The sequence below is a fragment of the Phenylobacterium deserti genome (assembly GCF_003254705.1).
GTDB classification, from domain to species: Bacteria; Pseudomonadota; Alphaproteobacteria; order Caulobacterales; family Caulobacteraceae; genus Phenylobacterium; species Phenylobacterium deserti.
In genome coordinates this window covers 549,171-655,178 of sequence record NZ_QFYR01000001.1, presented here as the reverse complement: position 1 = coordinate 655,178, position 106,008 = coordinate 549,171, and the positions used below count along the sequence as shown (strand labels likewise).

The window sequence follows — 106,008 nt, the reverse complement described above, 5'->3', positions numbered from 1 at the left end:
GGCGCCGAGGCCGGCGGCGAGGATCACCGCATCGACCTGGGCCAGCGTTTGGCCCTGCGCGTCGGCCAGACGCCAGGCGTGGCCGTCATGGGCGATGGACGCGATGCGGGCGCGGGCGGGCTTGCCGGCGAAGGCCTGCAGCACGATGTCCGGACGCACAGTGAGGGCGGCGTCCTGGGCGAGGGCGGACGGCGCGGCAGCGCCCAGGCGGCGCGAGGCCTCGGAAGCATCCAGTGGCGAAAGGGCGCCTGGCTCAAAGAGGTCGGAGGCGGCGATGCGGGCGAAGCGGTCCTCGTCGCGGGCGGAGCCGGCGAGCTGCAGGACGCCACGGGCGATCACGGCGTCCGGCACGGCCTCATAAAGCTGTACGGCGCGGGCGAAGGCCTGGGCGAACAGGCGGGCTGGCGGGCCAAGGCCGGCGTCCAGGCGTGGCGTGACCAGGGCGGCCGGGTTGCCGGAGCCGCCGGCGCCCAGGCGGTCGGCCTCGAACAGGAGGGGCTCGAGGCCGAGGGCGCGGAGCGCTCGCACGGCCGAAGCGCCGGCGATGCCTGCGCCAATCACGGCGACGGCGGGGGCGGGGGCGTCGGCGGGCGGGGCTCCCGGGAAGCGGGCCTCCAGCCGCTCGCGCTTGCGGCCGAAGCCGGGGCGCTTGGCGACCTCGAAGCCGGCGGCGGAAAGGCCGCGGCGCACCTGGCCGGCGACGGTGAAGGTGGCGGCCGGCGCGCCCGGGGCGGTGCGGGCGCCCACCAGGGCCAGCACTTCGTCCGACCACATGGCGGGATTGCGGGCCGGCGAGAAGCCGTCCAGGAACCAGGCGTCGGCCCGGCCGCTCCAGCCGGACAGCGCCTCGACCACGTCGAGAACGGCGACGTCGATGATGGCGCGCAGCTCAGGCAGCTCGACCCGGTGGACGCCTCGGGCTTGGCCCGGCCAGCGGGCGACCAGCAGGGCGGCGAGGTCGGCGAGCTCGGGCCAGTGGGCCAGGGCGCGGGCCGCCTCCTCTCCGGTGATCGGGTGGGCTTCGACGGTGAAGACGTGCAGGCGGCCGGCGGCGGGGCCCTCGCGGCGCCACAGGTCGAGCAGCGCCAGGATGTTGAGGCCGGTGCCGAAGCCGAGCTCGCCGACGGTGAAGCGGGTGCGGCCAGCCCAGGCCTGCGGCAGCCCACAGCCTTGCAGGAACACGGCGCGCGACTCCGCCAGCCCGTCCTCGCGCGAGAAGTAGACATCGCCGTAGAGGCGCGAGCGCGGCTGGCCGTCCTCGCTCCAGTCCAGCGGGCTTTGCGGGGAAGAGGGCTCGCTCATGGTCCGTGACGCGCAAACAAAAGGGCCGCCCCGAAGAGCGGCCCTTTCTTAGCCCAGGAGGGCTGGAAAGCTTAGTGGGCGGCGCCCGCCGGAGCGGCGGCGCCCGGCGTGGTCGTCGAGTTGGCAGGAGCAGTGGTCATGGCCGAGCCGGCGGCGGCGGTTCCGGTGGTCGCGCCCGCAGCGGCGGGATCGGTCGCCGGAGCGGCGGTGGCGTCGGCCGGAGCCGTGGCGGCGGCGCCCGCGTCCGCAGCGGCGGCGGCGGTCGGATCAGCCGGCGCGGTGGCGGCGGCGTCGGTGGCGGTCGGAGCCGCGGCGTCGGTGGTCTCGGCCGGCTTGTTGCAGGCGGCGACGGAGAGGGCGGCGACGGCGGCGCCGGCGACAAGAACCTTGCGGAGCATTTCGGTCTTCATATCCCTGGTCTCCCTAAGTTTCCGCGCCGTCTAGGGGACCGGCTCCCTTTGCGGGTTTCCGGCATGTCGCCCCCCGGGCGCAGCTCGACTGTGGACCGGGACCGGTGGCGCGGCAAGCGCCGAATTCACGGGTTCGTGATAGCGGTAACGCCGCCTCTTAGGCGTCGTTCGGCATGGCGTTGAGGGCTTCTTCCAGCTCCAGGAAGCTGGGCTGGGCCTCGGACGGAACGCTGCCGCGGCCGATCTCGACCGAGATCTGCGCGGCGTTGCCATGCAGGTGGGCGACCAGCACCGCCTGAATGATCTTGTAGAAGGCGCCTTCCTCCTCGACGACTTCCTTCATGCGAGTGGCCATGGGGCCGACCAGGCCATAGGCCAGGAACACGCCCATGAAGGTGCCGACCAGGGCCGAGCCGATCATCTCGCCGAGCACGGCGGGCGGCTCGGTGATGGCGCCCATGGTCTTGATGACCCCCAGCACGGCGGCGACGATGCCCAGGGCGGGCAGGGCGTCGGCCATGTTCTGCAGGGCATGGCTGGGCGCCAGCGCCTCGTGGTGGTGCTTCTCGAGCTGCTTTTCCATGGCGTCTTCGACCTGGTGGGGATCTTCCAGGTTCATGGTCATCATCCGCAGGGTGTCGCAGATGAAGTCCACGGCGAAGTGGTCCTTGGTGATCTTCGGGAAGCGGGAAAAGATCGAGCTGTCGCTGGGCTTTTCGATGTGGCTTTCCAGGGCGATGACGCCCTTGGACTTCATGGTCTTGGTCAGCAGGAACAGCAGGCTGAGCAGGTCGCGGTAGTCGCTGGGCTTCCACTTCGGGCCGGAGAAGACTTTGCCGAAGCCGCCCGCGGTGCCCTTGATGGTCGGCATGGAGTTGCCGATCAGGAACTGGGCGATCGCCGCGCCGCCGATGCACATCATTTCGTGCGGCAGGGCATGGAGGATCACGCCCATGTTGCCGCCGGAGATGATGTAGCTGCCGAACACCAAGGCGAACAGCAGCACGATGCCGATAATCTGGAACATGGACGGAAGGGCCCCACGAAGTCGGCGTGAGCTTCGCTGTTAATGTTTAATGGGCCGTGAGCGCCCTGGGGGTTTGCGGCGGCTCTCGGGCGCGTGTACCGCGGGCTCATGTCGACCCCGCCCGAGGCCGCCGGCGGCCTGCCAAAGCGTTCCTTCGCGATCCTGTTCGGCGTCTCGCTGGCCATGGCGATCGGCAACACGGGCCTTCTGTCGGTGCTGCCGGCCATCAGCCGCTCGATCGGCATTCCCGACTATCTCGCAGCGGCGGTGTTCTCGCTCTCGGCCTTGCTGTGGGCGATCACCTCGCCGTTGTGGGCCAAGGCTTCGGACCGACGCGGCCGCAAGCCGCTGATCGTGGTCGGGCTGGGCGGCTACATGGTCTCGATGATCGCCTGCGCCTTGGTGGTGAGCGCCGGGTTGTGGAAGCTCGCAGCGCCGCTGGTGATCTTCGGCCTCTTCCTGATGGCGCGCGCGATCTTCGGCGGCTTTGGTTCGGCCGCCAACCCAGTGAGCCAAGCCTACATTGCAGAGCGCACTGCGCCAGAACAGCGGACGCAAGCCATGTCGAGCCTGGCGGGCGCGTTCGGGCTGGGCACCGTGCTTGGTCCGTTCCTCGCCCCGCTGTTCATTCTGCCTTTCGTCGGGCTGGCGGGACCGATGTTCGTGTTCGCCCTGATTGCGGCCGGCATGCTGGTGGTCGTTCTGCGCTACCTCCCGGAAAGCCCCGTCACGGCGCAGGCCCCAGGTTCGAGCGCGACCTCCAGGGGGCGGGCCATGTGGCGCGATCCGCGCGTCCGGCCCTTTCTGCTCTATGGGCTCGTCGTGGCCACGTGCCAGACGGCCCAGACCCAAACCCTGGGCTTTCTGATCATCGACAAGCTGGGCGTCTCGCCGATGCGCGCGCAGGGCTTTATCGCCGTGGCCATGATGTTCGGCGCCATGGCGGGCCTGCTCGCGCAATGGGGCATCATCCGCATGTTCGAGATGACCCCGCGCCAACTGCTGCGTTGGGGCGCGGTTGTTGCGGCGTTGGGGAACCTGGTGGTGGCCCTTTCGCCCAGCTACTGGACAGTGGTTTGCGGTTTCGCCATCGCCAGCATGGGCTTCGGTTTTGCGAGGCCCGGGTTCACCGCCGGCGCGTCGTTGGCTGTCGGGCTGGGAGAGCAGGCGCGCGTCGCTGGCGCAATCGCGGCGGTCAACGGGATCAACGTGGTGCTCGCTCCCGCCTCTGTGTGGCTTTACGGACAGGTGCAGCCCGCGCCGTTCTACCTGAACCTGGTGCTGATGCTGAGCATGCTGGTGTTCGCCTTCGCCAATCGGCAGCTGCGCAACGCCGACCCCAAGCCCGCCGGGCCGGAGGTCAGCGCCATGGCGGGCCTGGAGAAGGGCGACGAAACCGGCGGCCTTTAGGCGGCGCCGGCCTCGCTTTTCAGACGCTGGATGACGTCGGGCGTCACGTAGCCGTCGGCGACCAGGCCGCGCGCCTTTTGCCAGTTGCGCAGGGCCGTGCGGGTGCCCAGCCCGATGACGCCATCCGGCTTGCCTGGGTCGAAGCCCAGGGCGGCCAGCGCCCGCTGAACCGTCATGCGGTCGGCCAGCGACAGCGGCGCTTCGTTGGGCCAGGCGGTGACCAGCGGGCCCCGTCCGCCAAAGCGGTCGGCCAGGAGGCCCACCGCCAGGGCGTAGGCCACCGAGTTGTTGTACTTGCGGATGGTGAAGTGGTTGGGGAAGGCCAGGAACAGCGGCCCCTTGGCGCCGGAGGGCGCGAGCAGCTGAGCCGGCGCATCCTGATCGGCGGCGGACCATGGCAGGCCGTCGGCGCGGCGGACACCCAGCGCCGCCCATTGAGCGGGGCTTTGGCGAGGGCCTTCGGTGAGGCTGAAGTCGAAGCCTTCCGGGACCACCACTTCGCGGGCCCAGTCCTGCCCGCGCACCCAGCCGCCCTTGGCCAGGAGGTTGGCGGCCGAGGCCAGGGCGTCGTCGACGCTGGTCCAAGGATCGCGCTTGCCGTCACCATCGCCGTCCACGGCGGTGGACAGGAATGTGGTCGGGATGAACTGGGTCTGGCCGAAGGCGCCGGCCCAGGAGCCGCGCAGCTGGCGGCGGGTGACCTCGCCCGTCTCGATCATCTTCAGGGCGGCGATCAGCTGGTCCTCGGCGAACTGCCGGCGTCGCCCCTGTGCGGCCAGGGTCGCCATGGAGCGGATCACGTCGAAGTCGCCCATGATCGCGCCAAAGCCGGTCTCCATGGCCCAGATGCCCAGCAGCACGTCGCGGGGCACGCCGTACTGCGCCTCGATGGCGTCCAGGCGCGGGACCTCCACGCGCTTGCGCTGGCCGATGGCGATGCGGCCGGAGGTGACAGCGCCCTGCACGTAGGACGACAGCGGCTTGGAGAATTCCGGCTGGCGGGTGTCCAGCGAGGCGACGCGCGGATCGGGGGTCAGGCCGGCCAGCTCCCGATCCAGCGTGGAGCGGCGAATCCCGGCCTGCACGGCGCGGCCGTAGAACTCGGCGGCCCAGGCGTCGAAGATCTGGTCGCCCGAGACCGCAGGCGGTCTCACCGGGCCTGCCACAGGCGGCGGGGGCGCAGGCTGGGCGGCCGGCGGCGGAGCCGGCGCGGGCTGCGGCTGGGGGGTGTGCGGGGCCTGGCTGGCGCAACCGGCCAGGGCAAGCATGAGAACGAGGTGACTACGACGCATCTGCATTAAACTAATGAGGGTCGTATTCGCTTCGGATCACAAGCCCGCGAGGCGGAAGAGTTCGATCGTCGCGGGCGCACAACGTTGACTCGGTCCGGCAGGTCCCTTATAGGCGCGCCCTCTTGTAACAACCGGCTGGGCCGCGTGCGGACCGCCCCAAAAACGATACGGTCATGAAGGTCAGAAGCTCGCTCAAGTCGCTCAAGACGCGTCACCGCGACTGCAAGCTCGTGCGCCGCAAGGGCCGGGTTTACATCATCAACAAGACCGACCCGCGCTTCAAAGCCAAGCAAGGCTAAGCACGCGCTCTGGCGATGCCGAAGGCTCTTCTCTGGGACTTCGGCAACGTCCTCGTGCGCTGGAATCCGCGCACGCTCTACGCTCAGGTCTTTTTAGACCCTGCCGAGTGCGACCGGTTCCTGACCGAGGTTTGCACCATGGCCTGGCACCTCGAGCACGATCGGGGCGCCACCTTTGCGGACAACCGCAAGCCCCTGCTCGAGCGCTTCCCGCAGTACGAGGAACAGATCCTCGCCTGGGAGCGCCGCTGGCCCGAGATGTTCTCGGGCGCCATCCCTGAAACCGAAGCCGCGATCCTGGCCCTCGACGCGACGGGCCTGCCGCAGTTCGGCCTGACGAACCTGTCGTCGGAAGTGATCGGCCACATGAAGTCCCTCAGCCCTGCCTTCGATCGCCTCAAGGGCATCGTGGTTTCGGGCGACGAGAAGCTGGTGAAGCCGGATCCGGCGATCTTCCAGGTGGCGATCGACCGCTTCGGCTTCGATCCCGCGGAAGTGCTGTTCGTGGACGACAGCGCGCCCAACATCGAGACGGCGCGCCAGATGGGGTTCGACACCCATCACTTTGAAGACCCCGCCGCGCTGCGTCCGGCGCTGGAAGCGCGCGGACTGCTCTAACGGTCATTGCAGAGGGCGTTTCAGCGCGACGCCTGCCTGAACCTCAATCGGGCCAGGCCAACACGAGAGTGGCGAGCATCAGGATCGGGACCAATCCGATGCAGAGCGCGACGCCTGCCGCTCGATGCAGCAGGGAAACGCCTGGCGAGATCCTCACCGTGAGGACCAGAAGGGCCACGTAAGCGCCGTAGGTCGCGATGCCGCCGAAAAGCAGGATCCCCAGCCCGCTGAGGCCGCCGAGGCGGAGGCTGGACATCAAGATCCAGAGGGCGACCCAGTACGCCAAGGTGGTCGCAGCGACCGCGCCACCGTACCAGCCAGCTGTGTAGCGCAGTGGCGAGGCCATGCGCTTAATCCTTATCGGTCGCCGCTGCGGACGAGTTCGAAGAACTCCTGGCGGGTGCGGGAATCGTCGCGCACTTCGCCGAGCAGGTGGCTGGTGGTCAGGCGGGTGCCGGGGGTGTTCACGCCCCGCATGGTCATGCAGCTATGCTCGGACACGATGACCACGCCGACGCCCTTGGGCTGGAGAATGTCCTGGATCGCCTCTGCCACCTGGGCAGTGAGCTTTTCCTGGATCTGCATGCGGCGGGCGAAGCCGTGGACCACGCGGGCGAGCTTGGAGATGCCGACCACGCGGTTACGCGGCAGGTAGCCGACGTGCGCCTTGCCCAGGAACGGCAGCATGTGGTGCTCGCACATGCTGACCACCGGAATGTCTTTCAGAACCACCAGTTCGTCGTAGCCGCCCACCTCGTCGAAGGTGCGGGCCAGGTACTCGCGCGGGTCGACGTCGTAGCCGGCGAAGAGCTCGCGGTAGGCCTTGGCCACCCGCTTGGGCGTCTCCAGCAGGCCTTCGCGGTTGGGGTCGTCGCCGGCCCACTCGATGAGGGTGCGGACGGCGGCTTCGGCGTCGGCTTGCGTCGGGCGGGACTTGTTCTCGGACATCACTCTTCCCCGTGGGGCTCCGCGGCGATCCGCCTCAACGCATGGGGGCAAGTCAAGGTCCAAGGTTCGGATGACAGGCGAAGGGCTCGCCGCTAGGTTCCCGCGCTTTCCACCCTCCCTGATCTTCAGCTAGAGACTTCGCCATGGCCGACGACGCTTCCGCGCACACCGATATCCTGAACTCCACCGCTCAGGGCCAGCTGAAGAGCATCATCGAGCGCGTCGAGCGCCTCGAGCAGGAGAAGGCCGAGATCTCCGAGCAGATCAAGGAAGTGTTCGCCGAAGCGAAGGGCAACGGCTTCGACGTGAAGGTGCTGCGCAAGGTGATCCGCATCCGCAAGCAGGACCGCGCCAAGCGTCAGGAGGAAGAGGCGATCCTCGACCTCTACCTGTCGGCCATCGGAGAGATTTGAACCGAAAGCCCACAGACCGGAAGGCGCAGGCCAAGAAGGCCGCGCTCAGCGCCCTCAAGCGCGCGCGGCGGCAGGCCGAGCGCGCGGGCGTCAAGCTCTCCGACTGGGAGGACGAGTTCCTCGGCTCGGTGGAAGACCGGGTGAAGACCTACGGCCGAGCCTTTGGCGACCCTGAAAAGGGCGGGCCCGGCGAGGCGCTTTCCTTGATGCAGGTGATCAAGCTCAAGGAGATCGCCATCAAGGCGAAGGGCGAGAAGCCGCCGATGCAGAGGCGTCGGGGCTTCTCGCGCAAATTGAAAACCGAAGACTAGGCGGCGGCTTCGTCGGCGCCCTTGACCATGTCCTCGAGGCCGTTTTCGCGGACCTTGCGGTAAAGGGTCGAGCGGCCGATGCCGAGGCGGCGGGCCACCTCGCTCATGTGACCGGCGTAGATGCCGATGGCGAGCTGGATCAGGTCCCGTTCGATCTCTTCCAGCGTCCGCAGGTGGCCGCGGTCGTCGAGGATCTTCACCGGGCCTTCGGCCGTCATTGAGGCCATGAGCTGTTCCGGCGTCGGCAGGGGTGCAGGAGCGGCGGACGGCGCAAGGGCCTCGGGCGGCGGTGCGGCGACCCCGGAGATGGCTGGGAAGTCGTGCGGTTGCAGATAGGGCGCGTCGGCCAGGACGATGGCGCGATAGACCGCGTTCTCCAGCTGGCGAACGTTGCCGGGCCAATCGAAGGCGGTGAGGAAGGCCATGGTCTCAGGCGCGGCGCCCACCACGGTCTTGCCCTCTTCGACGTTGAAGCGGCGGACGAAGTGATCGACCAGCGCCGGCACGTCCTCCTTGCGCTCGCGCAGGGACGGCGCCTCGATCGGGAAGACGTTCAGGCGATAGAACAGGTCTTCGCGGAAGCGGCCTTCCTTTACGGCCTGGGAGAGGTCGCGGTTGGTGGCCGAGACGATGCGCACATCGACCTTGATGGAGCGCTTGGCGCCGATCGGGTCGATCTCGCTTTCCTGCAGGGCGCGCAGCAGCTTGACCTGGATGTCGAGGGGCAGCTCGCCGACCTCGTCCAGGAACAGGGTGCCACCGTTGGCCTCCTGGAACTTGCCCAGGTGCTTGTCGTGGGCGCCGGTGAAGCTGCCCTTCTCGTGGCCGAACAGGATCGACTCCACGAGGTTCTCGGGAATGGCGCCGCAGTTCACGGCGACAAAGGGCTTGCCGGCGCGCTCGGACGAGCCGTGCACGGCTCTGGCGATGACTTCCTTGCCGACGCCACTTTCGCCGGTGATCAGGATCGGGATGGAGGACTTGGCCGCCCGCTCGCCCATGCGCTTGACCATCATCATGGCGGGCGAGGCGCCGATCAGGTCGTCGAAGGTGGTGCGGCCGGAGGCGTGCTTCTTCAGCCGATCGACTTCGCCCTTCAGCGCGCCCAGCGATAGGGCGTTGCGGATGGACACGATGATCCGCTCGGGCGCGGCGGGCTTGACGAAGAAGTCGACCGCGCCGGCCTGCATGGCCTGGACGACGGTGTCGATTCCGCCGGTGGCGGTGACCACGATCACCGGCTGGTTGAAGCCGCGGGCCCGCATCTCCACCAGGGTTTCCTGGCCCGAGCTGCCCGGCATGACGAGGTCGAGCAGGACGACGTCGGCCGCGCCGCCAGCCGCCAGTCGCTTGATCGCCTCGTCGCCGCTTTCGGCGTGCGCGACCGCGAAACCCTCGCGCTCCAGGACCGCCTGGATCAGTCGCCGTTGCGTCGGATCGTCGTCGACGACCAGGACCGTTTTGGCCATTTGAAGACACCCACCATAACCGGGCCGCGCCTCATGGACGGGGCTCCCTTGTGACCCGAATTGATACAGGGATCGGGTAAAGGCGGGGTTTCGGAGTCCTGAGTCGGGGGTTAACGCGCCGGGTCCAGACCAGAGGCGCTGAACGCCACGTCGGTGGTCTGGCCGGACGCCTCTTCCACGGGCGGAACAGCCAGCGGCGCAGGCGCAGGTTCGGCGGCGGCTTCGGTGACCATCGGCACGCTTGGGGCCGGGGGCGGCGGCGGGGGCGCGGCTTCCGCAGCCTGCAGGGCCGGGGCCGGCGCAGGCGCGGGCTCCAACGGGGCGGCGGCGTCGGCCGGCGGCACGCTCAAGGGCGCGGGCGGCTCCACCGCCGGGGCGGTGGTCGAAACGTTGGAGGTCTGCTGCAGGGCCGCGTCAGCGGCCGGCGGGCCCGGAGGGTTGCAGACCAGGGTCTTGGACAGGCCCTTCAGGTAACCGCGCCGGGCATAGCCGGCCATGGCGGCGTCCTTCAGCTCGTCTTCCTTCTTGTCGGCCCCGGTCACGAAGCGGACCACGCCGCGGTGGGGGATCATGCCCCGCACCACTCCGCCGATGATCTTGCCCGGCTGGATCGCCGGCTCCTTTTCCTCCGGTGCGTCGGCGTCGGGACCCAGCACCTCGTCCAGGGCGGCGAGCTCCTTGGGCACGCTCTCGCAGTGAGGATCGGCGGGCGGGCGGTACGGGTCTTCCTTGGCCTTCTTCAGGGTGTCCGGCACCTTGGGGCCGGTCAGGCCCAAGCCGGTCTGCTCGCCAACCTTGACCGGCTCGGCAGAGGCAGTCCCAGCGGCGCACGCCAGGGCGCTCGCAGCAAGCAGCGCGGCGGCTCTGGAGGCGGATTTCAGCATCTGAAGGGTCTCACTCGGGTCACGTGTCGCCCGGTGAAACCCTTCAATCAAAAGTCAGTTCACGGCGAAGCCGCCGCAGGTGCGCTCAGGCGGCGGTCAGCTCGAGAGCCATGGCCGGGTGGCGGAAGCTGCCGGCCAAAGCGCCGTTGCGCAGAAAGACGCTGACTTCGGCCGCAATCCCCGCGCGGGCGTACTGGTCGGCCAGCCGCCGGGCAGTCGTTTCGGCCTTGGCCCCGCCCTGGAAGAACATGTCGTTCTCGAAGGCAGGTGAGCGAACGGCCCAGCCTTCACCGGCCGGGACAACGGATATCGGGAGAGCCATGACGAGCTCCAGGAATCTTGGGGTGAGGCGTCGAGCGGCTCACGGGCCGCTTCTTGAAGGAGGCGCGCGACATCCTGATGACGCCGCGGAGCGTGTCAGAGCCGTACTCGGCCTTTCAAAAGTCGACATCGCATCATGGCGCGCCTCGTGAGCTTCACCCTTCGCCCTCGAATGTAGGCTGGGATTGAGCCACGCCAAACGCAGAAGCCCTGAAAAAGGCGCCAGGAAAAAAGAAAGGCCGGCGCGGGCCGGCCTTTCAGGTGTGCGCCGAGCACGCGGGACCTTAGGGCAGGGCGGCCGCGAACTGCTCGGCGATCCAGTCGGCCTGCGAGTCGTCAAGGATCAGCGGCGGCGCGATCCGGATGGTGTGCTCGTGCGTCTCCTTGGCCAGCAAGCCGCGGCGCTGGAGGTCCTCGCAGACCCGGCGGGCGCCGCCGGCGTCCCGGTGCAGCTCGACGGCGAGCATCAGGCCGCGGCCGCGGACCTCCTTCACGCTAGCGGCGTCGATGGCTGACAAGTTGGCCTTCAGACGCGCGCCCACGCGGGCGGCGTTGTCGATCAGGCCCTCCTCCGTGAGCACGCGCAGGGCGGCCCGGGCCACCGCGCAGGCCAGAGGATTGCCGCCGAAGGTGGAGCCGTGCTCGCCGGGGTGCAGGACGCTCATCACCTCCGAGTTCGATAGGACGGCGGAGACCGGATAGAAGCCGCCGGACAGCGCCTTGCCGATCAACGTGAGGTCCGCCTCGATCCCTTCGTGCTCCTCGGCCAGCAGCTTGCCGGTGCGGCCAAGGCCCGTCTGGATCTCGTCCAGGATCAGGATGACGTTCTCACGGGTGCAGAGCTCGCGAGCGCGTTTGAGGTAGCCGGCTGGCGGGATGATCACGCCCGCCTCGCCCTGGATCGGCTCCAGCAGGACGGCCACGGTGTTGGGGCCGATGGCAGCTTCCAGCGCCTCTGTGTCGCCATAGGGCACGACCTTGAAGCCGGGCGCGAAGGGGCCGAAGCCGCCCCGGGAGGCGGGGTCGGTGGAAAAGCCGACAATGGCCACGGTGCGGCCGTGGAAATTCTCGGACGCCACGATGATCTCGGCCTGGCCGTCCGGCACGCCCTTGACCTCGTATCCCCACTTTCGGGCGACCTTGAGCGCGGTCTCCACGGCTTCCGCCCCGGAGTTCATCGGCAGCATCTTGTGCGAGCCGGTCAGGGCGCAAAGCTCCTCGTAGAGCAGGGGCAGCTGGTCGTTGCGAAAGGCGCGCGAGGTGAGCGTCAGGCGAGAGGCCTGCTCGGTCATGGCCTGCAGGATCTTGGGGTGGCAGTGGCCCTGGTTCACGGCGGAATAGGCGGACAGGCAGTCCATGTAGCGCCGGCCGTCCACGTCCCAGACCCAGACGCCCTCGCCCCGCGTCAGGACGACGTCCAGCGGCTTGTAGTTCTTGGCCCCATAGAGCGCTTCCAGGGCGATCAGGTGGTCGGCGGGGGAGCGGTGAAGCGAGATGTCGTTCATGACCGGAGCTCCTATTCGGCGGCGAGGAACGCGGAGGAGGGCTGGCTGGTCCGGTCGAGGCGCAGGGTCATGCAGTAGGCGGCGCCGCCCGACAGGATGAACGGGTCGAGGTCCACCTCCACCAGGCTGTAGCCGCGGGACTGCAGCTTGCGGCGCAGGGTTTCGGGCGCGCGGGCCATGATGACCTTGGCGTCGAGGTTCACCGCGTTGACGCAGAAGGCGGCGGCCTCTTCGGCGGTAGCGACGATGCGCTGGGCGGCGGGGACGCGGGCGTAGATCTCCGCCAGGGCGGCGGGGGTGAAAGCCTCGGGGAAGAACAGCAGCTTGCCGCCGGCCAGCGGGCAGAAACAGGTGTCCAGGTGGTAGAAGCGGTCGGAGGCGAGCTCCAGCGGCACGACCTCCTGGCCGAAGGTCTTGCGGATGACCGCGATAGAGCTGTGGCTGGAGCGAGGGCCGTGGGCCGCCCAGAACAGGCGCCGGTCAGCGTCCCAGATGCAGTCGCCGGCGCCTTCCTGGATGACGCCCTCGGGCAGGTTGACCACCTCGCGCACAAGGCCGCGCGACTTCAGCTGCATGAAAGCGGAGCGGAACACCGCCTCCTCGCCCTGCCGCTCGGGGTAGCGGAAGCTCGCCACCAGCACCTTGCCGTCGAGCACTACGGCGGCGTTGGCGGGGAAGACCAGGTCCGGCAGGCCGCGGACGCCCTCGATCGTCTCCACCTGCGCGCCGGCCACGCGAAGCGCGCTCTTCAGGGCTCGAGAGGCGGCGACGGCGCGCTGCTGGCAGGCCGCCCGATCGGCATCCCAGTCGGCGGGCCTCATCCACGGATTGATCTGGTAGCAGATGTCGAAATGCGCCGGATCGGTCATCAGGAACTGGGGCCGACCATCCATGGTGTCTCTCTCCTGAAAACAGCCTGTGCCGAAGAGGATCACGCGCGGCGGCGCTAGCGGATAGCGGTCAGAGTGCTACGCTTCGTCAGAAACTCTGGCGATCTGCTAAGCTGGACTGGCGATCCGATGGACGATCTCGACCGCAAACTTTTGGCCCTGCTGCGGGCCGACTCGCGTGAGCCGGCGTCCGGGCTGGCGGCGAAGCTGAAGGTCTCGCGCGGGACGGTGCAGAACCGCATCGAGCGGATGGTGGCGCGGGGGGTGATCCAAGGCTTCACGGTCCGCACGCGACCCGAGCTGGAGGCGCAGCGGGTGCGGGCGATCATGAGCATCGCCATCGAAGGCGAGCGCTCCGCGGCGGTGATCAAGGCGCTGAAGGGCTTTCCGCAGGTGGACAAGATCCACACCACCAACGGGCGCTGGGATCTGGTGGTCGAGCTGGTGACGGGGGACCTCGCCGAGTTCAGCGCCACACTGGATGGGATACGAACCATCGAAGGCATTGCGTCGACGGAGACGTCGCTGCTGCTGGCGACGCAGAAGGTTTGAGAGTCGCCCGCTCTTCCCCTTCAAGGGGAGGTGGCCCGGAGGGCCGGAGGGGGTTCCAGCCGCAGAGTCGGCTGGTGGAACCCCCTCAGTCGCTTCGCGACAGCTCCCCCTGAGGGGGAGCATCTAACGCCCTGCGATCTTGTGGCCTATATCCCGGCCCATGAACGCACCCTTCAAGACCGACAGCCTGCCCGAGTGGCGTCTCGACGACCTTTATGCAGATCGCAGCGATCCCCGCATCGAGGCGGACCTGAAGCAGGCGGCGCAGGTGAACCGACAGCTGTGCGGGCTGGAGGGCGAGCTGCTGGCGGCGCGGGGCGATGCGGGCAAGCTCGCCGCCCTGCTGGACCAGGGCATCGGCCTTTATGAGCAGGTGACGGAGCTGCTGTACGGCGCGGGCGCCTATGCGTCGCTGGCGGCCTCGGTGGCGCGGGACGACCCGGCGTGGGCGAAGTTCGAGGCGGACCTGCGCACGCGGGCCTCGCAGATCGCGGCGGAAAGCCTCTTCTTCACCCTGGAGATCAACCAGCTGGAGGACGCCGAGATAGAGGCGGCCCTGGCGGCAAGCGAGTCCGTCGCCCGCTGGCGGCCGTGGATCCGGCGGGTGCGCCTGAGCCGGCCGCACGAGCTGTCGCCCGAGCTGGAGCGCCTGCTGATCGACCGGGGACCTGCGGTGGCCAACTGGAGCCGGCTGTTCGACGAGACCCTGGCGACCCTGACCGCTCAGGTTGGCGACGACTACCTCACGCTGTCCGAGACCCTGAACCGACTGTCGGACCCGGACCAGACGCGCCGGCAGGAAGCGGCCGAAGGGCTGGCCGAGGCGCTGGCGCAGCGGGAAAACATCCTGGCGCTGTGCCTCAACACCCTGGCGTTCGAAAAGCAGGTGGAGGACCGCTGGCGCAGCTATCCCGACCCCGCCGCCTCGCGCCACCTGGCCAACGAGGTGGACGCGGACGCCGTGGAGGCGCTGGAAGCGGCGGTGGTGGAGTCCTACGAGGCCGTCAGCCACCGCTACTATCGGCTGAAGGCCAAGGCGATGGGCCTGCCGGTGCTGAACCACTGGGATCGCAACGCGCCGCTGGTGACCAGCCAGCCCAAGACCTACGGCTGGGACGAGGCGCGTGAGATGGTGCTGGGCAGCTTCCAGGCGCTGGCGCCCAAGTTCGCCGACACCGCCCAGACCTTCTTCGCCCAGCCCTGGATCGACGCGCGGCCGCGGCCGGGCAAGCAGTCGGGCGCTTATTCGCACCCGGTGGCGGCCAACCGGCACCCGTACGTCTTCATGAACTACATGGGCGAGCGGCGGGATGTGCTGACCCTGGCGCACGAGCTGGGGCATGCGGTCCACCAGACTCTTTGCGCACCGCTGGGCACCCTGCTGGCCGACACGCCGCTGACGCTGGCCGAGACCGCCTCGATCTTCGGCGAGGGGCTGGTGTTCGAGCAGCTGCTGGCCAAGGCCTCGCCGGCCGAGAAGCGCAGCCTGCTGGCCGGCAAGATCGAGGACGGGCTGAACACGGTGGTCCGGCAGATCGCCTTCCACCGGTTCGAACGGCGCTTCCACGACGCGCGCCAGGAAGGCGAGCTGGCGCCGGAGGAGATCGGCGGCCTGTGGCTGGAGGTGATGGGCGAAAGCCTAGGTCCGGCGGTGGTGCTGAACGAGGGCTATGAGCACTACTGGGCCTACGTCAGCCACTTCGTGCACGCGCCGTTCTACGTCTACGCCTACGCGTTTGGCGACCTGCTGGTGCGGGCGCTGATGGAGAAGCGGCGCGAGGACCCTGAAGGCTTTGCGCCGCTTTACGAAGAGCTGCTCGCGGCCGGCGGTACCAAGACCTATGTCGAAGCCCTGGCGCCCTTCGGTCTGAACCCGCGGGAGAAGGCCTTCTGGGCCGCGGGCATGAAGCAGATGGAGCGCCTGGTCGACGAGTTCGAGGCGCTCGTCTGAGGCCCTAGCGGCAGAGCGTCTCCAGTTCCGCGATGCTCCAGGTCTTCAGCGGAACGGGGACGCCCTTGGCCTTGGCGGCGTTCTCGAAAGTGAGCGGGGCGGGCGTGGCCGCCGGCTTGTAGTCGGCTGCGTAGAACGGGTCCCGCTCCACCTCGTCCAGTGTGGCGAGCCGCACGCCTTCGCGGCGGTAGAGATCCAACAGCCGGGGCATCATTCGCGCGTCGAACGCCCCGATGTGCATCAGCAGCACCATGGGGACCTCGCGCCCGAACACCGCCTTCGACAAGGCGCGCTCATAGGCCAGGCTGTCAGCAGCGCCCTTCAGCCACATGGCTTCCATGCGGGCCACGGCGGTCTCGTCCTTCTTCGCCATGCAGCGGGCATAGGTCTCGTTGTAGGCCCAGTCTGAGAAGTCGAGTGTGACGCTGGCGATCTTGTAGTTGCGCCCGGCAAGCCACTCGCGGACCTGCGTGCGCTTTTGCGGCGTGTCGCCCTCGTGCAGGAACGGAAAGCGGACCCAGCGCCAGTCGGCCCCGGCCATGTGCTTCTGGAGCTCCGGCTCGTTCTTGATGAAGTCGGCCTGCCAGTCCGCCAGCGGGTTCTGGTTCAGGCTCATGTGGGTGAAGGTGTGGTTGGCCAGCGGGAAGCCGGCCTTGCGCCACATGTCCAGCACTGGCGCGGAGGCGGGCTCGCGCTCGTTCTGCACGGCGTTGATGAAGCCATAGACCTGCGGCGCGCCGGCGGCCTTGAGCGCGGCGATGATATCCGCGGCGACCTGCACCCGCGTGACGCCCGGCGGCAGGGCGCTGTGGGCGCCCAGGTCGTCGAAGGTGATCGCCACGTCGGTGGCGCTGGCGGGCAGGGCGAACGCGGCGGCGGCGAGGGCCGCCAGACCCGCAATCAGCTTCTTCATTCCGTACACGGACGCTTCCCCTTTTTCTCGTTGTCAGGCGGCCTGGCCGGCGCACCAGCCGCTGGCCCAGGCCCACTGGAAATTGTAGCCGCCAAGCCAGCCGGTGACGTCCACCACCTCGCCGATGAAGAAGAGGCCGGGCACAGACTTGGCCGCCAGGGTGCGGCTGTCCAGCTGGGTGGTGTCGACGCCGCCTAAGGTGACTTCTGCGGTGCGGTAGCCTTCCGACCCGACCGGCTTCACGCGCCAGGCGTTCAGGGCCGCCGCGATGCGGCGCAGCAGCTTGTCGGAGGCGTCGGCGATGTTGCCGCGCACGCCCTCCTGCTCGACGACCAGCTGAGCCAGGCGCTGCGGCACGAACTGCGAGAGCACGGTGTTCACCGCCCGCTTCGGGGTGGCGGTTCGCGCCTGGCGAAGCGCTTCGAATAGGTCCTGGCCGGGCGACATGTTGACCTCGATCTCGCCGCCTTCGCGCCAGTAGGAGGAGATCTGCAGGATCGCCGGGCCGCTGAGGCCGCGATGAGTGAACAGCATCGCCTCGGAAAAGCGGGTCTTGCCGCTGGCCACCCGCGCATCGACCGCCACGCCGGCCAGCGGCTTGAGCCGCTCCAGCAGGCCGACCTCGAAGGTCAGCGGCACGAGGGCGGGACGGGTCTCGGTGACGGTCAGGCCGAATTGGCGGGCGACATCGTAGCCGAAGCCCGTCGCGCCCATCTTCGGGATCGACTTGCCGCCGGTGGCGACAATCAGGCTTTCGCAGGCGATGTTGGAGCCGCCGGCGGAGAGTCGAAAACCGGTCTCGGCCTTGTCGATGCGATCGACGGGGGTGGAGAGGCGCAGCTTCACCCCGCCCTGTTCCATCTCGCGCAGCAGCATCTGAACGATCTGGGTCGCCGGCCCGTCGCAGAAGAGCTGCCCCAGCGTCTTCTCGTGCCAGGCGATACCGTATCGATCGACGAGCGCGATGAAATTGGCCGGCCGGTAGCGGCGGAGGGCCGAGATGGCGAAGCCGGGATTCTGCGACAGGAAGTTCGGGGGCGCCGTGTTCACGTTGGTGAAGTTGCAGCGCCCGCCGCCGGATATGCGGATCTTCTCTCCGGGCGCCTTGGCGTGGTCGAGCACCAACACGCGCCGGCCGCGCTTTCCGGCTTCGGCGGCCGCCATCATGCCTGCCGCGCCCGCGCCGATCACCACCACGTCGAACTGTTCCACGCACCGGCTATGGCACATCCGGCCCGCGCCCTCTACAGAGCCGCCCATGGCCTGGACCCGCCGCTACGACGAAGCCGAGCCCCAGCGCGTGAACCGCTGGCTGGCGCAGAACGGAGTGTGCTCGCGCCGGGAGGCCGAGGATCTGATCGCCCGCGGGCTGGTGTCCATCGACGGGGAGGTGGTCGCCGACGTCGGGCGCAAGATCGAGCCGGGGCAGACCCTGGTCCTGACGGACGCGGCCGAAGAGGCGCTGCAGTCGAGCCTGACGGTGGTGATCCACAAGCCGGTCGGGTTCGTGTCGGCCCACCCCGAGCCAGGCCAGCCGCAGGCGTCCGAGCTGCTGACCGCCGAGCGGCTGGTGGGCGACAGCCCGTTCATCCCCGACGCCGACACCAGCCTGCCGCCGCTCGGCCGGCTGGACATGGACTCTCGCGGGCTGCTGCTGCTGTCCAACGACGGGGTGCTGGCCAAGGCGGTGATCGGGCCGGAGTCCGAGCTCGACAAGGAATACCTCGTTCGGGTGACGGGAGAGATCACCGCGCGGAGCCTGCAGCTGTTGCGCTTCGGGCTGAAGCTGGACGGCCGGCAGCTGCGGCGCGCGGATGTCACGGTCGTCGGGGTGCAGGAGCTGCGCTTCGTGCTCACCGAAGGGCGCAAGCGGCAGATCCGCCGGATGTGCGAGATGGTCGGCCTGCACGTGCGGGACCTGTTCCGCATCCGCATCGGGCCGCTCCCCCTGGGGGATCTGCCGGAAGGACGCTGGCGGGTGCTGACGGGCGAGGAGCGCGCGGCCCTGCTGAAGCCGCCGGCGCCGGCAAAGGCGCCGCAACGTCAACGGTCTGGACCTCCGCGCCGCCCGCGCTGAAGCCGCTTGGCGGTCATTCAAACGCTTGTTAGTCACTCCGCGGAGTGTAGCGAGCGGGTGTGCAGATGGCCGAGCAGGCGCAGGCGGAACGGGTGCGGAAAGATCCGCCGCCGGAGCATGTGGCGCCCCTGGCCGCGCTGAAAGGCGCCGAGCCGCCGGCCCCGCGCTGGTTTCGCGACGCCATCGCCGTCGAGCCTGAACGGAGCTTCGTCGAGAACCTGGGCGCGAGCCTTGAGGTGCTGACCTGGGGCGAGGTGGGCAAGCCGGGCCTGCTGTTCATTCACGGCGCCAGCGCCCACGCCGATTGGTGGAGCTTCATCGCGCCGTTCTTCGCACAGGACTATCGGATCGCGGCCGTGTCCCTTGCCGGGATGGGCCTTTCCGACTGGCGCGAAACCTACCGGTTTCCGGATTTCGCCTCCGACTTCGAAGCCGTGGCGCAGGCCACGGGGCTCTACGCCGACGGCGGCAAGCCGATCTACATCGGCCACTCGTTCGGCGGCGCGCAGGTGTTCTTCACCGGCATGCGGGCGCCCGAGCAGCTGAAAGCCGGCATCCTGATCGACACCGGCTTTGGCGCGCCGCCGGAGCAGGTGGAGCGCGGCGAGGCGGCCAGCCGCGAAGCGCCGGACCGGGAAGCCAAGACCTATCCAAGCTTCGAGGCCGCCCTGGCGCGTTTCCGGCTGATGCCGCTGCAGCCCACCGAGAACCTTTATGTGGCTGACTTCATCGCCCGGCGCTCCCTGAGGCAGGTGGAGCGGGCGGACGGAAGCGAGGGGTGGACCTGGCGGTTCGATCCCAGGCTGTGGGCCAAGCTCGATCGCACCACCATGCGCCCGACGCCGGAGGACTTCGCCCGGCCGCTGCCGCCGATGGCGCACATCGCCGGGGAGCACAGCGCGCTGCTGCAGCGGCGTCGGGACGGCAAGCTGATGGCCTTTCCCACCAGCCTGCCGGAAATCGTGCTGCCCGACGCCTATCATCATGTGATGGTCGACCAGCCCCTGGCGCTGGTTTCTGCGTTACGCACCCTGCTGACGGCGTGGCCGGCCACGGCGGCTTGAGCAGCGCGGCTGTCTCGTGTAGCACGCGCCCACCGGACTTTTATTGAGAGCGTCCCGACCCATGGCCGAGCAGGCTTCCGACTATCACCGCGGCGACATGGAAATCGACGAGCAGGTTGCGACCTACAACGTCATGATGGGCCTGACGAAGTGGGGCTCGCTGGCGGTCGCCGCCCTCGTGCTCATGCTGACCCTGTGGTTCTGCACCGACAGCGGCTTCCTGGGCGCGGTCGTCGGCGCGGGCGCGTTCACGGTGATCGGCTTCTTCTTCCTGCGCACCAAGAAGTCCGTCCACTAAGCTTCCAGGCTGCATCGCACGTCGCGAGGTGAAATCCCGGCGTGCGAAATGGCTTGCTGCCGTATGACACCGGTGTCATAGATCGCCCAAACCGGATCACGACGATATTTTTCTGCTTGGTGGTGGAGAAAGCGTCCGCCTAAGGTCCGGATAACAACGATCAGGGGGGAGCTGAAGGCATGCCGGTCATCGCCGTGACCCAGGAGCGCCGCGCCGGAGAGACCCGCGTCGCCGCCGTCCCCGAGACCGTCAAGAAGCTGATCGCAGCCGGCTTTTCCGTTGTTGTCGAACGCGGCGCGGGCTTGGCCGCCGCCTGTCCCGATGCGGACTACGAGGCGGCCGGCGCGAGCGTGGCGGCGTCTGCGCAGGAGGCGCTTGCCGCCGCCGATGTGGCGTTCAAGGTGCGCGCCCCCGCGGACGAGGAGATCGCTGCGCTGAAGCCCGGCGCACTGGTGGTGGGCCTGCTGAACCCGCACCAGGACCGGGTGGTCCTTGATGCTCTGGCGACCAAGGGCGTCAGCGCCTTCGCCATGGAGTTCGTGCCGCGGATCACCCGGGCGCAGGTGATGGACGCCTTGTCCTCGCAAGCCAATCTTGCCGGCTACCGGGCGGTGATCGAGGCCGCGCAGGCGTACGGCAAGGCGCTGCCGATGATGATGACCGCCGCCGGCACCATCGCCGCGGCCAAGGTCTTCGTGATGGGGGCAGGCGTGGCCGGGCTGCAGGCCATCGCCACCGCCCGCCGGCTGGGCGCCGTGGTCACCGCCACCGACGTGCGGCCGGCCGCCAAGGAGCAGGTCGAGAGCCTGGGCGCGAAATTCGTCGCGGTGGAGGACGAGGAGTTCAAGCAGGCGGAGACCGCCGCGGGCTACGCCAAGGAGATGAGCGCCGAGTACAAGGCCAAGCAGGCCGCGCTGGTCTCCGATCACATCCGCAAGCAGGACATCGTGATCACCACGGCGCTGATCCCCGGCCGGCCGGCGCCCCGGCTGGTCAGCGCTGACCAGGTGGCCTCCATGAAACCCGGCTCGGTGCTCGTGGACCTGGCGGTGGAGCAAGGCGGCAACGTCGAGGGCTCGCGCGTTGGCGAGGTGTTCGACACCGCCGGCGTCAAGATCGTCGGCTATCCCAACCTCCCGGGCCGCGTGGCCGCCGACGCTTCGGCGCTCTACGCCCGCAACCTCACCGCCTTCGCCACCCTGTTGATGAACAAGGAGGGCCAGTTCGCGCCAGACCTGGAGGACGAGATCCTCAAGGCGGCCCTGGTCACCCATGGCGGGGCCGTCGTGCACCCGTCGCTCAAAGCCTGATCGGAGCTCGAGACATGGACGCTGTCGATCCCACGGTCTTCCGCCTGGCCATCTTCGTGCTGGCGATCTTCGTCGGCTACTACGTGGTCTGGAGCGTGACGCCGGCCCTGCACACGCCGCTGATGGCGGTGACCAACGCCATTTCCTCGGTGATCATCGTGGGCGCGCTGCTGGCCGCGGCGGCCAGCGGGGCGGACGGGGAACTGACGCGCAACGTGCTGATCTCGAAAGGCGCGGGCGCCGTGGCCGCCGGCTTTGCAGCAGTGAACATCTTCGGCGGCTTCCTGGTCACCCAGCGCATGCTGGCCATGTACAAGAAGAAGGACCGGCCCAAGTGAGCCCGGGCGTGCTGCTCGGGGCGCTGGCGATCGCGGCTGGTGCGGTCGGGGGGCTTCTCGTGTTCCTGATCCTGCCCGGCTGGCTGAAGCACAAGTTGCCGGAGCCCTGGGGCGGGCGCCTGGGCGCGGCGGGCCTGAGCGCCCTTCTGCTGACCTATACGGCTTTGGTGCTGTCGAACCTGTGGGTGCGGCGGCACGCCTTCGAAGGGGCCGAACTCTTCCACCTTGCGCTGCTGGCTCTCGTTTGGGCCGTCGCCGTTCGACGCATCACGAAGCTCTTCGCGCCCGGCACGCGCGAACTCGGGGGGAGCGCCAATCCATGAACGCCAACCTGGCCGCCGTCCTGTACCTCGTTTCCGGGGTGCTGTTCATTCTGGCGCTGCGGGGCCTGTCCTCGCCGGCCACCAGCCAGTCCGGCAACCGCAACGGCATGATCGGCATGGCCATCGCCGTCGGCACGGCGCTGGCGACGCTTTGGGGCGAGGGGCGGCTGGACGCCCTGACGGTTGGACTGATCGTGGCCGGCGTTGCGGTCGGCGGCGCGGTGGGCGCGCTTATCGCCAAGCGCGTGGCCATGACCTCCATGCCGCAGTTGGTGGCGGCCTTCCACAGCTTGGTGGGCATGGCGGCCTGCCTTGTGGCGGTGGCGGCGATCCACACGCCGGAGGCCTATGGCATCGCAGGTCCTGAGGGCGTGCACCTCAACTCTTTGATCGAGCTGTCGCTGGGCCTAGCCATCGGGGCCATCACCTTCACCGGCTCGGTGATCGCCTTTGCGAAGCTGAACGGCAATATGAGCGGCGCGCCGATCCTGCTGCCCGCCCGGCACCTGCTGAACATCGTCATCGCCGTGGCCATCGTGGCGCTGGTGGTGGTGCTGGTGATGAGCGGCGGCACGGCGCTGTGGGCCTTCTGGGCGATTTTTGCGCTCAGCCTGCTGATCGGCGTCACGCTGATCATCCCGATCGGCGGGGCGGACATGCCCGTCGTGGTCTCCATGCTGAACAGCTACTCGGGCTGGGCGGCGGCGGCCCTGGGCTTCACGCTGGAGAACATCACCCTGATCATCACCGGGGCGCTGGTGGGATCGTCCGGGGCGATCCTCAGCTACATCATGTGCAAGGGGATGAACCGTAGCTTCGTCTCGGTGATCCTGGGCGGCTTTGGCGCGGACGAAGGCGCAGGCCCGGCCGGCGGCGGCAAGGTCGAGACCCGGCCGGTGAAGCAGGGCTCGGCGGACGACGCGGCCTTCATCATGAAGAACGCCTCCAAGGTGATCATCGTCCCCGGCTACGGCATGGCGGTGGCTCAGGCCCAGCACGCCCTGCGCGAGATGGCCGACCAGCTGAAGGCCGAAGGCGTCGACGTGAAGTACGCGATCCACCCCGTGGCGGGGCGCATGCCGGGGCACATGAACGTCCTGCTGGCCGAGGCCAACGTGCCTTACGACGAGGTGTTCGAGCTGGAGGACATCAACGCCGAGTTCGCGGTGGCGGACGTCGCCTTCGTGATCGGCGCCAACGATGTCACCAACCCGGCGGCCAAGACCGATCCCGCCTCGCCCATTTTCGGCATGCCGATCCTGGATGTGGAGAAGGCCCGCACCGTGCTGTTCATCAAGCGCGGCATGGGCTCGGGCTACGCGGGCGTCGAGAACGAGCTGTTCTTCCGCGACAACACCATGATGCTGTTCGGAGACGCCAAGAAGATGGTCGAAGGGGTGCTGAAGTCCCTCTGACGCCCGGCGTCAGAGGTCGTAGTGGTCCAGGGTGTGGCCGGCGAGCACGTTGACGCTCTCCGCCGCCTCGTGGGGTATGGCCTGCGGGAGCTCGTCCGCCTTGGCGGTGATCAGCGAGCGGCCGGTGTAGTTCACCAGCACCACGAAGCCGTCGACCTTGCCATCGAAGTCCACATCGACGTCCACTTGGCGTCCGTTCACCACCATGGGTCCGCCTGACGGCTTGCCCGAGGTCAGCAGCACGCCTGGAACCGCGGTCAGGGTGGTGGAGGTGGCGTTCTCGCCCAGAACTTGGACCTTCATCCCGAAGGCGTTGACCAGGCGGTCGCCCTCCTCCGGGCGGAAGTCGGCGATCACGCCCATCAGGCTGCCGGGTCCGGCGTCTTCCTGCTTGCGCGCCACGAACTCGTCGCCGCCCGCGCCGCCCGCAGCCACGCTGCGCGGCGAAAGGTCGAGGCGATCCGCGCCCGCGCCGCCCTCCGTCAGCATCTGGCGCGCGCCGCCCCCACCGCCGGCGAGGCTTTCGACGCCGGGTCCGGTGTCCGTGGGGTTCTGGCTGATGGACGGGCCTTGCGGATCGGTGGCGCTGCGCCAGCTGGCGGTCGCCTGCGACGGCTCGAATTCGGCCATTACTAGCGCGGCGGGGCGGGCCTCTTCCGCGCCATGCGTCGGCTGCAGCAGGGCCGGATCGGCGAGCGGGGTGTCGAAACCGTGGTCAGGGCCGCCCGGCGACCAGCCAGCGGCCGGGCCGGCGACCGGTGCGGGATCTTCCACCGAGCTGGCGGCGAAGCTGCGGGAGGGCCAGGCGATGGCCGCGCCCACGCCGAGCAGGCCGGCGGCCTTGGTCCCGAAGTGGGAGGCGGAGCTCTCGAACAGGTCGGGCGAATGGCCGAACAGGAAGGCGCCCGCATCGTCGCCGAACACGTCACGCCCGGACGCCGGCTCCGCCTCCTCGTCCCGACCGAGATGGGCAGTCTCGTAGAAGAAGGCGGTGGCGATGATCAGGGCCAGCAGCGACTGCGCGCGCCGGCTGAACGGCACCACCACGCTCTCGCGTTCGAACTCGTCGTCCTCTTCCCAGGCCAGCCGTTCGGCCAGCAGGGTGGGGAGGTCCGCCCCTTCGGAAAGGGCGTCGTCCAGGGCGTAGTGGATGACGAACTTGCCGCCGATGCGCGCCACGTGGACCAGGATCTCGTCCTGGAAGTCCTTGACCACGCACCAGGGATCGCCCTCGTCCGTGGCGCCGAAGACGACCTCGACGCCGTCGGCCATGTCTGCGAACCGCTCAGCCAGCTCCTCGAGGCGCGCGCGCTCGCCCGGCGTCCAGTCGCCGCTGGAGCGCACCTTGGCCACGAAGGGTAGGATGTCCCCCATCGAGCGGTCGAAGATCCCTAGGCTTGCGCGGCCGTCTGAGCCGCGTCGTCGGAAAACAGCAGCCGGTACAGCTCCGGCTCGTAGTAACGCAACAATGTCTGGGCGAATTCTCGCGGATCCTGGCCAAGCGCCTCGGCCCACGCACGCTGGGTTTCGATCGGCAGCCGCCCCAGGCCGCTCTCCACCTGACTGACGAAGGTGTAATAGCGCAGCCCGACGCGATCGGCGAGTTCCGCTTGGGTGAGACCCGCGCTCTCCCGCGCCTGCTTGAGCCAGCGGCCGGCCTGTTGGCGCAACAGCTTGGTCTGGGCCGTCTTTGCGGGGTCCGCCGCCGGTCTAGGCATCGCTGGTCCTTACTGGCCGAAGGGCCCCTGGAAACCGCTTGAAGCGCCGCCACGAGCCGACTACAGTTTTTATGTAACGCGTTTCTATCCGACTTAGTCGGGCTCGTCACGCGGGGATTTTAGCTCGGGTGGGCGTCGGGCGCGAGTACGCGCCTCCAAGGGGTTCCAGCAGAATGAAGCGTCTGTTCGTGACGGCGGCGGTGCTGCCGCTCGCCTATGCAGTGTCGGCCCAAGCCGAAACCAAGATCACCACGGCCCTGACGGCGCCGGTGAGCACGGCCACGGCGGCCAACGGCCAGCCCGATGCGATCACCATCGAGGCCGCCGGGTCGATCCGCCCGACGGCGTCCGGGGCTGCGGTCACGGTCAACTCGAACCACGCGGTCCGGAATAACGGGACCATCAGCTTCAACAACGTCAGCAACGCCACGGGCGTGCTGGTGGAGACCGGTCGCTCCGGCTCGGTGGTGAACGCCGGGGCTATCAGCCTGCTGGAGGACTTCACGCCCGAGGACGCCGACAAGGACGGCGACTTCGACGGCCCGTTCGCCCAGGGCTCCTCGCGATGGGGCATTCGCGTCGAAGGGCCAGCGACCTTCACCGGCGATGTGCGCAACGAGGCCGGCGGCTCGATCCAGATCGAAGGCAACGACTCCGCCGGCATCCGCATCGATCCTACCCTGACCGGCAACCTGGTGAGCGCTGGGACGGTGCAGGTGATCGGCGACCGTTCGAGCGGCATCGTGGCCGGCGATGTCACCGGCGACGTCCGCATCCTGGGCGGCGTGGCGGTGACCGGCGAGGGCGCTCGCGCCGTCTCGCTCCAGGACGTCGGCGGAACGGTGCAGCTGCAGAGCGTTATCACCGCCACAGGGTTCCGGACCACGGACCGGGCGACCGACGCGGTGCGAGCCAAGTACGACGCGGACGACCTCAAGATCGCGGGTCCCGCGGTTCGGATCAGCGGCGACGTGGGCCGAGGCGTGCTGCTGGACGTGCGCCCGGCGGACGCGGATCCGAACGACACGGACGAGGACGACGACGGCATCGCCGACGCCAGCGAAGGCTCGGCGGCGATCAGCTCCTACGGCTCCAGCCCGGCCCTGGAGCTTGGCGGCATCGGCGGCTCCACCATCGGCGCGGTCGGAACGGGTGAAAACGCCTATGGTCTGGTGAGCCGCGGGACGGTGGTCGCCAACGGCGTCAACGACGGCCTGTCCGCCACCGCAATCCGCATTGGTCAGGCGGTCGGCGGCCCCACGACCGTGGTGGGCGGGATCAACAACCGAGGCGGCAGCATCCGGGCGGTGGCCTATGGCGGCGACGCCTCCTCAGGCGGTGCGACGGCGCTGCAGATCAACGCGGGTTCCGTAGTCCCCGCGCTGCGCAACTCGGGGGTGATCGAGGCGGCCACCGAAGGGGCGCAGCGCGCCGCGGCCGTGGTGGATGCGTCGGGCTCGCTCACCTTGGTGGAGAACACGGGCGTGATCCGCGCCGCCAGTGCGGCCAAGGCCGGAACAACGGCGGTCGGGGACATGGTCGCCCTGGACCTTTCCGCCAACACGACCGGCGTCACGGTTCGCCAGACGGCTTCGACGGTGACCGGCGCGGCGGCGCCGGCCATCAGCGGCCGGGTGGCGTTGGGGCGAGGGGCGGACCGCCTGGAGGTGCTGGGTGGCGCGCTGGTGGGGGACATGACGTTCGGCGACGGCGCCGACGTCCTCATCGTCGACGGCGCGGCGGCGGTAGCCGGCCGGATCAGCGACAGCGACGGACAGCTCAGCGTTGACGTTCGCAACGGATCGCTGGCGGTCGGCGGCGTCTCGGCGGTTCAGATGAGCAGCCTCAGCCTCGGCTCCAAGGGTGTGCTCGCCGTGTCGGTGGATCCCTCCCAGAACGCCAGCACCCAGCTGAACGTGTCGGGTGCGGCCAGCCTGGCCAGCGGCTCCAAGGTGGCGGTGAACCTCACCTCCCTGCTCAAGGAAACCCGCTCCTTCGAGATCATCCGCGCCGGGACCCTGCAATCGGCGGCCGACGTCAGTCTCGCCGGCGCGCCGTACCTCTACGCCGGCACGCTGAAGGCGCAGAACAACAGCCTGACCCTGGACCTGCGGCCTAAGACGGCGGCGGAACTGGGCCTGAACCGGTCCGGCGCGCAGGCCTATTCGGCCGTGTTCCAGGCTCTGGACGACAACGCGGCCCTGGAAGACGCCATTCTCGCCCAGACCACCCAGGCAGGGTTCCAAGGCGTTTATGACCAGCTGCTGCCGGACCACTCCGGCGGGGCGCTGGCCTCGGCCAATGCGATCTCCTCGGCCATCTCCCAGGCGGTCGCCCAGCCGATCGCGCGCAGCACCGAATTCGGCGGCGCAGTGTGGGCGCAGGAGATCCTGTTCCGCATCGAGCAGGATCGCGACCAGGCGCAAGGCTTCGAATCCCAGGGCTTCGGCCTGGCGGTGGGCGCCGAGGCCGTGGGCCAGTTCAACGCGATCGGCCTGACCGGCAGCCTGGTGACCACCGACTACAACGACGTGGGCGCGGCGCCCGGCGAACGCGTCACCATGAACTTCGCGGAAGGCGGGGTTTACTGGCGGGCGACCTGGGGCGGCCTGACCGCCAACGCCCGCGCCGGCTTGGGCTATGTGAAGCTGAAGAGCGAGCGAAAGGTCTCCTCCGACCTGGCCAACGCCAGCGCCAACGCGGACTGGACCGGCTGGCTGGCCGACCTGCACGCGGGCCTGGCCTACGAGGCGTCCCTTGGGCGCGTCTATGCGCGTCCGGAGCTGTCGGTGAACTACCTGCGCCTGGACGAAGACGCCTACCAGGAGACCGGCGGCGGCGCGGGCTATGACCTCGCCGTGGACGAGCGCAAGGGCGACCTGCTGACCGGAGAGGCGCTGCTGGCGCTGGGCGCTCGCTTTGGAAACGAGTTCACCTGGGGTCCGGAGCTGAAGCTCGGCTGGCGGGCCAAGCTGTCAGGCGATCCGGGGGCTACGACCGCGCGCTTCGCCGGCGGCCAGGCGTTCACCCTCGATCCCGAGGATGTGGCCGGGGAAGGGGCGGTTGCGCGCTTCGGCTTCAAGGGGGAAGGCGCGCAAGTGGTCTATGCTGTGGATGCCGGCGGCGTCTTCGGCGACGGCTACACCGAATACGATCTTCGGGCTGCTGTCCGCTTCCTGTTCTAAGTAGAAGAACTCGAGTTCCGAAGCGAAAGCTTCGGCAAGTACAGCTTCGGAGCATTTGATAAGGCGGTTTCCGCACGGGCGGGGCGCGCAGAATAAACACGTGCGCCTCGCCTGATTTTCGCCTAAGTGCGCTACCAGTTAACCATGCCTTAACCGAAGGGACCTGCCCGTCCGGCTCGCCGGACCCATGGGGCCTTTGCGCGGGCGGGGCAGTACTGGGAGGCGTTCGGCCTTGACTGACGCAACTTTCGGGCCCGAGGGCCGCGTTCGGCACTGGGCGATCGACGCCATCGTTGGCGGCGGTCTGGCTCTTGGCCTGATCACGGTGGCGCATGCCGCGTTGCCCGATATCGAAGCGCCGCCGCCCGCGGCCAGCTTCCAACGTTTCCTGCCGGCCCAGGCGCCGGCTCAGCCGGCTGCGCCGGCGGCTCTGATCGCCTTCTCCGACCCGCTGCCCGGTTACGAAGTCGGCTCGCCTTTCGGCTTGCGGCAGCTGCCCTGGGAAGAAGCCGGCCGCCTCCACGCCGGTGTCGACATCCAGGCGCCGGCCGGCGAGCCTATCCGTGCGGCCGCCGACGGCGTGGTTACACGCATCGGCCAGGAGGGCGGCTACGGCCGTTTCGTGGAAATCACCCATGCCGAGGGGCTGACCACGCTTTACGGCCACATGGGCGCGTTTCTCCCAGACCTGAAGACGGGGGATGCGGTCAAAGCCGGCCAGCCGGTCGGCAAGATCGGCTCCACCGGCACCTCCACCGGCGCGCACCTGCATTTCGAAGTGCGGGATCGCAAGGACCGGCCGCTGAACCCGGAGCTGTTCCTTGGCCGCAGCTTCGCCGCCGCCGAGGACCTGCCCCTGCGCGAAGCCCTGCGGGTGCCGCGTCGGGTGCGGGTCGCCTACGTCTCCATGATCCCCAAGAGCAAGCAGGAGCTTATGGAGGCCAAGCGGCAGGCCGAGCTGGAAGAAAAGCTCGCCAAGGCCGAAGCCCTGAAGACCGCCAAGCTGGCCAGGGCCGGAAAGCTGACGCCGATCTCCCAGACCACTGTCGACATCCCCGGCGCTGAAGCGCCTGCCACCGCGGCTGACGCCGCCAAGGACGCCGGCAGCGTTGAGCCGGCCGACGGGCGGGTGCACAGTCAGCTGAACTTCTAGGATCTTCTTTCCCGCGCGCCCGCCAAAAGGCGCGCTGACGCGTTTCAGAGTTGATGTCTCAGTATCAGTGCGCCGCGCACCGCGGCGATGCGATCGACGTGGGTGGCCGCAAGCTGCGCGTCGTGATTTCCGGCCCCCGCAGCGAGCGGCCGACCATCCTTCTCGAGCACGGGGCCTTCGGCTGCGCAGCCGACTGGGCCGAGGTGCAGAGCCGGCTGGCCGCCAAGGGGCTGAGATCCATCGCCTATGACCGCGCGGGCCTCGGGCACTCCGATCCGGGACCTTCGCCCAGGGATGGACGCGCGATTGTCGCCGACGCCTCCGCTTTGCTCCAGACCCTCGGCGAGCGTGAGCCTGTCGTGCTGGTCGGACACTCTATGGGCGGCCTGATGGTGCGCCTGTTCGCCCTGACCCATCCTGAGCAGGCTCTCGGCCTGGTGCTGGTGGATGCGGTGACGCCGGACATCACCCGCTCCTCCGCGGGCCTGGGCGCCGTGCGCGCCTACGGACGGGCCATGCGATGGGTGTCAAAGGGCGCACGGTTCGGAATGATGCGTCCCGTGGCTTTGCTTACTGGCAACCTGATCGGTCTGACGGGCGACGCGGCGCTGGAGAAGCGGCGGATCTACGGCTCCCATGGCCACGCGTGCGCCGCCGCCGACGAGGTCTCCCTCTGGCCCGAGACGGCGCTGATGGCGGGTGAGGCGGAACTGCCGATGGATCTGCCGGTGGCGGTGGTCACGGCGGGGGCGGAGAAGAGCGCCGCCTGGCTGAAGGCGATCCAGGCGGTGCCGGCGCTCGCGTCGCGCAATGGTTATGTGGAGCATGTGGCGGGCGCCCACCACGCCAGCCTGCTGGGTCGTCGGTTCGCCGACCCGGTGGTGCGCGGCGTGGAGCATGTGCTGAGCGTGCGCGGGCGCTAGAGCGGCTCGCGATCCACCAGACCGGCCGCAGCCCGAAAGCGCGCTAGCACCAGCGAGCGGACGGTCAGCTTGGCGCCTTCCAGCAGGGCGCAGCCGATCTTGCCCTGGGTGTCGATCACGGCCGGCAGGGCAGGCCGCGCGTGGATCGGCAGCCGGTAGAGCGCCTCGCGCTGATCGGGCGGCAGGCTGGCTATGCGCCCGGATAGGGCGCGCACCTCCAGGCCGGGACGCAGGGCCTCGACCTCGAACCGTCCGTCCCAGACGGTGATCTCGCCGGGCTCCGGGCGGACGGGAGCCAGGCCGCCCCGCGCGCTCTCGCCGGCTTCTCGCAGGGCGCGGATCTCGGCTGCGTCGGCTTCCAGTCGCGCGCCGGCCAAAGCCAGGGTGGCTTCGGCCTGGCTGCAGAAGGCGCGGTGGGCGCGCTCGATGCTGGCCGAGGCGGGCGTGCGCGCGCCGCCGCCGGCGCACACGGCCATAAGGGCGAGCAGCCGGCGGCCCTGGTCCGGCCGGGCCGAGCGCAGCGCTTCTCGCGGCAAGGCCAGGACGCCGGGCCAGGCTTCGCGCACCTCGCTGGCCAACGGCAGGTCGGCGGCCTGCGGGGCGGGCGCCACGTCCTCATCGTGGACGGCTAAGCGGGCGCGGCTGCGGGCGAAGCGGAGGTCCTGGTTGGCGGGATCGTCGATCCAGCTTTCGCCGCGCTCCTGCAGCCAGGTGCGCAGGGCGCTGCGCCGCAGGTCCAGCATTGGGCGCAGCACGAACAGCCCGCGTCCCTGCGGCCACACCGGGGAGGGCGACCACTCCCGCGGGTCCGGCGTGGTGGAGCCCTGCGCCCGCATGGCTTCGGCCTCCAGCCGGTCGTCGGCGGTGTGGCCCATGAGGATCACGGCCGCGCCGGCTTCCCGCGCCGCGTCGGCCAGCAGGCGGTGGCGCGCCTCGCGGGCGGCGGCGGGCAGGCCTGTTGCGGGCTTGGGGTCGAGCCAGGGCAGGGCGCGAAAGGCGGCGCCGAGCCGCTGGGCTGCCGCCTCGCAGGACTTGGTCCACGCCGCGCTTTCCGGGCGCAGACGATGGTCGACGGTCAGGACGAGAAGCCGGCGGTCGGCGGCCTGTGTCCATGCGTGCGCCGCCAGCAACAGGGCCAGGGAGTCGCCGCCGCCGGAAAAGGCGACGGCCAGCGGACGGCGGCTGTCGGCGTCGAGGCGTCGGTCGAGAACGCCGCCGATGCGGGCGGCGACGGAGGCGTCGGCGCCTGCCTCTAGGAGCACTTGGCCTGGGTGCGGGTGGCGGCCGCCCGGTTGGTCACCGACGCGGGCGCCTTGGGATAGCGCTTGGACAGCTCCGACAGCGCCTGGCAGGCTTCGGGCGTCTTCTTCAAGGCCACGAGGCTGCGGGCCAGTTCCACCGTCGCGTCAGGCGCCCAGCTGGTCTGCGGCCAACCGCGAACCGCGCCGATATAGGCCGTCGCCGCTTGGGCGTGATCGCCGCGCACCGTCAGGGTCTTGCCCCACCAGTAGCGGGCTTCCGGCGTGCGCGGCGTGTCGGGATAGGCCTGGACGTAGTCGGCGAAGGCGCCTTGCGCCGCGTCGTAGTCGCCGGCCAGCATCAGTTGCCGGGCGGCGGTGAAAGCCTCGGACGCGCTGGCGCGCGGCGCGGCGGGCGCGGCCTCGGCCTGCGAAGGCTCGGCCGCAGCCGGCGCGGCCGCCGCCTGCTGCTCCAGGGCGGTTAGGCGGTCGCTAAGCGCTTTCACCTGGGCCTCGAGGCCGGTGTTGGCGCGGCGCGCCTGGTCCAGCTCGTGGGTGGTGGTCTCAAGCGAGCCGTTCACGCGGGTCAGCGACTGTTCGAGGTCGCTGATCCGCTGTGAAAGCTCCGCCATCCGCGCCTCCGTGTCCGCGGGCTGCACGACCACGGGCCTGCCGGTGTCGCGCAGCTGGAAGACGATGGACCGAAGCTCACGAACGACCTTCTCCATTCGCTCCACGCGCTTGGCGTCGCGTGCGTCCAAGGGATCGTCCATCGGCGTCTGCGACGCGGCAGGAACGGCCACGAGGACCAGGGCGAGCGCGGTGGCGCAGGAAGCGAAACGTCGAAGCATCATGACTCGGTACATCAGCGGACCGGAGGGCGGATTTACGGCGCGCGTTTAGCGCGCGCCGCTGACGATGGCCGTCTTGGCGTTCCGGTTGCGGGCGTAGGCTTCGTCGCCGGTGCCCGGATCGACCGGACGTTCCTTGCCGTAGGAAATGGTGGTGATCCGCTCGCCGCCGATGCCGTTGCTGACCAGGAACTCGCGGACGGCGTTGGCGCGGCGGGCGCCGAGAGCCAGGTTGTACTCGCGGGTGCCGAGCTCGTCGGTGTTGCCTTCGATGCGCACGCGCACCGCGGGGTACTGCCGCAGCCAGCCGGCCTGAGCGGCCAGGATGCCGCGGGCGTCTTCACGGATGGAGTAGCTGTCGAAGTCGAACAGGACGGTGTCGCCCACGTTGACCACGAAGTCCTGCTGCGAGCCCGGAACGGTGGCCGAGCCCACCGGACCGGCCGGCGGGGCGGTGTCCGGAGTGGTCGGGGCGGGGGCGGTCGGCGCCGGCGCGGGCGGCTGGGTTTGGAACGCCGGCTTCGGCCGGGTGCAGGCGCTCAGCGAGGCCGCGGCGGCGGCCACCAGGGCCAGGTTCAGGGCGGTCCGTGCGGTGAAGCTCGTGGCCATCTTGTTTGCGTCTCCGTCTCTCGTTGGGTGGAAGGTCTTACGGCTGCGCGGGGTGCGCAACCCTATTGCAGAAGGGGGGACCAGGCGGGGTCCGAGGCGCCGCCCGGGTAGGGGACGGGCTGCAGCACCCGGCCGGTGACGTCCACGCTCCAGAGCTTGGCGCCGGACCCGCGGCCTTCGCGCGAGAACATCAGCACGCGGCCGTTGGGCGCCCAGGTGGGGCCTTCGTCCAGATAACTGGAGGTCAGGATCCGCTCGTCGGAGCCGTCCGGGCGCATCACGCCGATGTGGAACTGGCCGCCGATCTGCTTGGTGAAGGCGATGAATTCGCCGGTGGGGCTCCAGACCGGGGTGGTGTAGCGGCCCTGGCCAAAGGAGATCCGGCGCGGCCCCGAGCCGTCGGCGCCCATCACATAGAGCTGCGGCGAGCCCGAGCGGTCCGAGTTGAACACGATCCGCGCGCCGTCTGGCGAGAAGGACGCCGAGGTGTCGATGGACGGGTCGGCGGTCAGGCGCGCCGTGGACCGGTTGCGCAGGTCCATCACGAAGATGTCGCTGTTACCGCTGCGCTCCACCGAGAACGCCACCTTGCTGCCGTCCGGCGAGAAGCGCGGCGCGAACACCATGCCCTGGAAGTTGCCCAGGCTTTCGCGCCGGCCGGTCTCCAGGTTGAACAGATAGATGGCCGAGCCTTCCGGCCGCAGCGCCATGTAGGTGATCTCCTGGCTGTTGGAGGAGAACCTCGGGGTCATGACGATGTAGGAGCCGTCGGTGAGATAGCTCGGGTTGGCGCCGTCCTGGTCCATGATCGCCAGGCGCTTGGTGCGGGCGGCCCTGCCGCCGCCTTCCGCCACGAACACCACGCGGGTGTCGAAGTAACCCTTCTCGCCGGTGAGCCGCTCATAGATCTGGTCGGAGATCTTGTGCGCCACGCGGCGCCAGTTCTCCGGCGTGGAGGTGAACTGCAGGCCGAGCAGCTGCTGCTCGGCGAACACGTCCCACAGGCGGAAGTCGACCACAAGCTGGCCGTCGCGCACCGTCACCTGGCCATTGACCAACGCCTGGGCGTTGATCTGCTTCCAGGAGGGGAAGGCCGGCTGGATGGCCGCGTTGAGGTCGCGTTCCACGAAGCTGTTGGGGTCCAGCGGCCGGAAGAGGCCGGAACGCTGGAGGTTGGCGGCGATCACCTGCGAGATATCGGCGCCCACCTGGCCGCCGCCAAAGGCCGGCACGGCGATCGGCAGGGGCTGGATGTCCCCGCGGTTCACGTTGACCTCGATCTGGGCGTGCGCCGGGGCGGGCGCGGCCAAGCCGCCGAACACGGCGGCCCCGGCCACCAGGGCGAAGGCGAAGGACTTCAGGAAGCGCATCGAATTCACGAGCAGGCCTCGCGGGCGTTGAAGTTCACCGCAACCGACTGGCCGTACAGTTCGCGCGGCAGGTTGCGGAAGGGAGAGGCGGCGTAGACCGCGCGCACGGCGCGGTCGGCGGAGGCCTGGGCGACGGCGCCCTGGCCGCGGGTGATGGATGAGCCGACGTTGCCGGCGACCTGGCCGCCGGGTCCGATCTTGAAGGTCACGCGAACCAGCACGTCGCGGGCGCCCTCGACGTCGCAGTTGGGATTCCAGCGCCGCTGCAGCTCTTCGGCCAGGCCGCTGACCGCGGCCGCCGCCGATTGACCCGAGCCGAGGTTCGGGCGCGCTTCGGGCGCGGTGGCCGGCCGCGTCGCGCCCTTCGGCGCGGAGGACGGGCGTCCCCCGCCGGACTTGGAGCTTTTGTCCAGCGAAGCCAGCAGGGCGTCGAAGTTGAGGCCGCTGTCGGCCTTCGGCTGCGCGACCTTGGCGGGCGGCGCAGGTGTTGCCGCCTTTTTTGGTTGCGGCGCCGCCTTGGGAGCGGGGGTGGGGGTCGGGGTCGGGGTGGGCGTTGGCACAGGCCGCTGCGGAACCGGGCGAGGCGTCGGCGGCGGCGTGGGCGCGGGCGCGGGCGGTTGCGACGCCGGCTGCGGCGCCGGGACGGGTTCCAACGACGCCTGCGGGACCGGCGTTTCCGTTTGGGCCGTCTGCTCCACCGGCGCCTCGACGGCGGGGGCCGAGTCGGTGGTCGAGGCGTTGGTGACGATGGTGACCGGCACCACCGCGCCGACCTTCAGGTCGCGCGTGAAGTTCCAGGAGATGAGCAGCGCAGCCGCCGCCGCGCCGTGCAGAAGCACGGAGCCGAGCAGGGCAGGCGAGAGCTCGCGGCGCATCACGGCTGGGCCGTCTCCTGGGCGGAGGCGTCGGCGCCCGACGATGGGCCGCCGGTGTCGGTCAGCAGGTTGATCGAGGTGAAGCCGGAGGTGGACAGCGAAGCCATCACCCGTGCGACCACGGCGTAGGAAGCCCGGCCGTCAGCGCGCACGAAGATCGGCTTGGCGCCGTCGGTCGCCATTTCCCTCAGCCGCGGAGACAGCTGGCCGAAGGCCACCGGTGTCTCGCCGATGAAGATCGCACCGTCTTGGCGGATGGAGATGGTGATCGGCTCGTCCTGGTCCTGCATGGCGCCCGCCTCGGTCTTGGGCAGCTCCAGCGGCACCCCGGCGGTGAGCAGGGGCGCGGAGATCATGAAGATGATCAGCAGCACCAGCATCACGTCGACCAGCGGCGTGACGTTGATCTCGGACAGGGTCCCGCGGCGGGCGCGGGACCTGCGCCGGCGGCGGCCGCCGGCGACGGCGAAGGCGTCGTTCGCGGAAAGCGCCATGGCTCAGGCCCGCTCGGCCAGCCGGCGCTGGATCGCCGTGGACAGGTCGTCGGCGAAGCCTTCCAGGCGCGCCGTGAACTTGCCGGCCTTTGTGGAGAGGGCGTTGAAGGCGATGTAGGCCGGAATGGCCGCCACCAGGCCGATGGCCGTGGCGAACAGCGCCTCGGCGATGGACGGGGCGACCACCGAAAGGTTGGTGTTCTTCTGCACGGCGATCGCTTGGAAGGCGTGCATGATGCCCCAGACGGTGCCGAACAGGCCGATAAAGGGCGAGGCGGTGGCGACGATGGCCAGGGCGCCCAGGCCGTCCTCCACCCGCGCCGCTTCTCGGGCGATGATGGTGTCGAGCTGGCGATCGATGCGCTGGACCAGGAACGCCGCCTGGCCTTCCGACGCCGGGCGGGCGCGGGCTTCCCGCCATTCCTTCAGGGCGCTTTGCAACATGCGCGGCAGGGCGTGGCGGGGCCGCTCGCCGGCTTCGGCAGCGACATCCTCGAGGCTGCGGCCCGACGAGACGGCGGTCTCGAACTTGTCGGCTTCGCGGTTCAGCGCGGCGAACCGGAAGACCTTGTCGATGATGATGGTCCACGACCAGAGCGAGGCCAGGGCCAGCCCGATCATCACCAGCTTCACGACCCAATCGGCGCGCAGGAACAGGGTGACGAAGTTGAAGGAGTCGGCCGTGACGGCGGCGGGGTCCATGCTTTCGAGGGCTCCGTGGCTCGGGTCGGATTCGGGTCTGGTGGCGGTTCGCCGTGGCGATCTTGTGGCGGGTCTAAAGTGCCGCGCCGACAAAGGGAATCGCTCCGCGGCGGCTGTAGCATTTTTACTGCATGGGCGGACTCAAGCCCGCGTGAACAGCGGCTCCATGGCCTGGAGCATGCCGGCCGGCGGCCGCTTGGGTCGGCCGGCGAGATCAATGCAGACGACTTCCACCTCCGCTTCGGCGATGGGCTCGTCTCCGCGCACGATGCGCTGGCGGATGAACAGCCGCGGACCCCTTGCGCCCGAGAAGCTGGTGCGAACTTCCAGCGCGTCGTCGATCCGCCCCGCCCGCCGGAACTCGACCGACAGCTTGGTCACCGCAAAGGCGATCGGGTTGTCGCCGGCCAGGAGTTCGGCGTGCACCACGCCCAGGCTCCGCAGCGCCTCGGTTCGTCCGCGCTCGAAGAAGCGGACATAGGCGCCGTGGTAGACCACGCCGGTGAAGTCGGTGTCCTCGTAGTAGACGCGCACCGGCAGGGCGTGCTCGCGCCCTTCGATCCGGCCGCTGGACGGTTCCACTGACATCTTCGCTTCCGATCGCCTCCCCGAGGCTGACCCAAGCCGAAACCGCGTTCGATCTCAAGAATGGGTTTGTTATGCGCGCCGCCGTGGAAGAGCCCTCTAGTCTTCGAACAGGTCGGGGGTTTGCGGCCGGCCGGCTGGCGGCGGGGCGGCCAACCCCAGGTGCTCGTAAGCCTTGGCGGTGGCCATGCGGCCACGCGGCGTGCGCTGGATGAAGCCCTGCTGCATGAGGAAAGGCTCGATCACGTCCTCCACCGCGTCGCGCGCCTCGGCGATGGCGTAGGCCAGCGTCTCCACCCCGGCCGGGCCGCCGGCGTAGTTTTCGATCAGCGCCCGCAGGTAGCGGCGATCCAGGCTGTCCAGCCCCTGTTCGTCGACGTCCAGCCGGGCCAGCGCCTTGCCTGCGACGGCCTTGTCGATAACCAGCGCATTGTCGGCGGCGGCGAAGTCGCGCACCCGGCGCAGCAGCCGGCCAGCCACCCGCGGCGTGCCGCGCGATCGGCGGGCGATCTCCAGCGCCCCGTCGGCGCGCAGGCCTAATCCCATCTTGGCGGCCGCGCCGGTCAGGACGCGGCTAAGCTCCTCGTGGGTGTAGAACTCCAGCCGCAGGGGGATGCCGAAGCGGTCGCGCAGCGGCGTGGCCAGCAGCCCAGCCCGGGTGGTCGCCGCCACCAGGGTGAAGGGGGCGAGGTCGATGCGGATAGTTCGCGCCGAGGGGCCGTCGCCGATCACCAGGTCGAGGACGTGGTCCTCCATGGCCGGGTAGAGGATCTCCTCCACATTCGCGGCCAGCCGGTGAATCTCGTCGATGAACAGGACGTCGCGCGGCTCCAGATTGGTCAGGATGGCCGCCAGGTCTCCAGCCTTGGCCAGCACCGGACCTGAGGTGGCGCGGAAGTTCACGCCCAACTCGCGAGCGACGATCTGGGCGAGGGTGGTCTTGCCCAGACCCGGTGGTCCGAACAGCAGGACGTGGTCCAGCGCTTCGGCGCGGCTCTTGGCCCCTTCGATGAAGATCCGCAGGTTCGCCTTGGCCTGCTCCTGGCCGACGAACTCCTCCAGGGTTTGCGGGCGCAGGGCCTTGTCGTGGCCCTCGAAGGGCGCTTCCTCGCCGGAGACGATGCGGGTCAACGGGCCAGCTCCTGCAGCGCGGCCTTGATCAGCACGGCCTCGTCGGCGTCCTCGCCCAGGCGGCCGGACGCGTGCTCGACGGCCCGGCGTGCGGCAGGTTCGGCGACGCCGAGGCCCATGAGGGCGGCGACGGCCTCGCCGGTGCGCGACGGCTTTGCGGGTTCGGCGGCCGGCGCCAGGGCGCTGGGCGTGAAGCCCGCGGCGGTCAGATCGCCCAGCGGCTTGCCCTTCAGCTCGGTTACGATGCGCTGGGCCAGCTTGGGACCGACCCCGTTGGCCCGCGCCACAGCGGCCTTGTCCTCACGGGCGACGGCGGACGCCAGTTCGCCTGGCGGCAGGACGTCCAGCACCGACAGGGCGGCCTTGGGCCCGACGCCCTGGATGGTGCGCAGCGCCACGAAGCAGGCCCGGTCGTCGCGGGACAGGAACCCGTAAAGGGTCATGCCGGTCTGCTCGCCCCACTGGCTTTCGATGGACAGGGTCGCATCCTCGCCGATCGCCGGCAGCCGGGCGAGGGTGCGCGCCCCGCAGCGGACCACATAGCCGACGCCGGCCACGTCGATCAGGGCTTCCTCTTCGCCGATCTCGGCGACGATCCCGCGCAGGCGGCCGATCATGGGCGATTTCCGTGGCTGTGGGCGTAAGGCATGTTCGACATCTGTTCCTGCGTTTGCCGTACAGGAAGCGGAGTCGCTTGATCAATGGTGAAGAGGCGAGGCGCCAGGGCGCAACCCGCCGTCCGGGTTCGGGTTCTTCCCGTGAGGGACGGCTGCGATGGAATAGAAGCGATGATCAAGATCCTCCTCGCCGCCGGCGCCGCGCTGATCCTCTCAGCGTGCGCGAGCGACGGATACGGCTACGGCCGGCACGGTCCCTACGGGGCCTATGATGCAGGCCGCTATCATGACGGCTATCGCTACGACGGTCGCCGCGCTCGCGGGCACTGGCGCGGCGGCTATCACCGGGACGACCGCCCCCGATACCACCGCTGGCGCTAGGCGACCTGGCCCAGCGCCTTGGCCTTGCGGTTGTTGGCGTGGGTGATGGCGACGGCCAGCGCGTCGGCGGCGTCCGCCGTGGTCGGGCCGGCGGTGGGCAACAGGCGTCGGATCATGAAGCCGACCTGATCCTTGTCGGCGGCGCCGGTTCCGACCACGCACTTCTTGACCACCGCGTTGGAGTATTCCGCCACCGTCAGCCCGGCTTGGGCCGGCGCGATCAGGCAGCAGGCGCGTGCATGGCCAAGCTTCAAGGTCGAGGTGGGGTTGGAGTTGACGAAGGTTTCCTCCACCGCCGCCTCATCCGGCGCGTGGGCGGCGATCACCTGGGCGATTTCCTCGAAAAGGTGCAGCAGCCGATCGGCGAAGGGCAGGGTCTCCTTGGGGGTGATCACCCCGTGCGCCACATGGCTGAGGCGCGCGCCGGACACCACGATCACGCCCCAGCCGGTGCGGCGCAGGCCGGGGTCGAGGCCCAGGATGCGGACGGGTCGAATCGTGGCGGTGTTCGGCATGTGTTCCCCGATCATGCCGCATTGGCCGTCGGAAGGGTTAAGGGAAAGTGGCTGGCGCGGCGCTGCGGCGCGGCCTAAGGCCCCGGCCGTGCAGTTGGGGAGCAGGCCATGAGCGAGGAAGCGGGCGAGGACTTCGTCTACGACGAGGCGAGCGGCGAGTGGATCAGCGCCGAGGAGGCCAAGACCCGCGCCGCCGCGGCCGGTCAGGTGGAGGTGCGCGACTCGGCCGGCAATCTGCTGGCCGACGGCGACGCTGTGGTGCTGATCAAGGACCTCAAGGTGAAGGGCGCCGGCCAGACGCTGAAGCGCGGCACGATGATCCGCTCGATCCGCCTGACAGGCGACGAGCAGGAGATCGACTGCCGCTTCGAAGGCATCAAAGGACTGGTTCTTCGAGCCGAGTTCGTCCGCAAGGCCTGAGGCGGGCTGGGCAAGGAGCCCAAATCGGGGCTGCTGCTAAACCCATGCGCGTGTTCCAGAATCCCGTTCTTCAAGCAGAGATAGGGCCCGCAGAGGCTCCGCCGTTAATCATATGATGAAAATTAGTTCGCGCTCCAGGCGAACTAAGCAGGGCTGAAGCCGTTTCCGAAGCTGCGCCGTCTGCCGGGAGCCCCGCCTCGGATGCCCTCTTCAGTACGCGAGGCCCCTGCGTCCCGCCGAGTTCAGGCCGCCCGTGGCCTGGGCTTCACCGTTGTTGCTCAAGCCTGGCGCGTCCTTCTGGGACTGACGTCGGGCGTGCTGCTGGCCAGGCTGCTGGCGCCGTCGGATTTCGGCCTTGTGGCCATGGCCATGACGGCCATGAGCCTGGCGGTCGTGCTGCAAGACGCCGGCCTTAACCAGGCCACCGTCCAGGCCGAGCGGCTGGAGGATGGTCATGTCAGCGCGCTGTTCTGGACAACGGCAGGCGTGAGCGCCCTTGTGGCTCTGCTGCTGGCGGTCTCCGGACCGGCGATTGCCGCCTTCTACCGGGAGCCTCGGGTGACCGCGCTTGTGGCGGGCTTCGCCGGCGTGCTGCTGCTCTACGGCCTGCAGAGCCAGCACATGGCCTTGCTGAACCGGGAGCTTCGCTTCAAGGCGCTGGCGGGCCTGGACGCGGTCGCGGCGGGTGTCGGCTTTGCGGTCGGTCTCGCCACCGCCCTGGCCTTCCGCACCTATTGGGCCTTGTTCCTTGCGACCCTCGCCAGCGCGCTGGTGACCCTGGCCGGCAGCTGGATACTTTGCCGCTGGCGCCCGTCACGGCCGCACTTCGGCGGCGGGCTCGGCTCGATGCTGCGGTTCGGCGCCGGGGTGTCCGGCTTTCAGGTCATGAACTTCGTCAGCCGCAACGCCGACAACGTGCTGATCGGCCGAGTGCTCGGCCAGTCGGCCCTGGGCTTCTATGACCGCGCCTATCGCCTGCTGCTGTTCCCCATCCAGCAGGTGACCATTCCCATGCAGAAGGTGATGGTCCCGCTGCTGTCGCGCCTGCGCAACGAGCCGGAGAAGTACCGGGAAGCCTACTGCGCCTGCGTGTCGCTGATCCTGGCCCTCGTTCAGCCCGGGCTGGTGGTGCTGATCCTCCACGCCCCGGCCGTCTTCACCCTGCTGCTGGGCGAGCGCTGGCTTCCAGCCGCGCCGATCTTCGCCTGGCTGGGCGTGGCGGGCCTGCACCAGCCGATGATGGCGACGCTCGCCTGGCTGTTCCTGAGCCAGGGTCGCGGCGGCGACTTCTTCAAGTACGGCCTGGTCACCACCGTTGTCACGGTGGCAGCCTTCGCCATCGGCCTGCGCTGGGGCGCGGTGGGGGTGGCGGCGGCCTATGCGGCGGCCGAGTACCTGAAGCTGCCCTTCACCTTCTGGTGGGCGGGGCGCCGCGGCGAAGTGGGGCAGGGTGAGCTCTACCGGACCGCTGGGCCTCACTGGGCCGGCGTCGCCGCCAGTGCGGCGGCCGTGCTAGCCTGGCCGTCCGCGGCGGCGTTCGGCTGGGGGGACGCGGCTCTCGCCGTCGTCCTCAGCTACGCCGCCTACCTTCTTGTTCTCGTCGCCTTCAAGGCCAAGCGGCGTCTCGCCCTGGAGGGGCTGTCTTTAGCCCTTTCCACCGTGCGCGGCAGCTTGGCCAAACAAACGGCGCAATTCACGACCTAAAGTCGTGGTGCGTATCAGTTCGCGTATGGGTAATCCTATGACCGGCATCACCGCCATCGTGCCGACCATGAACCGGCCCCAGCTGCTTCGCCAATGCGTGGAGTCTCTGCTGGCCCAGACCCGGCCGCTCAGTGAGATCCTGGTGGTGGACGATGGCTCGGAGCTGGACGTCGCCCAGGCGCTCGCGGGCCTCGCCGGACCCATCCGCATCATCCGTCAGCCGAACCGCGGCAAGGCGGCGGCGGTGAACCTCGGCCTTTCAGAGGCGCGAGGCGACTACATCTGGATCTGCGACGACGACGACCTGGCGCTGCCCGACGCCGCCGCGCGGCTGGGCGCCGCCCTGGACGGCTCCGACGCCGGGTTCGCCTATGGCAGCTTCCAGCGTTTCCGCGACGATCCCCAGACCGGCGAGCGGCGGATCTTCGGCCCCGGCTACTGGCCCGCCGACGGCGAGCACGGGGAGCTGTTCTCCGCCCTGCTGGACGACTTCTTCATCTTCCAGTTCGCCACCCTGGTCCGGCGCAGCGCCTTCGAGACGGTGGGCGTGTTCCGCGAGGACCTGGTCCGCTCGCAGGACTACGAGATGATCCTGCGCCTGGCGCGCGCCTTTGAAGGCCGGCGGGTGGAAGGCCCCCTGTTCCTGCAGCGGGAACACGACGCCCCCCGCGGCTCCCAGGCTGACGGCTTTGACGCCGCCCGCAGCTTCGAAAAGTGGATCGAATACGATCAGAAGATCTTCGCCGACCTGCTCTGCACCATGCCGATCGAGGAGTTCGCGCCGGCCGCCCTGCGGAGCGCCGATCCGGCCGTTCGCCTGCGGGCCGCGCACCTGAAGCGCGGCTGCGTCTTGGCCCGGCGCAAGCTGTGGAAGGCGGCGCTGGCCGAGTTCCGGCACGCCTGCGCCCTGAGCTGCGCGGCCCCACCGACGCCGGAGGAGACCGCCATCGCCGGCCGCATCCTGAACGGCAAGTACGGCTGCCGCGAAGTGGTGGACGACCGGGCCCTGCTGAACGAGCTGGCCGAGGCGTTCCGCGTCCACCCCTATGGCCGTCACTTGGTGGGGGAGGTCGCCCGTCCGCTCCGCTGGCGTGCGCGCGAGGCCCTGCTGTCGGCTCGCTTGCGCGAAGGCGTCGGCTATCTCGCCGCCCTGGCCCGGCTGATGGGGCGGACGCGCGCCGCAGCCTTCCTGCTCGGTGCGGCGGCGGCCCGTCTGCTGCCCTTCCAGCGCGGACCGCGTCCGGCGCTCGTCACCTGAATTGACCGCGACAGGCGGGCGCCCCTCGCGATAGGGGAAGATGATGTCCGCCCTCGCCCCTTCCGGAACACCGCTGGTCTTCGTGCCGGGCCTGCTGAACGACGAGCGCCTGTGGCAGGACCAGCGCGTCGCCCTTTCCGACCTGGGCGAGACCTTTGTCGCCGACACCCTGCAGGACGACAGCATTGGGGCCATGGCTGCGCGCCTGCTGGACGAGGCGCCGGCAGGCCCCTTCGTGCTGATCGGGCTGTCAATGGGCGGCTATGTGGCGTTCGAGGTGGTCCGCCAGGCCCCGGACCGGGTGGCGGCTCTCGCCCTGTTTGACACGACCGCCGCGCCCGATCCGCCGTCGCGGCGCGCCGCGCGCGAGATGGGCCTGAAGTCGTTGGCCGCCGGCCGCTTCCAGGGCGTCACCGACAGGCTGCTGCCCAAGCTGGTGGACGCCCGCCACCTCGACGGCCCGGTGGGGGACGAGGTCAAGGTCATGGCCCGGCGCGTCGGCGGCGAAGCCTTCGTGCGCCAGCAGACCGCCATCATCGGGCGTGTGGATTCGAGGCCGCTTCTGCCGCAGATCACCGCGCCCACGCTGGTGGCGGTCGGAGATCGCGATCAACTGACGCCGCCGGCCGAAGCGGTCGCCATGTTCCGGGAACTGCCGAGGCCGGCGTTCCACCTGTTCCACCGCTGCGGGCACCTGCCGCCGCTGGAAAAGCCTGAGGAGACCAGCGAATTGCTGCGCCGCTGGTTGGCCGGCGAGCTGCCGGCGTGAGATTGCAAGGGCGGCGGCGACCCACGCGGGCCGCCGCCGGACCTCGTCAGCTCAGGACGACGATCGCCACGCGCCGGTTTTGCGCCCGGCCTTCCTCGGTGTCGTTCGGAGCCACAGGCTGCTCTTCGCCGTAGGAAATCGTCGCCATACGGTTCAGCGCGACGCCCTGACGGGACAGGTACTTGCGGACTGCTTCGGCCCGGGCTTCGCCCAGGTGGTCGTTGTACTGCTCGTCGCCGGTGGCGTCGGTGTAGCCCTGGATTTCCAGGTACACGTTCTTGTTCTCGCCCTTCAGGCGCTGGGCCAGCTCGGCGAGCCGGGCTTCAGCTTCGGGCGACAGGGCGTGGCGGTCGACGGGGAACTTCACCGAGTCGTCGGAAAGGACGACCTCGTAGAGGAACTTGCCTTCGGCCAGCTTGTGGGCGGCGTTGGCCCGCTGGAGCGCCTCGCCGGCGGTGCCTTCGACCGTGGTGACGCGGGTGTCGACCACCGCCACCTGGTCCCGCACGAAGCGGTGACTGGCGCAGCCGCTCGTGGCCACGCCGGCCACCAGCAGAACGCCCGTCAGGGCCGCGGTCTTAAGCTTCGCTTGCATCAAGTATGTGTCCTCCTAGCGTGGGGCGCCAACACCCCGACTTCGCGCCGAGCCTGACGGTGACGGACTCCGCATGGCGGCGTTATGACGCACCCGTGGCCGGAATCCGGCAGCTTGGCCGTGAATTGGGGCGGGTTCGCCCTATTTGCCGCACCTCTCCGAGGGCGCTCGCCACTTTGCTGACGCGGTAGGGTGGTCGCGTAAGCCGCTCACGTCGGACGTCATTTCGGAGCAGCAATGAGTAGGCGCCTGAAAAAGGGGCTCGGGCCGATGGCCTTGAGCCTTGTGGCGCACGCGGGTCTGGTGGCTGGACTGCTCACATGGCAGGTGCAGCGAACTGCTGAGACGACCTTTCCGCCCGAGCCGCCGGTGATGCCGCTGATCCTGGCGCCGCCGGATCCCCCGCCCCCGCCGCCGGCGCCTGAGTTGCCGGTGGAAACGCCGAAACCGGCCGATCCCGCGCCGGCGCCCAAGGCCCCCGCCCCGCCGGCTCCCGCGAAGGCGCCCCCGCGACCCAACATACGCGCGCCGCGCAATCCGCCGCCGGACGTGCAGCCGCTGCCGGTCGCCCCCACGCCTACGCCTGCGCCGCCGGAGCCGGTCGCCACCCTGACGGAGGCCCAAGCGGCCGGTGCGATCACCGCCGGGTCGGGCGACGGCGGCGACGGCGTTGGCGGCACGGGCGCCGGAGAAGGCGGGCGGCCCTGCGACATGGTCCGCCGGATCCAGGCCGCTCTGCGCCGCGACCCGGAAGTGCGCGCCGCGATCCTTCAGGCGGGTCGCGACCCCAGCGTCGGCGGCCGCGCCATGCTGGTCTGGAACGGCGACTGGATCCGCACGCCCGGCCAGGAAGGCAAGGGCCTGGCTGGCGTTCGGCAGGCCATCATGCTCGAGGTCGCCTTCGCCCCCGAGGCGTGCAAGCGCCAGCCCGTCCAGGGTCTGGTCCTGCTCTCCATGAACGAGGGCGGCGCGCGCGTCGCGCTGGGCCAGAACCGCTGGCGCTGGACCGACCTGCTGGGCGCCAACGTCGGCCGGACGGCCCGTCGCTGACCTTAGACCGCGGCGGCCATCACCAGGGAACGGTGCGCCGAGACGCCGGCCATCACCCCGGCTGCGGAGGCGAGGGTGGCGTTGTGCATCGGCTGGGCCGCGTCGCCCGCCGCGAACACGCCTTCGACGCTGGTGCGCTTCAGCTCGTCCACCTGGATGTGCGGCCCGGTCATGCCGTCAGCCATTGCGCAACCCAGCTGCTCGGCAAGCGGACTGGCCAGGCGCGTCTTGGGGGCGGTGAACACCGCGCCGGCTGCAACGATGCGGCCGTCGGCCAGCCGCAGGGCTTCGGTGGCCGCGCCCTCGCCCAGCAGTTCGACCACGGGCGTGCGCTCGATGGCCACGCCGCGGGCTGACAACTGCGCCGCCTCTTCGGCGGTGGGCTCGAACTGGCCCTGGGTGAAATAGGTCGTCGGCCCCCAGTCGGGCAGCAGCAGCCCCTGGTGCGCCGCCGCCGGGTGGTTGGCGATCACCGCGATCGGTCGATCCCGCACCTCATAACCGTGGCAATAGGGGCAGTGCAGGACGCTGACGCCCCAGCGCGGAGCCATCGACGGCAGGGGCAGCTCGTCGGAGACGCCCGTGGCCAGCACCAGACGAGCGGCGGACACCTCGACGCCATCCGATAGCCGGACCTCAAACTGATCGCCTTCGTGTGCGGCTTCCAACGCGGCGCCGTGGACGAAGTCGAAGGTTGGGTAGGCGGACAGCTGACGCAGGCCCTCCCGCATGAGGGTCGCTGGAGCGACGCCGTCCTGACCCAGGAATCCGTGCGCGGCTTCGGCGAACCTGTTCCGCGGCTGACCCGCATCGATCATCAGGATGCGCCGGCGGGCGCGAACCAGCTGCATGGCGGCGGACAAGCCGGCGAAGCTGCCGCCAACAATGATGGCGTCATAGGGCATGGCGTGCTCCTCATGTAATCTCATGGGTTACATGATGGCGCCGCAAAATGAGTTATGCAACTCCTGTTGTTTCGTGATCGTTCGGGCTAAGGTCGCGCGATGCGCGCCGACAGCCGCCTTTCCCGCATGCTCCACGTCCTGATCCACATGGATCGGCACGACGGACCTGTGACGTCCGAGCTGATCGCGCGGATGCTGAACACCAATCCTGTGGTAGTCCGCCGGACCATGGCGGGCCTGCGGGAACGCGGGTACCTCACCTCCGTAAAGGGGCACGGCGGCGGCTGGGCGCTGGCGCGTTCGCTGGACGAGATCACGCTGCGCGACGTCTATGAGGCGTTGGGCGAGCCTACGGTCTTCGCCATCGGCGTGGCCGACGACGATCCGAAATGCCTGGTCGAGCAGGCGGTGAACGCGGCCGTCGGAGAGGCGCTTCGCGAGGCCGAGCAGCGCTTGCTGTCGCGGTTCGGCGAGATCAGCATCGGCGAACTGGCCCGCGATTTCGATCGACGGATGGCCGAGTGCACGGCCGGCTGAGAAACGCGTTCCAGACGGAGCGGTTGAGCTTCCGGACCTTCGAGTCGGAAGATCTGCCCGCGCTCGCGGCTCTGACCGCTGACCCTGGGACGATGCGTTTCGTGGGGGAGGGGCGCCCGCTCTCCACGGACGAGACCGCCGCCTGGATCGAAGCCTCCAGGCGGAACGTCCAGCGCCACGGCTACGGCACGGGCGCGGTGCTTTTTGAAGGGCGGCTGATCGGCTGGGGCGGGTTGGCTCGTCCCGAGGGCGAGCCGGAAGAACTCATCTACGGCTTGGGCCCCAGATGGTGGGGACGCGGTCTTGGGCTGGAGCTTGCGAGGGGGCTGACCCGCTGGGCGCTTGGGGACCTGGACCTGGCGCAGATCCGGGCCACGGTGCACCCGGACAATGCGCCCTCCGCCGCGATCCTACAGCGGCTCGGGTATCGGGTGGTTTCCCGTCGGCTGGACGGCGATGACCCGTCCGTTCTCTTCGTGCTGTCGAAAGGGGCGGCGCCCTCCCCCTGAGGGACGGGAATGGAGGAGGGCGCCTGAACTACGGCTTAGCGGCCGTAGTATCCGTAGCCGTAAGCCGGGCGACCCGAGCTGTAGGCGTAACGGTTGTCATACCGGCGGTCATAGCGACGGTCGTAGCCGCCGTAGTACCGGTCGTTGGCGTAGTAGGGCCGCTGGGTGCGGTACGAGCGGCTGTAGCGGCGATCGCGGTCGTTGCCGGTGGCGGCGCCGAGAGCCGCGCCAGCCAGGGCGCCGACAGCGATGGCGCCCTTGTCGCCGTTGCCGACCGCTGCGCCGGCGACGCCGCCGATCAGGGCGCCCACCACGGCGCGCTCGGTCTTGCGGTCGGCCGCGGCGGCCTGGGTGGCGGGGAGCGCCACGGCGCCGGTCATGGCGGCCGCGACGGCGATGCGGGCGAACTTCGACTTGGTCATGTCCCGATCCTTGTTTGGGGCCGCGCCGGTCAGGTGGCCGACGCTGTTGATGGGACTGGTTGTAAGGGGGCGCACTTGAACCGCCCCTGAACCGCGCCGTTCACCCAGCTGTTATGTTCGGAAGCCCTCCGGCTAGCGCCGCAACGTGGTGATCGGGTGCCGCCGAGCCACGGAGGTCGCCGTCCAGACGATCACGGCGGATGACAACAGAATGCTGCTCACCAGGCCGCCGATCGCAAGCAGCCCGGCCGGTGTGACCCGTACGCGCGCCTGCAGGCTGACCGGACCGGCTTTGAAGTCGACCTCGGCGATCTGCAGCTCAGCGGTCGTATCTGTGGAGGGCGTGTTCGGGGCGACGTCTGTCATGGGGCAGCTCCGGCTTGTGGAGTCGCCTAAAGGCGTCAGCAGCGCGTGGGGTTCAGGTCTCGTCGGCTGCTGCGGGGCGGGCGAAGTTGAGAGACAGACCGTTGGGGGCCTCGGGATCGCCCTCGGCCTCCAGCCGGGCGGCCACGTCCTCCAGGGCGAGCTGCTGGCTTTCAAAGCGGGCGAGCTCCACGCCAGAGCGAGCGACGATCCATTCGGCGCCCACCTGCTGCAGTTCGAAACGCATACCCACCTCCGCAGCACCACTCTGGGTATAGTTATAACTGTATGATCATTTGATCAACGACGCAGACCCGTACTTGGCGAAGGCGGAACCATGGCGCGCAGATTTCGTATTGCGCAGGACGAAATCGATCCGAGGAGCGGAAGCAATGAAGACTGGATCTCTTGGCGCGGCAGCGGCCCTTCTGGCGGGCGCCTGCCTGCTCGTGGCTTGCGACAAGTCCCCCCAGACGGCGGACGGCGCAACGGCGCCGGGCGACCATGGCGTGGCGACCGCGACCGGGAATGGCACCATCGCCGCCACCGGCAGCGCGCATCAGGGAGCGGAGAACGCTACACCCTCGGGCCACTCGGTTCAGGACGGCATGACCGTGAGCCAGGATGGCGCGGCCGCGTCGGCGCCTCCCGGCGGCGTTGCGCCCGGCGGCGCGGTGGGCGTCCAGAACCCGTCCGCGGCCCAATAGGCTGAACAGCCGGAGAGCCGCGCCACGCGCCCATCGGGCGGCGCGTTATAACGCGGTTCTCCGGCGTCTGCGCGCCTGCGCCGCAGTTGACCGCCCTCCCGGACGGTCAAGGTGCGACATAGTCTGCCTCTATCGAGTTTTTGATGCTCATCGTCTGGCCCGGCGGACTCGCTGGCGCCATACGCCCCGCCGCGAGCGCGGACCGGGGGCTTTCAGTCTTCCCCGCTACCGGGCCGCAAGGGGATAGACATGACGAAGCACTTCTACAGGCTTGTGGGCCTGATGGGGGCGATGGCCCTCTCCGCCGGTTTCTGGGTCGAGGTCGCCAAGGCGGCTCAGCACCTGGTTCCGTAAACGGTCCGCGGCGGCCTTAGGGCCGCCGCTTCCCATCTCATTCAGACGCCGCCGCTGGCCACGTCGCCGGTGTCGGAGCCGCCTGTCTGGCCGCCGCCCGTTCCGACGGCGCCTTGCATGCCGGCGGCCGGCCCGCCGCCAGGCGTCAAGCCGCCTGGCTGCAAGGGCGTGGCGAGCCCTTCCGGCTGGCCGGCATGGTGGCGGTTGGGATCCAGCCGCTCGGCTAGGCGATCGTCCGTCGTGCTCGGCACGTTGGGCCCATCGTCGGCCTGCGCCTCCAGGTCATCGGCCTGGCTGTAGTCCAGCGCCTCGATGTCTTCTGCGCCGGTGTCCAGTCCGCCGTCGTCCAGGCCGATCTCGTCGGCCGACAGATCCTGTTCGTCCGGTTGGCGGTAGCCAGCGCCAAAGGGTTGGCTGCCAAAGGTCTCGCTCATGGCGTCCTCCGTCTTGATGTGTCGGAGGGCTAACCCAGCGGGCGGCGGCGCGTTCCGGCTCAGATCCGCCGGGCGCTGGTGATCGGCACGGGCCTGGCCAGGATCTCGCCCTTCATGACCCCGCTCCCCGCGGTGGGCGAAACGCTCATTCCCAGGATCTTCTTCACCACGTCCATTCCCGAGACCACCCGCGCAAAGGCGGCGAAGCCCGGGTCCTTGGCGCTGGCGTCCAGGTAGGCTTGGTCGCCGACGCAGATGAAGAAATCGCTGGTGGCGGTGCCCGGCGCGAACCGGCCCATGGAGACGGTGCCGTCCAGGTGCTTGATCCCCGTCTTGGCCGTGCTCTCGTGCTTGATGGCCGGGAACTTCTCGATCGGCGTCTCGTGGAAGCCGCCCTGCACCACGCCATAGTCGTTGCCGGTGGAGCCCTTGGGCTTGGAGCGCCGGTAGAAGGTCGCCTTGTCGAACTTCTTGGAGTCCACGTACTTCAGGAAGTTGGCGGTGGTGATCGGCGCCTTTTCTACGGCCAAGGCCAGCACGATGTTTCCCTGCGGCGTGGCCAGCCGAACCTTCACCGTCTTGCCCAGACCCGCGGTCGGATCGGGCGGGGTCGGCGCAGCGGCCGGCGTGGGCGCCGGCGCGGTCTCGGCCGGAACCGGCTGCGCAGCGGCGGCCGCTGAATCGGGTGTCGGCGTCGGCTGCGGCTGAGCGGGCGTGGCCGCCGGGTCGGCGGCGGGCGCGGTCTGGGCGAAAGCCGGGCTCGCGGCGGACGCGGCGGCAAGGGCGAGAAGCTGGCGCTTGGTGAGCTTGGACATGGGTTCAGATTAGCCGCCCGATCGCGGCTGTCACCCGGCAAGCCGTGTGGTCAGCGCCAGAAGTGGAAGGCGCGCCAACCCGCCTGCAGCGCCGGCAGGTCCAGCCCCAGGGCCGCGCAGATCGACGCCGCGGCGGCGAACAGCCAGGCGCTGGCGCCCGGCACGACGAAGATCAGCACCAGAAGGATGACGATGGTCAGGCCCTCGGTCTTGCGCAGCGCCGGCCCGAAGCTTTCCGGCAGGAACGGCCGGATGGCGTTGAACCCGTCCAGTCCCGGCAGCGGCAGGAGGTTGAGCACCAGGGCCATGGCCTGCAGAAACGCCAGCATGGTCAGCGCCGGATAAAGCGCCCCGCCCAGCGAGGCGGCAGGCCAGGCGTGCAGCACCGCCGCCAGCAGCAACAGGACCAGCAGGGTCGCGAAGGGGCCGGCGAGCGACGCGGCCGCCCGCCAGACCGGACCGCGCATCAGGTCGTGCCGCAGGTAGACGGCGCCGCCCGGAAATCCGACGCCGCCCAGCGCCAAGGCGATCAGCGGCAGAACAAGGCTTGTGCCCACATCGCCGTAGCGGCGCGGATCGAACGACAGATAGCCCTTCTCGCGAACTGTGTGGTCGCCGGCGAGGTAAGCGACGCCCGCATGGCCGAACTCATGCGCCACCACGGCCAGAACCCAGCCCACCATCACGAAGGCGAAGGTCAGGAAGCCGGACAGGCCGCCGTCCGAGCGCTGAAGCAGGACGCCCAGCGCCAGCCAGACGAACAGGATCAACGGACCCGCCAGGCTGGAGGGGGACTTGGGCGGGGCGGCGGGGAGGTCGGCGGCTTGGGTCAAGACAGGCTTCAGGTGGAGGGGCCGCGCTTCGGCGTCAATGGCGCACGAGACGCCACACATCGGGCCAACTCCGCGCTAAGGTGGCCGCCGCTGATCCAACCCGTGGCCTTAAAGAAGACCGTGCAGCCTCCGTCCGACGACAAGAAGCCCGCTCCGCCCGCCAATCCGTTCGACCGCGGCGGCCTGTGGCCGAAGATGCCCAGCGCGCCGATGCGCGTGGGGCCCTTGCCCAAGGCTGCTGCTCCGCCGCCGGCGCCGACGCGGGTCGCCCCGCCGCGCCCGACCAGCGCGCCGCCCGCCAGCATTCTGTCCGGCTCGGCCCTGCCGCCGCCGCTGCCCAAGGGGGCGCCTGCGCCGGCTCCGACGCCCGCCGCGCCGCCGGCTGCGGCTCAACGCCCGCGCCTGATCTCCCAGCCGATCCCGCGCCCGCAAGCTGCACCGCAAGCAGCTCCCCGACCCGCGCCGGCTGCAGCCGCTCCGCAGCCTCGGCCCACGCCGCCACAGCCCCAGCCCCAGGTTCAGCCCCAGGCCCAGCCCGCGCCTCGCCCCGCTGCGCCGGAGCCCACGCCGCCTCTGGTGAGCCCGGTGCTCGCCACCCCTCGCAAAGCCAAAAGCGCCAGCCGCTTGCCGCTGATCGCCGCCGGCGCCGCCGGGGTGGTGGGCCTGGGCGTGCTCGCCTTGGTTCTGACCCGCAGCCCGGCGCCCTCGGCGCCCGAGCCTGCCGCCACAGCCGTGGCCAGCGCGCCGGTGACCACGCCCGCCGCTGCCGAAACAGCCGCCATCCCGCCGCCCGCTCCGGTGCAGACCGCCTCGGCGACGCCTGCGCAGCCGCCGCGTACCGCCCCCGCGCCTGTGCGGGTGGCCCAGGCGCGCCCGCGCGCCGCGGCACCCGCCGTCGCCGCGCCGGCTCCGGCCGAAGCTGCGCCCGCGCCCGCCGCAGCCGCGCCGCCGCCGCCGGCTCTTGTGCAGAACGCCACCCCGGTGGTGGTGCCGCCGGTGGAGCCGCGGCCCGCGCCGACCCCCGCGGCCCGCCCGCCGTCCGACCCCGACGCGCCGCTCTCGACCCGGCCCACCTACTCGGAATAGGCGTCTTCCCCGCACGCTTTCGGCGAGAATTTCTTGTTACAAGAGAGTTTCACGCCTGCAACGTGCATGCGACGAAATGACGTTCGCGAAACCGCCGATCTGCGCGCTAGCTGCGCGGCCATGTACGTCGCAGGGGGGCGAGCGTGGCAGGATTGGACGTCGCGGATCATCTCCGCACCGAACTCGCAGGGGCTGATCCCTGGAGCTTGGCGACCAGTGAATTCGAGCGGCGTCGCTTCGATGCGCTGCTGTCGGTGATCGCCCCGCGCGCGCCATTCGGCCGCGCTCTGGAAGTGGGCTGCGCCGCCGGCGTTTTCACGGCCCGGCTGGCCCCGCTCTGCACCGACCTGACGGTGGTCGACGCCATGCCGCAAGCCCTCGACCGGGCGGCCGAGCGACTTGGCCCCGCCGCCAACCGCGTCGCCTGGCGCGTCGCCGATCCGTCTCAGGATGAGGTCGGCGGCCCCTATGACCTGATCGTCGCAGCCGAGGTTCTTTACTACCTGCCGGGCGTGGACGCCCTGAAGGTCGCGGCCAAGCGGCTGGCGAGCGCCCTGCGGCCTGGCGGCATCCTGGTCTTCGGCTCGGCGTCGGACGAGGCTTGCCGCCGCTGGGGCCTCTACGGCGGGGCGGAGACCGGGCTCGCCGTCTTCAGCGACCTGCTGCGCGAGGTGGCGCGCACCCGCTGCCTGGGCGCCGACTGGACCGAGGACAGCACCATCGTCGCCTTCAGCGCCGGACAGGGCTGAGCCATGGAGCACAAGCTCGTCCCCTACAACGCCGTCCTTTGCCTGGATGCGCGCTCGGTTCTGGTGCTGGCCCCGCACGCCGACGACGAGGTGCTGGGCTGCGGCGGCGCGATCCTGGCGCACGTGGACGCCGGCAGCGCCGTGAAGGTGGTGATCGCCACCGACGGCGCATTCGGGCTGGAAGGCGAGGCGCGCGCCCAGTTCGCCGAGCTGCGCCGCGCCGAGAGCCGGGCCGCCGCCCAGGTGCTCGGCTATGGCGAACCGGTTTTCTGGAGCTATCCCGACCAGGGCCTGGCCTATGGCGAGCGGCTGATCCACGACATCCTGGCCGCGGCGCAAGGCTGCGATCTCATCTATGCGCCGTCGGTGCACGAGATGCATCCCGACCACCGGGCCCTGGGCATGGCGGCCGTGGAAGCGGTGCGCCGCCTGGGCGGGCCGGTGCGGCTGGCGGCCTACGAAGTCGGCGTGCCCCTGCCGCCGAACCTGCTGCTCGACATCAGCGCATCGGCCCATCGCAAGCAGGCGGCGGTGGCCTGTTTCGCTTCCCAGCTGGAGCGCCAGGACTATGGCCGCCACGTGGAGGCCCTGAACCAGTTCCGCACCTACACCCTGCCCAAGGACGTTACCGCCGCCGAGGCCTACCTCGTGCTGTCGGCTGAGGACATCGGGCGCGACATGCTCGGTCTCTACCAGCCGGAGCATCGCCGCCAGCGCCGCCTTGGCCTGCGCATCGACGCCTGGGACGCGCCGCTGGTGTCCGTGCTGATCCGCAGCGTCGACCGGCCCGAGCTGGACGATGCGCTGGATTCGGTCGCCCTCCAGACCTACCCGAACATTGAGGTGGTCGTGGTGGACGCCACGGGCAAGCACCGCGCCCTGCCGGCCTGGTGCGGCCGCTTCCCCATGAAGCTGGTGGGCCAGGGCCGCGCCCTGTCCCGCAGCGAGGCGGCCAACGCCGCCCTCGACGCCGCGTCCGGCGAGCTGCTGATCTTCCTGGACGACGACGACCTGTTCCACGCCGAACACGTCGCCCGCCTGGCGGAAGCCAAGACCAAGGCCCAGGCCCAGGTGGCCCACTCGGGAGTCGAGGTGGTGGACGGCCGGGGCGTCATCGACGTCTACGACGACGGCGTCACGGCCGCCCGCCTGATGGCCTGGAACCGGCTGCCGATCATGGGCGTGATGTTCGACCGCAGCCTGGTGGAGCAGGGCTGCCGCTTCGACGAAAGCCTGGACGTCTACGAGGACTGGGACTTCTGGCTGCAGATCACCCGCCTGGGGAAGCTCGCGCGGTCGGTCGGTGTCACCGCCACCTACCGCGCGCACCTCGGCCGCTCGATCCTCAGCGACGGTCTGGACGAGCCGCAGCAGGCCGCCTGGCGCCACCGCATCTGGGCCAAGTGGCTTCGGCGGTGGGGGCCGGAGGACATGCAGGCGCTGGTCGACGACCTGCGCGCCGGCGCCCGCGAGCGGGAGCGCAAGATCGCCGAAGCCGCCTTCGCCGAGAGCGAGCTGCGCCGCGCTCTTCTGGAGCGCGAGCTGGAGATCCAGGCCCTGCGCAACTCGACCTCGTGGCGATTGACGGCGCCGGTGCGCGCCCTCATGGGGCTGCTGCGCCGCTCGCCGGCGGCTGTCGCCTAAGGCTCCGATGTCCACCATCCATGTGTTCACCAGCGCGGCGCTGAACTATGCGCCCAAGGTCAAGGTGCTGTTCGACGGCCTGCGCCGGCTGCACCCGGACTGGCGCCTGCATCTCGCCCTGGCCGACGCGCCGGATCGCGCGCAGATCGCCGCCGCCACCGGCGCGGACGTGGTGCACGCGCTTCCGGACCTCGGCATTCCCGCGTGGAGGGCCTGGGCCTTCGGGCACTCGCTGATGGAGCTCGCCACGGCGATCAAGCCGTGGGTGCTGGCCAAGATCCTGGCCGATCCCGACTGCGGCGGCGTCTTCTACCTCGACCCCGACGTGGCGGTGTTCTCGGCCCTTGATGATCTGGTTTCGGAGCTTGGGCGCAGCGACATCCTGCTGACCCCGCATCAGACGCAGCCGGAATCCACCCACGACGGCATCGTGTTCAACGAGGTCTGCACCTTGCAGCACGGGGTCTACAACCTCGGCTTCGTCGGCGTGGCGGGGTCGGAGGAAGGGCGCGCCTTTGCACGGTGGTGGGCCGACCGCTGCTACCGCTTCTGCCGGGCCGACATCCCCAACGGTATCTTCACCGACCAGCGCTGGATCGATCTGGCGCCGTCCTATTTCGACGGAGTTCGGGTGCTGCGCTCGCCCCGCTTCAACGTGGCGCCCTGGAACCTGTCCCATCGCCGCCTTGAGATCGGGGGCGGCGAAGAGGTCCGCGTCAATGGCGAGCCCCTGGGCTTCTTCCACTTCAGCGCCATCGACCAGACGGCGACCTTTGGCGGCGCGCAGGCCGGCGACGCCGTGCGGGCCCTGGCGGACTGGTACCGCTCGGAAACGGGGCGGGCGGCGGTCTCGGTTCAATCCAGCGGCCCATGGGGTCTCGACCACTTCGCGGACGGCGCGCCCATCACGCAGGAGCAGCGTTGGGTCTATCGCCTGCGCGCCGACCTCCAGCACGCCTACCCCGATCCCTTCGCTAGCGGCCCCTCGACCTTCCAGGCCTGGTGGGCGGGGCAGGCGCGTGCGGAGTTCCCACTGCTGTTCGATCCGGGCGCGCGGGATGGCGAACTGGCGCGTCTCTCCTCGGCCCTGACTACAGGTTATGCGGAGCCGCCGGGCGCCATTTGAGGCGTTGTTTGGCGTTTGTGCGGGACAGCCGCGTGAAGGTTTGCTTTCAAGCGGCCATTCCGCTTGAGGGCTGCGGACGCGGCCCTTAAGTGCAGCTTCCCCCAAGCGTTGAGGAGCGCCCCGCCATGATCCGACTGCCTGAACTGCCCTATGCCTACGAGGCGCTGCAGCCGACCGTGTCGTCCGAGACGATGCACATCCACCACGACAAGCACCACGCCAAGTACGTGGACGTGGCCAACGGCCTGGTGTCCGAACTGGGCCTGGAAGGCCTCAGCGTCGAGGAGCTGGTGACCGAGGCCGAGCGCCGTGAACACCGCAAGCTGTTCAACAACGCCGCCCAGTCCTGGAACCACGCGTTCTTCTGGGACAGCATGACCCCGAACTACCGCGGCCCGCAGGGCGAGCTGGCCGACGCCATCACTCAGGCCTTCGGTTCGCTGGAGAACCTGCGCACCAAGTTCGTCGAGGAAGGCGCCAACCACTTCGCGTCCGGCTGGGCCTGGCTCGCCGCCGGCGATCAGGGCCTGGTGGTCCTCAGCACCCATGACGGCGGCACGCTGGCGAACTCCGCCGAGCTCACCCCGCTGCTGCTCTGCGACGTGTGGGAGCACGCCTACTACGTCGACTACCGCCAGGACCGGAAAACCTTCCTCGAGAAGTGGTTCGACACCGTCGCCAACTGGGAGCTGGCCGAGCAGCAGTTCGCCGCCCGCAAGAGCGGCGGCCAGACCTGGCGCTACCCGGCCTAAGGGAGCTTTCGGACGGCGGTGGCGTTGGTTCGGCCAAGGAGCCCTGCCATGCGCGTCGCCGTCCTTTCCCTGCTGATCCTGCCGCTGGCCGCCTGCGCCGGCGGCGGACGATCCTCTCCCGCAAAAGCGTCCGTGGACGCCGTCGTGCTCGACGAGGGCAAGCGCGCGGAAGCGGCTCAGACCGCGCAATCCACCGCCAGTTCGACAGCCGGCATGGGCGCGGTCAGCGAAGGCCCTAAGGATCAGGCGCCGGTCCCCTGAACCGCGTTCTGCGACAAACTGCCCCAGCAAAGCTTGATCGACCGGCCTAAGACGTTAGGTTCGCGGCGCTGTTCGTTTGGGGGGCGCGTTGACGGCAGGCCCAGATCTTATCGGTTTCGTGCGCGAGCACATCCGTTCCGTTTGGGCGCTGGAGCTGCTGCTCCTGCTCCGCCGGGATCCGGATCGGTGCTGGGCGCCCGCCGATCTGGTGCGGGAACTGCGCGCGAGCCAGATGCTGGTTTCTGACAATCTTCAGCGGCTTGAGGCCGCCGGAGTTGTCATTCCCGACGATGACGGCTGCTTCCGCTATGCACCGGCCAATCCCGTGCTGGACGATCTTTGCACCCGCCTGGAGGCCGCCTACCGCGAGCGGCCCGTGGCTGTGGTCAACATGATCGCCAAGCCGACGTCGGTGCAGTCGCTGGCGGACGCGTTCAAGTTCCGGGGGGACGGCAAATGACGGCCTGGGCGGCGCCGGCGGTCTATCTTCTCTGTTTGGCGACGAGCACCGTGTGCGCGGGCTTGCTCCTGCGTGCGTGGTTCAGGACCCGGGCGCGTCTGCTCCTCTGGACCGCTATCGCCTTTGTGCTTCTGGCCCTCAACAACGTGTTCCTGGTGGCGGACCGGGTGTTTTTCCCGGACTACTACCTGCTTCCGTTCCGGCAGATCACGGCCCTCGCGGCTATTGCGGTGCTGATCTACGGCTTCATCTGGGAGGCCGAGTCTTGATCCCCGAATCTCCCGAAACCCTCGGCTTCATCACGGGCCTTCAGACCGCCGGCTATCTCGTCGCCGCGCTGTTCTTCCTGCGGTTCTGGCGGCGCACGCGCGATGGCCTGTTCCGCGCATTCGCCCTGGCGTTCCTGATCCTAGCCATCGCCACACCGCTGCCCCTGCTGACGGGCATCCCGAGCGAGAACCAGGCGCCGATCTACGTCCTTCGCCTGGTGGGCTTCGGCCTCATCATCCTGGCGATCCTGCGCAAGAACCTCGGCGGGTCCCGCTGACGCCAGCCGGCCGTTAAGCGATTGTTCTGACTAGCGCCTTAGCCTCCGCATGCGAGGGGAAGGCGCTTGAAACTGCAGATCCAGAAGCCGAGGCTGGAAGAGCTCGACGGCGCCGCCATCGACTCCCGGCGCCTCGGCCCCAGCCGCTTCGTCGCCGCCGTGATCATCGCGGTGGGCAGCGCTCCGGCCGTCGGCGTGCCCGTGGTGGCGACCTACCTCACCCTGTCGCTGATCTTCGAGACGCTGCTGCGCTTCGTCACCGTCCCGCTGATCGAGGGACGCGCCAGCCACCACCAGCGCCTGGTCTATGTCGCCTGCGCGGTGCTCAACATCTCCGTCTGGCTCTGGCTCAGCCAGATGTTCTGGCGCTCCCCGGCCCATGGCTCGCAGTTCCTCGCCCTGTTGATCTGGGCCGGGCTGCTCATCAACGCCCTGACCTTCTCCTATCGCTCGGCGCTGGCCCTGGTGATGTATGCGGCGCCGGTCACCGCCACTCTGATCCTGACGCCCATCCTCGTTCCCCGTTGGGAGAACCCGCAGCAGACGATGGTCTGCGCGGGCACGATGATCTTCGCCTGCTACGCCATCATTTCGGGGGTGCGGAACGTCGCCACCGCCAAAGCCCTGGCCAGAGCCACCGCGGCGCTGGAGCGCGCGGTCGACGACGCAGACGCCGCCAATGCAGCGAAGTCCGCGTTTCTCGCGACCATGAGCCACGAGATCCGCACGCCGCTCAACGGTGTGATCGGCATGGCGCAGGCGATGGACCGCGACGCCCTCCCGCAGGCGCAGCGCGACCGGCTGGCGGTGATCCGCCAGGGCGGCGAGACACTTCTGAACCTGCTCAACGACATGCTCGACCTGTCGCGGATCGAAGCGGGACGCATGGAGCTGGAAGACGGGGTGGTGGACGCCGCCCAGATCGTCGAACAGGCGCTGGCCGCCTACACGGCCTTGGCGGCCGATAAGGACATCTACCTCACCGCCCATGTCGCGCCGGAGGCTCACGGCTGCTGGCGAGGCGACGCCACTCGGGTCCGCCAGATCGTCAACAACCTCGTGTCCAACGCCGTGAAGTTCACCGACAGCGGCTCGGTGCAGATCTGGGTTACCTTGTCCAACCAACGCCTGCAGATCCGGGTGTCCGACACCGGACCCGGCATCGCGCCGGAGCGCATGGCGGCGCTGTTCGACAAGTTCGTTCAGGCCGACGCCTCCACCACCCGCCGCTTCGGCGGTTCGGGCCTCGGCCTAGCCATCTGCCGCGAGCTGGCGGAGTTGATGGGCGGCGGTGTCACCGTCTCCAGCGTGGTGGGGCAGGGCTCCACCTTCACCCTGACGTTGCCGCTCGAGCGTGCGGCCGCCGGGGCCGCCAGCGCCCCCGCTCAGCCCGCCGATCCGGAAGAGCTGGAGCGCGCAGGCCTTCGGGTGCTCGCGGCGGAAGACAACCCCATGAACCGGCAAGTCCTGCAGACCTTGATGGCGCAGCTGGGGGTGGACGTGCACATCGTTGCGGACGGCGCCCAGGCGGTAGACGCAGCCGCCGCCGGCGAGTTCGACCTCATCCTCATGGATGTGCAGATGCCGGTGATGGATGGCCCCACTGCCGCCCGCGAGATCCGCGCCCTCGAAGTCGGACTTGGCCGCCGCACGCCGATCCTGGCTCTGACAGCCAACGCGATGACCCATCACGCCGAAGCCTACTTGGCCGCAGGCATGGACGGGCTGGTCGCCAAACCCATCCAGGTAGGCCGCCTCGTGGCTGAGATGGAACGGGTGCTGGCCGCACCGCCGGCCGCCGAAGAGGTCGAGCGCCGGGCCTAGGCCGGGACGCGCAGGCTGGCGCGCACACCCTGACGGTCGGTCTCGTAGACCACGTTCGAACCCAGGCTCTTGGCCATCGCCTTGATCAGGCGTCCGCCCAGGCCGGTGCCTTGCGGCGGCGCCGCTTCATCCAGGCCGCGACCGTCGTCTTCCACCGTCAGCAGCAGGTCGGCGTCGCCGGCGCGGGACAGGCCGATCCGCACTTCGCCGGGTTCGGCCGGCTCATAGGCGTATTTGCAGGCGTTGCTGATTAGTTCGTTGACGATCACCCCCAGAGAGACGGCGCGATCGGTTTGCAGCCGGATCGGCTCGACCTCCAGCTGCAGCCGCCGGGGCGCCTGCGGCGTGGACCAGGTGTCCTCCAGCTCGCGGACCAGGGCGGCCAGATAGTCCTGCATGTCCACCGTCTCCACCTCGCCCGAGGTGTAGAGCCGGCGGTGCACCTGGATGATCGCCTCGATGCGCCGTTGGGTGTCCTGCAGGGCCGCCCGCGCAGTCTCGTCGGGCAGGTACGACGCCTGCATCTGCACGAAGGCGGAAACCAGCTGCAGGCTGTTGGCTACGCGGTGGTTCACCTCGCGCAGCAGGGCTTCCAGCCGATGGTTGCTGGCCCGCAGGGCCTCTTCGGCTTCCTGGTTGCGGCGGCGCAGTTGGACTTGATCCAGCGCGCCTTCGAAGGCGTTCTCCAGAAGGTCGAAGAAATCCTCGCCGACCGTCTTCACCACATAGTCGGCGGCGCCGGCCTTCAGCGCCGCGACCGCCACCCGCGTCTCTTCCGACCCGGTGACGTAGACGATGGGCGGCGGGTTCGGGATCTCGGAGACGATGAGCTCGAGCGTGGCGAAGCCGCCCTGCCCGGGCATGTAGTGGTCCAGCGCCACCAGGTCGAAGCTCTCGGCCTGCACGCGGGCGAAGCCTTCCTCGCCGCTGGCCGCGGTCTCCACCTGGTAGCCGCGGCGCGTCAGCGCCCGCGCAACGAGCCGCCGCAGGCCTTCGTCGTCGTCGACATAAAGAACGCGGCAGTTCCGCTCGGTCACCCGGCGGCCTCGGGCACCTGGATCACCGACAGGAAAAGGCCGAGTTGGCGGATCGCGTCGGCGAAGCTCTCGTAGTTCACCGGCTTGGTGATGTAGACGTTGCAGCCCAAGTCATAGCAGCGCTGGATCTCGACCTTGTCGTCGGTGGTGGTCAGCACCACGACCGGCGTGCGCTTCAGCCGGTCGTCCGACTTGATCTTGGCCAGGATGTCCGTGCCGCTCATGTCCGGCAGGTTCAGGTCGAGCAGCACCAGGGCCGGACCGTTCATCGCCGGGCCGGCCGCGTCGAATTGCAGATAGGAAAGGGCCGAAGTCCCATCCGGGAAGTGGCGGATCTCGTTCATGATCCCCGCCCGCCGGATGTTCTTCTCGATCAGCCGCGCGTGTCCCTCGTCGTCTTCGATCATGACGATGGTGACGTGTCGCGTGTCGTTCATTCCGCGGCCCCTTCGAGGCTGAGTTTGGCCGGGAGAGAAACCCGGAAGGTCGCCCCTTGGTCAAGGGCGGACTCGACGGTCACTGTTCCGCCAAGCCGGTAGGCGAGCGCCCGCACGTGGGCCAGGCCGATGCCTTCGCCCGGCTGGTCCTGCGCCCCCGAGCGGCGGAACAGCTCGAAGATCCGCTCGTGGTCCTTGGCATCCACCCCGCGGCCGTTGTCGATCACCTCGAACTGCACGCGCCCGCCGGGCAGCCGCTGGCCGCGTACCTGGATCTGACCGGGACGGCCGGGCTTCAGATACTTCAGCGCGTTTTCCACCAGGTTCGAGAAGATCTGCTCGAAGGCCAGGCGGTCGGTGATCAGGGTTGGCAGGCCCGGCGTCACCTCGATGGTCGCGCCCACCTCATCGCTGCGGTGCTTCAGGCTGCCAGCGATGCCTTCCATCAGCTTCTGGACGTCCACCTTCTCGGGGACCAGCACCCGGCGGCCCTGGCGCGACAGCTGGAGGATGGCGTTGATCAGCCGGTCCATCTTCTGGGTGGAGTTGCGGATGAAGCCGATGGCCTCGGGCAGATCGCTTTCCACCGCCAGCCGCGCATCGGTGGTGACCAGCCCGGGCGCTTCCGCCTCGGCTTTGGCGACCATGCTCGCGAGCGGCTTGACCGACGCTTCCAGCTCGCTGGTGAAGCCCATGACGTTGACCAGCGGCGAGCGCAGGTCGTGGCTGACGATGTACGCGAAGCGCTGGATCTCGTCGTTGGCCCGCTGCAGGTCGGCGGTCCGCGCCTGGACCTCGTCCTCCAGCCCTGCGTTGAGTCGCGCCAGCTGGTTGCGCGACGCCGTCAGGTCGCGCGTGAACGCCAGGATCACCCACAGCGACCCAAGCCCGGTGACCACCAGCAAGACGCCTGCCACTGAGAGGATTCGAGTGAGGTCGGCGACGCTGGCCCGACGGTCCGCGTCCCGTTCCAGCAGCTTGGCCCGTTCCTCGCGGCTCATCCGGTCCGTGATGGCCCGGATCGCCCGCGTGCTGGCCACGCCCTCGTCGACGCCGAACCGGTCCTGCGCGCGGCCCGCTTTGGCGGCCTCGACGGAATTGTCCAGCGCCTCCAGCTGATTGCCCAGCAGCAGCCGCAAGCCCTTGATGTTGCTCTGCTGAACCGCGTTGTCGCCGGTCAGCTCCTCGATCTGGTCCAGCGCTGGGTAGAGCTCGCGCTTGGCGCGCTCGTAGACCACCAGGAACTGCGGATCACGCGACAGCAGGAAGCCGCGTCGCGCCGTCTCCACCCGCTCGTTCAGGATGCGGTAGTCCGACAGGGCCTGCTGGACCTGATAGGTGTGCGTCACCCAGGCGGTGTAGTTCAGGTTCTGCTGCAGCGCCCGGGCGCCCAGCAGCCCCGCGACCCCTACCGTCAGGAAGCCGATGATCACCGCCGCGATCACCAGGCGGTTGACGAGTTTCTGAGACAAGGCCGGCATGGCGAGGCTTGTGGCCGGGCCGCGTGCGCCTTGCAAGCTTGGCCGCGGGGGTCAGTCCTTGCGCGGTGCGACCTCGAACTCGAAGACCCGGTCGTCCTTGCAGAGGCGGGCGGCCAGCTCCTGCCCCTTCTCGGCCCCCTTGCCGCGCACCGTGGACGCCAGCTCGATCAGCTCGCCGCCTTGCAGCAGACGGTGCGTGATCGCCGAGCTGTGCAGCGAAAGCTCGTCCAGCAGCGCACGGAACTCCGGCTCGGGCAGGGCGTCCCGCCGGCGGTAGCGGACCACGACATCGATGACGCTCAGCTGCGGCACGTGGTGGTCGGCCCACCGGAAGCCCGCCAGCACCACCAGGGTGATCAACGTGCCGCCGATCGCCAGGCCGTAAAGGCTCATGCCGTAGAGAGTGCCCAGCGCCGAGGTCACCCACAGCGAGGCTGCGGTGGTCAGGCCGTGCACCGTCAGCCCCTGCCGGAAGATCACCCCGCCGCACAGGAAGCCGATGCCAGTCAGGATGCCGTGGGCCATCCGCACCGGGTCGATGCGGATCACCTCGTGGGGCGTGTCGTCCATCCAGGTGAACTGGTGCACCGCGGCGATCATCAGCGTGGAGGACGCCAGCGCCACCAGGATGTGGGTGCGAAGCCCCGCCGGCCGCCCGCGGTATTCCCGCTCCAGCCCGATCAGCCCGCCGGCCAGCGAGGCGGCGAGCAGGGGCAGCGCATAGCGCACCAGGTTCTCGTAGAGGTCGTCCATCGCGCCCTGCCAGTCCGTAGACGGACCTTCTTAAGCGCGCAGCAAGCTTGGCGGTTGCAGCTCAGAGCAGGGCCGGCAGCACCCACAGGAGGGCGACCACCGCCAGCACCGCCACCAGGATCAGCCCGGCCTTGGGCCGCGAGCCCAGGAACGGCTCCTTGGCCCGGCGGGGCTTGGCCGCCTGGCGCGCCTGCGCTTCCCGCGCCTTCTTGTAGCGACGCAGGTCGGTGACGCGGGGATCTTCGGGAGGTCGGGCCATGGCGCGGGGCCGGCGAGCCTTAGCTCGCCAGCTTCTCCAGCTCTTCGGCCGAGATGTCCTCGTTGGAGTAGACGTTCTGCACGTCGTCGTCGTCTTCCAGGCTGTCCAGCAGCTTCAGCAGCGTGGACACCGCATCGCCCGACAGCGGCGTGCGCACCTTGGGCTTCCAGGCGATGGCCGTCGACTTGGCCGCGCCGAGGCTGGCTTCCAGCGCCTGCGCCACTTCCGACAGCGACTCGAAGGCGGTGTAGACGGTGTGGCCTTCCTCGTCGGACTCCACGTCGTCGGCGCCGGCTTCGATGGCCGCCTCCATGACCTTGTCCTCGGAGCCCGCGTCCGCCGAATAGACGATCTGGCCGACCCGATCCCACATGAAGGACACCGAGCCGGTTTCGCCCAGGTTGCCGCCGTTCTTGGTGAAGATCGACCGGACGTTGGCCGCCGCGCGGTTGCGGTTGTCGGTCAGCACTTCGACGATCACGCCGACGCCGCCCGGGCCGAAGCCCTCGTAGCGGATCTCTTCATAGGTCTCGGCGTCGCCGCCGATGGCCTTCTTGATCGCCCGGTCGATCACGTCCTTGGACATGGACTCGGCCTTGGCGTTGGCGACAGCCAGCCGCAGGCGCGGGTTCATGTTCGGGTCCGGCAGGCCGGTCTTGGCCGCCACGGTGATTTCCCGCGAAAGCTTGGAGAACAGCTTCGAGCGGACCGCGTCCTGGCGGCCCTTGCGGTGCATGATGTTCTTGAACTTTGAGTGTCCGGCCATGTCCGTCCGCGGCAGGTCAAATGGATCGATGTGGGCCCGCTTCTACCCTCCGGCGTGCGCTCGCGGAACCCCTGCCATGGGAAAGGGTTAGCTGGGGAGTTCAGCGGCGGAGGCTGTAAGGTGAGCGACCATACCCTCGACTTCGTGGATGACATCCTGCCGGAGGAGCCGAACGGCGAGCTGGTGCACTGGATGGAGCCCAAGCCCCTCAGTCTGGGCGCTGTCGGGATCACCGCGGCCACGGCCGGCGCCTTCGCCATCGGCGTGGCGGCCACCCTGGGCGTTCTCGCGGTGCTGCACCTCTTGGGCCCCGACCGGGAAGCGGCCGACATCCCGCGCCGGCTGAAGAAGCTGCGGAAAAGCTAGGCCGCCAGCTCGCACGCGATCCGCTCGATCGCCCCGCCTTGCAGGCGGAAGATCGCGTCCTGCGGCGCGTCCTGTCCCGGAACCACGCCTTCCGGCAGGCTGCCATAGACCCCACGGAGAACGCGCCCGGCCACCCCATGGCTGACCGCGATCACCCGCCGCTCCGGCTCGGCGGGCAGGCTGTCCAGCCAGCTTTGCATGCGCGCGCACACCTGGGCGTAGCTTTCGCCCGTCGGCGCATGGAACGCCCAGCCGGTCTTGCCGAACGCTTCGGGATACTCGGCCGCCAACTGGTCGCGCAGCCGCCCGTCCCACGCCCCCCAGGACAGCTCGATCAGCCGCGGCTCGTTCTCGATCTCGGTGACGCCGAGCGCTTCAGCGATGATCTCGGCGGTGCGCCGCGCCCGGCCGAGGGGGCTCGAGACGACGCGCCATCCCGCGCCGCCGCCGGTCAGGTCCTTGAGCAGAGCTCCGGCCGCCGCGGCCTGCCGCAGGCCCAGTTCGGTCAGCGGTGAATCCACATGGCCCTGCAGGCGCCGCTCGCGATTGAACTCGGTCTGGCCGTGACGGACGAGATAGATCATGCCCCGCTCATAAGGGCCGCGCCCGCCGCGCGCAAAGCCGCCGCTCGACGCAGGGCTGGACGGGCGGGGGCGGCGCAGCCGATGGTCCGCGCGGGCTCTTCACCGAGCCGCGCCTGGTTGAGCTGGAGAGCACATGACGAAACGCGCCTTGGTGCTGGGCGGCGGCGGCCCGGTGGGCATCGGCTGGGAATGCGGCCTGATCGCCGGCTTCGCCCAGAACGGCGTCGATCTCGGCCAGGCCGACTTCATTCTGGGCACCTCGGCCGGCGCCTTCGTGGGCGCCCAGTTGGCTGCGGGCCTGGAGACCGTGCGCCTCGCCGACGCCATCCTTGAGCCACGCGAGCCGCGGCCCGAGCGCCCCACCGCCGGCCCTGCGCCCAACCTCGGCACGCTGATGGCCATGATGGCCGAGCTCAACAGCGGCACCCGAAACCCGGCGGAAGGCCGCGCGGAAATCGGGGCTTACGCCCTAGCCGCGCAGACCGCCTCGGAGGCCGACTTCCTGCGCTACTTCGAAAGTCACCTGGGCGATGCGGCTTTCCCGGCGCGCTTCGCCTGCACCGCGGTGGACGCCCAGGACGGCGGCTTCCAGCTCTGGACGGAACAGAGCGGCGTGGATCTCATCCCGGCGGTGGCGTCCAGCTGCAGCGTGCCTGGCATCTTCCCGCCGGTGACCGTCCAGGGCCGCCGCTACGTGGATGGCGGCCTGCGCTCCATCACCAATCTCGACCTGGCGGTGGGCTACGAGACGGTGGTGCTGGTCGCGCCCGTCTCATTCAACCTCGATCCCGAGATCCAGGACCTGCAGGACGGCGGCGCGGTGGTAGTCACCATCACCCCTGACGAGGCCAGCGTGGAAGCCTTCGGCCCGAACGTGATGGACGAAAGCCGGCGTGCCGACGCCGCCCGCGCCGGTCTCGCCCAGGCTGCGATCCAGGCCGAGGTCCTGCGCGGGATCTGGGACAGCGCCGCCTAGGAAACGAAGCTGCGGATCGCTCCGATGATGGTGTCCTGGTCGTCGGTTGACAGGTAGGGGTGCATCGGCAGGCTGATCACCTTGGCGGACGCCGCCTCGGTGACCGGCAATCCGCCCGGCGCGGTCGGATACACCGAATAGACGCCCTGCTTGTGGATCGGGATGGGATAGTAGACCGCCGTCGGCACGTCCTGCTCGCGCAGGTGCGCGGCCAAACCGTCGCGGTTCTCGGTCTCGATGGTGTACTGGGCCCAGACCGACACCCCGCCCTCAATCACCGTCGGCGTCCTGACCACGTCCGACAGCCCCTCGGCATAGCGCGCGGCCACCCGGTTCCGGGCGTCGATCTCGTCGGCGAAGATAGTCAGCTTCTGCAGCAGGACGGCGGCCTGGATCGTGTCCATCCGACTGTTCGTGCCCACGCGCACGTTCAGGTACTTCGGATCGTGCTCGAAGGTCTTGCCCTCGATGTCCGACTTCACCGCCTGCCCGTGCACGCGCAGCGAGACCAGCAGGTCGTGGAAGAGCGGGTCCTTGGACAGCACCGCCCCGCCGTCCCCATACGCGCCCAACGGCTTGGCGGGGAAGAAGGAGGTGGTGGCCACGTCGGCCCAGTGGATCGGGTGCTCGCCGTTCAGGGTGCACCCAAAGCCCTGGGCGCTGTCGGCCAGCAGCTTGAGGCCGTGCTTGCGGGCGATGGCGGCGATGGCCGGATAGTCCGCCGGCTGGCCGAACAGGTCCACCGCGAACACCGCCTTCGGCGTCAGCTCGCCCTTGGCCTTCACCGCCTCGATGGCGGCGTCCAGGCTGGCCGGATCCATGTTGTAGGTGTCGGGCAGGATGTCCACGAACACCGGCGATGCGCCCACCAGCGGCATGGCCTCCGCCGTCGCCGCGAAGGTGAAGGAGGGGCAGAACACCGCGTCGCCCGGCCCGATGTCCCAGGCCATCAGCGGCAGCACCAGAGCGTCGGTGCCCGAGGCGCAGGACAGCACGTGCGGCGCGCGGCCGAACTCGCCTAGGGCGGTCTCCAGCTGCCCGATCTCGGGACCCATGATGAAGGCGCCCGACCGCACGACCTTCAGGATCGCGTCCTCCAGGGGCTGGCCCAGGCGCTGGCGTTGGCTCTGAAGGTCGATGAAGGGAATGGGCATCGGGGCGGCATCTCGCAGAATCAGTAGCGGGCTAATGCCACGCGCCGCCCCGCTCGGCCAAACACGGTTGATGACCGTCTGTTGCGGCTCAGATCCGCTTGAAGATGAAGATCTTCCCGACCGCGCCGTGGTCGATCGGCGGACGGTCCAGCACAAAGCCGGCCTGCTCTGCGAACGGGACCGGGTCGGCTACGTAGTAGGTCAGCCGCTCGGCGGAACGCCGCACGACCGCGCCCCGGGCGTCCCGCTCCACATATTCGATCACCTGGTCAAAGCGGCCGATCCGCTCGCGGAACCGGCGCTCCAGGACGTGCAGCTGCAGTCGCCCGCCACCGGGCAGCGCCTCGTCCAGCACGATCGCCTCGCGCGCCGGCGGCGGCCCGCGCATGTGCTCGGCCAGCGGCAGGTGGACGGCGGCCATGCCGCCCGGCTCCAGGTGCGCGGCCATGGTCCGGAAGGTGTTCTTCCAGGCAGTCCCCGCCGGCACGTGGGCCAGGGTGAAGAAGGGGCAAAGCACCGCCTGAAAGCTGCGCTTCAGGTTCAGGTCCGTCATGTCGCCCTGCAGCAGCCGGATGCGCTCGGCGGCCTCCGGGGGCAGGGCGGCCCGGCGCGCCTCGGCCTGCTTCAGCATCGACGGCGCCAGGTCCACGCCGGTGACGAGGTAGCCGCGCAGGGCCAGCGCCTCGGTGATGCGGCCGGTGCCGCAACCCAGCTCCAGCACCTCGCCGCCGGGCGCGGCCAGCCCCGCATAGATGTCGATGTCTCCGGGCAGCGACGCGTCGGTGGCGGTCACCACGTCATAGAAGGCCGCGCTCAGGCCGCGTTCGACGTAGTAGGGACGCACCTGCGCCATCTCCGGAACTCCCGCGCCCGTTGAAGCTTGTCTGCTCCGGCTCCGTCATGGCTGGCCGGTTGCGCTGGATCAAGGACGGGACAACATATGCGTCTGCAAGCTTGGGCTTGAACCTGATCGGGAGCTTCGCCACGTGACGACCCTGCGCAACCGTTTCGCTCGCCTCGCGATGATCGCGCTCGCGCCTGTGCTGATCGCCGGCTGCGGCATCAACACCATCCCGACCAAGGAAGAGCAGGCTCGGGCGGCCTGGGCCGAGGTCCAGAACCAGTATCAGCGCCGCAGCGATCTGATCCCCAATCTGGTCAACACCGTGCGCGGCTACGCGGCCCAGGAGCGCGGCGTGCTGGTGGAGGTGACCCAGGCGCGCGCCTCGGCCACCCAGGTGCGGGTGGACGCCTCCACCCTGACCAACCCCCAGGCCTTCCAGGAGTACGCCCAGGCGCAGGACCGGCTTTCCGGCGTGCTCGGTCGGCTGATGATGATCACCGAGAACTATCCGCAGCTGCAGTCCAACCAGAACTTCCTGGCGCTGCAGAGCCAGCTGGAAGGCACCGAAAACCGGATCGCCATCGCCCGGCGCGACTACAACGAGGCGGTTCGCGACTACAACACCACCCTGCGCACCTTCCCGCAGGTGATCTGGGCCAAGACCATGCATGGCGGCTCGCAGCCGATGCAGCTGTTCTCCGCCTCGGTTCAGGCGCAGACCGCGCCCACCGTCAGCTTCGACACCGCGCCGCCCGCCGCGCCCGGGGCCCTGCCGCCCGGCCAGGCTCCGGCGGCGGCTCCGGCCCAAGCTCCGGCGCCTCAGCCCGCTCAGTGAGCGCCGTCCGCACCATCGCCGCCGCTGCGCTCGCCGGGCTCCTCTGGCTCGGCGCAGGCGCGGCGTCGGCGCAGCCCAAGTTCCCGCCCCTGACCGGCCGGGTGGTGGACAACGCCGCCATCCTGTCTCCGGCGGCCGAGCAGCGGCTGGACGGCGATCTGGCGCGGCTGGAAGCCCAGACCGGCCGCCAGGTGGTGGTCGCCACGGTTCCGGACCTCCAGGGGTACGAGATCGAGGAGTACGGCTACCAGCTTGGCCGGACCTGGGGCATCGGACGCGAAAAGCAGGATGACGGCGCGATCTTCCTTGTCGCGCCCAAGGAACGGAAAGTCCGCATCGAGGTGGGCTACGGCCTGGAGCCGGTGCTCACCGACGCGCTTTCCAGCGTCATTCTCCAGCAACGAGTGCTGCCCAGGTTCCGGGCTGGCGAGATGGAGCAGGGCGTCGTCGACGGGACCGAAGCCCTCATCGCTCAGCTCGCACTGCCCGAAGACCAGGCCAGGGCCAACGTCGCCCAGGCCGCGCAACTGGAGCAGCCCAGCGGCGACGGCGGCCTGCCGATCGGCGCCCTGGTCGCCATGTTCATCTTCTTCTGGATCTTCGCCGGCGCGCTCCGGGCGTTCGGCGGCGGCGGGCGTCGAGGGCGACGCGGCGGCGGCGGCGGCCTGTGGTGGCTCCTGCCGCTCATCCTCTCCAACAACGGTCGCGGTGGCGGCGGTTGGGGCGGTGGTGGCGGTGGCGGCTGGGGCGGCGGCGGCTTCTCGGGCGGCGGCGGCTCGTTCGGCGGCGGCGGATCTTCGGGGAGCTGGTGAGATGACGCTGACCCCTTCGGACGTTTCCGCCATCCAGGCGGCTGTGCGCGAGGCCGAAGCCCGCACCACGGGCGAGATCTATTGCGTGGTGGCGGAGGAAAGCTCCGACTACGGCGAAACGCCACTGGCTTGGGCGGCCGGCGTCGCCCTGCTGGGTCCTGCCATTCTCCTGCTGGCCGGCGTGCATGTCAGTGCGCCGGACCTGCTGGGCGGCTGGTCGGCGGTGCAGGCGGGCGCGCTGGCCGAACGCGCCGCGCGGGACGCGCTGCTGGGCGCAGTGATGCTGCAGGCGGTGCTGTTCGCCGCAACCTTCCTCCTGGCCTCCATTCCGGCCGTGCGCCGGGTTCTGACGCCAAGACCCTTCAAGCGCGAGCGGGTGCGCCGCCTGGCCCAGGCTCAGTTCCTGGCCAAGAACCTGCACCAGACGCGCGAGCGGACCGGCGTGCTGATCTTCGTCTCCTTCGCCGAACACATGGCCGAGATCATCGCCGACGAGGGCATCGCCTCACAGGTGGAGCCCGGCGTCTGGGACCGCGCCATGGCGGCTCTGGTCGCCGGTCTGAAGCGCGGCGAGCCGGCGGCCGGCTTTGCGGCGGCGGTGGGCCTCTGCGCCGACATCCTGGCCGAGCGCTTCCCCGCTCGTACCGACAATCCGAACGAACTGCCGGACATGGTGGTCATCTTGCCGCGCGTCTGAGGCTTCCGGTCGCGTTGTCATAGCGCCGCTTCGCCGTCCAGCATCCTGCACACACAGCATTTGGTGTTGTGCAGCCCATGCGCGCATACCAATGTAATTCGCGCGATGGGAGAGGGCGGGCTCCGTGGAAGATCGGATGGACCTGGTGCGGACAGAACATCCGACCTTCCGCGACATGGCGGAAACCCTGGGACTTGGCATGCCCTTCCAGATGCATGCCTCCGCTGACGGAACATTCAAGCGCTTCACCTACATTGGCTCCAGCTGCGAAGCGCTGACGGGCGTCGCGCCGGCCGCGGCCTTGATGAACCCCGACCTCCTCTACAACTGCATCCTGGAAGAGCACCGGCCCTGCTACCTGGACGCCGAGCGCGCCGCCCTGGCCGAGCGGCGGCCCTTTCGCATGGAAGTGCTGATCCACGGCCCGGAGGGCCAGTTGCGCTGGGCTCGCATCGTGTCGGCCCCGCGGTTTCTCGGCGACGGCTCCACCCTGTGGGACGGCTTGGTCACCGACATCACCGAAAGCCGCCGTCTGGAGCAGGCTCTGGAGCGGCAGCGCCGCCGCATGGAGCTGGCGGTGGAGGCCACGGGTCTTGGCCTGTGGGAGTGGGACCTGAGGACCGGTGACGTGGTGTGGTCGGAGCACAACCGGGAGATCTTCGGTGTGGCGCCGGGCGCGTCGGTGACGCTGGACACCTACCTGCGCCACATCCACCCGGACGACCTGGAGCTCACCCGCCGCACCTTCCTTCATGCGCGGGACAAGGCGGTGGGGCCGAACTTCTCGCTTGAGCACCGCATCGTCACCGACGCCGGCGAGGTGAAGTGGCTGATGATGAGCGGCCGCATGATCCGCGATGCGCGCGGTCCGGCCTTGGTGGTCGGCACCACCCTGGACGTCACCGAGCGCCGCACGGCGGAAGAACGCAGCCTGCTGATGATGGGCGAGCTCGCCCACCGCTCCAAGAACGGCATGCAGATCATGGCCGCCATGGTCCGGCAAGCGGCCCAGGGCGCCGACACGGTGCAGGCGATGGAGGCGGTGCTGTCCGCGCGCATTCGCGCCATGGCCGCCTCTCAAGATCTTCTGACCGCCTCCGGAGGCCAGGCGGTGGGGCTTGGCGACCTGTTCGACCAGGTCCTCACCATGTTCGATCTCGGGCGCTTCCAGATCGACCTGGCGCTGCGCCAGGTGACCATGAGCGGCGAAACGGCGATCGGCGTGGCCCTGCTTCTGCACGAGCTCGGCACCAACGCGGTGAAGCATGGGGCCTTGTCGCGGGCCGGTGGTATGGTCCTCATCTCGGTCCAGCCCGCGCCGGATGGGTGCGCCGCCTTCCGGTGGCGCGAGCAGGGGGGGCCGGAAGTCGCCCCCAGCGGCCGGCGCGGTTTCGGCAGTCGCTTGCTGGAGGCCGCCCTGCGCGACCGCGGGGGCAGGGTGGAGTCAAGCTTCGAGCCGACCGGCTTCTCGGCCGTCATCGAGATCAAGATCCCGGACCTGCGTTGAGGCCGCTTGCGCCCGGCGCATCGGCGCCACTAGCTTCCGCTGGATAACGGAGGGGCGCCCATGGCCTTCAAGCTCAACGTCAACGGAAAGGTCCGCGAGGCGGACGTCGATCCGGACACCCCTCTGCTCTGGACCCTGCGCGACGCCCTGGGCGTCCTCGGCCCCAAGTTCGGCTGCGGCGTCGGCCAGTGCGGCGCCTGCACCGTCCATCTGGACGGCCAGCCGATCCGCTCCTGCGTGACCCCGGTGTCGGCGGTGCAGGGCAAGATCACCACCATTGAAGGGATCGGCGCCTCTGCCGTCGGGCAGCGGGTGCAGCAGGCCTGGACCGAACTGGACGTCGCCCAGTGCGGCTACTGCCAGCCGGGACAGATCATGTCGGCCACCGCCCTGCTGACCAAGAACCCCAAGCCCACGGACGCGGACATCGACGCGGCCATGAACGGCAACATCTGCCGCTGCGCCACCTACGGGCGGATCCGCGCGGCCATCAAGCGGGCCTCCGGCCAGCGCGGGGAGGCGTAGCATGACCGTCCAGACGTCCCGCCGCGAGTTCATGAAGGCCGGCGCCGTGTCCGGCGGCCTGGTCCTGGCTTTCGCCCTCGCGCCCAAGGCCGGCGCGCAGGGGCAGCAGCCGGCGACCCCGCCGCTGCAGCCCTTCAACGCCTATGTCCGGATCGCGCCGGACGAGACGGTGACCATCACCTCCAAGAACCCGGAAGTGGGGCAGGGCATCAAGACCATGCTGCCCATGCTGATCGCCGAGGAGCTGGACGTGGACTGGAGCAAGGTCCGCATCGTCCAGGCCGACAACGATCCGACCATCTATGGCCGCCAGTTCGCCGGCGGCAGCATGGCCACGCCCCTGCACTGGGAAGAGCTGCGCCGTGTGGGCGGTGCGGGCCGCGCCATGCTGATCGCCGCCGCCGCGCGAGGGTGGGGCGTCTCGCCCGCCGAATGCACGACGACGCCTGGCGTGGTGGTGCACGCCGCCTCCGGGCGCCGTGCGACCTACGGCAGCCTGGCCGCCAAGGCCGCCGCCGTCCCGGTGCCCGATCCCAAGAGCCTGACGCTCAAGGACCCGGCCGCCTACCGCATCATCGGCAAGCCGCGCGCTCAGTACGACACAGCCAAGATCGTCACCGGTCAGCCCCTGTTCGGCATCGATGTTCAGGTGCCCGGGATGCTGTATGCCACATACGAGAAGGCGCCCGTGTTCGGCGCCAAGGTGGCGGGCGCCGACCTCGCGGCGGCGCAAGGCGTCAAGGGGGTCCGCAAGGCCTTCGTGGTCGAGGGCGGGACCGAGCTTTCCGGCCTGCTGCCCGGCGTCGCCGTGGTCGCCGACAGCTGGTGGGCCGCCCGAAAGGGCCGCGATCGCCTCAACATCCGCTGGGCCGAACACCCCACCTCGGCGCAGAGCAGCGCCGGCTTCCAGGCTCGCGCCGATGAACTCGCCAAGGCTAAGCCTCAGAAAAACCTCAGGAACGATGGCGACATCGACGCCGCCCTGAAGGGCGCCGCCCGGACCGTCCAGGCCGCCTACGCCTACCCCTTCCTGGCCCACGCGCCCCTCGAGCCGCAGAACTGCACCGCCCATTTCCAGAACGGCAAGCTCGAGATCTGGGCCCCCACCCAGAACCCCGAGCCCGGCCGCCAGCTCACCGCCCGCACCCTCGGCATCAAGCCCGAGGACATCACCATCCACATGATCCGCGGCGGCGGCGGCTTCGGCCGACGACTGTCTAATGACTACATGGTGGAGGCGGCCTGGATCGCCCGCGAAACCGGCCGGCCCGTGAAGCTGCTGTGGACCCGCGAGGACGACCTGAGGCACGACTTCTATCGCCCGGCCGGCTTCCACTATCTGTCCGGCGGCCTGGACGCCTCGGGCAAGTTGGTCGCCTGGCACGACCACTTCGTGACCTTCGGCGAGGGCGACCAGTACGCGCCCAGCGCCCGGATGAGCGAGAACGAGTTCCCGGCCCGCTTCGTCCCGAACTGCCGCCTCGACGTCTCGACCATGCCGATCGGCGTGCCCACCGGGCCGCTGCGCGCGCCGGGCTCCAACGCCCTGGCCTTCGTCATGCAGTCCTTCATCGACGAGCTGGCCCACGCCGCCGGCGCGGACCCCTACGAGTTCCGCATGCGCCTGCTCGCGGCCCAGACGGAAGTCCCCGAGGGCCAGGGCGCCTTCAACCCGCGCCGCATGGAAGGCGCCCTGCGCGCCGTCGCGGAGATGAGCGGCTGGGGCAAGACCAAGCTTCCGGCCCGCACCGGCATGGGCATCGCCTTCTACTACAGCCACCTCGGCTACTTCGCCGAAGTGGTCCGCGCCTCGGTCGACGCCGACGGCAATGTGACGCCGGAGAAGGTCTGGGTGGCGGGCGACGTGGGCCGCCAGATCATCAACCCCTTCGGCGCCCTGAACCAGGTGGAAGGCTCGGCCCTCGACGGCCTGTCCGAAGCCCTGCACCAGAAGGTCACCATCGAGAACGGCGCAGCGGTCGAAAGTAACTTCGACACCTACCCGTTGATGCGCATCTCCGAGGCGCCGCCGGTCGAGGTGAAGTTCGTCACAACGGACTTCCCGCCGACCGGGCTTGGCGAGCCGGCTTTGCCGCCGGTCATCCCGGCGCTTTGCAACGCGGTCTTCGCCGCCACCGGCAAGCGGGTGCGCAGCCTGCCAATCGACCCGGCGCAGCTGAAGGCCTAGAGGTCGAAGCTGACGCCTTGGGCCAGCGGCAGGGTGCGGCCGTAGTTCACCGTGTTGGTGGCGCGGCGCATGTAGGCCTTCCAGCTGTCGGAGCCGGCTTCGCGCCCGCCGCCGGTCTCCTTCTCGCCGCCGAAGGCGCCGCCGATCTCGGCGCCTGAGGGCCCGATGTTGATGTTGGCGATGCCGCAGTCGGAGCCGCGCGGGCTGACGAACAGCTCGGCTTCGCGGATGTCGTTGGTGAAGATCGAGGACGACAGGCCCTGCGGTACGTCGTTCTGCAGCGCGATCGCCTGCTCCAGGTCCGAGTAGCGCATCACGTAGAGGATCGGCGCAAAGGTCTCGCGCACCACCGGGCCTGCTTGCGAGGGCATCTCCACTAGCGCTGGGCGAACATAGGTCCCGCCGCAGCCCGCCACCTCGACCTCGCCGCCGCCCGTCACCTGACCGCCAGCCGCGCGCGCCTCGTCCAGAGCACGCTGCATCGCCGCGAGGGAGCCTTCGTCGATCAAGGGACCGACCAGGGTTCCGGCTTGCCGCGGATCGCCGACGCGCACGGATCCGTACGCGGCCTTCAGGCGCGGCAGGAAGGCGTCATAGAGGCTGTCGTGCACGAACAGGCGGCGCAGGGTGGTGCAGCGCTGTCCGGCGGTGCCCATAGCCGCAAAGGCGACGCCGCGCAGCGTCAGGTCGAGGTCTGCGGTCGGAGCGACGATGGCCGCGTTGTTGCCGCCCAGCTCGAGAAGGCTGCGGGCGAAGCGGGCCGCCAGGCGCGGTCCCACCGCGCGGCCCATGGCCGTTGACCCGGTGGCCGACACCAGAGGAACCTTCGGATGATCGACCAGGGCTTCACCAACCTCGCGGCCGCCGAGGACGACCGTGGAAAGATCGGCTGGCGCGTCGCCGAAGCGCGCCGCGGCGCGCTCGAACAGAGCCTGGACCGCGAGCGCGGTGAGGGGGGTCTTCTCCGAAGGCTTCCAGACCACGGGATCGCCGCAGACCAGGGCCAGGCAGGCGTTCCAGGACCACACAGCGACGGGAAAGTTGAACGCGCTGATGACGCCCACGACCCCTAGCGGATGCCAGGTTTCCATCATGCGGTGGTCTGGGCGCTCGGTCGCGAGGGTCAGGCCGAACAGCTGGCGTGAGAGACCGACCGCGTAGTCGCAGATGTCGATCATCTCCTGAACTTCGCCCTGAGCCTCGGAGACGATCTTGCCGGCTTCCAGTGTGACGAGGGCGGCGAGGTCGGTCTTCGCCGCACGCAGCTCCTCGCCGAAAAGCCGGACCAGTTCGCCTCGACGCGGAGCCGGCACGTTGCGCCAGGCCAGGAACGCTGCATGCGCGGCTTCTACCGCGGCGGCGACGCCGGCGGCGTCGGTGTCGTGCACTTGGCCGAGGGTCTCGCCAGTGACGGGCGAGTGGACGGCGCGCGCTCCACCCGTCCAACGTTCGGCCGGAACGCCCAGGCGTTCGAGGATCGCGGCGGCGTCGGCGGCGGCCGAGCCGATCTTGCTCTGCAGGGTCATGGGCTTGAACTCTTACTCAGCGGCGGCGCGAAACGCGGCGTAATCGTCCGGAGCGTAGAAGCGTCCAAAGCGGTTCGCCAGGAAGTCGGCCAGGGGAATGTCTTCCTGTCGCACGAAACCGGCTTGCGGCAGGCGGCCCTCAGACAGAAGGTCGAGCACGGCGCAGATGGAGCCGGCCGTGGTGACCTGGATGGCCGACTTCATCTCGCCGCCGACGGGCTGAGCGTAGACCTTGTTGACGTAGGTCTCCTGCATCAGCCGGCCATTCTTCATGCCGCTGACCGTGACGAAGACGATGACCACGTCTTGCAAGGTAGCCGGCACCGCCTGCTCCAGGATGTCCTTCAGGACAGGGCGGCGATTGCGCAGGCCAAGGTCGTTGAGCAGCGCCTTCATGATCTGGGCGTGCCCTGGGTAGCGTATGGTCTTGTAGTTGAGGTTGCGGACGCGGCCTTCGAGTGTCGCGCACAGGGTGCCGAGACCGCCCGAGGTGTTGAAGGCTTCGTAGGTCACGCCGTCGAGCGCGAACTCCTCACACTCCTCCAGCGCGGGCACCTCGCGCAGGCGGCCGTTCACGACTGCCTCGCAAGGCTCGCAGTACTCGTTGATCACGCCGTCCGTGGACCAGGTGAGATTGTAGTTCAGGGCGTTGGACGGGTAACGCGGCAGGGCGCCCACACGCAGGCGGACGTCGTGCAACTCGTCGAAGTGCTGGGCAAGATCCCAGGCCGCGATGGTGATGAAGCCAGGGGCGAGACCACACTGCGGTATGAAGGCGGTATCGCTGCCGGCGGCCAGCTCCCGTACGACACGGCTGGAGGCGACGTCCTCCGTCAGATCCAGATAGTGGGCTCCGGCCTGTTTGGCCGCACGCGCGATGGTGGTCGTCAGATGAAAGGGCGCGCAGTTCACAACGGCGAAGCGGTCCTCCAGCGCCCGCGCAAGCGCAGCGGGATCATCGATCGCGAGCGCCTCCATCTCGAACATGTGCCTCGAGTTCAGGCTGGCCAGCGCCTCGGGCGAGGCGTCGAGCACCTTGACTTGATAGGCGCCCGATCCGGCCAGCAGGTCGGCGACCGTGGACCCGATCTTGCCTGCGCCGACAATGGCGATCTTTCGCATGTGCGCCTCCAGCTGTTGAACTGAGCGTCCACTACAGTCGAGCCGGTTACAACTGGCGCATCGGCGTTCTGCACGACTATAGTGGGCGGAGCGACGACAAAATGTGACGATATGACGATGGATGACCTCGATCAGCATCTTCTCAGCCGCCTGCGGGAAAACGCCCGGGCGCCGGTAGCCGAGTTGGCCCGCGCGCTGGGGCTTTCGAGAACCACCATCCAGAGCCGGCTCGCCAAGCTGGAACGATCGGGCGTGATCGCCGGGTATTCCGTGAAGCTTTCGGATCAGCACCAAGCCGGTCAGGTGCATGCTTACGTGCTGCTGACTGTGGAGCCCAAGCAGGCGGCGGCGGTCACGGCCGCGCTGAAGAAGCTGTCGGGCGTGCGCACGCTTCAGTCGGTGAGCGGACCGTTCGACATGGTGGCTGTGGTCGAGGCGGGAAGCGTCTCGGAGATGGACGCCCTGATCGACGAGATCGGCGCCGTCAAAGGGGTGGAGCGCACCAACAGCTCCATCGTGCTTTCCACCAAGTTCGACCGTTAGCGGCTCTCGACTGAGATAGAGAATTCACGGCGCCGCTGAAACCGTCGGCGCGCGGGGCTGTTGCTCCGGGGCGGCGAGAGGCGCCGCGCCATGAAGGAGGCCAGCATGGCCCAGGGGCAACAAGGCGGCGGCAAGGCTGCCGACGACCTCAAGAGCCGCGAGTACCGTGACGCCGACGGCAAGGTTCACCACCACACCCGCAAGTACATGGAAGAGCACGCCGACGAAGCCGACGGCAAGAAGGCCGGCGCGAAAGCCAAGGCCGAGAGCCGGTCGTTTGACGAGAGTGGTCGCAAGAGCGGCGGGGCAAAGAACAGCGGCGGCAAGAGCGCCACGAAGGCGGCCTCCAGCACATCCAAGAACTCCGCCAAGCCGAAGTCAGGCAAGGGCGGCACGACTGTCGACCACGATGAGATCCGCGCCTGGGCCGAGTCACACGGCGGCGTGCCGGCGGCGGTGGAGCGCACCCACTCAGAGGACGACGTCGGCATCATCCGGATCATGTTCCCGGACGCGCCGAACTCGGAACACAGCGCCCTGACGGAAATCAGCTGGGACGAGTTCTTCGAGGAGTTCGAAGCGCGCGAACTGGCGCTGGTCTACCAACCTGACAGCCTATTCTCGAAGCTGATCGGCCGGGACACGGCCGACAAGCGGGCGCACGGCGACAACAAGGCTTCCCGTCGCAAGTGATCAACGGCGACCGGCCCTTGCACACTCAGGGCCGGTCAGCCGCCGTTACGCAGCTTGTTGTGAATGTCGGTGGCTGCCAGCGCCGCTTCGCCCTCGGCGGTGGTGATCTGGTTCAAACCGCGAACCACGTCGCCGGCGGCATAGAGCCCTGGCACCGATGTCTCCTGGTGGTCGCCGACATAGAGGCGGCCGCTTTCGTCCAGGCGAGCGCCGGCGTCGATCGCCAGGCTCGTCCGAGGCGTGACGCCGAGGGCCGAATAGACGGTGTCGAACTCCTGCGGGCGCCCGCCGGCGAAGCACAGGGCCGCGATGCGGCCGTTGTCGAGCACCACGCTCTCCATCGGCGCCTCGACGACGCCGATACCGCGCGCCTCCAGCTTGGTGCGCATGTCGTCCGACAGGCTTTCGGGCGGGCCCACATGGATCAAGGTCACCTGGTCCGTGTAGGTGGTGATGAAGATCGCCTCGTTCGCCGAGTGGTCATCCTCGCCGATGATGCCGACCCGCTTGTCAGTGACTTCGAAGCCGTCGCAGATCGGGCAGACGCGGATCAGGCCCTGGCTGACGGCCTCCTCCACCCCTGGGATAGGCGGGGCGTTGTCCACGACGCCGGTCGCCAGGATCACCTTGCGGGCCAGCAACTCGCCCTCGCTGGTCTCCAGGCGGAAAGCGTCTTCTTCGGGAAACAGAGCGTTGACCCGGCCATCGCGGATCTCGGCGCCGTATCGGGCGGCCTGGATGCGCATCCGGCGGAGCAGGGTCTTGCCTTTGATGCCGGCGGGGTAGCCCGGATAGTTGTGGCTGACCGGGATCCAGGAGGCGCGGCTTGCGCCCCCATCGATCAGCAGGAAGTCGCGGCGGAAGCGGGCGAGATAGATAGCGGCAGTGAGCCCGGCCGGGCCGCCGCCCACCACTACGCAGTCATAGATCTTGTCAGTCATGCGGGGCGGCAACGCGCCAAGCGACGGCGCGCTCCCGAGGTCCTTATTTGAGCGTGTAGAGATAGGCGGCGATGTCGCGGGCTTCGCGTGGGCCGATGCCCATGGGCGGCATGGCGCTTTGCGGATCGATGGCGTGGGGGTCCTGCAGCCACAGGATCAGGTTCTCCGGGGCGTTGTTCACACGCCCCCCGATGTAGGTCCGCTGAGCGAAGGCGGCGAGCGGCGGGCCGACCTTGCCGCTGGCGCCGCGTACGCCAGGGATCTGGTGGCAGCCGCCGCAAGGCCGCTGCTCGATGGCGGCCCGGCCGGTGACGGGATCACCGCCGGTCAAGGCTTGCGCCCTCTTCTCCAGCCGTCCTTTGGCCTCGAAGTGGTTGGCCGTCAGGCCAGCGCCCAGGCCAAACACGGCGACTCCTGCAAGCAGGGCCAAGGCGGCGGGCGTTCTCAGGCGTGGCATGCCGGCACCATGAAGCCGATCAGGCTTTGGAAGAGGATCGCCAGCAGGAAGATGCCCGCCGTCGCCGCGCCCACCATGCCGGCGAACGCCCGATTGCCGGGCTCGCCCTCGCCGGGACGGGCGCGTCTCGCACGCCAGGAGATCAGGCCGCCGAGCACGGTGGCGCCCGCCGCCACCAGGCCCAATCCCCCCGTGAGCAGGGGCGTGCCCAGGCGGCAATCCCAATAGACCAAGTCGGAGCCGATCTGATGCTGCAGCACCCACGCGGCGGCGCCGACGAACAGGCCGCTCCAAGGCCTCAGGCCGCTGCGATCAATCCAGCGGATCACGACAGCCATCTCGGCGCCCAGTAGACCAGCAGATAGATCGGCGCCCATGCCGCCACCACGAACATCCAGTAGAAGGCGTCGTCGTCCACGTCGGAGAACCTCTCCGTGTCGACCTGGTGCGTGAACAGGAAGACGGTCAGCAGGCCCGTGTCGATGAAGTCGGTCACAAGGTGCAGCGTGTGAAGCAGCATCAGCGCCCAGGTGATGGAGCCGTAAGCGTCCTGGTCCCAGCGCACATTCAGGCTGGTGAACTCGAATCCGCGGATCACCAGCGCCAGGCCGTTGAGCACGCCCACCACCAAGGCCCAGAAGCGCGTGGCCTTCAGGTCGCGCATGCGGGCGACATGCGAGAGCACCATGGTCGGCGCGAGGCTGATCAGCAGAAGCGCGGTCATGGCCGTGCCCCAGCCCAGAGCCGGAGGTGGCGCGTCCAGCGGCCAGGCGTCCGCCCCGTTCATCAGGTAGATGTAGGAGGCCCCGGCCAGGGCGAAGCCGGTCGTCTCGATCAGGATGAAGGCCATGCCGGCCCAGAACCACAGTCCGTGCGTGGAGAAGCCGGCGGATGGCAGGCGCGACAGGTCGCCGACGAGGCGCTCGCTCATGCCAAGGCTCCCGGCGGGGTGCGCTCCGGCGCCCCAACCTTGCTGGTGTGCGAGGGCTTCGGCCAGAACCAGCCGACGACGCAGAGCGTGACTGGGATGCTGAGCCAGACAATCAGCCACTCGTTGAAGATCGAGCCGACGAAGAGGGCGGTGGTCGCCAGGCCAGTGAGGAGGGGCCACAAGGTCGGGCCGGGCGAGCCCTCCCGCACGTCCGGGGCGGCGTCGCTGACGGTGGTGAGCAGCACCTCGCGGTGATCAAGGCTGAGGCCGTCCATCAGCGGCAGGTGCGGCCCGGAGGTCCAGAGCGGCTGGCGACCTTCGACGAAGGGCGTGTAGCCGAAATTGTGCGGCGGGGGCGGCGAGCTGGTCGCCCACTCTAAGCCGCCGGCCTGCCACGGATTCGGCCCGGCAGGTCGTCCTCGGCGCCAGCTGATGGCGAGGTTCAGCAGATAGACGCCGACCCCTGTGGCCAACACCAGCGAGCCGGCCGTGGACAGCAGGTTCATGTCCGCCCAGCCCATCTCGCTCGGGTAGGTGTAAACCCGGCGCGGCATGCCCCACAGGCCTAGCAGGTGCATGGGAAAGAAGGCGACGTGGAAGCCCAGGAAGATGAGCCAGAAGCTCCACTTGCCTGCGGTTTCGTTCGGCATCCGGCCGAAGACCTTAGGGAACCAGTAGAAGATCCCGCCCAGCAGCGGAAACACCGCCCCGCCGATCAGAACGTAATGGAAGTGGGCGACCACGAAGTAGGTGTCGTGCACCTGGGTATCGAGCGGCACGGACGCCAGCATCACGCCCGACAAGCCGCCCAGCACGAAGGTGATGATGAAGCCCACCACGAACAGCAGCGGGGTCTGGAACCGCGGCTTGCCGTCCCACATGGTGGCGATCCAGCAGAAGATCTGAATGCCCGACGGCAGGGCGATGGTCATGCTCGCCGCCGTGTAGAAGCTGTTGCCCATATGCGGCAGGCCGGTGGTGAACATGTGATGCACCCAAAGGCCGAAGGCGAGGAAGCCGATGGCCAGCAGGGCGAGGACCAGCAGGGGATAGCCGAAGGTCGTGCGCCGGCTGAACGTCTGGGTGATCTCCGAGACCATGCCAAGGCCTGGCAGGAAGATGATGTAGACCTCCGGGTGGCCGAAAAACCAGAAGAGGTGCTGGTAGAGAAGGTTGTCGCCGCCTTCGGGCGCGTTGAAGAAGTGGGTGCCGACCAGCCGGTCGGAGATCAGGAAGCTGGTCGCCAGCATTACCGCCGGCATGGCCAGCATGATCATGAAGGCCGTGACCAACATGGCCCAGGCAAACAAGGGCATGCGCGCCAGCGTCATGCCCGGCGCGCGCAGCTTCAGGATCGTCGTGGCGGTGGACGCCGCGGCGGCCAGCGCGGCGACCTCCGTAAAGGTCACCATCTGGGCCCAGATGTCGGTTCGCTTCCCGGGGGAGTATTCCGGCCCGGAGAGCGGCGTGTAGCCAGTCCAGCCGGCTTCCGGCGCGATGTTCAGCAGGAAGGCCACGTAGATCATCACGCCGCCGGCCAGGTAGACCCAGTAGCTGAAGGCGTTGAGGCGCGGGAACGCCATGGTGCGCGCGCCCACCACCAGCGGCACCAAATAAACGGCCATCGCTTCCATGATCGGCACGGCAAACAGGAACATCATGGTCGTGCCGTGCATGGAGAAAATCTGGTTGTAACGGTCCGGGCTGATCAGACCGCTCTCCGGCCGGGCCAGCTGGGTGCGCATCAACAGCGCAAGCAGTCCGCCGAGGACGAAGAACACCAAGCCCGTCGCCACGTAGCGCTTGCCGATCTCCTTCGGATCGACGGTGGTGAGCCAGCCCCACAGGCCGGGCGGCGTGGCCCAGGTCAGGGCCAGGCGGGCTTCGCGTTCGGGATCGAGCGCCGTGGCGGGCGGAGCTGCGTCGACGGGGCTCACCGCAGGGTCTCCAGATAGGCGACCACGGCGTTCAGCTCGGAGGCCGTCAGAGGGACGCGGGGCATGGTCGTGCCGGGCTTGACGCCCTGCGGGTCCGCGACCCAGGCCTGCAGGTCGCCGCGCGTGTTCGGCAGGGTTCCAGCGGCGATCGTGGCGCGGCTCTTCAGGTGCGTGAGGTCAGGGCCGATGCCCGCGCCCGCATCGGTGCCCTGGACGCGATGGCACATGGCGCAGGCCTTCCCGTTGAAGATCTGCTTGCCCTGGATTTCGAGCGGCCCAGTCGGATCTGCGGCGCGGGCAAGCTGGCTGCGTCGCCAGGCCTCGAACTCTTGGGGGGAAGTGACCTGCACGTCGAAGGCCATTTTCGCGTGCTCCAGGCCACAGAACTCGGCGCACTGCCCACGGAAGGCGCCCGTGCGGGTCGGCGTAAGGGTGATGAAGTTCACCCGGCCCGGGATCAGGTCGGTCTTGCCTGACAGGTTCGGGACCCAGAAGGAGTGGATCACGTCGTTGGCGTGCAACTCGACAACCGCAGGACGTCCCACCGGCAGGCGCAGTTCGTTGGCGGTGAGCACCCGCTCAGACGGGCCTTGGCCCTGGTACTCGACGTCCCACCACCACTGGTTTGCGGTGACCTTGATGCGCAGCGGATCGGGCCCGACGTCCGCGAGGCTGCGATCCACCAGGAAGCTGACGCTGACCAGCACGATCAAGCCTGTGACGATCAGGCCGATCCACCCCGTCAGCGTCCGGTCCAGCACGCCCTCGGCCGCGGTGCGGCTTTGGATAGGCAGCGCGTCGTCGCTGGGCTTGCGGCGCGCGCGCCAAAGCGCCGAGCCCAGGAAGGCCATCACCAGCAGGTACATCAGGCCGCAGACGACCAGCATGGTGCGCCAGACGACGTCGATGTCCTGGGCCTGCTTGCCGGCCGGGTCGAGAATGTTCTGCGGTCCATGGCAGGCGGCAAGCGTCAGGGCCGCGAGTAAGACCAGCCCTCGCAGGGCGCCATTCATCGCGGCCCGACCATGCTGGGCGTGGGATCGCCGGTAGGCGGCGCACGGTCCATGTTGTTGATCGGCGGAATGGCGCGGATGCCGTCCTGCCGGCTGGGCGCGGCGAGCTTGTCGGCGTTGCCCGAGAGGCTCCGAACGTAGGCGGCGATCTCCCAAACCTGGGCTTCAGGGATCTTGTCCTTGAAGGCCGGCATGCCGTTCGGGCGCCCCTGCACGATGGAAGCGTAGATCTGCTCGATCGAGCCGCCGTAGCGCCACTTGTCGTCCATCAGCGGCGGGCCGATGCCGCCTCCACCGTTGAAGTGGCACCCGGAGCAGTTGAACCACTTGTAGTAGCGCTGGCCGTTGGCGATGTGCTGGGCGTTGCCCTCGTACTCCTGCGCCCGCGGGTCCGACGGCGTGGGCGCGGGAGCGCCCGGATAGAGGTCGCTCACGGTCACGGCGCGCGGGCCCGTCTCGGCCGGCGAAGCATCGAGGGCGCGGTTCTCGCGGTTGCAGGCGGTCAGACAGCACGCCGTCGCAAGAACGACGAACATGCGCCCGCCCCAGGCGCTGGCTACCATGCGCTTCCTCCAGCTTCTTCAACTCACGAAGCTGAGCCGTGTTCCGGACGTCGCCTTTGTTGCGTTGGGGCAGATCGGGAGAGCTTGAAATCAGAGGAGAGCCTGATGACCGACCCGTTCGACCTCGATCGTTTCGTGCGCGCCCAGGCCGGCGTCATCGACCAGGCGCTGGCGGAGCTGCGGGCGGGAGCCAAGCGCAGTCACTGGATGTGGTTCGTCTTCCCTCAGATCGAGGGGCTGGGACACAGCGCCATGGCGCAGCGCTATGCGATCCAGTCGCTGGAGGAGGCGCGCGCCTTCCTTGCTCATCCGGTGCTGGGCGCGCGGCTGCGAGAGGCGGTGGAGGCGACGCTCGTAGTGAACGAGCGGAGCGCGCGCGAGGTGTTCGGGAGCCCTGACGACATGAAGTTCCGCTCGAGCCTGACGCTGTTCGCCCGTGCGGCGCCCGAGGAGCCGATCTTTCGCGAGGCGCTTGCGCGCTACTTCGACAGCCAACCCGATCCGCTGACGGAGCGCCGGCTGACCTAGCTGGCGGCGAAGATCTTCATGAGTCGGGCCGCGGCCGGCAGCATCAGCGCGCCCAGCAGGCACGGGAAGATGAAAAGGATCAGCGGCAGGGTCAGCTTGGCCGCGAGCGCCAGGGCTTTCTCTTCGGCGCGCAGCATGCGCTTGGCGCGCATGTCGGCGGAGAACACCGACAGGGTCTCGCCGAGGCTGGTGCCCATCTCCTCCGCCTGCCGCAGCATGGTGGCGAGGGCGCGCGCGTCGTCGATGCCCAGGCGATCGGCGAACGAGGCCCAGGCATCCTTGCGCGAGCGACCGGCGCGCAGCTCGAGCACGAGGAAGCGGAGGTGGATGGCCAGGTGCGGATAGCGGCGGGCGAGCTCGTCCGTCACGCGGGTTACCGCGGCGTCGAGGCTGAGGCCCGCTTCCACGGAGGCGACCAGGAGGTCGAGCATGTCAGGGAAGCCGTCGGAGTACTCGTACTCGCGCTTCTGCCGGCGTGACTTGAGCACCTGGTCGGGACCAAGCATGGCGATGCCAGACACGACGCACGCCAGCAGGATCCCGGTCGGGCCCGCCTTTCCGCCGACGATCAGAGGCAGGGTGAGGATCACCACCACGGTGGCCAGCGCCAGGGCGGCGGCGCGGACACCGAGGTAGATGACCGGCGCTTCGCGGTTGTAGTAGCCGGCCTGCATCAGCTTGCTGCGGAGCACGGTGAGCTTGGCGGGATCGCGCACGGCGTCCTGCTGGCCCAGGCGACGGACCGTGTTCAGGGCCTGGGCGGCTAGCCCCCCGCCGGACTTCGGCGTGGCGGCGAGGGCGCCTGGGCCGCCTTGCAGGCGGGTGCGGCGCACGGCGCGCAGGCGCAGCTCGCCGAACCAGATCCAAAGCGCGCCCCCGCCGGCGGCGACCACCAGGGCGACGCCGATCAGGGTGATGAAGCTCTGCAGCTGCTGCGGGGACATGTCAGATCCGCATGTCGATCATGCGCCGCATGACCATGTTGCCGACGAACATCCAGAACAGGATGACGCCCAGGCCGATCTTGACCATCGGCTCGTCGATCACCTCGCCATAGAACTTGGGCGACATGACCATGATCAAGCCCACAGCGCAGAAGGGGGCGGCGGTCAGGATGGTGGCCGAGGCGCGGCCTTCCGACGAGGCGGCCTTGATCTTGAGGCGCATCTTCAGCCGCTCGCGGATGGTGTTGGCGTTGAGCTTGAGGAGGCCAGTCAGATTGCCGCCGGCGCGCTCCTGCAGGCGAACCGTGGCGGCGAACAGGTCCATGTCCCCGTGCTTGCAACGCTCGGCCATGCGGGCGACAGCCTGCTCGAGTGTCGCGCCATAGGCGATCTCGTCGGCGGCCATGCCAAACTCGGTGCCGATGGGATCCTGCATCTCGCGCGCCACCAGACCGATGGCGGTGGGAACCGGGTGACCGGCTTCAAGGCTGCGAACCACAATCTCCAGCGCCTGGGGCAGCTGCTCGCCCAGCGCCTTGTGGCGTTTGCCGGCCATGATCTTGAGGTAGGCAAGTGGGCCGCCAAGGCCCACCAGCGGCAGAACCATAGCCGTCAGCATGATCTGCCGGCTCAGGATGAAGACCGCTACGCAGGCGCCGAGAGCGCCAGCCGTTGAAAGGGTGATCCACTTGCGCGGCTCGTACTTCACCCCGGACGCAACGATAAGATCGGACAACCAGCGCAGGCGTTCGCCCTTCTCGCCCGAGGCGCTGAGGCCCCGCTGCTTGCGCAGTTCCATGACGAGCGCTTGCACGCCCTCGACCTTCTCGGCGACCTTGAGGCGCTGGTTCAGCTTGCGCTTCTGGGTGGCCACGGTGAGCAGGCCGAAGAGCGCTTGGCCGGCGGTGAACACCGCGGCGAAGACCAGGATCAGGAACGCGAGACGCGGGTCCCAGCTCATGACGCCCCCAGCACCCGCGAGGGATCAAAGTTGGCGGTGTCGTAGGGAATGCCCCGACGGATCATCTCGTCGAGGCATCGCGGACGCAGGCCAGAGGCGCGGAACTCGCCGTGCACCGTGCCGTCCGGATCGGTGTGGGTGCGGTTGAAGGTGAAGATGTCCTGCATCTGCACCACGTTACCTTCCATGCCGGTGATCTCGGTGACGTAGGTCACCTTCCGCTTACCGTCCGCCAAGCGCATGACCTGGACGATCAGACCTACGGCCGAGGCGATCTGGGCGCGGACGGCGTCCGGTCCGATGTTCATGCCGCCCATGGCGACCATCTGCTCGAGACGACTGATCGCCTCGCGCGGATTGTTGGCGTGGATGGTGGCCATGGAGCCTTCGTGGCCGGTGTTCATAGCCTGCAGCATGTCGAAGGCTTCTTCGGAGCGGACTTCGCCCAGGATCACGCGGTCGGGGCGCATCCGCAGGGCGTTCTTCACCAGCTCGCGCTGGCGGATTTCGCCCTTGCCCTCGATGTTCGGCGGGCGGGTCTCCATGCGCACGACGTGCGGCTGCTGCATCTGCAGTTCGGCGGCGTCCTCGATGGTGATCAGGCGCTCGCCATGGCTGATGGACGCCGAAAGCGCATTGAGCAGGGTGGTCTTGCCCGAACCCGTACCGCCGGAAATCACCGTGGAAACACGGGCCCGCACGGCGCCGTACAGGAAGTCGGCCATGGCCTGCGGCATGGCCCCGAACTCCACGAGCTTCTCGAGCGTGAACGGCTTCTTGGAGAACTTCCGGATCGAGACCGCAGCGCCGTCGATGGCGATCGGCGGGATGGCGGCGTTGACCCGGCTGCCGTCGGCCAGGCGGGCGTCGACCATGGGCTGGCTCTCGTCGATCCGCCGTCCGACGGCGGCGACGATGCGGTTGACGATGCGCAGCAGGTGGTCGTTGTCGCGGAAACGGATAGGGGTGAGCTCAAGCTCCCCGCGCCGCTCCACATAGATCTGGTGCGGGCCGTTGATCAGGATGTCGCTGATGGTGTCGTCCTTGAGCAGCGGCTCAAGCGGGCCCAGCCCCACCATCTCGTCAAAGATGGAGGCGCCCAGCACCTCCAGCTCGGCGTTGTTCAACGCCATGCGTTCGGCGCGGGCGAAGTCGGCCGTCAGGCGCAGGACCTCGCGGCGCAGATCGGCCTGGTCGAGACTGTCAAGCTTGGAGAGATCCAGCTCGTCGATCAGACGCGCGTGCAGCCGCAGGCGCAGATCGAGATGCTCATTGCGCGGCGGAGCGGCCTTCGGCGCTGCGGCGCGCGGTTCGGCCTTTGCAGGCGCGGCAGCGGCGACCGGCTCGGGCGCGGGCGCCGGTTCGGGCGCTGCGACGGTAGCCCGTGAGAGGCCGAAGCGGCCCATCAGGCGGCCCTCTTGGCGGCCGCTTCCTTGCGGGCAGGGCCGGTGGCCAGCCGATCCACGAGAGCGCCGATGTCCTTGACGATCTTCGACTTAGGCCGGTGCTGGGCGATGGGGCCGCCCAGGTTGGCGGAGGCGGCCGCCGCCTCCCAGTCGGAGGAGATGCCTGCGTCGGCCTTGCGTTGCAGGGCACGCTCGGCCTCGGCCATGGAGGGCGCGGGACCGAACATGCGGCTCGCCAGGCGATTCAGGACGATGCGTGGCTTCACGCTTGCGCCGGCTTCGATCTCGTCTGTCAGGGAGCGGGCGGCGATCAGAGCCGGCACGGTAAGCTCGGACACCACCAGCACCTCGTCGCAGCCCGACAGAGCGTCGAGGGTCCAGTCGCGACGGTGACGCGGCATGTCCAGAATGACGAACGGATAGGTCTCGCAGGCGACCTCCAGGAGGCGCAGCACGGCGTCCCGGCTGACGGTCTGGAAGGCATCCGGATCGCGCTCGCCGGCCAGCAGGTCGAGCTGCTTGGACACGGGCGTCACGAAGGCCTGCAACACGGCGGCGTCGATGCGGTCGGCGGCGCCGGCGAAGGCGCCCAGACGCATGGACGGTTCGGCGCCCAGGTAGGCAGCGGCCGATCCGTCGGCGAGGTTCAGGTCGATCAGGCAGACCGCACGTTCTTGTTCGGCGCGCGCAGCCAGGGCGGTGGCGATCTCCACCGCGACCGTGGTGGCGCCGGAGCCGCCCACAGCGCCGGTGACAGCCCAGCAGCGGGAGGTCTGCACAGGCGCGGCCGGCGCCGGAGCGGTCGGTGCGGCGCGGGCCAGAAGCCCTGCGGCTGCGGCGGTGAACTGTTCCGGCGTGAAGGGCGCCTCGAGCACGTCTGACGCTTCCAGGCGCATCAGGTTGCGCACCACGGGAGCGGGCAGGCGCTCGCCCACCAGCAGCACAGGCGGCGCGGCGACACCCAGGGCGACGGCTTGGATGGCGACGGCCAGGGCAGGCGCGTCCCAGGCGTCGGCGTCGACAACCACCAGATCGCAGTCGCCGGCGCGGACGCCTGCCAGGCGCTCCAGGCCGGCGGCTTCGACGAAGGCGCCGGCAAGCGGTCCTTGGACGAGTGCGGCAAGGGCAGGACCCACCGCGATGATCCGGCGGCCGGACATGGACGAGGTCATGGACGCAACCTCCACAGTTTTACGCGTCAGCCGCATGCTCACCTCGCATCGCCGGGGTCACGCGGCAGCGGGGTGTCAAAGGCACGGCCATTGAGGATGAGATCGACGGCGCTAGGCTCGCCAGACACCGACGTGGTTCGCGCCGCCGTCGCGAAGTCTTCGGCGGTGACCAGGCGCGGGGTGACGATGATGACCAGCTCGGTCTCGTTGCGCCGCCAGCGGGTCGAGCGGAACAGGGCGCCCACCACGGGGAGCGAGCCCAATCCCGGGAACTGGCGCACCGCGTTGGCGTAGTTGTGCTGGAACAGACCGCCGATCGCGAGCGAGTCGTTGTTCTTCAGCTCGACCGTCGTGCTGGCCTTTCGGGTGATCAGGCCGGGCACGGTGATGTCGTTGATGCGCAGGGCGTTGGTGGCGTCCAGCTCGCTGACCTCAGGCTCGACCAGCAGGCGGATCAGCCCGTTGTCCTGCACCAGCGGCTGGAAGTTCAGGCGCACGCCGTATTCGCGGAACTGCAGGCTGATCTGGTCGCGGCCCTGCGGCACCGGATACGGGAACTCGCCCCCAGCCAGGAAGCTGGCCTTTTCGCCTGACAAGGCGACCAGGTTGGGACGCGCCAGGGTGCGGATCAGGCCCTTCTCTTCCAGGGCCACGATGGTGGCTTCAACGGAGGCGTTGGCGTCGCCGATGCCGCTGCGGACGCGGATGCCGCCCGCCGGCGGGCTGGCGCCGACCAGGCCCGAGCCGAAGACGAGGTTCGTGGTGCCGCTGGTGATGTTGGCGCTGAAGCCAAGGTCCTGCAGCGCCGATCGACTCGCTTCCAGAACGCGGACCTGAAGCACGACCTCCTGCGAGGCGCGAACGGTGAGGGTCGAGGTCACGCCGTCGGGGGCGAACTTGTCGGCCAGGGTCTTGGCGCGGGCGGCCACCGAAGTGGTCGATACGTCGCCGGTGAGCAGCAAGCCCTGGCCCAGGGTCTGAACCTTGATCTGCTCGCCCGGCAGGGCGGTGGCGAGCTCGGCCTCCAGAGCGCGGGCGTCGTAGCCCACCTGCACGTCGATCACCTCCTGCAGTCGGCCGCCGGCGCCGTAGACCAGCAGGTTGGTGGCGCCGCGGGCCTTGCCGCGGACGTAGAAGCTTGAGTTCGTCGTGGCGACGATCTGGGCGGTGTCGGGCTGAGCCACGACGATCTTGCTGGCCGGGCCGTCCAGGCGGAAGGACAGCGACTTGTCCTGCGGCACGAAGATGGTGCGGCTCGGCTGGGCTTCGCTCGGGAAATCGTTGGCCTGCGCGGGGGCGCCGGCGCCCAGGGTCAGGAGGGCGAGGGCGGCGGCCGTCAGACGACGCGGCATGGTGTGGCGAACGCTCATGGGACTAGCCGATGTTCGGCTTGAAGCTGCTGGAGGGCGCCGGCTTCGGTTCCGGAAGCGGCACGGGGGCGGTGACGGACACGGTCGCCTGAGCCTGAGGAGGCGCTGGGCGATCGCGACCGCCACGGCCGTCCCCTTCGACGATCATGATCAGGCCGCCGCCGTCGCCGGGGGATTGCCGCCGGGGGGCGGAGCGCGACGCGGTGCGAACCGCCGGGGCCGCGGGCGCCAGGCCCCCGCTGCTGACCGCCGCAACCTCGGTGGAGCCCATGGGGCGCAGCGCCAGCGACAGCTTGCCGAGGTCGCTGGCGGAGGCGAGCTTCTGGCTGTCAGCCAGATCAACTTCCAGGGTGGCGGTGGAAGGTGTCGCCGGCTTGTCGGAGGTCAGGTCCGCGTTCAGATCGACGGCCAGAACCCGGATGTTCTGCACCAGGACGGACGAGACAAACGTCCTCTTGGAGCCTTCCGGCGTCAGGTCGCGCGTGAGCATGACGTCGACGCGGTCGCCCGGCAGGGCATGGCCGCCCACGCCGGAGACGTCCGACACGCGGATGGTGTAAGCGCGCATGCCGTCGGCGATCTCGGCGGCGACGGAGGAACGTGCGCCGGGGCCCGACAGCTTGCTGGGCAGCAGGGGCTCGCGTTCCGCGATGGCGGTGAGGGCCACGGGCGCGCCGCCGCCGTCCTGGGACAGCACGGCCTCGACCGTGGAGAAGGCGCCTTCCGGGACGGCGTCCTTGGGGATCCGGACCAACTTCAGATGACCGCCTTCGAGCTTGTCGCCGAACTTCAGCGGCTTGGAGGCGACCACCACCGGCACGCCTTCGACGCGCGGCGCGGCCATGGCCACCTTGCCGTTCATGGACTGCGGCAGCAGGGTCTGGGCCACCACGAGGGCGCCTAGGCCGAGCACGGCGGAAGCTCCCAGGCTGACGATTGTGACGACGCGCATCTTCCCCGACCGACCCGAAAAATCCTTTTCAGACCGTAAGGTTAGCGAGCGGGGACTTGCGATATCCCGAACAAACGAGGTGAATGCGCCGTCAAGCTTTCTGAACAGCGATCAGAAGCCCGAGAGCCGCAGTTCCCCAGGAGCCCGCCGCAGCTCAGATTGGGTCGGGCGACGGCTTCGGCGGTGGTTAACCGAACAAGCTCGCGCCCAGCCTCTGGAGCCTCAATCCGCAGCCAGGCGGACAAGCACAGCGCCTTCGCTGACCTGGGCGCCGACGCTCACCGAAACCTCTTCCACCAGGCCGTCGAACGGCGCGGACATGGCGTGCTCCATCTTCATGGCTTCGAGCACAAGGAGAGGTTGGCCCTTCGTCACCCGGGCGCCGGCCTCGACCGACAGGGCCGTGACCTTGCCGGGCATGGGCGAGCGGATCTGCCCGTCACCCCCCGCTTCGCCTGCCCTTGAGACGTCCGGCGCCAAAGTGAAGCGGAAGGCTTCCCCATGCTCGAAGACCACGATGTCGTTTTCGTCCGTCAGCAGCACAGAGCGGGAACCCGCGGTCTCCGAAGGCTCGGCCATAACCGCCTTGCCGTCCAGGAACAGGCGCACGGCCTGCTGCGGCGGCGCGTTCAGCCGGAAGCCCGCCAGCTCGCGCCAGGGCGACGGCGCCTGCTCCGACAGACTGTCGTCCCCAGCGATCATGGCGGCGGCCGCCGCGCCGGCGAGAACCGCAGGGGATGGCTCGGACGTGGTGACAAGCTCTTCGAGCCGACGCTCGATGAAGCCGGTGTCCACGTCACCGGCGATGAAGTCCGGCTCTTCCAGGCAGCGGGTCAGGAAACCGGCGTTGGTCCTGACCGGGAACACCTCCACCGCGTCGCAAGCCGAGGCCAGGGCGGCGAGCGCCAGCTCGCGGTTGGGCGCGTGGGCGATCAGCTTGGCGATCATCGGATCGTAGAAGGGGGTGACCTCCCCGCCTTCCTCGACGCCGGAGTCGACGCGGACGTTCTCGGGCAGACGGAAGTGTTCCAGCACGCCCGTGGAGGGCAGGAAGCCGCTGGCCGGGTTTTCGGCGTAGAGCCGCGCTTCCACGGCGTGACCGGAAAGGGTGATCTCGTCCTGCCGCAGCGGCAGGTGTTCGCCGGCCGCGACACGCAGCTGCCATTCCACCAGATCTTGACCGGTGACCATCTCGGTCACCGGATGCTCCACCTGCAGCCGGGTGTTCATCTCCATGAACCAGATGCGATCGGGGCGCAGGCCTTCGCTGGCGTCGGCGATGAACTCCACGGTGCCCGCGCCTTGGTAGCCGACCGCCTTGGCCGCCCTCACGGCGGCGGCGGTGACCGCCTCCCGGGTGGCCGCGTCCATGCCAGGGGCAGGCGCTTCTTCGATCACCTTCTGATGGCGGCGCTGGAGCGAGCAGTCGCGCTCGAACAGATGGACAGCGTTGCCGTGCGTGTCGGCGAAGACCTGCACTTCGATGTGCCGTGGACGGGTGACGTAGGTCTCCAGCAGCACCCGGTCGTCGCCGAACGCCGCCTTGGCTTCACGTTGCGCCGCGCCAAGGCCGGCCAGGAAGTCGTCCGCCCGATCGACGCGCCGCATGCCCTTGCCGCCGCCGCCGGCCACCGCCTTGATGAGCACCGGAAAGCCGATGCGCTCGGCCTCTGCAGCCAGGCGCTCCGGGCTCTGGTCGTCACCCAGATAGCCTGGCGTGACGGGCACGCCGGCCTTGTCCATCAGCGCCTTGGCGGCGTCCTTCAGGCCCATGGCGCGAATGGCCGCCGGCGGAGGGCCGACCCAGGTCAGGCCGGCGGCGATCACCGCCTCCGCGAACGCAGCGTTCTCGGACAGGAAACCGTAGCCGGGGTGAATGGCGTCGGCGCCGGCCTCGCGGGCGGCGGCGATGATCTTCTCCGGCACGAGATAGCTTTCGCGTGCGGCGGCCGGGCCGATGTGCACGGCGCGGTCGGCGTCACGGACGTGTGCGGCGTCGGCGTCCGCATCGGAGTAGACGGCGACGGTGGTCAGCCCCATTCGGCGCGCCGTGGCGAACACCCGTCGGGCGATCTCTCCGCGATTGGCGACAAGAAGCGTGGAGAAGCGGCTCATGCGGTCAAACCAAGAAGCACAACGCCGACCACGAACAGCGACAGCGAGAGGAAGGTGAAGGACGCAAGCACGACGCTGCGGGCGATGGCGCCGGGCCAACTGCAGCCGTAGGCGCCGCGAAGATGGACGACCATGTGCACGCCGAGTGCTACGGCCGCCCAGTCGCCGACCGAGTCGGATGCGGCTTTGGGGAGCAGCATGAGAGCGGACGCGACGAGAGCCGCAAACCCCAGGCCATAGAGCGCCACCACGCCATGCTTATAGGCCGTGGACTTGCGCGAGGGGCGCCAGGTGGTCGCCGCCAACAGCAGCATGGCCACCGGCGCCAGCACGAAAGCCAGCTTGTAGGCGAGGGTTTCGGCCTTGTAGCCGTAGTACTTCCCGTCCGCCTGCTTCTGGTTCCAAAGCTCGATCAGCCCGCGCAGCCGCGCGTCGGTGGTGTCCGCCGGATCAAGCTTGAAGTGCGGCAGCTGGATCAGGTGGTGGCCGGTGAAGTTCGGGATCAGGAACACCAGGAACACCGCAAACAGGAACACGTGCAGCGGCGAGACATAGGTCATCCGCTTGCCCTGCAGCCACTCGCGGCTAAGCCGGCCCGGGTTGAAGGCCAGCAGCGGCAGGGTCCGCCAAAGCCGCCCGTCGAAGTGGGCGATCCCTTCCACCAGCTCGTGCGCCAGGTGGGACAGCTTGTCGTGCAGATGCGCCTTCTGTCCGCACTGATGGCAGAAGTGGCCGACCAGGGCGGTCTGGCAGTTCGCGCAAATGCGGTGCGCCTCCGCATCGGCCAGCGGGGTTTCGAGCTGGGAGCTTTCAGTGGACGCGGGAGGCTGGGCGTCCTGCGTTGCGGCGACGTCGACGGCGCTCATCGGCTTACATCCGGAAGACGCCGAAGCGCGTCTCGGGGATCGGCGCGTTCAGCGATGTGGAGATCGAGAGCCCCAGAACATCACGAGTCTGGGCTGGATCGATCACGCCGTCATCCCACAACCGGGCGGTGGCGAAATAGGGATCGCCCTCTTCCTCATAGCGCTGGCGGATCGGCGCCTTGAAAGCGTCCTCGTCCTCCCGCGGCCAGGTCTCTCCCTTGGCTTCCAGCGCGTCGCGGCGGACGGTGGCCAAGACGCTGGCGGCCTGCTCGCCGCCCATGACCGAGATGCGGCTGTTGGGCCAAGTCCAAAGGAAGCGCGGCGAGTACGCGCGGCCGCACATGCCGTAGTTGCCGGCTCCGAACGAGCCGCCGATCAGAACCGTGAACTTGGGAACTTCGGCCGACGCGACGGCGGTGACCAGTTTGGCGCCGTCTTTGGCGATGCCGCCGGCCTCATACTTACCGCCCACCATGAAGCCCGAGATGTTCTGAAGGAACACCAGCGGGATCTTCCGCTTGCAGGCCAGCTCGATGAAGTGCGCGCCTTTCAGCGCGCTCTCGGAGAACAGCACGCCGTTGTTGGCCAGAATGGCGATCGGATAGCCCCAGATCCGGGCGAAGCCGCACACCAGGGTCGTCCCATACAGCGGCTTAAACTCGTCGAAGGCCGAGCCGTCGACGATCCGGGCGATCACCTCGCGCACATCGTAGGGCGCACGCACGTCCGCGGGCACCAGGCCGTAGAGCTCTTCCGGGTCGTAGGCCGGGGGGCGTGACTCGGCGACGTCGAGTTCGACCCGCTTGGTGATGTTCAGGTTGGCGACGATGTTCCGCACGATGGCGAGAGCGTGCTCGTCATTTTCCGCCACATAATCGACCACGCCGGAGCGACGGCCGTGGGTGTCGGCGCCGCCGAGCTCCTCGGCGCTGATCACCTCGCCGGTGGCGGCCTTCACCAGAGGCGGTCCGCCCAGGAAGATGGTGCCCTGGCCGCGCACGATCACCGTCTCGTCGCTCATCGCCGGCACATAGGCCCCGCCGGCGGTGCACGAGCCCATGACGCAGGCGATCTGAGGGATATTCTCCGCGCTCATCCGCGCCTGGTTGAAGAAGATCCGGCCGAAGTGGTCGCGGTCCGGGAACACCTCCGCCTGGTGCGGAAGGTTCGCCCCTCCGCTGTCCACCAGGTAGACGCATGGCAAGCGGTTCTGGGAGGCGATCTCCTGCGCACGCAGGTGCTTCTTCACCGTCATGGGGAAGTAGGCGCCGCCTTTCACGGTCGCGTCGTTGGCCACCACCATGACTTCGCGGCCGGAGACACGCCCCACGCCGGCGATCACGCCGGCGGCTGGCGCTTCGCCGCCGTAAAGGCCGAAGGCGGCCAGTTGCCCGACCTCCAGGAACGGAGAGCCAGGATCGAGCAGGCGCATGACCCTTTCGCGGGGCAGCAGCTTGCCGCGGCCGGTATGACGCTTCCGGGACTCTTCTGGACCCCCGAGCGCAGCGGCCGCGGACCGCTCACGCAGTTGCTCGACCAGCGCGCGGTTCACCTTGGCGTTGGCCGCAAAGCCCGGTGAGCCCGGGTCGACGGCGGTCTGGAGCTTCCTCATCCGGGCTAGTCTCGACGATTATGCTGGCAAGGCTACGGCCTTGTTGTCGAGCACAAGGTGAAGTTCGGCAATCCGCTTCCACGAAACGCCGTTCGGATGGAATCTTGTGTCGTCGCCCGGCGACAGCCGTCAGTGTGCGTAGAGCTCGACCGGCGGCTTGTCGGCTGGAACGGGGGCTTCCGCTCCACCTGCGCCGCCTCGTGGTCGACGTGAGGTCACGAAGTGACCGAAGTCCGGTGGAAGGTCGCGGCCCGGGATGGGGCGCTTGCTGAAGGAACGAAGACGCTCGAGCAGGGCTTCGAGAGTCTCGTTCGACCCGGTCAGATCGGGCTTGAAAGATCGCTCGGCCATGGGGCGCTCTTATACGCCTCTCTTTCGCGTAACGCCACTCCCCGAACCGCACTTTGTTAAGTGGTTGTTCACCAATGGCGTCGTCTGACCGGCGCGGGCCTTGGCGGACCGCGGGATACAACCAGCGCTCCGCGTGTTTCGGAGCGCGCGATGCCCAGCCCTTCCGCTTCACGACCTGCCGTCGCAGCAGCGGCGACGCACGACGGCTTGCCCACGCCTCGCCGCTACTGGTCGGTGCTGACGATCTGGCTGGCCATGAGCATGTCGGTGCTCGATGGGGCGATCGCAAATGTGGCGCTGCCGACAATCGCTCAGGAGCTCAACGCCAGCCCTGCCTCGTCCATCTGGATCGTCAACGCCTACCAGCTGGCGATCACGGTGTGCCTGCTGCCGATGGCGGCGCTAGGCGACAAGCTCGGGTACCGGCGCGTCTACATGGCGGGCTTGGCGGTGTTCACAGCCGGGTCTCTGGGCTGCGCCCTAACGGACAGCTTGGCTCAGCTTACCGCGGCGCGGGTGCTCCAGGGGCTGGGCGCCGCCGGTATCATGAGCATCAACGCCGCCCTGGTGCGCTTCACCTATCCGGCCCGCTTGCTTGGCCGGGGCATCGGGCTGAATGCAGTTGTGATTTCGATCTCGGCTGCCGTGGGGCCCACCGTCGCCTCGGCCATTCTCGCAAACGGCTCCTGGCCCTGGCTGTTTGCGATCAATGTGCCGCTCGGTCTCCTGGCCATCAGCATCGCCAGCCGCGCCCTGCCGCGCACCGTGGGGTCGGGCAAACCTTTCGACTGGATTTCCGCTCTCCTGAATGCGGCGACCTTCGGCTTCCTGATCCTGGGCGCTGAGGCCGCCGCACGCGAAGGCCTAGTCGACGGCCTGTGGAAGCTGGCCATTGGGGCTGTGGCGGCGGTGTTCCTGGTGCGACGTGAGCTGGGCCGCCCGGCTCCGCTTGTGCCCTTCGACCTGCTGCGGATCCCGATCTTCGGGCTGTCGATCGCCACCTCGATCGTGTCATTCGCCGCCCAGATGCTCGCCTATGTGGCGCTGCCCTTCTACTTCCAGACGGTCATGGACCGCAGCGCCGTGGAGACGGGCTTGCTGATGACTCCCTGGCCGTTGGCCGTCGGCGTTGCGGCGCCCATCGCCGGCCGGCTGGCTGACCGCTACCCGGCGGGGTTGCTGGGCGGCGTCGGCCTGGCGGTGTTCGCCACGGGCTTGGCCCTGCTGTCCATGATCCACCCGGGCGCCTCCACCTTCGACATCGTTTGGCGCATGGCGATCTGCGGGTTGGGCTTCGGCTTTTTCCAGTCGCCCAACAACCGGGCCATGGTCTCCTCGGCGCCCATGAACCGCAGCGGCGCGGCCGGCGGCATGCTGGCGACGGCGCGCCTGCTGGGCCAGACCGCCGGGGCGGTGACCACCGCGGTCTTCTTCCACTTCGCCGGCACGCACGCGACCATCGTGGCCCTGGCGACCGCATCCGGGGTGGCGGCTCTGGCCGCCCTGGTCAGCTTTTCGCGGCTGAAGCTTGCGCCACGTCCCAAGCCGGAGGGCGACGTGGGCCAGGTGGCGGGCGGCCCCTGAGAGCGTGCCGTGAAAATCGCCACCTTCAACATCAACAACATCAACAAGCGGCTGGGCAACCTGTTGGAGTGGCTTGCGGCCTCGCAGCCTGACGTGGTTTGCCTCCAGGAGCTGAAGAGCGCGGACGGGCAGTTCCCCGCCAAAGCGCTGGAGGCGGCTGGCTATGGCGCCGTCTGGCGAGGCGAGCGCACCTACAACGGCGTAGCGATCCTGGCGCGCGGCGCCGAGCCGGTGCTGATCCGCCGGGCCTTGCCCGGCGATCCGAATGATCAGCAGTCTCGGTACATCGAGGCGGCGGTGAACGGGGTCGTCGTCGGGTGCCTTTACCTGCCCAACGGCAATCCGCAGCCCGGTCCGAAGTTCGCTTACAAGCTCGCCTGGTTCGAGCGCCTCATCAGCCATGCGGCAGGCCTTCTGGCGCTGGATGTTCCGGTAGTGCTGGCCGGCGACTACAACGTCGTGCCGACGGATCAGGACATCTACGCCAGCCGGTCCTGGTCGAAAAATGCGCTGCTTCAGCCGCAGGCGCGCCAAGCTTATCGCCGGCTGCTCGACCAGGGCTGGACCGACGCCCTGCGGACGCTGCATCCGGACGCGCCGATCTATACCTTCTGGGACTACATGCGCGAGCGCTGGCCGCGGGACGCGGGCCTGCGTCTGGATCATCTGCTGGTGTCGCCGACCCTGAAAGGGCGGCTGGTGAAGGCGGGTGTCGATCGCGACGTCCGCGGCGCGGAAAACGCCAGCGACCATGCGCCGGCCTGGATCGAACTGACGGAACCTGGGGCAGGACGTCGCTCGGTCAGTGGCCGACGGGCGCCTTCCTGAGTTATGACTCACCAGATGTCCGGAAGCGCCGACGCCAAAGTCTCCGCCGTGGCGCGTCGCGCGCCGACACGTCGCTACGAGGCCCGCCGGCACGCCATCATCGCCTCAGCCGTGGAAGAGCTGAACCGCAAGGGCATGCGCGCGATGACGCTGGGGGACGTGGCGGCTCGTCTCAGCCTCGTTCCGACAGGGGTGATCTACTACTTCCGCAACAAGGAAGAGCTGGCGGCCGCCTGCTTCCACCTGGCTATCGAGCGCTACAATCAGCTGATCGACAGCGCCATGTCTGAGGCGGACGACAGCAGCCGCATGGAGGCGTTCGTCCGAGGCTATTTCGATTTCCGCCGTCGCGCGCAGCTTGGCGAAGCGGAGGAGATCGCCAAGTTCAACGACGTCCGCGGGCTGAACTCGCGACCCGTGCTCGACGCGTTCGTGGACATGTTCCGCAACGCCCGCGACCTTGTCCGCGGTCCGGTGGACGCACCGTTGTCCCGGATCGACCGAAACACCCGCACGCACCTGCTGATGTCGGAGGTTTTCGGAACCACGGTGTGGATCGAGCAGAGCGTCCCCGATGACTACGATCGGCTGGCGGACCGGATGCTGGACATCCTCCGGCACGGGCTGGTCGCGCCGGGCGCAAGCTGGCCGCAGTTCGATCTGCCGCAGCTGGATCAGGCGGGCGGGCGGCCGGCCGATGCGTCAGCCGAGCTCTTCTTGAGGGCGGCCACCGAACTGATCAACGAGGAGGGCTATCACGGCGCGTCGGTGGAGAGGATTTCGGCGCGGCTCAACGTCAGCAAGGGCGCCTTCTATCACCACAACGAAACTAAGGACGAACTGGTCGTCGCCTGTTTCGAGCGGACGTGCGAGATCATGTGGCGTGCGATCCGCGCTGCGGAGTCCGAGGGTGGCTCCGGCCTGAAGGTGCTGGCTCAGATTTCCGCCGCGCTGGTCCACTTCCAGATGGCGGGCAACCTGCCGTTGCTGCGCATCACAGCGCTCACGACGGTGCCGCTGACGATGCAGCAGCCGTTGCTGGCGAAGTTCGACCGCATCGCCCATCGCATCGCCTCGGTCATCTGCGACGGGATCGCGGATGGCTCGATCCGGCCGGTGGACGTCAACGTCGCAGCCCAGATGATCACGGGCATGATCAACGCGGGCGCTGAGCTGCGCGACTGGGCGCCGGGGCTGCCGGCAGAGGGCGCCGAGCCCCACTACGTGCGGCCCCTGTTCGAGGGAATGCTGTCGCCCGTGGCGGGCGACCTCGCCGCCACAAACTAGTCAGACAACCTGTGCGAGTGGCTGCGGACGAGGTGGCGTCGAAGCTCCAGCACTCGGCGATTTCTCGCCCGCAGCGAGAGTTTTCGAGGATCTGTTCACCAGCAAAGTGATCGGCACACGCTATGGGTGCTGGCGGCGCAAGCTCGACTTTGGCCATGATCGCGAACTTCGTGGGAATTCGCCCGCGTTGCGCGCGCCTCGCAGGATGGCTATGGGGTGCGTCCGCCGCCCGGGACGGGTCGGCAGCCTCCAGCAGACATGCTGTGCGGGCTACACAGGGCACAGAGGTAGCTGCTCAGGGGCATGGATCTAAGAGCTCTCCGCCTCCTTATCGTCGACGACAACCGCCACGCGGCCGATATCGTGAAGTCGGTGCTCGCGAGTGTGGGCGCGCAGCGCATGGTCGACGCCAACACGCCGGACAAGGCGTTCAAGTCGCTGCGGGAGCTGCCCTTCGACATCGTCATCGTCGACCAGAACCTGGGCCAGGGCGACGACGGCACCCAGCTGGTGCGTCGCATCCGGAATGATCCGTCCAGCCCCAACCCCTACATCCCGATCCTGATGCTGACCGGCTACACCGAGCAGCGTCGGGTCAAGGCGGCGAGAGACGCAGGCGTCAGCGAGTTCCTGTCCAAGCCCTTCACCGTGGCGGGCCTGCTGCTGCGCATGGAAGCGCTGATCCACCACCCGCGGCCGTTCGTGCGCAGTCACGACTATTTCGGCCCCGACCGGCGGCGCAGGTCCGATCCGGATTATCGCGGACCGGATCGGCGCAAGAGCCCGCCCACCGAGTAGCTACAGCGTCACGCCCCGCTTCCACAGGGCGATCTCGCGCTCGCCATTCTCTTCGGCCCGGGTCGCCTTGCCCGAGGCCGTGGCCACCACCAGCTCCATCAGCCGGTCCGCCGCGTCGTCGAAGCTTTCGCCGCTGGCGATCCGCCCCGCGTCGAAGTCGATCCAATTCGGCTTGCGCTGAGCCAGCCCGGAGTTGGTGGCGATCTTCAGAGTGGGCGCCGGGAAGCCGAGCGGGGTGCCCCGACCGGTGGTGAACAGGATCACGGTGGCGCCGGCGGCCGTCAGGGCGGTGGAGGACACCGCATCATTACCCGGCGCTTCGAGCAGCACGACGCCGTGCTCATGAGCCTGACCTCCATACCGCAGGACCTCGGTGACCTGGCCGCGTCCCGCCTTCTGCACCGCGCCCAGGGACTTCTCCTCGAGCGTCGTGATGCCGCCGGCGATGTTGCCCGGCGAGGGGTTCTCGCTGACTGGCTCGCCGTGGCTGATGAAGTAGTCCTTGAAGTCGTTCACGAGCGAGGCGATCTGGCGGAACACCGCCTCATCCTTGGCCCGGCTCATCAGCAGGCGCTCCGCCCCAAAGATCTCGGGGATCTCGGTCAGCACCGCGGTGCCGCCGCCCGCCGTCACCTTGTCGGCGATGCGGCCGACAAGCGGATTGGCGGTGAGGCCGGAGAAGCCGTCCGATCCGCCGCACTTCAGGCCGACAACCAGGTCCGAGACCGGGCAGGGCTCGCGCCGGTCCTGCTCGGCGATGGCCACCAACTCGGCCACCGCTTTGAGACCTTCTTCCATCTCGTCTTCGGCCATCTGGGCGGTGAAGGCGCGCAAACGGGCCGGGTCGAGGCTAGGGGCGGCTTCCAGAACCTTGTCGAGCTGGTTGTTCTCGCAGCCGAGGCCGATGATCAGCGCGCCGCCCGCATTGGGGTGGGAGGCCAGCGCCGCGATCATGTCGCGCGTCGCGGCCAGGTCGCCGCCCAGCTGCGAGCATCCGAACGGATGGGTAAGGGCATGGACTCCGTCCACCCGGCCCTCGAACCGCTTTGCGGCCTCGGCCGCGATGCGCTGGGCCGTGCGGCCGACGCAGCCGACTGTGCACAGTATCCAGATCTCGTTGCGCGTCCCGACCTTGCCGTTGCTGCGGCGGTAGCCTTGGAACGTCGTCTGGCGGGGAGCGGCGAGGGCGTCCGGGGGCGTGGGCGCCCAGACGTACTCCTCAAGGCCCTCAAGGGCGGTGGCGACATTGTGGGTGTGCACGTGTTCGCCGGGAGCGATGTCGGCGCGGGCGCGGCCGATGGGCCAGCCGTACTTCAGCACCGGCTCGCCTGCCGCGATCGGCTGCAAGGCGACCTTGTGGCCGGCGGCGATCTGCGCGCTGGCGGTGACGCCGTCGCAGAGGGTCTCGCCAGGCTCGACCAAGCGCACCGCCACGGCGACGTTGTCGCGTGGATCGACGTGTAGAAGGCTGGGGTTCAGGGCCATGTGCTATGGTAACCGGTGTCAAGCGGCGCTGGAAGTTGCACCTGCGGCAGAGCCTGATCTAGTCGCGACAGAAGCTGCAAGGCTATGTATGCAACTATCCTATCTTGAGCTTACGCCCGGAAAATCAAGTGAAGCCGAGCAAGACCCAGGCGCAACTCTCTGACGAGGCGCGCAAGCGCCCGACCATCAACGACATCGCGCGCCTGGCTGGTGTCTCGAAGAAGACAGTCTCGCGGGTGATCAATGCGTCGCCCTATGTGCGCGAGGACACGCGCGAGCGCATCGAGGCGGTGATCGCCGAGATGGGCTATGCGCCCGACCCGCAGGCCCGCGGGCTGGCCTTTCGCCGTTCGTTCCTGATCGGCGTGGTGCACGACAATCCCAACCCGCAGTACGTCGTGACCATGCAGCAGGGGCTGCTGGACGGCATGCGCGGCTCCGGCTTCGAACTCGTCGTCCATCCGTGCGATCGGCAGAACCCCAGCTTCCTGGAGGACCTGCGCGGGTTCGTGGAGCGCCAGAAGCTGTTCGGCGTCGTGCTGACGCCGTCCGTGTCGGAAGACGAGCGGGCGGCCCAGTTGCTGCGGGAGATCGGCTGCGAATATGTGCGCGTGGCCTCCGTGTCGCTGGATGACGCCAATCACATGATCGAGACCCGCGACCGCGTCGGCGGGCGGGAAGCCGGTCGGCACATCGCCGAGCTCGGCCACACACAGGTCGCCTTCATCTCCGGCCCGCCCATGTTCCGCTCCAGTCACGAGCGGCGCGGCGGCTTCGAAGAGGGCCTGGCCGAAAAGGGCCTGGCGCTCGAGGCGCAGTTCGCGATGGAAGGCGCCTACACCTTCGAGTCCGGGATCGCGGCGGCCCGCGACCTGCTTAGCCGCCCGAACCGGCCGACGGCGATCTTCGCCGCCAACGACGAAATGGCGGCAGGCGTCCTGCACGCCGCCCGCGATCTGGGGCTGAGGGTTCCGGAAGACGTCACCGTGGTGGGCTATGACGACTTCGACCTCGCCACGCGCCTTTGGCCGGCGCTGACCACGGTGCGGACGCCGACGCGTGAGATCGGGCGGCTCGCCGTCGAGCGGCTGATGGGCCGGGACGACGAGCGCCGCAACCCGAAGGACCGCCTGCCCACGCTGGTGGTCAGGAAGTCCTCCGGGCCTCCGCCTAAAGCTTGACGGGTTCCATCTTCGGCGTGAGCAGGTGGACCACCAGCAGCGCCACGAGATAGGCCGAGCCCGCCACGATGAAGATCGGGGTGTAGGTGCCGATCTGCTCGAGCACGTAGCCGGCGTACTTGCTCATCGCCATGCCGCCGATCGCGCCCAGCATTCCGCCGATGCCGATCACCGAGCCCACGGCCGAGCGCGGGAAGACATCGCCCGGCAGAGTGTAAAGGTTGGCGGAGAAGCCCTGGTGGGCGGCCGTCGCCACGCCGATAATCAGAACCGCCAGCCACAGGTTGTTGGCGTAGGCGGCGAAGGCCACCGGCACCGCCAGCAGGGCGCAGATCAGCATGGTGGTTTTGCGGGCGCGATTGATGCTCCAGCCCATGTGCATGAACTTGGACGACAGCCAGCCGCCGGCCACGCTGCCGACGTCCGACAGCAGGTAGATGGCGATCAGGGGTGGGCCGAAAGTCTTGAGGTCCAGCCCGTGGCGCTTGCCAAGGAAATCCGGCAGCCAGAACAGGAACATCCACCAGATCGGGTCGATCAGGAACTTGCCGAGCGCGAACGCCCAGGTCTCGCGCTTGCGGATAACCACGGTCCACGCGACCTTTTCCACCACGTCCGGCGGATCGCTCTGAATGTGGGCGAGTTCGGCTGCGCCGACGCGCTTGTGTTCCTGCGGACGGCGATAGACCAGCAGCCAGATCGGCAGCCAGACCAAGCCGGCGATGCCGGTAACGATGAAGGCCATCTGCCAGCCCCAGGCCAGAACCACGGCGGGCACGACCAGGGGCGTCACGATGGCGCCGATGTTAGTGCCGGCGTTGAACAGGCCGGTGGCGAAGGCGCGCTCCTTCTTGGGGAACCACTCGGCGACCGCCTTGATGCCGGCGGGGAAGGCGCCGCCTTCACCGATGCCGAGCGCCACGCGGGCGATCATGAAGCCGCCGAGCGAGCGGGCGCCAGCATGGGCGATGTGGGCGACCTGCCAGATCAGGAACGCGATGCCGAAGCCCCAGCGAGCCCCGATCCGGTCAACGACGCGGCCGAAGATCAGGTAGGAGACGGCGTAGGCTGCCTGAAACCAGAAGACCAGGTTGGCGTAGTCGTTCTCGCTCCAGCCGAAGTCACGGCTGAGGTCGCTCTTGAGAAGGCCGATCGTTTGCCGATCGACGTAGTTCACCACCATGGCGGCGAACAGAAGCGTGACGATGACCCACCGGTAGCGACCGATTACGCCGGTGGTACCGCTACCATCAGGACTGACGTGGGTGGCTGAACTCATCCTTATTTCCTCCCAAGCCCTCTTCGGGTTGGGCGATCTGCGCAATGCAGCGGATTTCGCCCAGGCCTTCGAAGGTGATGCGGGCCGTTTGTCCGGCCTCAATATCATGAATACCGGTAGCTGCACCGGTGGATACGAGCTGACCACGCTTAAGCGGCCGGCCTCGAGCGGCGCAGACGCCCAGCAGGAACACCAGTGCGGCCGCCGGGCTGCCCGGAATGGACGACGGCGCGCCGCGGCCGACGGAGATGCCGTCGATGAACGTTTCGCAGGGCGGCCAGTCGTCGTTGCGCTCGCGCCAGTTCGGGATCGACGCGCCAAGCACCAAGCCGGCGTTGTTGCCGAAATCCGAGGCCACGACCTTGGGGCCGAGCACGTTGATGGTGGCGAGCGGACTGCCGGCCAGTTCGACGCCGACCAGCTCGTCTTCGACAAGCATCAGGGCCTCTTCCACGGTCCAGTCCGTCTTGCCGGCCGGCGCATCCTCGCCGATGCGGAACACGTATTCAGCCTCTACCGCCGCGAACCCAC

General features: G+C 69.1%; 117 protein-coding genes (2 of these 117 running past the window's edge). 52 read left to right on the top strand and 65 right to left on the bottom strand.

Annotated elements, in window-relative coordinates:
• The 3 genes from mnmC1 to motA all read right to left on the bottom strand — a co-directional run.
• A protein-coding gene (gene mnmC1 / locus DJ018_RS03290) for an FAD-dependent 5-carboxymethylaminomethyl-2-thiouridine(34) oxidoreductase MnmC1 (protein WP_111513455.1) crosses the window boundary here: on the bottom strand, nucleotides 1–1,302 show its 5' portion. Its footprint begins 498 nt before the window's first position; the window shows 1,302 of its 1,800 coding nt (coding positions 1–1,302); the start codon lies at nucleotides 1,300–1,302; the stop codon falls past the left edge of the window.
• A 71-nt stretch (nucleotides 1,303–1,373) separates the two neighbouring features.
• A complete protein-coding gene (locus tag DJ018_RS03285) occupies nucleotides 1,374–1,712 on the bottom strand; it encodes a hypothetical protein (protein ID WP_111513454.1) in 339 nt (112 codons plus the stop codon).
• Between the two features lie 157 nt (nucleotides 1,713–1,869).
• On the bottom strand, nucleotides 1,870–2,739 hold the full coding sequence (gene motA, locus DJ018_RS03280) for a flagellar motor stator protein MotA (RefSeq protein ID WP_111513453.1): 870 nt from the start codon (nucleotides 2,737–2,739) through the stop codon (nucleotides 1,870–1,872).
• Nucleotides 2,740–2,847: 108 nt separating this feature from the next.
• On the opposite strand from motA, the gene DJ018_RS03275 reads away from it, so the two are divergent.
• On the top strand, nucleotides 2,848–4,149 hold the full coding sequence (locus DJ018_RS03275) for an MFS transporter (protein ID WP_111514652.1): 1,302 nt from the start codon (nucleotides 2,848–2,850) through the stop codon (nucleotides 4,147–4,149).
• Here the strand turns inward: DJ018_RS03275 and DJ018_RS03270 are convergent.
• Nucleotides 4,146–5,447, bottom strand: coding sequence for a lytic murein transglycosylase (locus DJ018_RS03270; protein WP_205853700.1), 1,302 nt, complete (start codon nucleotides 5,445–5,447; stop codon nucleotides 4,146–4,148). The genes DJ018_RS03275 and DJ018_RS03270 overlap by 4 nt on opposite strands.
• Before the next feature lie 167 nt (nucleotides 5,448–5,614).
• Between DJ018_RS03270 and ykgO the strand changes: the two genes are divergently transcribed.
• Nucleotides 5,615–5,740, top strand: a complete 126-nt coding sequence (gene ykgO, locus DJ018_RS03265; RefSeq protein WP_111513452.1) for a type B 50S ribosomal protein L36 — start codon at nucleotides 5,615–5,617, stop codon at nucleotides 5,738–5,740.
• Nucleotides 5,741–5,755: 15 nt separating this feature from the next.
• Nucleotides 5,756–6,358: an HAD family hydrolase gene (locus DJ018_RS03260; protein ID WP_111513451.1), complete on the top strand. Its 603-nt coding sequence runs from the start codon at nucleotides 5,756–5,758 to the stop codon at nucleotides 6,356–6,358.
• A 43-nt stretch (nucleotides 6,359–6,401) separates the two neighbouring features.
• Here DJ018_RS03260 and DJ018_RS03255 read toward each other — a convergent pair whose 3' ends face one another.
• Entirely contained in the window at nucleotides 6,402–6,704 is a 303-nt protein-coding gene (locus DJ018_RS03255) for a hypothetical protein (protein ID WP_111513450.1), read from the bottom strand.
• An 11-nt stretch (nucleotides 6,705–6,715) separates the two neighbouring features.
• Complete coding sequence (gene folE / locus DJ018_RS03250; protein WP_111513449.1) at nucleotides 6,716–7,306, bottom strand: GTP cyclohydrolase I FolE; 591 nt, start codon at nucleotides 7,304–7,306, stop codon at nucleotides 6,716–6,718.
• Nucleotides 7,307–7,449: 143 nt separating this feature from the next.
• On the opposite strand from folE, the gene gapR reads away from it, so the two are divergent.
• On the top strand, nucleotides 7,450–7,719 hold the full coding sequence (gene gapR, locus DJ018_RS03245) for a nucleoid-associated protein GapR (protein ID WP_111513448.1): 270 nt from the start codon (nucleotides 7,450–7,452) through the stop codon (nucleotides 7,717–7,719).
• A complete protein-coding gene (locus DJ018_RS03240) occupies nucleotides 7,716–8,030 on the top strand; it encodes a hypothetical protein (protein WP_111513447.1) in 315 nt (104 codons plus the stop codon). Before gapR ends, DJ018_RS03240 begins: the two co-directional genes overlap by 4 nt.
• Here DJ018_RS03240 and DJ018_RS03235 read toward each other — a convergent pair.
• The 5 genes from DJ018_RS03235 to DJ018_RS03215 form a co-directional block, all read right to left on the bottom strand.
• Nucleotides 8,027–9,499, bottom strand: coding sequence for a sigma-54-dependent transcriptional regulator (locus tag DJ018_RS03235; RefSeq protein ID WP_111513446.1), 1,473 nt, complete (start codon nucleotides 9,497–9,499; stop codon nucleotides 8,027–8,029). The two genes, DJ018_RS03240 and DJ018_RS03235, sit on opposite strands and share 4 nt — an antisense overlap.
• Before the next feature lie 110 nt (nucleotides 9,500–9,609).
• The gene (locus DJ018_RS03230) at nucleotides 9,610–10,383 is read right to left on the bottom strand and encodes a hypothetical protein (protein WP_111513445.1); all 774 of its coding nucleotides are present in this window, start codon (nucleotides 10,381–10,383) and stop codon (nucleotides 9,610–9,612) included.
• Nucleotides 10,384–10,468: 85 nt separating this feature from the next.
• Nucleotides 10,469–10,705, bottom strand: a complete 237-nt coding sequence (locus DJ018_RS03225; RefSeq protein ID WP_111513444.1) for a hypothetical protein — start codon at nucleotides 10,703–10,705, stop codon at nucleotides 10,469–10,471.
• A 283-nt stretch (nucleotides 10,706–10,988) separates the two neighbouring features.
• Complete coding sequence (gene rocD / locus DJ018_RS03220; protein ID WP_111513443.1) at nucleotides 10,989–12,209, bottom strand: ornithine--oxo-acid transaminase; 1,221 nt, start codon at nucleotides 12,207–12,209, stop codon at nucleotides 10,989–10,991.
• An 11-nt stretch (nucleotides 12,210–12,220) separates the two neighbouring features.
• Nucleotides 12,221–13,102 carry a dimethylarginine dimethylaminohydrolase family protein gene (locus DJ018_RS03215; protein WP_111513442.1) on the bottom strand — a complete coding sequence of 294 codons (882 nt, stop codon included), beginning with the start codon at nucleotides 13,100–13,102 and terminating at the stop codon, nucleotides 12,221–12,223.
• Nucleotides 13,103–13,228: 126 nt separating this feature from the next.
• Here DJ018_RS03215 and DJ018_RS03210 point away from each other — a divergent pair, with 126 nt between their 5' ends.
• Entirely contained in the window at nucleotides 13,229–13,651 is a 423-nt protein-coding gene (locus DJ018_RS03210) for an Lrp/AsnC family transcriptional regulator (RefSeq protein WP_111513441.1), read from the top strand.
• A 160-nt stretch (nucleotides 13,652–13,811) separates the two neighbouring features.
• Complete coding sequence (locus DJ018_RS03205; RefSeq protein WP_111513440.1) at nucleotides 13,812–15,602, top strand: M3 family oligoendopeptidase; 1,791 nt, start codon at nucleotides 13,812–13,814, stop codon at nucleotides 15,600–15,602.
• A gap of 4 nt (nucleotides 15,603–15,606) precedes the next feature.
• Here the strand turns inward: DJ018_RS03205 and DJ018_RS03200 are convergent, their stop codons facing one another.
• Complete coding sequence (locus tag DJ018_RS03200) at nucleotides 15,607–16,515, bottom strand: polysaccharide deacetylase family protein (protein ID WP_111513439.1); 909 nt, start codon at nucleotides 16,513–16,515, stop codon at nucleotides 15,607–15,609.
• 33 nt (nucleotides 16,516–16,548) lie between these two features.
• Nucleotides 16,549–17,727: a BaiN/RdsA family NAD(P)/FAD-dependent oxidoreductase gene (locus DJ018_RS03195; protein ID WP_111513438.1), complete on the bottom strand. Its 1,179-nt coding sequence runs from the start codon at nucleotides 17,725–17,727 to the stop codon at nucleotides 16,549–16,551.
• Between the two features lie 46 nt (nucleotides 17,728–17,773).
• Between DJ018_RS03195 and DJ018_RS03190 the strand changes: the two genes are divergently transcribed.
• The 7 genes from DJ018_RS03190 to DJ018_RS03160 all read left to right on the top strand — a co-directional run bounded on the left by DJ018_RS03190 (nucleotide 17,774) and on the right by DJ018_RS03160 (nucleotide 23,340).
• Nucleotides 17,774–18,592 (top strand): pseudouridine synthase, encoded by an 819-nt coding sequence (locus DJ018_RS03190; RefSeq protein WP_111513437.1) that lies wholly within the window; start codon nucleotides 17,774–17,776, stop codon nucleotides 18,590–18,592.
• A 65-nt stretch (nucleotides 18,593–18,657) separates the two neighbouring features.
• Nucleotides 18,658–19,656 carry an alpha/beta fold hydrolase gene (locus DJ018_RS03185; protein WP_111513436.1) on the top strand — a complete coding sequence of 333 codons (999 nt, stop codon included), beginning with the start codon at nucleotides 18,658–18,660 and terminating at the stop codon, nucleotides 19,654–19,656.
• Nucleotides 19,657–19,717: 61 nt separating this feature from the next.
• Nucleotides 19,718–19,954 (top strand): aa3-type cytochrome c oxidase subunit IV, encoded by a 237-nt coding sequence (locus DJ018_RS03180; RefSeq protein ID WP_111513435.1) that lies wholly within the window; start codon nucleotides 19,718–19,720, stop codon nucleotides 19,952–19,954.
• 179 nt (nucleotides 19,955–20,133) lie between these two features.
• A complete protein-coding gene (locus DJ018_RS03175) occupies nucleotides 20,134–21,264 on the top strand; it encodes a Re/Si-specific NAD(P)(+) transhydrogenase subunit alpha (protein WP_111513434.1) in 1,131 nt (376 codons plus the stop codon).
• 14 nt (nucleotides 21,265–21,278) lie between these two features.
• Nucleotides 21,279–21,602, top strand: coding sequence for a proton-translocating transhydrogenase family protein (locus DJ018_RS03170; RefSeq protein WP_111513433.1), 324 nt, complete (start codon nucleotides 21,279–21,281; stop codon nucleotides 21,600–21,602).
• Nucleotides 21,599–21,925: a hypothetical protein gene (locus DJ018_RS03165; RefSeq protein ID WP_111513432.1), complete on the top strand. Its 327-nt coding sequence runs from the start codon at nucleotides 21,599–21,601 to the stop codon at nucleotides 21,923–21,925. The genes DJ018_RS03170 and DJ018_RS03165 overlap by 4 nt, the downstream gene beginning before the upstream one ends.
• Entirely contained in the window at nucleotides 21,922–23,340 is a 1,419-nt protein-coding gene (locus DJ018_RS03160) for an NAD(P)(+) transhydrogenase (Re/Si-specific) subunit beta (RefSeq protein WP_111513431.1), read from the top strand. The genes DJ018_RS03165 and DJ018_RS03160 overlap by 4 nt, the downstream gene beginning before the upstream one ends.
• A 9-nt stretch (nucleotides 23,341–23,349) precedes the next feature.
• Here DJ018_RS03160 and DJ018_RS03155 read toward each other — a convergent pair whose 3' ends face one another.
• Nucleotides 23,350–24,714: a hypothetical protein gene (locus DJ018_RS03155; protein ID WP_111513430.1), complete on the bottom strand. Its 1,365-nt coding sequence runs from the start codon at nucleotides 24,712–24,714 to the stop codon at nucleotides 23,350–23,352.
• Between the two features lie 17 nt (nucleotides 24,715–24,731).
• Nucleotides 24,732–25,058: a helix-turn-helix domain-containing protein gene (locus DJ018_RS03150; RefSeq protein WP_111513429.1), complete on the bottom strand. Its 327-nt coding sequence runs from the start codon at nucleotides 25,056–25,058 to the stop codon at nucleotides 24,732–24,734.
• Nucleotides 25,059–25,231: 173 nt separating this feature from the next.
• Between DJ018_RS03150 and DJ018_RS03145 the strand changes: the two genes are divergently transcribed.
• From DJ018_RS03145 to DJ018_RS03135, 3 genes are all read left to right on the top strand, one after another.
• Complete coding sequence (locus DJ018_RS03145) at nucleotides 25,232–28,243, top strand: autotransporter outer membrane beta-barrel domain-containing protein (protein WP_111513428.1); 3,012 nt, start codon at nucleotides 25,232–25,234, stop codon at nucleotides 28,241–28,243.
• Between the two features lie 232 nt (nucleotides 28,244–28,475).
• Nucleotides 28,476–29,396, top strand: coding sequence for a M23 family metallopeptidase (locus DJ018_RS19520; RefSeq protein WP_133254207.1), 921 nt, complete (start codon nucleotides 28,476–28,478; stop codon nucleotides 29,394–29,396).
• A 53-nt stretch (nucleotides 29,397–29,449) separates the two neighbouring features.
• Nucleotides 29,450–30,319: an alpha/beta fold hydrolase gene (locus DJ018_RS03135; protein ID WP_111513427.1), complete on the top strand. Its 870-nt coding sequence runs from the start codon at nucleotides 29,450–29,452 to the stop codon at nucleotides 30,317–30,319.
• Here DJ018_RS03135 and tilS read toward each other — a convergent pair.
• From tilS to ruvA, 10 genes are all read right to left on the bottom strand, one after another.
• Nucleotides 30,316–31,581 (bottom strand): tRNA lysidine(34) synthetase TilS, encoded by a 1,266-nt coding sequence (gene tilS / locus DJ018_RS03130; protein ID WP_240609438.1) that lies wholly within the window; start codon nucleotides 31,579–31,581, stop codon nucleotides 30,316–30,318. The genes DJ018_RS03135 and tilS overlap by 4 nt on opposite strands.
• Nucleotides 31,572–32,408, bottom strand: a complete 837-nt coding sequence (gene ybgF, locus DJ018_RS03125) for a tol-pal system protein YbgF (protein WP_111514648.1) — start codon at nucleotides 32,406–32,408, stop codon at nucleotides 31,572–31,574. The genes tilS and ybgF overlap by 10 nt, the downstream gene beginning before the upstream one ends.
• Before the next feature lie 48 nt (nucleotides 32,409–32,456).
• Nucleotides 32,457–33,017, bottom strand: coding sequence for a peptidoglycan-associated lipoprotein Pal (gene pal, locus DJ018_RS03120; protein WP_111513426.1), 561 nt, complete (start codon nucleotides 33,015–33,017; stop codon nucleotides 32,457–32,459).
• 62 nt (nucleotides 33,018–33,079) lie between these two features.
• Nucleotides 33,080–34,387 (bottom strand): Tol-Pal system beta propeller repeat protein TolB, encoded by a 1,308-nt coding sequence (tolB, locus tag DJ018_RS03115; RefSeq protein WP_111514647.1) that lies wholly within the window; start codon nucleotides 34,385–34,387, stop codon nucleotides 33,080–33,082.
• 5 nt (nucleotides 34,388–34,392) lie between these two features.
• Nucleotides 34,393–35,262, bottom strand: a complete 870-nt coding sequence (locus DJ018_RS03110) for an energy transducer TonB (protein ID WP_111513425.1) — start codon at nucleotides 35,260–35,262, stop codon at nucleotides 34,393–34,395.
• Nucleotides 35,262–35,756, bottom strand: a complete 495-nt coding sequence (locus tag DJ018_RS03105) for an ExbD/TolR family protein (RefSeq protein ID WP_111513424.1) — start codon at nucleotides 35,754–35,756, stop codon at nucleotides 35,262–35,264. The genes DJ018_RS03110 and DJ018_RS03105 overlap by 1 nt, the downstream gene beginning before the upstream one ends.
• Before the next feature lie 3 nt (nucleotides 35,757–35,759).
• The gene (gene tolQ / locus DJ018_RS03100; protein WP_111513423.1) at nucleotides 35,760–36,458 is read right to left on the bottom strand and encodes a protein TolQ; all 699 of its coding nucleotides are present in this window, start codon (nucleotides 36,456–36,458) and stop codon (nucleotides 35,760–35,762) included.
• A gap of 141 nt (nucleotides 36,459–36,599) precedes the next feature.
• Complete coding sequence (locus tag DJ018_RS03095) at nucleotides 36,600–37,046, bottom strand: YbgC/FadM family acyl-CoA thioesterase (protein WP_111513422.1); 447 nt, start codon at nucleotides 37,044–37,046, stop codon at nucleotides 36,600–36,602.
• A 96-nt stretch (nucleotides 37,047–37,142) separates the two neighbouring features.
• Entirely contained in the window at nucleotides 37,143–38,174 is a 1,032-nt protein-coding gene (ruvB, locus tag DJ018_RS03090; RefSeq protein WP_111513421.1) for a Holliday junction branch migration DNA helicase RuvB, read from the bottom strand.
• Nucleotides 38,171–38,791 carry a Holliday junction branch migration protein RuvA gene (gene ruvA / locus DJ018_RS03085; protein WP_111513420.1) on the bottom strand — a complete coding sequence of 207 codons (621 nt, stop codon included), beginning with the start codon at nucleotides 38,789–38,791 and terminating at the stop codon, nucleotides 38,171–38,173. The genes ruvB and ruvA overlap by 4 nt, the downstream gene beginning before the upstream one ends.
• A 171-nt stretch (nucleotides 38,792–38,962) precedes the next feature.
• On the opposite strand from ruvA, the gene DJ018_RS03080 reads away from it, so the two are divergent.
• On the top strand, nucleotides 38,963–39,172 hold the full coding sequence (locus tag DJ018_RS03080; protein WP_111513419.1) for a hypothetical protein: 210 nt from the start codon (nucleotides 38,963–38,965) through the stop codon (nucleotides 39,170–39,172).
• Here the strand turns inward: DJ018_RS03080 and ruvC are convergent.
• The gene (gene ruvC, locus DJ018_RS03075) at nucleotides 39,169–39,687 is read right to left on the bottom strand and encodes a crossover junction endodeoxyribonuclease RuvC (protein WP_111513418.1); all 519 of its coding nucleotides are present in this window, start codon (nucleotides 39,685–39,687) and stop codon (nucleotides 39,169–39,171) included. The genes DJ018_RS03080 and ruvC overlap by 4 nt on opposite strands.
• Before the next feature lie 108 nt (nucleotides 39,688–39,795).
• Between ruvC and DJ018_RS03070 the strand changes: the two genes are divergently transcribed.
• The 4 genes from DJ018_RS03070 (at nucleotide 39,796) to DJ018_RS03055 (ending at nucleotide 43,838) form a co-directional block, all read left to right on the top strand.
• Nucleotides 39,796–40,107, top strand: a complete 312-nt coding sequence (locus tag DJ018_RS03070; RefSeq protein ID WP_111513417.1) for an alkylphosphonate utilization protein — start codon at nucleotides 39,796–39,798, stop codon at nucleotides 40,105–40,107.
• Nucleotides 40,108–40,308: 201 nt separating this feature from the next.
• Nucleotides 40,309–41,811, top strand: a complete 1,503-nt coding sequence (locus DJ018_RS03065; protein ID WP_111513416.1) for a lipopolysaccharide biosynthesis protein — start codon at nucleotides 40,309–40,311, stop codon at nucleotides 41,809–41,811.
• Between the two features lie 37 nt (nucleotides 41,812–41,848).
• Nucleotides 41,849–43,069 (top strand): glycosyltransferase family 2 protein, encoded by a 1,221-nt coding sequence (locus DJ018_RS03060; protein WP_165842782.1) that lies wholly within the window; start codon nucleotides 41,849–41,851, stop codon nucleotides 43,067–43,069.
• 43 nt (nucleotides 43,070–43,112) lie between these two features.
• Nucleotides 43,113–43,838: an alpha/beta fold hydrolase gene (locus tag DJ018_RS03055; protein ID WP_111513414.1), complete on the top strand. Its 726-nt coding sequence runs from the start codon at nucleotides 43,113–43,115 to the stop codon at nucleotides 43,836–43,838.
• Between the two features lie 46 nt (nucleotides 43,839–43,884).
• Here DJ018_RS03055 and DJ018_RS03050 read toward each other — a convergent pair whose 3' ends face one another.
• The gene (locus DJ018_RS03050; protein ID WP_205853698.1) at nucleotides 43,885–44,433 is read right to left on the bottom strand and encodes an OmpA family protein; all 549 of its coding nucleotides are present in this window, start codon (nucleotides 44,431–44,433) and stop codon (nucleotides 43,885–43,887) included.
• 237 nt (nucleotides 44,434–44,670) lie between these two features.
• On the opposite strand from DJ018_RS03050, the gene DJ018_RS03045 reads away from it, so the two are divergent.
• Nucleotides 44,671–45,483 (top strand): hypothetical protein, encoded by an 813-nt coding sequence (locus DJ018_RS03045; protein WP_111513412.1) that lies wholly within the window; start codon nucleotides 44,671–44,673, stop codon nucleotides 45,481–45,483.
• A gap of 2 nt (nucleotides 45,484–45,485) precedes the next feature.
• On the opposite strand, the gene DJ018_RS03040 is transcribed toward DJ018_RS03045, so the two are convergent.
• On the bottom strand, nucleotides 45,486–46,388 hold the full coding sequence (locus DJ018_RS03040) for an NAD(P)/FAD-dependent oxidoreductase (RefSeq protein ID WP_111513411.1): 903 nt from the start codon (nucleotides 46,386–46,388) through the stop codon (nucleotides 45,486–45,488).
• Between the two features lie 99 nt (nucleotides 46,389–46,487).
• Here DJ018_RS03040 and DJ018_RS03035 point away from each other — a divergent pair, with 99 nt between their 5' ends.
• Entirely contained in the window at nucleotides 46,488–46,925 is a 438-nt protein-coding gene (locus DJ018_RS03035) for an RrF2 family transcriptional regulator (RefSeq protein WP_111513410.1), read from the top strand.
• A gap of 23 nt (nucleotides 46,926–46,948) precedes the next feature.
• Nucleotides 46,949–47,434: a GNAT family N-acetyltransferase gene (locus DJ018_RS03030; protein ID WP_165842781.1), complete on the top strand. Its 486-nt coding sequence runs from the start codon at nucleotides 46,949–46,951 to the stop codon at nucleotides 47,432–47,434.
• A gap of 35 nt (nucleotides 47,435–47,469) precedes the next feature.
• Here DJ018_RS03030 and DJ018_RS03025 read toward each other — a convergent pair whose 3' ends face one another.
• The 3 genes from DJ018_RS03025 to DJ018_RS03015 all read right to left on the bottom strand — a co-directional run bounded on the left by DJ018_RS03025 (nucleotide 47,470) and on the right by DJ018_RS03015 (nucleotide 48,466).
• A complete protein-coding gene (locus tag DJ018_RS03025) occupies nucleotides 47,470–47,856 on the bottom strand; it encodes a YMGG-like glycine zipper-containing protein (RefSeq protein WP_111513408.1) in 387 nt (128 codons plus the stop codon).
• Nucleotides 47,857–47,988: 132 nt separating this feature from the next.
• Nucleotides 47,989–48,222: a hypothetical protein gene (locus DJ018_RS03020; RefSeq protein WP_111513407.1), complete on the bottom strand. Its 234-nt coding sequence runs from the start codon at nucleotides 48,220–48,222 to the stop codon at nucleotides 47,989–47,991.
• Nucleotides 48,223–48,274: 52 nt separating this feature from the next.
• The gene (locus DJ018_RS03015; protein WP_111513406.1) at nucleotides 48,275–48,466 is read right to left on the bottom strand and encodes a hypothetical protein; all 192 of its coding nucleotides are present in this window, start codon (nucleotides 48,464–48,466) and stop codon (nucleotides 48,275–48,277) included.
• Nucleotides 48,467–48,611: 145 nt separating this feature from the next.
• On the opposite strand from DJ018_RS03015, the gene DJ018_RS03010 reads away from it, so the two are divergent.
• The gene (locus tag DJ018_RS03010) at nucleotides 48,612–48,926 is read left to right on the top strand and encodes a hypothetical protein (protein ID WP_111513405.1); all 315 of its coding nucleotides are present in this window, start codon (nucleotides 48,612–48,614) and stop codon (nucleotides 48,924–48,926) included.
• A gap of 395 nt (nucleotides 48,927–49,321) precedes the next feature.
• On the opposite strand, the gene DJ018_RS03005 is transcribed toward DJ018_RS03010, so the two are convergent.
• The 3 genes from DJ018_RS03005 to DJ018_RS02995 are packed head-to-tail and all read right to left on the bottom strand — an operon-like array spanning nucleotide 49,322 to nucleotide 51,362.
• Nucleotides 49,322–49,714, bottom strand: coding sequence for a hypothetical protein (locus DJ018_RS03005; protein ID WP_111513404.1), 393 nt, complete (start codon nucleotides 49,712–49,714; stop codon nucleotides 49,322–49,324).
• A gap of 59 nt (nucleotides 49,715–49,773) precedes the next feature.
• A complete protein-coding gene (locus tag DJ018_RS03000; RefSeq protein ID WP_111513403.1) occupies nucleotides 49,774–50,529 on the bottom strand; it encodes a peptidylprolyl isomerase in 756 nt (251 codons plus the stop codon).
• A gap of 50 nt (nucleotides 50,530–50,579) precedes the next feature.
• A complete protein-coding gene (locus DJ018_RS02995) occupies nucleotides 50,580–51,362 on the bottom strand; it encodes a site-2 protease family protein (RefSeq protein ID WP_240609437.1) in 783 nt (260 codons plus the stop codon).
• 102 nt (nucleotides 51,363–51,464) lie between these two features.
• On the opposite strand from DJ018_RS02995, the gene DJ018_RS02990 reads away from it, so the two are divergent.
• The 10 genes from DJ018_RS02990 to DJ018_RS02945 all read left to right on the top strand — a co-directional run bounded on the left by DJ018_RS02990 (nucleotide 51,465) and on the right by DJ018_RS02945 (nucleotide 59,811).
• The gene (locus DJ018_RS02990; RefSeq protein WP_133254206.1) at nucleotides 51,465–52,448 is read left to right on the top strand and encodes a hypothetical protein; all 984 of its coding nucleotides are present in this window, start codon (nucleotides 51,465–51,467) and stop codon (nucleotides 52,446–52,448) included.
• A 143-nt stretch (nucleotides 52,449–52,591) separates the two neighbouring features.
• A complete protein-coding gene (locus DJ018_RS02985) occupies nucleotides 52,592–53,197 on the top strand; it encodes an SAM-dependent methyltransferase (protein WP_165842780.1) in 606 nt (201 codons plus the stop codon).
• 3 nt (nucleotides 53,198–53,200) lie between these two features.
• A complete protein-coding gene (locus DJ018_RS02980) occupies nucleotides 53,201–54,841 on the top strand; it encodes a PIG-L family deacetylase (protein WP_111513400.1) in 1,641 nt (546 codons plus the stop codon).
• A 7-nt stretch (nucleotides 54,842–54,848) separates the two neighbouring features.
• Complete coding sequence (locus DJ018_RS02975; RefSeq protein WP_111513399.1) at nucleotides 54,849–55,967, top strand: glycosyl transferase; 1,119 nt, start codon at nucleotides 54,849–54,851, stop codon at nucleotides 55,965–55,967.
• A 125-nt stretch (nucleotides 55,968–56,092) separates the two neighbouring features.
• Complete coding sequence (locus DJ018_RS02970) at nucleotides 56,093–56,719, top strand: superoxide dismutase (RefSeq protein ID WP_111513398.1); 627 nt, start codon at nucleotides 56,093–56,095, stop codon at nucleotides 56,717–56,719.
• 48 nt (nucleotides 56,720–56,767) lie between these two features.
• Nucleotides 56,768–56,980 carry a hypothetical protein gene (locus DJ018_RS02965; protein WP_111513397.1) on the top strand — a complete coding sequence of 71 codons (213 nt, stop codon included), beginning with the start codon at nucleotides 56,768–56,770 and terminating at the stop codon, nucleotides 56,978–56,980.
• Nucleotides 56,981–57,098: 118 nt separating this feature from the next.
• Nucleotides 57,099–57,440, top strand: coding sequence for a hypothetical protein (locus DJ018_RS02960; protein WP_111513396.1), 342 nt, complete (start codon nucleotides 57,099–57,101; stop codon nucleotides 57,438–57,440).
• Nucleotides 57,437–57,709: a DUF5985 family protein gene (locus tag DJ018_RS02955; RefSeq protein WP_111513395.1), complete on the top strand. Its 273-nt coding sequence runs from the start codon at nucleotides 57,437–57,439 to the stop codon at nucleotides 57,707–57,709. The genes DJ018_RS02960 and DJ018_RS02955 overlap by 4 nt, the downstream gene beginning before the upstream one ends.
• Nucleotides 57,706–57,987 carry a DUF5985 family protein gene (locus DJ018_RS02950; protein WP_205853697.1) on the top strand — a complete coding sequence of 94 codons (282 nt, stop codon included), beginning with the start codon at nucleotides 57,706–57,708 and terminating at the stop codon, nucleotides 57,985–57,987. Before DJ018_RS02955 ends, DJ018_RS02950 begins: the two co-directional genes overlap by 4 nt.
• Before the next feature lie 66 nt (nucleotides 57,988–58,053).
• Nucleotides 58,054–59,811, top strand: a complete 1,758-nt coding sequence (locus tag DJ018_RS02945) for an ATP-binding protein (protein ID WP_111513394.1) — start codon at nucleotides 58,054–58,056, stop codon at nucleotides 59,809–59,811.
• Here DJ018_RS02945 and DJ018_RS02940 read toward each other — a convergent pair.
• The 6 genes from DJ018_RS02940 to DJ018_RS02915 form a co-directional block, all read right to left on the bottom strand.
• Nucleotides 59,808–60,848: a sensor histidine kinase gene (locus tag DJ018_RS02940; protein ID WP_111513393.1), complete on the bottom strand. Its 1,041-nt coding sequence runs from the start codon at nucleotides 60,846–60,848 to the stop codon at nucleotides 59,808–59,810. The genes DJ018_RS02945 and DJ018_RS02940 overlap by 4 nt on opposite strands.
• Nucleotides 60,845–61,285 (bottom strand): response regulator, encoded by a 441-nt coding sequence (locus tag DJ018_RS02935; RefSeq protein ID WP_111513392.1) that lies wholly within the window; start codon nucleotides 61,283–61,285, stop codon nucleotides 60,845–60,847. The genes DJ018_RS02940 and DJ018_RS02935 overlap by 4 nt, the downstream gene beginning before the upstream one ends.
• A complete protein-coding gene (locus DJ018_RS02930) occupies nucleotides 61,282–62,766 on the bottom strand; it encodes a sensor histidine kinase (protein WP_111513391.1) in 1,485 nt (494 codons plus the stop codon). Before DJ018_RS02930 ends, DJ018_RS02935 begins: the two co-directional genes overlap by 4 nt.
• A gap of 51 nt (nucleotides 62,767–62,817) precedes the next feature.
• Nucleotides 62,818–63,519: an MgtC/SapB family protein gene (locus DJ018_RS02925; RefSeq protein ID WP_111513390.1), complete on the bottom strand. Its 702-nt coding sequence runs from the start codon at nucleotides 63,517–63,519 to the stop codon at nucleotides 62,818–62,820.
• Nucleotides 63,520–63,580: 61 nt separating this feature from the next.
• Entirely contained in the window at nucleotides 63,581–63,778 is a 198-nt protein-coding gene (locus DJ018_RS02920; protein ID WP_111513389.1) for a hypothetical protein, read from the bottom strand.
• A 19-nt stretch (nucleotides 63,779–63,797) separates the two neighbouring features.
• Nucleotides 63,798–64,544, bottom strand: a complete 747-nt coding sequence (locus tag DJ018_RS02915; protein WP_111513388.1) for a YebC/PmpR family DNA-binding transcriptional regulator — start codon at nucleotides 64,542–64,544, stop codon at nucleotides 63,798–63,800.
• A gap of 120 nt (nucleotides 64,545–64,664) precedes the next feature.
• Between DJ018_RS02915 and DJ018_RS02910 the strand changes: the two genes are divergently transcribed.
• Complete coding sequence (locus tag DJ018_RS02910; RefSeq protein ID WP_111513387.1) at nucleotides 64,665–64,910, top strand: hypothetical protein; 246 nt, start codon at nucleotides 64,665–64,667, stop codon at nucleotides 64,908–64,910.
• On the opposite strand, the gene DJ018_RS02905 is transcribed toward DJ018_RS02910, so the two are convergent.
• A complete protein-coding gene (locus tag DJ018_RS02905; RefSeq protein WP_111513386.1) occupies nucleotides 64,907–65,494 on the bottom strand; it encodes a histidine phosphatase family protein in 588 nt (195 codons plus the stop codon). The two genes, DJ018_RS02910 and DJ018_RS02905, sit on opposite strands and share 4 nt — an antisense overlap.
• Nucleotides 65,495–65,627: 133 nt before the next feature.
• Between DJ018_RS02905 and DJ018_RS02900 the strand changes: the two genes are divergently transcribed.
• Nucleotides 65,628–66,470 (top strand): patatin-like phospholipase family protein, encoded by an 843-nt coding sequence (locus tag DJ018_RS02900; protein ID WP_111513385.1) that lies wholly within the window; start codon nucleotides 65,628–65,630, stop codon nucleotides 66,468–66,470.
• On the opposite strand, the gene DJ018_RS02895 is transcribed toward DJ018_RS02900, so the two are convergent.
• Nucleotides 66,467–67,624 carry a DegT/DnrJ/EryC1/StrS family aminotransferase gene (locus DJ018_RS02895; RefSeq protein ID WP_111513384.1) on the bottom strand — a complete coding sequence of 386 codons (1,158 nt, stop codon included), beginning with the start codon at nucleotides 67,622–67,624 and terminating at the stop codon, nucleotides 66,467–66,469. The genes DJ018_RS02900 and DJ018_RS02895 overlap by 4 nt on opposite strands.
• A gap of 88 nt (nucleotides 67,625–67,712) precedes the next feature.
• Entirely contained in the window at nucleotides 67,713–68,477 is a 765-nt protein-coding gene (locus tag DJ018_RS02890; RefSeq protein WP_111513383.1) for a class I SAM-dependent methyltransferase, read from the bottom strand.
• Nucleotides 68,478–68,646: 169 nt separating this feature from the next.
• Between DJ018_RS02890 and DJ018_RS02885 the strand changes: the two genes are divergently transcribed.
• From DJ018_RS02885 to DJ018_RS02860, 6 genes are all read left to right on the top strand, one after another.
• Nucleotides 68,647–69,303 (top strand): LemA family protein, encoded by a 657-nt coding sequence (locus DJ018_RS02885; protein WP_111514644.1) that lies wholly within the window; start codon nucleotides 68,647–68,649, stop codon nucleotides 69,301–69,303.
• Nucleotides 69,300–70,115, top strand: coding sequence for a TPM domain-containing protein (locus DJ018_RS02880; protein WP_111513382.1), 816 nt, complete (start codon nucleotides 69,300–69,302; stop codon nucleotides 70,113–70,115). The genes DJ018_RS02885 and DJ018_RS02880 overlap by 4 nt, the downstream gene beginning before the upstream one ends.
• Nucleotide 70,116: 1 nt before the next feature.
• Nucleotides 70,117–70,812 (top strand): TPM domain-containing protein, encoded by a 696-nt coding sequence (locus tag DJ018_RS02875; RefSeq protein WP_111513381.1) that lies wholly within the window; start codon nucleotides 70,117–70,119, stop codon nucleotides 70,810–70,812.
• Between the two features lie 124 nt (nucleotides 70,813–70,936).
• Entirely contained in the window at nucleotides 70,937–72,319 is a 1,383-nt protein-coding gene (locus DJ018_RS02870) for a sensor histidine kinase (RefSeq protein WP_133254205.1), read from the top strand.
• A 60-nt stretch (nucleotides 72,320–72,379) separates the two neighbouring features.
• Complete coding sequence (locus DJ018_RS02865) at nucleotides 72,380–72,844, top strand: (2Fe-2S)-binding protein (protein WP_111513379.1); 465 nt, start codon at nucleotides 72,380–72,382, stop codon at nucleotides 72,842–72,844.
• Nucleotide 72,845: 1 nt separating this feature from the next.
• Nucleotides 72,846–75,032 (top strand): xanthine dehydrogenase family protein molybdopterin-binding subunit, encoded by a 2,187-nt coding sequence (locus DJ018_RS02860; RefSeq protein WP_111513378.1) that lies wholly within the window; start codon nucleotides 72,846–72,848, stop codon nucleotides 75,030–75,032.
• On the opposite strand, the gene amaB is transcribed toward DJ018_RS02860, so the two are convergent.
• Both amaB and DJ018_RS02850 read right to left on the bottom strand, forming a co-directional pair.
• Nucleotides 75,029–76,558, bottom strand: coding sequence for an L-piperidine-6-carboxylate dehydrogenase (amaB, locus tag DJ018_RS02855; RefSeq protein ID WP_111513377.1), 1,530 nt, complete (start codon nucleotides 76,556–76,558; stop codon nucleotides 75,029–75,031). The genes DJ018_RS02860 and amaB overlap by 4 nt on opposite strands.
• Before the next feature lie 12 nt (nucleotides 76,559–76,570).
• On the bottom strand, nucleotides 76,571–77,680 hold the full coding sequence (locus DJ018_RS02850) for a saccharopine dehydrogenase family protein (RefSeq protein WP_111513376.1): 1,110 nt from the start codon (nucleotides 77,678–77,680) through the stop codon (nucleotides 76,571–76,573).
• A 117-nt stretch (nucleotides 77,681–77,797) separates the two neighbouring features.
• On the opposite strand from DJ018_RS02850, the gene DJ018_RS02845 reads away from it, so the two are divergent.
• Both DJ018_RS02845 and DJ018_RS19295 read left to right on the top strand, forming a co-directional pair.
• Nucleotides 77,798–78,223, top strand: a complete 426-nt coding sequence (locus DJ018_RS02845; protein WP_111514643.1) for an Lrp/AsnC family transcriptional regulator — start codon at nucleotides 77,798–77,800, stop codon at nucleotides 78,221–78,223.
• Nucleotides 78,224–78,328: 105 nt separating this feature from the next.
• A complete protein-coding gene (locus DJ018_RS19295; RefSeq protein WP_205853695.1) occupies nucleotides 78,329–78,916 on the top strand; it encodes a hypothetical protein in 588 nt (195 codons plus the stop codon).
• A 35-nt stretch (nucleotides 78,917–78,951) separates the two neighbouring features.
• On the opposite strand, the gene DJ018_RS02835 is transcribed toward DJ018_RS19295, so the two are convergent.
• From DJ018_RS02835 to DJ018_RS02805, 7 genes are read right to left on the bottom strand one after another with little or no spacing between them, the layout of a single operon-like run.
• On the bottom strand, nucleotides 78,952–79,857 hold the full coding sequence (locus DJ018_RS02835) for an NAD(P)/FAD-dependent oxidoreductase (RefSeq protein ID WP_111513375.1): 906 nt from the start codon (nucleotides 79,855–79,857) through the stop codon (nucleotides 78,952–78,954).
• Nucleotides 79,858–79,900: 43 nt separating this feature from the next.
• Entirely contained in the window at nucleotides 79,901–80,314 is a 414-nt protein-coding gene (locus DJ018_RS02830) for a c-type cytochrome (RefSeq protein WP_111513374.1), read from the bottom strand.
• Nucleotides 80,302–80,652: a hypothetical protein gene (locus DJ018_RS02825; protein ID WP_133254204.1), complete on the bottom strand. Its 351-nt coding sequence runs from the start codon at nucleotides 80,650–80,652 to the stop codon at nucleotides 80,302–80,304. Before DJ018_RS02825 ends, DJ018_RS02830 begins: the two co-directional genes overlap by 13 nt.
• A complete protein-coding gene (locus DJ018_RS02820) occupies nucleotides 80,640–81,245 on the bottom strand; it encodes a cytochrome c oxidase subunit 3 (protein WP_111513372.1) in 606 nt (201 codons plus the stop codon). Before DJ018_RS02820 ends, DJ018_RS02825 begins: the two co-directional genes overlap by 13 nt.
• On the bottom strand, nucleotides 81,242–83,182 hold the full coding sequence (ctaD, locus tag DJ018_RS02815; protein WP_111513371.1) for a cytochrome c oxidase subunit I: 1,941 nt from the start codon (nucleotides 83,180–83,182) through the stop codon (nucleotides 81,242–81,244). Before ctaD ends, DJ018_RS02820 begins: the two co-directional genes overlap by 4 nt.
• Nucleotides 83,179–84,195, bottom strand: coding sequence for a cytochrome c oxidase subunit II (gene coxB / locus DJ018_RS02810; protein ID WP_111513370.1), 1,017 nt, complete (start codon nucleotides 84,193–84,195; stop codon nucleotides 83,179–83,181). Before coxB ends, ctaD begins: the two co-directional genes overlap by 4 nt.
• Nucleotides 84,192–84,758: a c-type cytochrome gene (locus DJ018_RS02805; RefSeq protein WP_111513369.1), complete on the bottom strand. Its 567-nt coding sequence runs from the start codon at nucleotides 84,756–84,758 to the stop codon at nucleotides 84,192–84,194. Before DJ018_RS02805 ends, coxB begins: the two co-directional genes overlap by 4 nt.
• A gap of 105 nt (nucleotides 84,759–84,863) precedes the next feature.
• Between DJ018_RS02805 and DJ018_RS02800 the strand changes: the two genes are divergently transcribed.
• Nucleotides 84,864–85,286 (top strand): DUF1810 domain-containing protein, encoded by a 423-nt coding sequence (locus tag DJ018_RS02800; RefSeq protein ID WP_111513368.1) that lies wholly within the window; start codon nucleotides 84,864–84,866, stop codon nucleotides 85,284–85,286.
• Here DJ018_RS02800 and DJ018_RS02795 read toward each other — a convergent pair.
• From DJ018_RS02795 to DJ018_RS02750, 10 genes are all read right to left on the bottom strand, one after another.
• On the bottom strand, nucleotides 85,283–86,230 hold the full coding sequence (locus DJ018_RS02795; protein ID WP_111513367.1) for a type II secretion system F family protein: 948 nt from the start codon (nucleotides 86,228–86,230) through the stop codon (nucleotides 85,283–85,285). The genes DJ018_RS02800 and DJ018_RS02795 overlap by 4 nt on opposite strands.
• Nucleotide 86,231: 1 nt before the next feature.
• The gene (locus DJ018_RS02790) at nucleotides 86,232–87,191 is read right to left on the bottom strand and encodes a type II secretion system F family protein (RefSeq protein WP_111513366.1); all 960 of its coding nucleotides are present in this window, start codon (nucleotides 87,189–87,191) and stop codon (nucleotides 86,232–86,234) included.
• Complete coding sequence (locus DJ018_RS02785) at nucleotides 87,188–88,597, bottom strand: TadA family conjugal transfer-associated ATPase (protein WP_111513365.1); 1,410 nt, start codon at nucleotides 88,595–88,597, stop codon at nucleotides 87,188–87,190. The genes DJ018_RS02790 and DJ018_RS02785 overlap by 4 nt, the downstream gene beginning before the upstream one ends.
• On the bottom strand, nucleotides 88,597–89,769 hold the full coding sequence (locus DJ018_RS02780) for a CpaE/TadZ family protein (RefSeq protein WP_165842779.1): 1,173 nt from the start codon (nucleotides 89,767–89,769) through the stop codon (nucleotides 88,597–88,599). The genes DJ018_RS02785 and DJ018_RS02780 overlap by 1 nt, the downstream gene beginning before the upstream one ends.
• Before the next feature lie 38 nt (nucleotides 89,770–89,807).
• Nucleotides 89,808–91,139: a type II and III secretion system protein family protein gene (locus DJ018_RS02775; RefSeq protein WP_111513363.1), complete on the bottom strand. Its 1,332-nt coding sequence runs from the start codon at nucleotides 91,137–91,139 to the stop codon at nucleotides 89,808–89,810.
• A 4-nt stretch (nucleotides 91,140–91,143) separates the two neighbouring features.
• Nucleotides 91,144–92,091, bottom strand: a complete 948-nt coding sequence (gene cpaB, locus DJ018_RS02770; protein ID WP_111513362.1) for a Flp pilus assembly protein CpaB — start codon at nucleotides 92,089–92,091, stop codon at nucleotides 91,144–91,146.
• Nucleotides 92,092–92,313: 222 nt separating this feature from the next.
• Nucleotides 92,314–94,206: an acetyl/propionyl/methylcrotonyl-CoA carboxylase subunit alpha gene (locus DJ018_RS02765; RefSeq protein ID WP_111513361.1), complete on the bottom strand. Its 1,893-nt coding sequence runs from the start codon at nucleotides 94,204–94,206 to the stop codon at nucleotides 92,314–92,316.
• The gene (locus tag DJ018_RS02760) at nucleotides 94,203–95,072 is read right to left on the bottom strand and encodes a DUF3667 domain-containing protein (protein ID WP_111513360.1); all 870 of its coding nucleotides are present in this window, start codon (nucleotides 95,070–95,072) and stop codon (nucleotides 94,203–94,205) included. Before DJ018_RS02760 ends, DJ018_RS02765 begins: the two co-directional genes overlap by 4 nt.
• A gap of 4 nt (nucleotides 95,073–95,076) precedes the next feature.
• On the bottom strand, nucleotides 95,077–96,684 hold the full coding sequence (locus tag DJ018_RS02755) for a carboxyl transferase domain-containing protein (RefSeq protein ID WP_111513359.1): 1,608 nt from the start codon (nucleotides 96,682–96,684) through the stop codon (nucleotides 95,077–95,079).
• A gap of 129 nt (nucleotides 96,685–96,813) precedes the next feature.
• Nucleotides 96,814–97,035 carry a hypothetical protein gene (locus tag DJ018_RS02750; RefSeq protein WP_111513358.1) on the bottom strand — a complete coding sequence of 74 codons (222 nt, stop codon included), beginning with the start codon at nucleotides 97,033–97,035 and terminating at the stop codon, nucleotides 96,814–96,816.
• Nucleotides 97,036–97,185: 150 nt separating this feature from the next.
• Between DJ018_RS02750 and DJ018_RS02745 the strand changes: the two genes are divergently transcribed.
• The 4 genes from DJ018_RS02745 (at nucleotide 97,186) to DJ018_RS02730 (ending at nucleotide 101,532) form a co-directional block, all read left to right on the top strand.
• The gene (locus DJ018_RS02745; RefSeq protein ID WP_111513357.1) at nucleotides 97,186–98,619 is read left to right on the top strand and encodes an MFS transporter; all 1,434 of its coding nucleotides are present in this window, start codon (nucleotides 97,186–97,188) and stop codon (nucleotides 98,617–98,619) included.
• 9 nt (nucleotides 98,620–98,628) lie between these two features.
• On the top strand, nucleotides 98,629–99,447 hold the full coding sequence (xth, locus tag DJ018_RS02740) for an exodeoxyribonuclease III (RefSeq protein ID WP_111513356.1): 819 nt from the start codon (nucleotides 98,629–98,631) through the stop codon (nucleotides 99,445–99,447).
• Nucleotides 99,448–99,462: 15 nt separating this feature from the next.
• On the top strand, nucleotides 99,463–100,734 hold the full coding sequence (locus DJ018_RS02735; RefSeq protein WP_165842778.1) for a TetR/AcrR family transcriptional regulator: 1,272 nt from the start codon (nucleotides 99,463–99,465) through the stop codon (nucleotides 100,732–100,734).
• A 303-nt stretch (nucleotides 100,735–101,037) separates the two neighbouring features.
• Complete coding sequence (locus DJ018_RS02730) at nucleotides 101,038–101,532, top strand: response regulator (RefSeq protein ID WP_111513354.1); 495 nt, start codon at nucleotides 101,038–101,040, stop codon at nucleotides 101,530–101,532.
• Here DJ018_RS02730 and DJ018_RS02725 read toward each other — a convergent pair whose 3' ends face one another.
• The gene (locus DJ018_RS02725; protein WP_111513352.1) at nucleotides 101,533–103,017 is read right to left on the bottom strand and encodes a UxaA family hydrolase; all 1,485 of its coding nucleotides are present in this window, start codon (nucleotides 103,015–103,017) and stop codon (nucleotides 101,533–101,535) included.
• A 128-nt stretch (nucleotides 103,018–103,145) separates the two neighbouring features.
• Between DJ018_RS02725 and DJ018_RS02720 the strand changes: the two genes are divergently transcribed.
• On the top strand, nucleotides 103,146–104,198 hold the full coding sequence (locus tag DJ018_RS02720; RefSeq protein WP_111513350.1) for a LacI family DNA-binding transcriptional regulator: 1,053 nt from the start codon (nucleotides 103,146–103,148) through the stop codon (nucleotides 104,196–104,198).
• Here DJ018_RS02720 and DJ018_RS02715 read toward each other — a convergent pair.
• Nucleotides 104,188–105,477: an MFS transporter gene (locus DJ018_RS02715; RefSeq protein ID WP_111513348.1), complete on the bottom strand. Its 1,290-nt coding sequence runs from the start codon at nucleotides 105,475–105,477 to the stop codon at nucleotides 104,188–104,190. The two genes, DJ018_RS02720 and DJ018_RS02715, sit on opposite strands and share 11 nt — an antisense overlap.
• Nucleotides 105,449–106,008, bottom strand: partial view of a 2-keto-4-pentenoate hydratase gene (locus DJ018_RS02710; RefSeq protein ID WP_111513346.1) — the 3' portion only. It continues 316 nt past the right edge of the window; only the last 560 of its 876 coding nucleotides appear in the window; its start codon lies beyond the right edge, outside the window; it ends in the stop codon at nucleotides 105,449–105,451. Before DJ018_RS02710 ends, DJ018_RS02715 begins: the two co-directional genes overlap by 29 nt.

What these genes read in the sequence shown, in the direction of transcription:
- DJ018_RS03110 (WP_111513425.1), bottom strand. Translation starts at nt 35,262, where the DNA reads ATGCGCCGCGAGCTCTCGCCTGCCCTGCTCGGCTCCGTGCTTCTGCAC.
- DJ018_RS03025 (WP_111513408.1), bottom strand. Translation starts at nt 47,856, where the DNA reads ATGACCAAGTCGAAGTTCGCCCGCATCGCCGTCGCGGCCGCCATGACC.
- DJ018_RS02790 (WP_111513366.1), bottom strand. Translation starts at nt 87,191, where the DNA reads ATGAGCTGGGACCCGCGTCTCGCGTTCCTGATCCTGGTCTTCGCCGCG.
- DJ018_RS02775 (WP_111513363.1), bottom strand. Translation starts at nt 91,139, where the DNA reads ATGAGCGTTCGCCACACCATGCCGCGTCGTCTGACGGCCGCCGCCCTC.
- DJ018_RS03190 (WP_111513437.1), top strand. Translation starts at nt 17,774, where the DNA reads ATGGCCTGGACCCGCCGCTACGACGAAGCCGAGCCCCAGCGCGTGAAC.
- DJ018_RS03035 (WP_111513410.1), top strand. Translation starts at nt 46,488, where the DNA reads ATGCGCGCCGACAGCCGCCTTTCCCGCATGCTCCACGTCCTGATCCAC.
- DJ018_RS02980 (WP_111513400.1), top strand. Translation starts at nt 53,201, where the DNA reads ATGGAGCACAAGCTCGTCCCCTACAACGCCGTCCTTTGCCTGGATGCG.
- DJ018_RS02895 (WP_111513384.1), bottom strand. Translation starts at nt 67,624, where the DNA reads ATGCCCATTCCCTTCATCGACCTTCAGAGCCAACGCCAGCGCCTGGGC.
- DJ018_RS02890 (WP_111513383.1), bottom strand. Translation starts at nt 68,477, where the DNA reads ATGGCGCAGGTGCGTCCCTACTACGTCGAACGCGGCCTGAGCGCGGCC.
- DJ018_RS02825 (WP_133254204.1), bottom strand. Translation starts at nt 80,652, where the DNA reads ATGGCTGTCGTGATCCGCTGGATTGATCGCAGCGGCCTGAGGCCTTGG.
- DJ018_RS02780 (WP_165842779.1), bottom strand. Translation starts at nt 89,769, where the DNA reads ATGACCTCGTCCATGTCCGGCCGCCGGATCATCGCGGTGGGTCCTGCC.
- DJ018_RS02755 (WP_111513359.1), bottom strand. Translation starts at nt 96,684, where the DNA reads ATGAGGAAGCTCCAGACCGCCGTCGACCCGGGCTCACCGGGCTTTGCG.
- DJ018_RS03200 (WP_111513439.1), bottom strand. Translation starts at nt 16,515, where the DNA reads ATGAAGAAGCTGATTGCGGGTCTGGCGGCCCTCGCCGCCGCCGCGTTC.
- DJ018_RS02935 (WP_111513392.1), bottom strand. Translation starts at nt 61,285, where the DNA reads ATGAACGACACGCGACACGTCACCATCGTCATGATCGAAGACGACGAG.
- DJ018_RS02875 (WP_111513381.1), top strand. Translation starts at nt 70,117, where the DNA reads ATGACGCTGACCCCTTCGGACGTTTCCGCCATCCAGGCGGCTGTGCGC.
- DJ018_RS02835 (WP_111513375.1), bottom strand. Translation starts at nt 79,857, where the DNA reads ATGACTGACAAGATCTATGACTGCGTAGTGGTGGGCGGCGGCCCGGCC.
- DJ018_RS02955 (WP_111513395.1), top strand. Translation starts at nt 57,437, where the DNA reads ATGACGGCCTGGGCGGCGCCGGCGGTCTATCTTCTCTGTTTGGCGACG.
- DJ018_RS02715 (WP_111513348.1), bottom strand. Translation starts at nt 105,477, where the DNA reads ATGAGTTCAGCCACCCACGTCAGTCCTGATGGTAGCGGTACCACCGGC.
- DJ018_RS02830 (WP_111513374.1), bottom strand. Translation starts at nt 80,314, where the DNA reads ATGCCACGCCTGAGAACGCCCGCCGCCTTGGCCCTGCTTGCAGGAGTC.
- DJ018_RS03170 (WP_111513433.1), top strand. Translation starts at nt 21,279, where the DNA reads ATGGACGCTGTCGATCCCACGGTCTTCCGCCTGGCCATCTTCGTGCTG.
- DJ018_RS02915 (WP_111513388.1), bottom strand. Translation starts at nt 64,544, where the DNA reads ATGGCCGGACACTCAAAGTTCAAGAACATCATGCACCGCAAGGGCCGC.
- DJ018_RS02765 (WP_111513361.1), bottom strand. Translation starts at nt 94,206, where the DNA reads ATGAGCCGCTTCTCCACGCTTCTTGTCGCCAATCGCGGAGAGATCGCC.
- DJ018_RS03260 (WP_111513451.1), top strand. Translation starts at nt 5,756, where the DNA reads ATGCCGAAGGCTCTTCTCTGGGACTTCGGCAACGTCCTCGTGCGCTGG.
- ruvA (WP_111513420.1), bottom strand. Translation starts at nt 38,791, where the DNA reads ATGATCGGCCGCCTGCGCGGGATCGTCGCCGAGATCGGCGAAGAGGAA.
- DJ018_RS02925 (WP_111513390.1), bottom strand. Translation starts at nt 63,519, where the DNA reads ATGGACGACCTCTACGAGAACCTGGTGCGCTATGCGCTGCCCCTGCTC.
- pal (WP_111513426.1), bottom strand. Translation starts at nt 33,017, where the DNA reads ATGGCCACGAGCTTCACCGCACGGACCGCCCTGAACCTGGCCCTGGTG.
- DJ018_RS02805 (WP_111513369.1), bottom strand. Translation starts at nt 84,758, where the DNA reads ATGGTAGCCAGCGCCTGGGGCGGGCGCATGTTCGTCGTTCTTGCGACG.
- DJ018_RS03230 (WP_111513445.1), bottom strand. Translation starts at nt 10,383, where the DNA reads ATGCTGAAATCCGCCTCCAGAGCCGCCGCGCTGCTTGCTGCGAGCGCC.
- DJ018_RS02845 (WP_111514643.1), top strand. Translation starts at nt 77,798, where the DNA reads ATGGATGACCTCGATCAGCATCTTCTCAGCCGCCTGCGGGAAAACGCC.
- DJ018_RS03135 (WP_111513427.1), top strand. Translation starts at nt 29,450, where the DNA reads ATGTCTCAGTATCAGTGCGCCGCGCACCGCGGCGATGCGATCGACGTG.
- DJ018_RS03235 (WP_111513446.1), bottom strand. Translation starts at nt 9,499, where the DNA reads ATGGCCAAAACGGTCCTGGTCGTCGACGACGATCCGACGCAACGGCGA.
- folE (WP_111513449.1), bottom strand. Translation starts at nt 7,306, where the DNA reads ATGTCCGAGAACAAGTCCCGCCCGACGCAAGCCGACGCCGAAGCCGCC.
- DJ018_RS03105 (WP_111513424.1), bottom strand. Translation starts at nt 35,756, where the DNA reads ATGGCGCTTTCCGCGAACGACGCCTTCGCCGTCGCCGGCGGCCGCCGC.
- DJ018_RS03095 (WP_111513422.1), bottom strand. Translation starts at nt 37,046, where the DNA reads ATGTCAGTGGAACCGTCCAGCGGCCGGATCGAAGGGCGCGAGCACGCC.
- motA (WP_111513453.1), bottom strand. Translation starts at nt 2,739, where the DNA reads ATGTTCCAGATTATCGGCATCGTGCTGCTGTTCGCCTTGGTGTTCGGC.
- DJ018_RS02885 (WP_111514644.1), top strand. Translation starts at nt 68,647, where the DNA reads ATGATCGCGCTCGCGCCTGTGCTGATCGCCGGCTGCGGCATCAACACC.
- DJ018_RS02785 (WP_111513365.1), bottom strand. Translation starts at nt 88,597, where the DNA reads ATGGGCCGCTTCGGCCTCTCACGGGCTACCGTCGCAGCGCCCGAACCG.
- DJ018_RS02865 (WP_111513379.1), top strand. Translation starts at nt 72,380, where the DNA reads ATGGCCTTCAAGCTCAACGTCAACGGAAAGGTCCGCGAGGCGGACGTC.
- DJ018_RS02860 (WP_111513378.1), top strand. Translation starts at nt 72,846, where the DNA reads ATGACCGTCCAGACGTCCCGCCGCGAGTTCATGAAGGCCGGCGCCGTG.
- DJ018_RS03160 (WP_111513431.1), top strand. Translation starts at nt 21,922, where the DNA reads ATGAACGCCAACCTGGCCGCCGTCCTGTACCTCGTTTCCGGGGTGCTG.
- DJ018_RS03275 (WP_111514652.1), top strand. Translation starts at nt 2,848, where the DNA reads ATGTCGACCCCGCCCGAGGCCGCCGGCGGCCTGCCAAAGCGTTCCTTC.
- DJ018_RS02965 (WP_111513397.1), top strand. Translation starts at nt 56,768, where the DNA reads ATGCGCGTCGCCGTCCTTTCCCTGCTGATCCTGCCGCTGGCCGCCTGC.
- DJ018_RS03000 (WP_111513403.1), bottom strand. Translation starts at nt 50,529, where the DNA reads ATGTCCAAGCTCACCAAGCGCCAGCTTCTCGCCCTTGCCGCCGCGTCC.
- ybgF (WP_111514648.1), bottom strand. Translation starts at nt 32,408, where the DNA reads ATGCTTCGACGTTTCGCTTCCTGCGCCACCGCGCTCGCCCTGGTCCTC.
- ruvC (WP_111513418.1), bottom strand. Translation starts at nt 39,687, where the DNA reads ATGCCGAACACCGCCACGATTCGACCCGTCCGCATCCTGGGCCTCGAC.
- tolQ (WP_111513423.1), bottom strand. Translation starts at nt 36,458, where the DNA reads ATGGACCCCGCCGCCGTCACGGCCGACTCCTTCAACTTCGTCACCCTG.
- DJ018_RS03045 (WP_111513412.1), top strand. Translation starts at nt 44,671, where the DNA reads ATGAGTAGGCGCCTGAAAAAGGGGCTCGGGCCGATGGCCTTGAGCCTT.
- DJ018_RS03005 (WP_111513404.1), bottom strand. Translation starts at nt 49,714, where the DNA reads ATGAGCGAGACCTTTGGCAGCCAACCCTTTGGCGCTGGCTACCGCCAA.
- DJ018_RS02905 (WP_111513386.1), bottom strand. Translation starts at nt 65,494, where the DNA reads ATGATCTATCTCGTCCGTCACGGCCAGACCGAGTTCAATCGCGAGCGG.
- DJ018_RS03175 (WP_111513434.1), top strand. Translation starts at nt 20,134, where the DNA reads ATGCCGGTCATCGCCGTGACCCAGGAGCGCCGCGCCGGAGAGACCCGC.
- rocD (WP_111513443.1), bottom strand. Translation starts at nt 12,209, where the DNA reads ATGAACGACATCTCGCTTCACCGCTCCCCCGCCGACCACCTGATCGCC.
- DJ018_RS03205 (WP_111513440.1), top strand. Translation starts at nt 13,812, where the DNA reads ATGAACGCACCCTTCAAGACCGACAGCCTGCCCGAGTGGCGTCTCGAC.
- DJ018_RS03150 (WP_111513429.1), bottom strand. Translation starts at nt 25,058, where the DNA reads ATGCCTAGACCGGCGGCGGACCCCGCAAAGACGGCCCAGACCAAGCTG.
- DJ018_RS03050 (WP_205853698.1), bottom strand. Translation starts at nt 44,433, where the DNA reads ATGCAAGCGAAGCTTAAGACCGCGGCCCTGACGGGCGTTCTGCTGGTG.
- DJ018_RS03210 (WP_111513441.1), top strand. Translation starts at nt 13,229, where the DNA reads ATGGACGATCTCGACCGCAAACTTTTGGCCCTGCTGCGGGCCGACTCG.
- DJ018_RS02975 (WP_111513399.1), top strand. Translation starts at nt 54,849, where the DNA reads ATGTCCACCATCCATGTGTTCACCAGCGCGGCGCTGAACTATGCGCCC.
- DJ018_RS03225 (WP_111513444.1), bottom strand. Translation starts at nt 10,705, where the DNA reads ATGGCTCTCCCGATATCCGTTGTCCCGGCCGGTGAAGGCTGGGCCGTT.
- DJ018_RS02730 (WP_111513354.1), top strand. Translation starts at nt 101,038, where the DNA reads ATGGATCTAAGAGCTCTCCGCCTCCTTATCGTCGACGACAACCGCCAC.
- DJ018_RS02750 (WP_111513358.1), bottom strand. Translation starts at nt 97,035, where the DNA reads ATGGCCGAGCGATCTTTCAAGCCCGATCTGACCGGGTCGAACGAGACT.
- coxB (WP_111513370.1), bottom strand. Translation starts at nt 84,195, where the DNA reads ATGAATGGCGCCCTGCGAGGGCTGGTCTTACTCGCGGCCCTGACGCTT.
- DJ018_RS02970 (WP_111513398.1), top strand. Translation starts at nt 56,093, where the DNA reads ATGATCCGACTGCCTGAACTGCCCTATGCCTACGAGGCGCTGCAGCCG.
- DJ018_RS02745 (WP_111513357.1), top strand. Translation starts at nt 97,186, where the DNA reads ATGCCCAGCCCTTCCGCTTCACGACCTGCCGTCGCAGCAGCGGCGACG.
- DJ018_RS03215 (WP_111513442.1), bottom strand. Translation starts at nt 13,102, where the DNA reads ATGGATGGTCGGCCCCAGTTCCTGATGACCGATCCGGCGCATTTCGAC.
- DJ018_RS03145 (WP_111513428.1), top strand. Translation starts at nt 25,232, where the DNA reads ATGAAGCGTCTGTTCGTGACGGCGGCGGTGCTGCCGCTCGCCTATGCA.
- DJ018_RS03185 (WP_111513436.1), top strand. Translation starts at nt 18,658, where the DNA reads ATGGCCGAGCAGGCGCAGGCGGAACGGGTGCGGAAAGATCCGCCGCCG.
- gapR (WP_111513448.1), top strand. Translation starts at nt 7,450, where the DNA reads ATGGCCGACGACGCTTCCGCGCACACCGATATCCTGAACTCCACCGCT.
- DJ018_RS03155 (WP_111513430.1), bottom strand. Translation starts at nt 24,714, where the DNA reads ATGGGGGACATCCTACCCTTCGTGGCCAAGGTGCGCTCCAGCGGCGAC.
- DJ018_RS02725 (WP_111513352.1), bottom strand. Translation starts at nt 103,017, where the DNA reads ATGGCCCTGAACCCCAGCCTTCTACACGTCGATCCACGCGACAACGTC.
- DJ018_RS03060 (WP_165842782.1), top strand. Translation starts at nt 41,849, where the DNA reads ATGACCGGCATCACCGCCATCGTGCCGACCATGAACCGGCCCCAGCTG.
- ykgO (WP_111513452.1), top strand. Translation starts at nt 5,615, where the DNA reads ATGAAGGTCAGAAGCTCGCTCAAGTCGCTCAAGACGCGTCACCGCGAC.
- DJ018_RS03020 (WP_111513407.1), bottom strand. Translation starts at nt 48,222, where the DNA reads ATGACAGACGTCGCCCCGAACACGCCCTCCACAGATACGACCGCTGAG.
- DJ018_RS03040 (WP_111513411.1), bottom strand. Translation starts at nt 46,388, where the DNA reads ATGCCCTATGACGCCATCATTGTTGGCGGCAGCTTCGCCGGCTTGTCC.
- DJ018_RS03180 (WP_111513435.1), top strand. Translation starts at nt 19,718, where the DNA reads ATGGCCGAGCAGGCTTCCGACTATCACCGCGGCGACATGGAAATCGAC.
- DJ018_RS02920 (WP_111513389.1), bottom strand. Translation starts at nt 63,778, where the DNA reads ATGGCCCGACCTCCCGAAGATCCCCGCGTCACCGACCTGCGTCGCTAC.
- amaB (WP_111513377.1), bottom strand. Translation starts at nt 76,558, where the DNA reads ATGACCCTGCAGAGCAAGATCGGCTCGGCCGCCGCCGACGCCGCCGCG.
- DJ018_RS02820 (WP_111513372.1), bottom strand. Translation starts at nt 81,245, where the DNA reads ATGAGCGAGCGCCTCGTCGGCGACCTGTCGCGCCTGCCATCCGCCGGC.
- DJ018_RS03070 (WP_111513417.1), top strand. Translation starts at nt 39,796, where the DNA reads ATGAGCGAGGAAGCGGGCGAGGACTTCGTCTACGACGAGGCGAGCGGC.
- DJ018_RS03255 (WP_111513450.1), bottom strand. Translation starts at nt 6,704, where the DNA reads ATGGCCTCGCCACTGCGCTACACAGCTGGCTGGTACGGTGGCGCGGTC.
- DJ018_RS19295 (WP_205853695.1), top strand. Translation starts at nt 78,329, where the DNA reads ATGGCCCAGGGGCAACAAGGCGGCGGCAAGGCTGCCGACGACCTCAAG.
- DJ018_RS02735 (WP_165842778.1), top strand. Translation starts at nt 99,463, where the DNA reads ATGTCCGGAAGCGCCGACGCCAAAGTCTCCGCCGTGGCGCGTCGCGCG.
- DJ018_RS03080 (WP_111513419.1), top strand. Translation starts at nt 38,963, where the DNA reads ATGATCAAGATCCTCCTCGCCGCCGGCGCCGCGCTGATCCTCTCAGCG.
- DJ018_RS02760 (WP_111513360.1), bottom strand. Translation starts at nt 95,072, where the DNA reads ATGAGCGCCGTCGACGTCGCCGCAACGCAGGACGCCCAGCCTCCCGCG.
- DJ018_RS02795 (WP_111513367.1), bottom strand. Translation starts at nt 86,230, where the DNA reads ATGTCCCCGCAGCAGCTGCAGAGCTTCATCACCCTGATCGGCGTCGCC.
- DJ018_RS03065 (WP_111513416.1), top strand. Translation starts at nt 40,309, where the DNA reads ATGCCCTCTTCAGTACGCGAGGCCCCTGCGTCCCGCCGAGTTCAGGCC.
- DJ018_RS03015 (WP_111513406.1), bottom strand. Translation starts at nt 48,466, where the DNA reads ATGCGTTTCGAACTGCAGCAGGTGGGCGCCGAATGGATCGTCGCTCGC.
- DJ018_RS03055 (WP_111513414.1), top strand. Translation starts at nt 43,113, where the DNA reads ATGTCCGCCCTCGCCCCTTCCGGAACACCGCTGGTCTTCGTGCCGGGC.
- DJ018_RS02900 (WP_111513385.1), top strand. Translation starts at nt 65,628, where the DNA reads ATGACGAAACGCGCCTTGGTGCTGGGCGGCGGCGGCCCGGTGGGCATC.
- DJ018_RS03010 (WP_111513405.1), top strand. Translation starts at nt 48,612, where the DNA reads ATGAAGACTGGATCTCTTGGCGCGGCAGCGGCCCTTCTGGCGGGCGCC.
- DJ018_RS02800 (WP_111513368.1), top strand. Translation starts at nt 84,864, where the DNA reads ATGACCGACCCGTTCGACCTCGATCGTTTCGTGCGCGCCCAGGCCGGC.
- cpaB (WP_111513362.1), bottom strand. Translation starts at nt 92,091, where the DNA reads ATGCGCGTCGTCACAATCGTCAGCCTGGGAGCTTCCGCCGTGCTCGGC.
- DJ018_RS02930 (WP_111513391.1), bottom strand. Translation starts at nt 62,766, where the DNA reads ATGCCGGCCTTGTCTCAGAAACTCGTCAACCGCCTGGTGATCGCGGCG.
- DJ018_RS02850 (WP_111513376.1), bottom strand. Translation starts at nt 77,680, where the DNA reads ATGCGAAAGATCGCCATTGTCGGCGCAGGCAAGATCGGGTCCACGGTC.
- DJ018_RS03285 (WP_111513454.1), bottom strand. Translation starts at nt 1,712, where the DNA reads ATGAAGACCGAAATGCTCCGCAAGGTTCTTGTCGCCGGCGCCGCCGTC.
- tolB (WP_111514647.1), bottom strand. Translation starts at nt 34,387, where the DNA reads ATGCGCTTCCTGAAGTCCTTCGCCTTCGCCCTGGTGGCCGGGGCCGCC.
- DJ018_RS03270 (WP_205853700.1), bottom strand. Translation starts at nt 5,447, where the DNA reads ATGCAGATGCGTCGTAGTCACCTCGTTCTCATGCTTGCCCTGGCCGGT.